The following is a 115,343-nucleotide window of genomic DNA, read 5'->3' as shown; positions in this document are numbered from 1 at the left end:
ACGATGTCGTGGAACATCTCGATCGCGACGTCCGGCATCGGCACCGAGAAACGGAACAGATGGCGGTACACGTCGAGGCCGCCCGCCTCCCGTACGTCGCGGATGGTGAAACCCTTACCGCGACGCGCCTCGACGAATCCATACGATTCCAGCCTGCCCAAGGTCAACTGCGCGGTCGCGCGATTCATATCGAATTCTTCGGCGACCTGGCGGACCGACGGCATCAAATCCCCCGGCTGATATTCCCCCGCGGCAACCCGGCGCGCCAGCTCGTCGGCAACGTCGGCGACTACCGTTTGGGATCCCATCGGATGCCACCTTTCGACTGTTTCCCAATACGTCCCAGACAGTCTAAAGCCTGCTGTGCGAGACCGCACCTGTGTAACACCGATCGGCGCGCAGTGTGAGGTGATTCATCCCAGTGCACCGCGCCAGTGTCCGGAAGTCGAAGAGATCGCACACGATCCGACGTCCGCTCCGCCGGGTCCTCGGACACCGATCCATCAGTTTCGCGATCCCGACTAGGCCGGGGTTTCCATGGGTTGACCTGCACGAAGTCGGTGAAGATCGTGCTGGATTCCCGTCTGGGACACTGCTACTCTCGCGATTGGGCGTACCTCCGCATCGGCTCCGGCTATGCGCGGGCTGACGGACATCGTCCGCGGCGCCCGCGAGGTCCTACCAACGGAGGTGAGTCGTGTCGACCGCAGCAAGCCCGCGTCCTGTCGAGCGACCGGAGTTCGAGGTCGCGATCATCGGTGCGGGGCCGGGCGGCATCGCCGCGGGCGTGAAGCTGAAGATGGCGGGCATCGACGATTTCGTCGTACTCGAGCGTGCCGGCGAGGTGGGCGGCAGCTGGCACGAGAACCACTACCCCGGCCTCGGCGTGGACATCCCGTGCTACGCCAATGGGCGCAGCCGGACGTAGTCCGCCCACAGACCGCGCACGGCCGGAGCGAAGGCGGAGGTACGCCTACCAGTATTCGTTCGCGCGAAATCCGGAGTGGTCCAGGCTGTTTCCGCGCGGCGCGGAGGTGAAGCGGTATCACGTCGAGGTGGCGCGCCGCTTCGGGCTGTACCCGCACATCCGGTTCGGCAACACCGTCGAATGCGAGGAATGGGACGACGAGGCGCACCTGTGGCGGCTTCACCTCGCGGACGGCGGAGTCCGAACGGCCAGATTCTTGATCAGCGCGGTCGGCGCGTTCGTGCGGCCGAAGGACGATCCAGGCATACCCGGCGTGCGGTCGTTCCGCGGCAAGATCCTGCGTCCTTCGGACTGGGATCACGACTACGACCTGCGCGGCAAGCGGGTGGCGGTGATCGGCACCGGCGCGAGTTCGGTGCAGATCGTGCCGTCCATCGCGCCGGAGGTCGGCGCGCTCGCGGTCTTCCAGCGCACGCCGGTGTGGTGTGTCCCGAAGCCGGATTTCCCGGTGCCCGCTGCCATGCGCGCGATCGCGGCGGTACCGGGTGTGGTGGCCGCGGGACACGGCGCGGCGCTCGTCGCGATCGACGCCGTGCTGCGCACCGGCACGTCGGCTCCACTCTGGCTGGCCAAGCCCGCCATGCGCGCACTGGACGGCGCGGCCGTCGCAGCCTATCGGCGGTATTTGAATCTGGTTGTCCGCGACCGGGATACCGCGCGCCGGTTGACACCGAACTACGGACCGATCGCCAAGCGGCCCACCATGTCGACGGGCTACCCCCTCGCGTTCAACCGGGAGAACGTCGAGCTGGTGACCGACGGGATCGAGCGAATCACGGAGGCGGGCATCCGAACTCGCGACGGCGCGCTGCGCGAGTTCGACGCGATCGTGCTGGCCACCGGCTACGAGGTCTTCTCCGATCCGGAGACCTACCGACCGGGGACCATCGTCGGACGTGACGGGTTCGATCTGGGCGTCTTCTGGTCCGAGCGCGGATTACAGGCCTACCAAAGCGTTTCGGTGCCGGGTCTGCCCAATCGCTGGACCCTCGTCGGGCCCTACTCGTGGACCGGAAGCGGCTGGCACGCCTTCGTCGAGATGACCGCAGACCACGCCGTCCGCGCGATCACCGAGGCCAAGCGGCGCGCGGCGACCGCGGTGGAGGTGAAGCGCGCCCGGCACGACGCCTACCACCGCGACATCCATCGCAAGGGCGCCGCGCTGCGGTACTACCTGGCCGAACTCAACGGACACGTGCCGACCTACTACCGAAACTCGCGCGGCGACACGACCTATGTGCGCCCGTCCGGATTCTTCGAGGCCCGGCGCGGAAATCGCCGTTTCCCGTTGGACGACTACGACTATCGGCAACTGAGCTCCGAAACGCTCAGCGGGACAACCACTCCAGCCAGACCGGCATGATCAGCGCCGCGATCGCGTCGTAACCGGCCGCGCCCGGGTGCGCGCCGTCGCCTTCGCGCACCTCCCGCATCCACACCTCGTTCGCGCGCAGTTCGTGGTGCACGCGGGCGTACGGCGTTCCGGCCCCGGCGCAGATCTCGGCGAAACGCTCGTCGAGATGGGCGATCCTGACGTTGTGGGCGTCGTCGTCGACGGGCGGCGGCGCGACAACCATTGTCTGCCAACCGCGCTCGGCGGCGACCGCCAGCACGTTGGTCAGGTTGGCTACCGATTCACCGGGATCCACTCGCGGCGAGCCGTTTTCGAGCACGGTGTCGTTCACGCCGAACGAGAAGACCACCCTGGCGTCGGTTCCCTCGGGCAGCCGCGGCGTGCACTCGGCCTGCCAGCGCGCGACGATGTCCGCCGAGGTCTCGCGCCGCACGCCGAGGTTGTATCCGGTGAACGGCATGGCCGCGGGGCCGAGACGGCCGACCCAACCGAGGCAGCGGGGATCGCCGACACCGGCGACGAACGAGTCACCGACGAAGCAGATGCGAAGATCACGAGCCACCAATAGATCCTCCCGTGAGCGGTCCCGCCGCGGAATCCCGGCCGCTCGAAATTCGGCGGGCGAAGGCAATAAGATCGGCGTGTTCGTCTGGGAGGGAGTGACGTGTCAGGGGAAACGGTGAGTCAGGCGCCCGCGTGGTTCACGGAGTTGTTCGCGCATCGGCGCTGGATCCGGCGATCGGGGCCGTTTCCACACGTGTACGTGCGCGACGTCTTCGTCGAGGACTTCTACCAGCGACTGGCCGACGAATACCAGCGGGTGCTCGGCGCGCGGGCCAGCGCGTTCTCGCGCGTGGCCGACAACTACAGCGCCGATGGCATTCCGCTCGCCGACCTGCGCAACGGACCGCTCGCGCTGTTCACCTCGCGGGAATGGCACGACCTCATCGCGTCGGTGGCCGGGGTGGAGGTCACCGGCGACGTGGAGGGCTCGATCCACCACCATCGGCCGGACAGCCCGGCGGGCTGGCCGCACAACGACCTGAATCCGGCATGGTTCGCCGGTCCCGCCCCGGGCCCGGGTGAGGTGCGGTTACCGGACCCGAGCGTCGACACCAAGACGGGGGCGAAGTCCGACGGCGTCACCGCGCGGGAGACGGTGCGCGCCGTCGCGGTGCTGTTCTATCTGGGCAATCCGGGATGGCAGCCGGGCGACGGCGGCGAGACCGGCTTGTACGCCAATATCGCCGACCCGGCGCCGACGCTCGCGGTGCCGCCGCTGGACAACTCGATGGTGCTGTTCGAGTGCACGCCGCGGTCCTGGCACACCTACCTCGGCTACAACCGAGCGCCGCGCAGCAGCATCGTGATGTGGCTGCACCGGTCGAAGGACGACGCGGTCCAGCGTTGGGGAGGAGATCGCATTGTCCAGTGGTAACCGACGGGTCTGCCTGCTCACCGGCGCGGGCGGCCTCTTGGGCGACGCCTTCTGCCGCGCGCTCTACACCGCCTACGACATCGTCGCCGTCTGCGGCACCCGCATACCGGCGACGCCGTCGCAGCACGAGTGGTTCGTGGATCCCTTCGATCCGCAGGGCACGGTGCCGGAGAACGATTCCCGGGTCTTCCTGATCCGTTCCGATCTCACCGCGCCGGGCGAGGTCGACCGGGTCATCGATCTGGCGCTCGCCAAGTTCGGCGGCGTCGACCTGCTGGTCAACAATGCCGCGAGCCTGCGGCTGCATCCGCAGGGCATCGTCGACGGCGACTCCGCGATCGACGACTTCGAACCGCAGTTCGCGCTGAATGTGGGCGTGCCGCTGCGGCTCTCGGCCCGGTTGGCGCAGCGCGGCTGGATGCACGACATCGACGGCAACCGCGCGCGCAACCGCAACATCGTCAACGTCTCCAGCCTGTCCGGCTCCAACGTCTACCCCGGCGGCCAAGCGGTGTACGCCGCCTCCAAGGCGGCGCTGAACCATTTGACCCGGCACCTGGCCGCGGAGTTCGCGGAGTTCGGTGTCCGCGCCAACGCGGTCGCTCCCGACAGCTTTCCGGCCCGGGTGCCGACGGAGAAGGTGTTGCAGGCGATCCTCGAACTGGACACCGGCGCGATGACCGGCGGCGTGTACAGCGTCGTCGCCAATTGAGCCCGCCCGGCCGCGGCGGGGCCGCCTCTGGCAGGGTGAACACATGCGAGTCGACGGGCGGGAGATCCCGGTAACGGGTAGTCTCCTGCAGCCGCTGATCCGGCGGACCACGGACATCGTCCGGGTCATGCTCGCTGCGCTGTGGCTGGGTGTGGTCATCGCTGCCTCGGTGATCACCCGGCCGGAATGGCTGGCGCTGGAAAGCTCGGTGTCCGACATCGTCGACTTCCTCACCCCGGACCAGTCCAATCTGATCTACCTGATCTACGGCGTCGCGATCCTCATCCTGCCGTTCGCGATCCTCATCGAGCTGATCATCGGCAGGCAGTGGAAGCTGCTCGCGGGCTACGCCGCGGCCGGGCTGGTCGCCGGGCTGCTGCTCTCCATCACCGGCACCGGCATCTCCGCGCCGCAGTGGCACCTGCAGGTGCCCGATCGGCTCGACACCTTCCTCTCCCAGTTCCTCGACGACCCGCGCTGGATCGCCATGCTCGCCGCGGTGCTCACGGTCTCCAGCCCGTGGCTGCCGACCAAGCCGCGGCGCTGGTGGTGGTTCCTGCTGCTGGCCTTCGCGCCGATCCATCTGGTGGTCAGCACCGTGGTGCCCGCGCGGGCGATGTTCGGGCTCGCGGTGGGCTGGCTGGTCGGCGCGCTGATCGTGTGGGTGGTCGGTACTCCGGCGCTGGAGGTGCCGCTGGACGCGGCGGTGCGGGTGCTCGCCAAGCGCGGGCACACCGTCACCGGATTCACCGTGGTGCGACCGGCCGGCTCCGGCCCGCTGGTGCTCGCCGCCGACGTCACCGGCCCGGAGCGCGAGCTGACCGTCGAGATGTACGGCAAGAACCAGCGCAGCCACAGCGCGCTGCGCATGCTCTGGCGCTGGCTGACCTTCCGCAGCAGCGAGACCGGGGCGCTGCACGGCTCCATGCACCGTGCCGTCGAGCACCGCGCCCTGATGACGATCGCCGCGGGCGACCTCGAGCTCGCCGGTCAGCAGGTGGTCGCGGTGGCCGCGCTGGATCGCGGCTGGATGCTCTACGCGCATACCGACTCCGGCGGCGCCTCGATCGCCGAGACACCGATCGACCGGCTGCCGACGGTGTGGAAGGCGCTCGACGGGCTGCACGCCGGCCGGATCGCGCACGGCGACCTGCGTCCCGACGACATCCGCGTCACCGAGGACGCCGTGCTGTTCAGCGGTTTCGGCAACGCCGAGTTCGGCGCGTCGGACACCCAGATCCAGTCCGACATCGCGCAGCTGCTGGTCACCACGGCCGCTGTCTACGGCAAGGAATCCGCGGTGCGCGCCGCCATCGACGCGCTCGGCGAGCAGACCGTGCTCACCGCGACCCGCCGCCTCACCAAGTCGGCCATGCCGTCCGGTATCCGGGTCTCGATCCCGGAGTGGGGTTCGATCGTCTCCGAGACCCGCGACGAGGTGCGCGAGCAGACCGGCAAGGATCGGATCGAGGCCGATCAGATCACCCGGTTCTCCCGCAACCAGATCATTCAGCTGGTGCTGCTGATCGGCCTGGTCTACGTGGCGTACCCGTTCATCAGCCAGGTCCCGACCTTCTTCACCCAGCTGAAGACGGCCAACTGGTGGTGGGCGCTGCTCGGGCTCGCCGTCTCCAGCCTCACCTACATCGGCGCCGCGGCCGCGCTGTGGGCGTGCGCCTCCGGCATGGCGAACTTCCGCAACCTGGTCGTCATGCAGATCGCCAACACCTTCGCCGCGACGACCACGCCCGCGCGCGTCGGCGGTCTCGCCTTGAGTGTGCGGTTCTTGCAGAAGAGCGGACTCGGCGCGGTGCGAGCCACCGCCGCCGTCGCGCTGCAGCAGGCGGTGCAGGTGATCACCCACGTCAGCCTGTTGATCCTGTTCAGCATCGTGGCGGGGACCTCGGCGGACCTCTCGCACTTCGTGCCGGACCCGACCGTCATCTATCTGGCCGCCGGTGTCGGTGTCGGCATCATCGGCACGTTCATGTTCGTGCCGAAACTGCGTCGCTGGCTGAACAATTCGGTCCGGCCGCAACTCCAGGAAGTGCTCGGCGAACTGGGCCAGCTGGCACGGGACCCGAAGCGGTTCGCCATCATCGTGGCGGGCTGTGCCGCCATCACGCTCGGCATGGCGGGTGCGCTGTGGGCCAGCGTGGAGGCATTCGGCGGCGGCACCACGTTCGTCACCGTCACGATCGTCACCATGATCGGCGGCACGCTCGCCTCGGCCGCCCCGACCCCCGGCGGCGTCGGCGCCGTCGAGGCGGCGCTGATCGGCGGTCTGGCCGCCTTCGGCCTCCCCGCGAACATCGCCGTGCCCGCGGTGCTGCTCTACCGCGTACTCACCTGCTGGCTGCCGGTGTTCTGCGGCTGGTTCACCATGCGCTGGATGACCGCGAAGAACATGATCTGATTCGCTCCGTGTCTGCGCGGCCTTGCTACTTCGTCGCGAGAAGGACTCCGGCGATCGGCGGGACGGTTTCGAATTCGATCGAGCGGAAACCGGCCTCCGACAAGGTTTCTCGATAGCGGCGGATGTCGATGGCGGCGAGCGGGTCGGCGTGCTGTCCGGTCGCGTCGCCGGTGCGGTGCGCCGCGAAGCGTGACATCGTGCGGATCACCGCGGGCAGGACCCGCCCAGACGGGTGGGTGTCGGCGAGCAGCAGACGGCCGCCGGGGCGCAGCACGCGGTACATGTGGGCCAGGGCGGCTTCGCGCTGGGTCTCCGGGATGTGGTGCATGACGAACGTGCAGGTCACCACGTCGAACCAGGCGTCGGGGTGGTCGAGGGTCTGCGCGGGGCCGAGTTCGAAACGGCAGTTCGGCTGGGTCGTCCGCGCGGTGGCGTAGGCGATCATCCGCGGTGACGGGTCACGGCCGACGACCTCACCGGCCGGGCCGACGCGGTCGGACAGCGCGCGGGCGAGATCGCCAGGGCCACAGCCGATATCGAGTACGCGGTCGCCGGTGGCGGCGCCACTGCGGACGATGAGCGCGGCATCGAGCGCGCGCCCGCGACCGAGCAGGAACGCGGAGCGGACGAGTCGGTAGCCGCGCGGGCGGGTGATGAGCAGGCCGATCTCGGCGGCTTGGTCGTTTGTGGACTGTTGTGTGTTTCCGGACATATGTTCATGATCGAAGGTGGTCGCCGCGGCGACCAGAAGCAGAAGCACGGAATCCGTCCGGTTCGGGACAACACCGCCCGATCCGTCCGGGAACGCGGGAATCGATGATGAACGAGAAAACCGACCGCCGGGTGCGGCGGACCAGGGCGACGTTGCACCGGGCGCTGATCGAACTGCTGCTGGAACGTCCCTACGAGCGAATCACGGTGCGCGACATCCTGGATCGCGCGGACGTCGGACGCTCCACCTTCTACGCGCACTTCCGCGACAAGGACGACCTGCTGCTGGTGAGCAGCACCGAGTACCTGCGCGCCGCCATCACCGCGGCCCGTCCGGAGGACCCCGCCGCGCCGCCACCCTCGGCGCCGCTCGCACCGCTCTACACGCTCTTCGGGCTTGCCGCGGAAAATCCCGAGGTCTACCGGGCGCTGCTCGGCCGCAAGGCGGGCGGTCAGCTGCTACGCGCCACCCGCGGCATGGTCGGCCGGGTGCTCACCGAACAACTGTCCGGGCGCTTCGCCATGGACGACGAGGAGTTCACGGCGATGGTGAACTTCCTGTCCTGGGGCGTGGTCGGCACGCTCGGCGCGATCGCCGACGCGGACCCGCCGATTCCGGCGGAGGTCGCCTATCGGCGCTTGGCGGAGCTGGTCGGGCCCGGGCTACTCGACCGGCTTCGCTGAACGCCCTGTCGGCGAGCAGCAGTCGACCACCGATCCGCGGATCAGCGGCGGACGAGGTCGAGGGCTTCGGCGGCGGTCAGGCAGCCCGCGGTGACCAGTTCGAGGTTGGCGAGGGCGGCCTCGTGGGCGGCGGGCTCGGCGGCGGTGACGCAGTCGGCGATCGGATGCACCGTGAAGCCGAGATCCGTTGCGTGGCGGGCGGTCTGCTCGACGGTGAGGTTGGTGGCGACGCCGGTGAGGAACAAGGTGTCCAGGCCGTGCTCGGTCAGCCAGTCGGGTAGGCCGCTGCCCGCGAGCCCGGAGAGCTTCTGATTGTCGTATACCGCGCTCGGCTGATCCTTCATCTCCGTGATGACTTGCGCGCCGGGCGATTCCGGACGAAATTCGGTCTGCGCCGCGCCCACCGACCGCATGAAACCGGTGTTGCGCACCAGAGCGCCCTCGCCGACGGGGATGGTGAACCGGGTGAAGATCACCGGAAGATCGGCTTCGGCGGCCGCGTCGTGGAAGTCCACCGCGCGCGGCACGACACCGCTCGCCGCGACCGGCCCGGCCAGCATCGGGCCGAAGAAGCCTTCGGGCCGAACGATGTTCACCTGCCAGTGCAGGGCCAGCACGGCGGCGCGGATGCGGGGGATCGCCATGCCTCGATACTCACGCATCCGCGCCGCGCGTGTGGCCGATTTCCACCACCCAGTTCGTGGAAATCGGCGTACGCGCAGGGATCAGGACGAATAATCCTTGCGCAGCTCTACTTTCACGACCTTGCCGCTCGCGTTGCGCGGCAGTTCCGGCACGATCACCAGATCCTTGGGGTGCTTGTAGCGGGCCAGGTTCTCGTTGAGGAACGGCTCCAGCTCCGCGAGGGTGAGCTCGGCGTCCGGGTCGATCAGTGCGACGACCGCGACCGGCACCTCGCCCCACTTCTCGTGCGCACGAGCGATCACCGCGGCCTCGCGGATCTTGGGGTGCCCGAAGAGCACGTTCTCCACCTCGGCGCAGTAGATGTTCTCGCCGCCGGAGATGATCATGTCCTTCTTGCGGTCGACCACCCAGACGAATCCCTCCTCGTCCGTGCGGACCAGGTCGCCGGAGTGGAACCAGCCGCCGGCGAACGCCTCCGCGGTGGCCTCGGGCTTGTTCCAGTAGCCCTGCATGAGAGTCGGTCCGCGGTAGACGATTTCGCCGACCTCGCCCGGTGCGACGTCGTTCATCTCGTCGTCCACGATGCGGGCCTGGATGGTGGGGATCGGCTTGCCGACCGAACCGAGTTTGCGCAGCGCGTCCTTGCCCTCGAGCACGCAGGTGATCGGCGACATCTCGGTCTGGCCGAACACCGCGACGTTGGCGGCGTTCGGGAAGCATTCCGCCATGGCGCGCAGCACCGAGTCCGAGGCGGGCGCGGCGCCCCAGCTGAGCATGGTGAGCGCGAGCTTGCGGTCCTTCACGGTGGGCTCGGCGCAGATGGCCTGCCACTGCGCAGGCACGCAGAACGCGGTGGTGGCCTGTTCCTTCTCCACGGCGTCGAGGAACTCGGTGGGATCGAACGCGCCGAGGGGGTGCAGCACGGTCTTGCCGCCGAGCAGGAAATACGGTGCGAGACTGCCGAGTCCGGCGATGTGGAACAGCGGCGAGGTGCAGAAGCCGACGGATTCGGGGCTGAGGTTCATGGCCCGGATACAGGTCAGCGCCTGCGCGTTCATGTTCGCGTGCGAGAGCACGGCGCCCTTCGGGCTGCCGGTGGTGCCCGAGGTGTACATGATCAGCGAAGGAGTGTCCTCCGGGATGTCCAGCGGCGTGTGGGGCGTCCCCTCCTCGGCCAACACGTCGTCGTATCCGAGCACGCCTTCCGCGCTCTTGCCGCCGATCACGACGCAGGTCTCCAGCACCGGTGACTGCGCGAGCACGGCGGTGGCCAGCGGCTGCAGGACCGTGTCGGTGACGATGGCCTTCGCCCCGCTGTCGCCGACGATGTAGGCGACCTCCGGCGGGGTGAGCCGGAAGTTCACCGGCACCGCGATGGCGCCGAGCGCGTTGATGCCGAAGACCGCTTCGATGTATTCGGGGTAGTTCAGCGCGAGGAGGAGGACCCGATCGCCGAACCCGACACCGCGCCTGGCCAGCGCGTCGGCGAACTTCTGCGAGCGCTCGTGCAGCTGCTGCCACGTCGTGTCCACGCCACGGAACCGCAGGGCGACCGCGTCCGGGCGCATCTGCGCGTGGGCGGCGATCTGGTTGTTCCAGTGGTTGCGCCGCGACCTGATCGGCTCGTCGAGCGCTTGTGCACCGGTGGTCATGCCACGTACTCCTCTCGGACCGCCTACAGCGTCCGCCGGGTGGCCGACCGCATGGGCGGGCTGAATTGAGACGAGAATAACAACTAACATAACCGTGCGGCAAGAGATCAAGAGATGAATCGGCGTTAATTGACTCAGTGCCGTATCGGAGCCTATGAAAATGCTTCTAGCTGCGGCTTCATCTGCGACTACCGCGTTCTGAGCGACTCCCCGCAGGCACTTTCCCTCTTTAGCCATGCGAACGGCGACTCACTTACCAGTTGAACGTGAGTCGACCCTCGTGTCACGATCGTGCCGTCGGGGCGGACCGGCACGCCGTCGCAGGCATGCGGTGAGACAAGCCGTCGCGGTGGGACAGAACAGCGGTGCGCGATCCACGGACGCCGCCGTCACACGGAGGAGAGCGCAATGCTGCGGACCAGGTTCACCGAGGAATTCGGGATCGAGCACCCGATCGTGCAGGGCGGCATGATGTGGGTCGGCCGGGCCGAGCTCGTCGCCGCGGTCGCCAACGCGGGCGGACTCGGTTTCATCACCGCGCTGACCCAGCCCACCCCCGACGATCTGCGCAGGGAGATCGAGCGCACCCGCGAGCTGACCGACAAGCCGTTCGGCGTGAACGTCACCATCCTGCCCTCGATCAACCCGCCGCCGTACGCCGAATACGTGCAGGCAATCATCGAGAGCGGCGTAAAGATCGTCGAGACGGCGGGCAGCAATCCGGAACCGTTCCTGCCGTACTACAAAGAGGCGGGCGTCAAGGTCCTGCACAAGTGCACCAGCGTGCGGCACGCGCTCAAGGCGCAGAAGATCGGCGTCGACGGCGTGAGCATCGACGGGTTCGAGTGCGCGGGTCATCCCGGTGAGGACGACATCCCCGGCCTGATCCTGATCCCGGCTGCGGCCCGTGTCCTGGAGATCCCGATGATCGCCTCCGGCGGCATCGCCGACGCCCGCGGCTTGGTCGCGGCGCTCGCCCTCGGCGCGGACGGCGTCAACATGGGCACCCGCTTCCTGTGCACCGCGGAGTCGGCGATCGACCAGAAGGTCAAGGAACAGATCGTCGCCAACAGCGAACTCGACACGCAGCTGATATTCCGCACCATGCGCAACACCGCGCGCGTCGCGGACAACGAGATCAGCCGCAAGGTGGTCGAAATCGAGAAGGCGGGCGGCACTTTCGAGGACGTGCGCGAGCTGGTCGCGGGCGCACGCGGCCGCCGCGTCTTCGAAGAGGGCGACCTGGACGCGGGCATCTGGTCGGCGGGCCTGGCCCAGGGCCTGATCCACGACATCCCGACCTGCGGCGAACTCATCGCCCGCATGGTGTCCGAGGCCGAACAACTCATCACCGCCCGCCTCGCCGACGTCGTCGCCTGAGGACGGGCGAATTCGACGGTAGTCGAATGGTTGCGTATCAAGATCGAAAAGCAGCCATATGACTACCGTCGAATCCATTTCTCTATCGACGGTAGTCAAATGGTGGAAGCCCCCTAGACAGACGCAACAGAACACCTCACACGACCACCCGGAAACGCAACCACAGCCGGTCGACCACGCCGGAACCCGAACCCGCGCTCGACAACTGCGGGAGGTAAGCCGGGTACGGCACCCAACGCGCCCAGCACCGCTCAGAGGCAAACCTGGGTAGGCCGAACCACTCGGAACCTCGACACCGGGGAACCGTCCCCCAACGCCGCCGAAATCCCAACGCACCGTGCGTCGACCACCGAGCCCGCACCCCGGCGAGAATCGCCGCCGACACCCCTTGGGTTGCCGCCCAGCGTGACTCGAACGCCGTGCGCGGCAAGCGGACCCCGGGGCGTGGCGCGATGCCAGGCCGCTGCCCAGCAACCGGCACCACGCCGCCTGCCGCGCGGACCGCGGCTCTGCTTGGGCGTCTTGGCCGAACAGCCGTGCCGCTCAGTGCGGCAGAAGCCCTGCGCGGCAGATGACGCCGCAGGCGCGTCGCGGGACGCCAGGCCGTTGCCCAGCACGCGGCGCCAGGCCGCGGACGCCACGCGGATCACGGCGCGCTCGAACGCCTACGCCGGCAACAGTGTCACTCAACGTAATCCGAAGCCGTGCGCGACAAGCGAACCCCGGGGCGTGGCGCGATGCCAGGCCGCTGCCCAGCAACCGGCACCACGCCGCCTGCCGCGTGGACCGGCTCCGCGCAAACGCCTACGCCGGCAACAGTGTCACTCAACGTAATCCGAAGCCGTGCGCGACAAGCAGCACCCCATCACGTGGCGCGATGCCGGGCCGTTGCCCAGCAACGACACCACGCCGCCTGCCGCGGAGCCCGGCTCCGCGCGAACGCCTACGCGGACACTGTTGCAACTCAGCGCACTGGGAGGCGGCGGGCGGCGGCCTCAGCGCGATGGGTTGCGGGCGGCGCGGGCGGTTACGGCGGCGTGGTCGTGGCCCGCGACGATCTCGATGTCGTCGGGGAGGGCGTGCAGGCGGTGGATGACGGCGAAGGCGGCGTCGCGGTCGGAGTCGAACAGTTGGCCGGGCATGGGGGCTTTTTCGCGTAGCAGCTCGATTTGGAGTTTGCTCCATACGGCGTCGCCCGCGAGCAGCACGCGGGTGCCGTCGTCCACCGCGAGCAGCACGCCGATGCTGCCCGGGGTGTGGCCTGCCAGGTCGAGCAGCAGTACCGAACCGTCGCCGAACAGGTCCTTGCTGCGCGGGAAGGTCAGCACCGGAGGGCCGTCGAGTTCGAAGGGGTCGAAGGTGCGACCGCGCAGGGGGCCGCGCGCCACGCCGACGGGTGCGTGCGCGCCGAGCATGGCCCACGCGTGTTCGGCGGCGGGCAACCGGACCGGCACCTCGGCGGGCAGCTCGAGCAGGCCCGACACGTGATCCCAGTGCAGGTGCGTGGGAATCACGAAATCGATGTCGCTGCCCGCCATGTCATGCGCCGCCAGCGCGTCGGACAGGCCGAGCACCGGTTTGTCCGGCGCGACGAGCAGCGGCACGGGGAACGGCAGCTCCGGTATCACCCGATCGTGCACGCCGGAGCACAGCGCCGGGTCGACGATGAACCTCGCCTTCGGGTGCTCGATCAGGAACGCGGACATGATCAACGACAGTTCTCGCAGACTGCGCACGCCCTCGGCGACGATGGTCTCCGGTGCGGTCATGTCGCCCTGTGCGAGCACCGTCAGCCGGACGGTCGCGGCGGGGCGCGGCGGCTCGGCGACGGTCAGCCGGGCCAGCAGGTCGGTGTCGGGGCGACGGGGGCGCAACAGCTTGGCCGGAGTCGCGGCGAGCGCGGCGCAACAGCGCAGCACGGTGGGCAGGGTCGGCGTCCGCTCGGCGCGCGTCGCACGGTCGGGTTCGAGCACGGTTGTCACGGTAGGTGATGGGCCGGTTTCCGGAAAGCATCCGGCCGACACGCGGGGGCCGCGAGAACTCTTGGCGTGTCGCCAAACGCGCAGGCCGACAGCGGAAAACGGACGTTTTCCGGCCTGTTCCGGTACGGCATAATCGCGGGGGTACCGTTCCCGGGCCGCAAACCGCCGGGAGACGGGGAGGGAGGACGAGATGCGGCCCAGTCAGCCGGACGGGCGAAGTGATACCACCGGAAACGGCCATACCGGTGTGCGCGATCGACGTGCCGCGCTCACCGACGCCGCCGTCACGGCGATCGCCGAGTTACTCGGCGTCGCGCCCGCCGCGGTGTCCACCCGAACGCCGTTCGCCGAGCTCGGGCTGAGCTCGACGCAACTGGCGCGGCTGACCGCACGACTCGAGGACGCGATGGGCGTCGAGGTGTCGCTGGAAGCCGTGTACGACCACCCCGATATCGAGCAGTTGGCCGAGTTTCTCGCGATGCGATGACCGCACGCACTCCGTCCACGCAGCCATCGGTCGCCATCGTCGGCATGGCGTGCCGGGTGCCCGGCGCGGCGGGCCTGGACGAATTCTGGCGGCTGCTGATGGCCGGGCGCGATGCCACCGGCGATCCACCTCCGGGCCGGTCGGTGACCAGGCGCGCGGGCTATCTCGACGACATCGAGTGGTTCGACAACGACTGGTTCGCCATCTCCGCGCGCGAGGCGGCGCTGATGGACCCGCAGCAGCGGGTCGCGCTGGAAGTCTCCGTCGAAGCGCTCGACGACGCCGGAATCGGTTATCGCACACGAGGTTCCGATGCGGCCGTGGTGTTCGGCGCGTGCGGCTACGACCACGGCGTCACGGTGCTCGGCGGCGGTGAGCAGGACGCGCCGTACGCGGTGACGGGATCGGCGCTCAGCATCATCGCCAACCGGCTGTCCTACGCGCTGGACCTGCACGGGCCGAGCCTGGTGGTGGACAGCGCGTGCTCGTCCTCTCTCGCGGCGGTCGACATCGCCCTGCGGCTGCTCGCGGACGAGACCGTGCCCTTCGCGATCGTCGGCGGCGTGAATCTGACGCTGCTGCCGCACACCTCGGACTATCTGGCCGAGAGTGGATTCCTGGCCGAGGACGGACGTTGCAAGCCGTTCTCCGCCGCGGCCGACGGCTACACGCGCAGCGACGGGTGCGGCGTGCTCGTCCTCCAGCGCACCGCGGACGCGCGGCGCGAGGGAAACCGGGTGTACGCCGAGATCCTCGGGGCTGCGGTCGGTTCCGACGGCCGCTCGAACGGCCTCTACGCGCCGAACGGACGCGCCCAGCGAGAGACCCTGCGCGCCGCGTGGTCCCGCGCCGGTCTCGACCCGCGCGGCGCGGGCTACATCGAATGCCACGGGACCGGAACGGCTCTCGGCGACGCGGTCGAGGTCGGCGCGTTGGCATCCGTGCTCGGCGAGGGCGGGGAAACCTGGATCGGGTCGGTGAAGTCCAATCTCGGCCACCTCGAGGCGGCGGCGGGCGTGACCGGGTTGATCAAGACCGCGCTCTCGATCCACCGCGGCGTCATCGCGCCGACCATCCATTTCGACGCCCCGAATCCGCTGCTGAAGCTGACGGAGCGCGGGCTGCGGGTGCCGACGGAGCCGGTCGACTGGACGGCCGCGCCGGAGGAGCGGCTGGCCGGAGTCAGCTCGTTCGGATTCGGCGGGACCAACGCGCACGTCGTGCTGCGCGGGTATCCGGAGTCGGCGGCGTCGCGGGGTGAGGAGCCGCCGGTGCTGATTCCGGTGACCGGGCGCGACGTTGCCGATTTGCAGATCCAGGCGCTGGCGTTGGCGCAGCGGTTGGACTCGGAGGGTGAATTGCCGGTGTTCGACGGCGAACCCCTCACGGCTACCCGACCGGTACTCGACAGCGGATCCCCCACGGCTACCCGACCGGCACTCGACGGCGAACCCCTCACCCCTACCCGACCGGTACTCGATCGCAAGCCCTCCACGACTGCCCCACCAACACTTGACGAGGTAGCCGCGACAGCGGACGCAACCGAACGGACGGCACGAGCGTCGTCGAGCGGATGGTGCCGCAGTTCCGCGACCGCCATCGCGGAAACCACTACGTCCGAACGCATTCCCGGTCTCGATCCGACGGCACGAACTACCGGCGAATACGAAACCGCCACGACAACAGGCCATTCCACTGCCACAGCAGCCCTTCGCCCCCTCGCTGCGGCCGCGGCCCGCCTACTCCCCGAGAACGCGCGCGCCAGCGTGATCGCGCACGATCGCGCGACGGCGGTCGCCGGACTGCGGGCATTGGCGCGCGGCGAGAGCGGTCCCGCGATCACCGGACCCGGCACGGTCCGGCGGCGCGGCGGTGTGCTGTTCCTGTTCTCGGGGCAGGGCGGGCAGCATGCGCGGATGGGGCGGGCGCTGGCGGCGCGCTATCCCGTGTTCGCACGTGCCCTCGCCGAGGCCACGGAAGCGATCGTGGCGCACGGTGGGCCGAAGGTCTGGACCCCGCGCTACGGGTTCGGTCTCGGCGAGGACGGGCGAGCCGCCACCGATCTGGTGCAGCCCGCGATCTTCGCCTACCAGGTCGCGGCGGCGAAGCTGTTGGAGTCCTGGGGAATTCGACCCGACGCGGTGGCGGGGCACAGTCTCGGCGAGATCGCGGCGGCGGCCGTGAGCGGCGCGTTGACGCTGCCCGACGCGGCGCTGGTGGCGGTGCGGCGCAGTCGTGCCCTCGCGACGCTCGACGGGCAGGGTGCGATGGCGTTGCTCGAGGCGACCCCGGACGAGACGGCGCGGCTGGTCGCGCCGGTGCGGACCGAGGTCGGAATCGCGGCGGTGAACGGACCTCGTTCGGTGGTGGTGTCGGGGACGCCGCGCTATATCGACACCGTCGTGCGACGGGCGAAGCGCCGCGGCATGTTCGCGCAGCGCATCGCCGTCGACTTCGCCGCGCACAGTCCGCAGGTCTCGCCCGTGCTGCCCGAATTCGTCGGCGGGCTCGGCGATCTGGCCCCGCGAACACCACACACGCCCGTCTACTCCACGACCCGTCGCGGCGCGGTGCTGACGACCGCCGCGCTGGATCGGGCCTACTGGGCCGAGAATGCCTCGGGCACCGTGGAACTCGCGGCCGCCCTGGAGCGCGCCGCCGCAGACGGACTGGCGACGGTGCTGGAGCTCGCGCCGCACCCCGTCCTCGCTCCGGCCGCCCGCGAGTATCCGGAATTCCGGGACGCCACGTACCCGATCGCCGATCGCGACGACGAAGCCGGAGCCTTCCTGCGCTGTCTGGCCGGGTTGTACGACGAGGGCCGGGCGCTCGACTGGTCGGCGAGCGGACCGTTCGTCGTTCCGCCGCCGCGCAGGCGTTGGCGGCGCGGCCAATTCGAGCTCATCACGCGACTCCGTAACGGTTCAACGGCAATCCCTTTCCGCACCGGCCCGCTGGAAGACCATGTGGTGCGTGGCGTTCCCACCGTGCCCGCCGTGCACTGGGTCCGGAGGCTGCTGCACCAAGCGCACAGTGCGGCGGCCGGGATGATCGCCGATTTCGTCGTCCACGAACGCGCCGACCTGTCCGTGCTTCCCGACGCCGACTACCGCACCGACGACGCGGGCGTCCGGGCGCAGGCGGGCGCGATGGTGCTCGCCTCGGCGCGGCCCGCACCCGGACCGACCCCCGCGGACATCGTCGCGTGGATGCGCGCCGTCGACGCCAATCGCGCCGCCCAGCACCGGATGCGGCCGCTGGCGGCAGCTTCGTTCTACGACATGCTGCGTCGCCGAGGACTCGAATACGGTCCGCGCTTTCGTCCATTGCGCGCCATCGCCGCCGCGCCAGGGTGCGCGATCGGCCATTTCGACGCCGCCGAATTGCACAGCGCCGCAACCCTGGACGGTTGCCTGCACCTGCTCGCCGCCGCGGCGGACGCGCTGCCCGACGGGCTCGTCCCGCTGCCCATCGCCATGGATACGGCGTGGGTGTCCACCGAGCCGGGGCGGGTGGTGGCCGAGGCGCACGCCGTCACCCGTGCGCGCACGGCGCGCGGGTTGATCGGCGACATCGTCGGCACCGATCAGCACGGCGTGCCGGTGCTGGCGTTCTCCGGCGTGCGGGTGCGTTTCGCGGACGCCGGGTCGATGGATCACGGGCGACTCGACGAGGATTTCGGCGAAGAGGAGCGCCCGGTCTTCCGCGTGGAAACGTGGCAGCCGATCCTCGAGACCGGATCAGCGAGCGAAAGTCTCGGCACCTCGCCAACCGACGCCGCGACGATCTATCCACCAACGGCGCGGAGAACGAGCCCGTCCCGTGCCCCGGACCCGAGGCGCGCGCTCGTGGTCGGGGAGTCCGATCTCGCCGTTCGACTCTCCCGCGCACTGGAGCGCACACTGCCGACCGAACGGATCGCACGGGAGCCCGACGCCGCGTCCGCCGTCCTGGCGTCGGTGCTGCTGGCGCGCGACGCCGCCGAGCGCATCGCGCTGGTGCTCGTCTGGCCCGAAGGCGGCGAAGTCGCGGCCGGGACGACCGCGGCCGGCCGCGTGCTCGACCTGCTGCAACGCGCGCAGTCCGATCCGGCGATCGGCTCGCTGACCGTCTTGCTTCCGCGACGAGCACGACACGACTTCACCGCCAACGCCCTGGCCGGGCTGACCCGGACGCTCCAGCTCGAATCCGGCCGTCCGGTGCGGCTGCTCTGGTCCGATACCGATGCGCGCACGCTGCCCCGGCTCGTCGAGCTGATCACCGAGGACACGCACCCGGCCGAACTCGCGGTGGCCGAAGGCGAACTGGCGATGCGGCGGTTCGTCCCTGCCGCGCCGGACGTCCCGCCCATCGTGATCGACCCGGACGGAACGTACGTGGTGACGGGCGGCCTCGGCGCGCTCGGCGCGGTCGCGGTGCGCTGGCTGCTGGACGCCGGCGCGCGCGACGTGGTGGTGCTGACGCGTTCACCCCGCCCGGTCCCCGCCGTGCTGGACGGCTCCGAGGACCACGTGGTCGTCGTCGGCTGCGACGTGGCCGATCGCAGCGACCTCGCCAACGCGCTCAACGACATTCGCGAATGCGGTTCCACCATCCGCGGCGTGGTGCACGCCGCGGGCGCGCTGGAGGACGCCGCCTTCGAGGCCGTCGACGCGGACCAGCTGGCCAGGATGTTCGCGCCGAAGGCAGGCGCCGCCGCCGACCTGGTGGCGCTGACGGCCGCCGACCCCACCGATTTCGTGCTCCTGTTCTCCTCGGCCACCGGCGCTTTCGGCGCGCCGGGCCAGGCGGCGTACGCGGCGGCCAACGCCGCGATGGACGCGGTCGCCGCCGCGGCGGGAGACCGCCGGGTGCTCAGCATCGGCTGGGGAGTGTGGGCGACGGGCCTCGCGGCGACGGCGGGCGGCGCGGAGCACCTGCGCCGTGCGGGGATCAACGCCCTCGACGCGGAGCGTGGCGCGGCGATGCTGGCCAAGGCCCTGCGGTACCGCGGACCGTATCTGCTCGCTCTGGACTACACGCCGACCGACGACCGGTCGCCGGTGGCGTCCCGGCTGCGCGAGCTCCTCGGCGAACCGTCTGCCTTCGAGAGATCACCGAATTCGGACGGTGTTTCCGCTGCGACGGTCGGTGGTCTGGGTTACCCGATCCGCCGATCCGACGGCGTCGCACCGGCCGAACCGGAGCCGATCGCCGCCGCCATTCGCCGGGTCCTGGCCGCCACCCTGGACCTTCCGGCCGAAACGATCGGTCCGACCGATGATTTCAACGATCTCGGTCTCAGCTCACTGCTCGCCATCGAGGTGCGCCGCACGCTGGAGGCGCGGCTGCGCATCGCGATCTCGACGGCCGAACTCTTCCAGCACCCCACCATCGCCGCCCTCGGCGCCGCGCTCGCCGACCGGGTCGCCGCGAACGACAGCGAGGCATCGTGACAGCCGAATTCCCCAGCCCGCTCGCCGCGCGTATCGCTGCGTGGGCGGCGACCAAGCCCGATGCCGAGGCGTTCGTCGAATTGCGCTACCGCGGAACGGCTTGCGACCCGCGTTCCCTGACATACGCGCAACTGCACCGCGCCGCAGGCGCACTCGCGCGGCAGCTCCGCGGGGCCACCGAACCGGGCGACCGCGTGGCGATCTTGTGCGCACACGGTCTCGACTACGTGGTGGCCTTCCTCGCCTGCCTCTATGCCGATCGCGTCGCGGTGCCGCTCTTCCCGGTCTCCGGCACGCGCAATACCGCGCGGCTCGAAGGCGCGCTCGCCGACTCCCGTCCCGCGCTCAGCCTGCTCTCCCCTGGCGACGCGGCGACCGAGGCGAGCATGGGTGCGGCGCTCGGCCACATTCACCGGCTGCCCGCCGAACCGACGACCGCGGAGACCGCGGATCCGGTGCTCGATCCCGTCGGCGCCGGGCCCGCGTATCTCCAGTACACCTCCGGCTCGACCAAGGCGCCCGCCGGTGTGGAGGTGAGTCACGCGAATCTCGGCGCGGCGCTCGGACAGCTCTGGACCGCGGTGCCCGCCGCGCGACACAAACCCATCGTCACCTGGCTGCCGTTCTTCCACGACATGGGCTTGGTGCTGGCGCTGGCACTGCCGCTGTATTCCGGCGTGCTCGGCGTGACCATGGCTCCGACGGAATTCGTCAAGCGCCCGATCCGGTGGTTGCGCGCCTGCGCCGACTACCGGGCGGGCACCACGGGCGCCCCGAATTTCGCGCTCGCGCTGGCTGTTTCGGGCACCACGCCGCAGGAACGCGAGCAGCTGGATCTCTCCGCCCTCGACGCGCTGCTCAACGGCGCCGAACCGATCCGCGCCGAGGTGCTGGAGCTGTTCTCGAAGACGTTCGCGGCCAACGGTTTCCGGCACTCCGCGCACACGCCCGGTTACGGCCTCGCGGAGGCGACGCTCACGGTGACGATCGGTGATCAAGCCGCCGACCCGGTGACGCACCGCTTCGATCGGGCGGGTCTCGCCGAAGGCAGGGCGATCGTCGACGAGACCGACGCCGGAATACCGCTCGTCGGCTGCGGCTTTCCGGCTGGACAGCGGGTCACGGTGGTCGATCCGGCCGCCCGAACCGAGCTGCCCGCTGCGATGGTGGGCGAGATCTGGGTGGCGGGCCCGAACGTCGGCGGGGGCTACTTCGGCAGGCACGCCGCGACCGACGAGACGTTCGGCGTCACGCTGGCGAGACGGTCCCAACGCTGGCTGCGCACCGGCGATCTCGGCTTCGTCTTCGAAGGCCAGCTGTACATCGCGGGCAGGCTCGACGACCTCATCGTGGTGGACGGCCGCAACCACTACCCGTCCGACATCGAATCGACGGTGACCGATCACGCGCCGGAAGTGCGTCCCGGCCACGTGACCGCCTTCGGCCACGACGACGGACGACGCGAGGATCTGGTGGTGGTCGCGGAACTCGCCGCGGCCGCCGCCGAAGCCGACGTGCTCGCGGAGATCGCGCGGCGAATCAGGGCCGCGGTGGCGACGGCGCACGAGGTGATGCCGGGTTCGGTCGTGCTCGTGGAGCCGGGCGGAATCCCCAAGACCTCCAGCGGAAAACTGCGGCGCGGCGAATGCCGCAGGCTCTTCGGCGCGGGCCGGCTTCCGCACCTGGTGACGATCGGCAACCGGCCCACGCCGTGAACGTCAGTCCTCGGTGCGGCCGAGGAGACGATCCGTCTCGCGCCGCTCCCGCTTGGTCGGGCGACCGGAGCCGCGGTCTCGGCGCGGCATGGTCGCGAGGATCTCGCGGGAGGGCGGGGGCGGACTGCGGTCGATCAGACACTGCGCGGCGACGGGCGCGCCGACGCGCTTGGTGATGACACGCTCGACGATCACGATGCGTTCGACACCGCCCGCGCGGATGCGGATCTCGTCGCCCGGCCGCACGGGCTGGGCGGGTTTCGCGGTGCTGCCGTTGACGCGGACATGCCCGCCTCGACAGGCCTCCGCGGCGGCGGACCGGGTTTTGAACAGGCGCACCGCCCAGGTCCAGGAATCGACCCTGGCCTGCGTCGAGACAGCCTGTTCTCCCTTCGGCACCGGTCCAGCCTATGCGTACGTCGGCCTTCGCTCCAGCCGCGCTCAGTCAGCGACGGACTTGTCCGAGGCGGACTCTCACTCCACGATGCGACGCGCGGTGACCACCATGTCCGGACGCAGCGGGGTGTACGACACCGGCTGGCCCGACTGGACCGCGTTGAGCAGCTTGCCGTCGCCCGCGTACAGGCCGACGTGGCCGCCGCCGTTGGTAACGACGATGTCACCGGGCTGCAGGTCCTGGAAGGCGACGGGAGCGCCGACGTGGGACTGTTCGAAGCTGGTGCGGGGCAGCTCGATACCGGCCTGCCGGTAGGCCCACTTCACCAGGCCGGAGCAGTCGAAGCTGGACGGGCCCGCGGCGCCCCAGGAGTACATGGCGCCGACCTTGGTCTTGGCGGCGTCCAGAGCGATGTCACCCGGAGAGTTCTGCACCTGGAACGGGTTGGGCATCTGGAAGTTCGGGAACTGCGGCGCGGCGAGCGGCGCCTGCTGCGGGGCAGCGGCCTGCGGCGCGGCGAGCGCCTGCTGGAGCTGCTGATTGAGCTGCTGGACCGGCTGCTCGAACTCTTGGGGTACCGGAACATCGAAACCACCGATGCCGGGAATGTTGATCGTGGCGGCCATCGCGGGCACCGCGGGCATCGCGCCGGTGGCGGCCACCGCACCCATGACGAGAGCACCCTTCACGGAATTCGGCAGTCGCGATTCCCGCTGCAAGCTGTGTTTACCCACCGAGCTGAGTCTCCGATCTTCCTGCTCTTCCGCCGACCGGGTTAGCTGACGGGTTCGGGCCGGGAAGATCGGCCCTACCACTCCGGCCCTGCGGCCTTCGCGGATTCACCCCAGACGAACCTGTGGGTCCCCGGCACGACAGGCGGATCCTGGTGGGGCCGACTGCCGTTTAGGCGGTGACTTCATGGCGCCACTCCTCTTACGAAGCGACTCCCTCCACGAAGTCACGAAGAGATTACGATGTCGGCGCGGTGTTGTCCAGCGCACAGCGTGGCCTTTTCCAGGCCTTGTGAGAATTCACTGGACGACCGGGCGAAATGATGCCGAGGCGGTCAGGTCACGGCCAGGTCTCGGCGCACGAGACAGTGTTACGAAGCGCGACTGGCGAGTTCAGGACCGCGCGTCGCGCTCGGCGAGCGCTCGTTCCAGCTCCTCGATGCGCCGCCGCGCCTCGGCGAGGCCGACCTCGAGCTTGCCGAGCGCCATGACCAGCGGACCGACCGCGAGATCGGCGACCAGCTGCGGATCGTCGTAGCCCTGCTCGATGGCCACGAGGATGTTGGACCGGATCAGCCCGGCCTGGGTCGCTCCGGCCGGCACGGTCCAGGACTCGACCACCTCGGCGGTGGTATGGGGAGCTGATTCCTCGGACATGACTCCTCCGTTCCCACTCGGACCGTTCACCGAACCGCCCCAAGCGTAAAGACTTCCACGCGGAAGACAAGCGCGAAATACCCCTCTCTACGACATCGGGTAGAGATAGGAAGATTCTTGTGTCCGAACGCGCTACGGTGTGTCGGCATGGACCCCGTGCGCAATCCGTACGCACCCGGCGCGGGCCAGCGCCCGCCCGAACTCGCCGGGCGCGACAAGCAACTGAAGGCCTTCGACATCGTGCTCGAGCGCGTCGCGCGGGGCAGGCCGGAACGCAGCGTGATGCTCACCGGCCTCCGCGGCGTCGGAAAGACGGTCTTGCTCAATCAACTTCGTTCGGCCGCCATCTCGCGCGGCTGGGGCACCGGCAAGATCGAGGCGCGGCCGGACCAGGAACTGCGCCGACCGCTCTCCTCCGCGCTGCACATGGCCACCCGCGCCATCGCCATGGCGCACCGCAATCCCGAGCGGGTCGACGACTTCCTCGGCATTCTCAAGGCCTTCGCGTTGCGGGCCACCGCGGACAAGGGCATGCGGGAACGCTGGCAGCCCGGCATCGACGTGCCCGCGGTCTCGGGCCGCGCCGACTCCGGCGACATCGAGATCGACTTGGTGGAGTTGCTCAAGGAGGCGGCGGGGCTGGCCAGCGACATCGGCGTCGGCATGGCGATCTTCATCGACGAGATGCAGGACCTCGGCGCCGCCGACATCTCCGCGATCTGCGGCGCCTGCCACGAATTGAGCCAGGACGGCGCGCCTTTGATCGTCGTCGGAGCGGGCTTGCCCCATTTGCCCGCGGTGCTGTCCGCGTCGAAGAGCTACTCGGAGCGTCTGTTCAGCTACCACCGGATCGATCGCCTGGACCGGGAGTCGGCCGACCAGGCGCTGATCGCGCCCGCCGAGCGCGAGGAGGTGAAGTTCACCGAGGACGCGTTGGACGCGCTGTACGAGAGAGCCGACGGCTACCCCTATTTCGTGCAGGCGTACGGCAAGGCGGCGTGGGACCAAGCGCCGGAGAGCCCGATCACCGCCGAGGACGTCGAGGTGGCCTCGCCAGCGGCCGAAGAAGAGCTCGCGGTTGGCTTCTTCGGTTCCCGCTATGAACGGGCAACCCCGGCGGAGCGCGAGTACATGCGCGCGATGGCCGATCTGTCCGGAGACGACGGTCCCGTCGCGACCGCCGCGGTGGCGAGCGAACTCGGGCGCAAACCGGCCTCGCTCTCGCCCGCACGGGACGGCCTGATCAAGAAGGGGCTGATCTACTCGGCCGAGCGCGGCACGATCGGCTTCACGGTCCCGCATTTCGGCCGCTATCTGCGCAGCGTGTGATGCGCGGCCATTGATACGCCCTGGCTCTCTATCAAGATCATTAGAAATCGATAGATATCGATCGGCCCATATCCCTACCGGTGAGTAACCGACTTTTCTACACTCGAATGTGATTCTGATCACGTCCGAGGAGGACACCATGGCGACTGCCGCGAAAGTCGACGCCACCGAAGAACAGGCTCGCGCACTAGTCGAGGAATCCCGCGAAACCAGTTGGGCCAAACCGTCGTTCGCCAAGGAGATGTTTCTCGGACGGTTCCGGCTCGATCTGATTCACCCGTACCCCCGGCCGGGCGCCGAGGAGGCCGCACGCACCGAGGCCTACCTGGCGCGGCTGCGGCCACTCTGCGAGAGCATCGACGGCTCGGTGATCGAGGCCGAGGGCCGCATCCCGGACGAATACGTCAAGGGCTTCGCCGAGCTCGGCTGTTTCGGCCTGAAGATCCCGGAGTCCTACGGCGGCCAGGGCCTGACCCAGTACGGCTACAACCGCGCGCTGATGCTCGTCGGTTCGGCGCACCCCAGCCTCGGCGTGCTGCTCTCGGCGCACCAGTCCATCGGCGTGCCGGAACCGCTCAAGCTGGCGGGCACCCCCGAGCAGAAGGCCGAGTTCCTGCCCCGCTGCGCGGCGGGCGCGGTCAGCGCGTTCCTGCTCACCGAACCCGATGTCGGTTCCGACCCGGCCCGCATGGCGAGCACGGCGACCCCGACCGCCGACGGCGAGGCCTACGAGCTGAACGGCGTGAAGCTCTGGACCACCAACGGCGTCGTCGCCGAACTGCTCGTGGTGATGGCGCGGGTGCCCAAGAGCGAAGGGCACCGCGGCGGCATCTCCGCGTTCGTCGTCGAGGCCGACACCCCGGGAATCACGGTCGAGCGCCGCAACGCGTTCATGGGTCTGCGCGGCATCGAGAACGGCGTCACGCGGATGCACAACGTGCGCGTGCCGAAGCGCAACCTGATCGGCAGGGAGGGCGACGGCCTGAAGATCGCGCTGACGACGCTGAACGCCGGGCGGCTCGCCATTCCCGCGATGTGCACCGCCGCCGCGAAATGGTCGCTGAAGATCGCCAGGGAGTGGAGCGCCCAGCGCGTGCAGTGGGGCAGGCCGGTCGGCGAGCACGCCGCCGTCGGCGAGAAGATCTCGTTCATCGCCGCGACCACCTACGCGCTGGAGGCGGCGCTCGATCTCTCGGCGACCATGTGCGACGAGGACCGCAACGACATCCGCATCGAGGCCGCGCTCGCCAAGCTGTGGGCCAGCGAGATGAGCTGCAAGATCGCCGACGAGCTGGTGCAGATCCGCGGCGGACGCGGCTACGAGACCGCCGCGTCGCTCGCCGCGCGCGGTGAGCGGGCGGTCGGCGCCGAACAGCTGCTGCGCGACCTGCGCATCAACCGGATCTTCGAGGGCTCCAGCGAGATCATGCGGCTGCTGATCGCCCGCGAGATGGCCGACGCGCACATGGCCGCCGCGGGCGCGCTCGTCGACCGCAAGGCCGAGTTCAAGGACAAGGCCAAGGCCGCCGTCGGCGCCACCGGTTTCTACGCCAAGTGGTTCCCGCAGCTCGCGGTCGGCGCGGGCACCGTCACCGGTACCTACGCCGAATTCGGTCCGCTGGCAAGGCATCTGCGGTTCGTCGAACGCACCTCCCGCAAGCAGGCGCGCTCGCTGATGTACGGCATGGCGCGCTGGCAGGCCGGCCTCGAGTACCGGCAGAACTTCCTCGGGCGCATCGTCGACATCGGCGCCGAGCTGTTCGCCATGTCGGCGGCGTGCGTCCGGGCCGAAGCCCAGCGCGCCACCGGTGAGCCGGAGGGCCACGCGGCCGTCGAACTCGCCGATACGTTCTGCCGCCAATCGCGCATCCGGGTGCGCGAGCTCTTCGACCGGCTCTGGGAGAACACCGACGACGAGGACCGCACCCTCACCAGGGGCGTGCTGGACGGGCGGTACACGTGGTTGGAGGACGGCGTCATCGACCCGAGCGAGGGCACGGGGCCGTGGATCGCCGAATGGCAGATCGGTCCGTCCACGGAGACGAATCTGCTGCGGCCGTTCCTGCCGTCGACGAAGACCCACGCCAGCCCGTAGCGAGCGGGGCGTGCGCCCGGTGGGCCGTCCCCACCGGGCGTCATGCAAGTGCTGCGTGAGCACAGACGTGGGGCGGTGCTCGATGACCAAGTGGCACCGTTATGCGAATCTGCCCATATATGGCAGATCCGCTAGAAACCGTTAGATTACCGAACTCGCGAGCGCGGTAAGGGAATCTACCGAGTTCTAGGAGGTTCGATAGACCGCCGAATAGCAGGGTCGCGAGCGACCTGTCGATCAAGATCTACTCGTATCTAGCAATCCGACTAGCTTCCCGTAGATTCTCCGGCGAAGCGACCGCGAGCCAGGCGATCATCCGCCCGCGCTCCCGCCGAACGCGGCCTTCGTCCGGTCGCACCGACCGGCGTGATCGACCGGCGGCCTCGGTTGGACAACGTGTCCATAACGTCCGGTATGGGCGGTTAACGGCGCGGAAATGGATATCGACATCCTGGCAAGACGCTCCGACCAGGTGCCCGGCAGGAGAATCTCATGTCGACCATCGCCCGCCGCGCCGCCGATCACGACGGCCACCGTGTGACGGTGTCGGCCGATGACGGTGTCCCGATCTCGGTCCGCACCTTCGGCGCCGACGACGCGCCGCTCACCGTCGTGTTCGTGCACGGGCACTGCCTGCGCACCGAATCGTGGACCTTCCTGCGCGAAGAGCTGACGCGCGAGTGGGGCGACAGCGTACGGATGGTCTTCTACGACCACCGCGGCCACGGCGAGTCCGGCGTCGCCGACCCGTCGACCTACACCATCGACCAACTCGGCCACGATCTCGACGCCGTGCTGCGCACCATCGCGGCGACCGGCCCGGTGGTGCTGGTCGGGCATTCGATGGGCGCGATGGTGGTACTCGCCTACGCCCGGCTGTTCCCCGAGGCCATCGGCACGAAGGTGCTCGGCGTCGGGCTGATCGCGGGCATCGCCAACGGACTCAACGAGGTGGGCATCGGCAGGCTCCTGCACCGGTACGCCGTCACCTCGCTGCAGGCGGCGGTGGTGCGCGCGCCGCGGGTCATGCAGGCGTCGAAGCAGTTCTCCCGCCGCATCTTCGAGCCGATCATGCGCGAGGCGAGCTTCGGCACCAGGAAGATCAACCCGAGGATGATCGCCGTCGCCACGGCCATGCTCAACGAGACGCCGCTGCTGACCATGTCCAGCTTCCTCGGCTCGCTGATCACCTTCGACGAGACCGCCTCGCTGCACCGGCTCGGCGGCATTCCGGCGCTGGTGCTGGCCGGCTCGGCCGACATCGTCGTGCCGTTCGCGCACTCGGTGCTGCTCGCCTCCCAGCTCACCAACTCCGAACTGGTGCGGATCGAGGGCGCGGGTCACAGCGTCATCCTGGAGCGTGCCGAGGAGGTCGCCTTGTCGATCGTCGCGCTGGTGAACCGTGCCTCGGGAACGATGACCACGCCCGGCCCCGAGTACGCCGCGGCGAGCTGAGCCGGCTCGAATATCGCCCTGCGGTTGCGAACCGCCGCGGGAGCACGCACGCTGGAACCATCCCCCGAAGATGCGGGCAATCTATCCGCAAATCTGAGAATCCCGAATCGCACGAGCTTGTTCGGGAATCTTTCTGTACTGTGTTGTAGATCACGTTGTGTGGTGGGTCACACGACTCGGTGGGGTGCGGCCCTGGGGAGATCTCCGGAACCGTAGGTGCCGACCGGGATCGCACGGCCACCGAGGAACACAGGAGGTAACGATGACACGCAGCGACATCGCGGAACTGCGCTACGCGGTCAACCAGCTCCGGCAATCCATCGGCGCACTGCGCTCCCACTATGGCGACGCGAACACGGTGCGGCGGCTGGAGAACGACCTCGAACGGCTCGTCATCGACGCCGACGAGTTCGAGCAGTCACCGCCGCCCGAGGTGACCCGCCGACCGCAGGAGACCATCTACGTCCCGGACAGCAAGTCCGACGAGGCGGCGTGGATGGGCGCGCAGGACGAAGGCCTAGGTTTCCACTCCCGGCCGCGTACGAAATAGCAAACACCCAGCGGCGCTCGTCCGTAATCGCGGACGGGCGCCGCTGTCGGTACGGGCGGCACGCTCGTAACCGGATGCCATCGAGGCCGAAGCGAAAGCGGTCCCGCTCGACGCGCCGGACTCGAGCGACGCCCGCACCTCGCGGAACACCGCGGGAGCAGCCGCGACGCCGTACCTGTGCCCAGATCCTCCGGCACCCGCCGATCCCGCCGCCGCGCGCATCGTCGTCCGTCTCAGGATCAGGACCGAAATTCGGCGTCAGCGAATCCAGCGGGCCGTCCGGTGTGAATATCGTTCTCGCCGAGCGAAGTTCGAATTGTTTACCGCGCCGCCGGAATGGAGACGCGCGCGAGGCCGCTGTGTGGCGCAAATCATAGGAGGCCACGCGGGTCGGGATTGCCGGGACCGCGCTCGAGCCATAGCTGGCGTGTCGTATGGTGCTCAGCATCACATTGGATCGCGGTCGGTATCGATCACCGTCCGCAGAGCAGATCAGCGAGGCATCCACCTGTGAGTGCCGCACCGACCGCCACCCCCGAGCAGGGGACCGGCGTTTTCAGCAAGACCAGGGCCCGTATCGCCGAGCGCACGCTACGCACCGACCGCTGGTGGGTGCCGCCGCTGGTCACCGTGCTCGGACTGGCCGCCTTCGTCATCTACGCGACCGTCAGATCGTTTGCGCGAACGGCATATTGGGTGCCGGACTACCACTACCTGACGCCGTTCTATTCACCGTGCCTGAGCGCCTCGTGCGTCCCGGGCTCCAGCCACTTCGGCGAACCCTTCGGCGAACTGCCGATGTGGATTCCGCTGGGCTTCGTGGTGCTGCCCTTCCTGCTGGGCTTCCGCCTGACGTGCTACTACTACCGCAAGGCCTACTACAGGTCGGTGTGGTTCTCCCCGCCCGCCTGCGCCGTCGCCGAGCCGCACGCCAAGTACACCGGCGAGACCCGGCTGCCGCTGATCATCCAGAACTCGCACCGCTACTTCTTCTATGTGGCGCTGGTGGTTTCGCTGATCAACACCTACGACGCGGTGATCGCCTTCCACGGCAAGGACGGCGGGTTCGGCTTCGGCCTCGGCAACATCGTTCTGCTCGGCAACGTGATCCTGCTGTGGGCCTACACGCTGTCGTGCCACTCGTGCAGGCACATCGCGGGCGGCAGGTTGAAGAACTTCTCGGCCCACCCGGTGCGGTACTGGTTCTGGACCCAGGTGTCCAAGCTGAACACCCGACACATGGCGCTGGCGTGGACCACGCTCGGCACCCTCGTGCTGACCGACTTCTACGTGATGTTGGTGGCCAGCAACACCATTTCGGACCTGCGGTTCATCAACTGACCGCTCGACTCAGGAGTACTCGCGGCAATGCCAGAAGTGGAACGGCACAAGTACGACGTCGTCGTTATCGGTGCCGGTGGCGCCGGACTGCGCGCGGTGATCGAGGCCCGCGAACACGGGCTCTCCGTCGCGGTGGTGTGCAAGTCCCTGTTCGGTAAGGCGCACACCGTCATGGCCGAGGGCGGCTGCGCCGCCTCGATGGGCAACGCCAACGAAAAGGACAGTTGGCAAACCCATTTCAAGGACACCATGCGCGGAGGCAAGTTCCTCAACAACTGGCGCATGGCGGAACTGCATGCCCAGGAGGCGCCGGATCGGGTCTGGGAACTGGAGACCTACGGCGCGCTGTTCGACCGGACCGCCGACGGCCGGATCAGCCAGCGCAACTTCGGCGGCCACACCTACCCCCGCCTCGCGCACGTCGGCGACCGCACCGGTCTCGAGATCATCCGCACCATGCAGCAGAAGATCGTCTCGCTGCAGCAGGAGGATCACGCGGAGACCGGCGACTACGAGTCGCGGATCAAGGTGTTCGCCGAGTGCACCATCACCGAGTTGCTCAAGGACGGCGACCGGATCTCCGGCGCGTTCGGCTACTGGCGCGAATCGGGCAAGTTCGTGCTCTTCGAATCGCCCGCGGTGGTGCTGGCGACCGGCGGCATCGGCAAGTCGTACAAGGTCACCTCGAACTCCTGGGAGTACACCGGTGACGGTCACGCGCTCGCGCTGCGTGCCGGGGCGACGCTGATCAACATGGAGTTCCTGCAGTTCCACCCGACCGGCATGGTCTGGCCGCCCAGTGTGAAGGGCATCCTGGTCACCGAGGGCGTGCGCGGCGACGGCGGCGTTCTGAAGAACACCGACGACAAGCGGTTCATGTTCGACTACATCCCCTCGGTGTTCAAGGGCCAGTACGCCGAGACCGAGGCCGAGGCCGATCAGTGGCTGAAGGACAACGACTCCGCCCGCCGCACGCCCGACCTGCTCCCGCGCGACGAGGTGGCGCGCGCCATCAACTCCGAGGTCAAGGAGGGCCGCGGCACCGCGCACGGCGGCGTCTACCTCGACATCGCCTCGCGCCTGCCCGCCGACGAGATCCGGCGCAGGCTGCCCTCGATGTACCACCAGTTCAAGGAGCTGGCCGACGTCGACATCACCAAGGAGCCGATGGAGGTCGGGCCGACCTGCCACTACGTGATGGGCGGCATCGAGGTCGACCCGGACACGGGTGCGGCGACGGTGCCCGGGCTCTTCGCGGCGGGCGAATGCTCCGGCGGCATGCACGGCTCGAACCGGCTCGGCGGCAACTCGCTGTCGGACCTGCTGGTCTTCGGTCGCCGGGCCGGGTTGGGCGCGGCGATGTACGTGGAACAGCTGACCGAACACCCCGCGGTGGCCGACGCCGACATCGCTGCGGCGGCGAAAGCGGCTGTGGCGCCGTTCGATCCACCCGCCGACGGGGCGGGGGAGAACCCCTACACCCTGCACACGGATCTGCAGCAGGCGATGAACGATCTGGTCGGCATCATCCGCAAGGAGCACGAGCTGGAGCAGGCCATCGAACGACTCGGCGTGCTGCGGGAACGCTTCGCGCACGTCACCGTGGAGGGGCACCGGCAGTTCAATCCGGGCTGGCATCTCGCCCTCGACCTGCGCAACATGTTGCTGGTCAGCGAGTGCGTGGCGCAGGCGGCGCTGCTGCGCACCGAGAGCCGCGGCGGGCACACCCGCGACGACTTCCCGTCGATGGACCCGGCCTGGCGCAACAAACTGCTGGTCTGCGCGATCGACCCGGACGACGCGTCGGCCGATGTGCCGAGGGTGCGGGTGACGCCCGAAGACCAGGTGCCGATGCGCGATGACCTGCTCGCGCTGTTCGACCTCACCGAACTCGAAAAGTATTACAACTCCGCCGAACTCGCCGGGCACCCGGACGGTTCGGTTTCGGCCACGGAAGGTGAGGCGTAGCAATGGGTTACGACGCCAGATTCCGCGTGTGGCGCGGCGATCACGATGGTGGCGCGCTCGAGGATTTCACCGTCGAGGTGAACGAGGGCGAGGTGGTGCTGGACATCATCCACCGGCTGCAGGCCACCCAGGCGCCCGATCTAGCGGTGCGGTGGAACTGTAAGGCGGGCAAGTGCGGTTCCTGCTCCGCGGAGGTCAACGGGCGTCCGCGCCTGCTCTGTATGACCCGCATGTCCACCTTCGAGCCGGACGAGCTGATCACCGTGACGCCGATGCGCACCTTCCCGGTGGTCCGCGACCTGGTGACGGACGTGTCGTTCAACTACGAGAAGGCCAGGGAGATCCCGTCGTTCACTCCGGCACCGGACCTGAAGCCCGGTGACTACCGGATGCGACAGGTGGATGTGGAGCGGTCGCAGGAGTTCCGCAAGTGCATCGAATGCTTCCTGTGCCAGAACACCTGTCACGTGGTGCGCGACCACGAGGAGAACAAGCAGGCCTTCGCCGGTCCGCGCTTCCTGATGCGCATCGCCGAGCTCGAGATGCATCCGCTCGACGTGGCCGATAGGCGCGAATTGGCCCAGGACGACCAGGGCCTCGGCCTGTGCAACATCACCAAGTGCTGCACCGAGGTGTGCCCGGAGCACATCAAGATCACCGACAACGCGCTGATCCCGCTCAAGGAACGGGTCGTCGACAACAAGTACGATCCGCTGGTCTGGTTGGGGAACAAGCTCTTTCGACGCTGAGGGGCGGATGTCAACCGGCCGGGTTCGCACCCGGCCGGCCGGCGCACCCGTTCACAGCATCGCGACGACGCCGATGGCGACCAGCCACACCAGCACACCGACGAACAAGGCCGACAGCAGTGAGCTGGTGAGTACATACACGCCCACCGATGACACCGCGAAAAGCAGCGCGACGATCAGCCATTCCACCCAATCGCCCGGCCGCAACTTCTTGTACCGAGGTGGGGGGTTCTTCAACCCGCGGTCCACGAATTATGGGCTACCCGTGCGCAGCTCGGGTAAACGTGTATTCGTTGTCGAATCTGCTCCGTTTCGTGATCTTCCCCGCAGAGATGATCACAGCGCCGGATACGCCACGGCCCGGCCGGGCGGGATCACACGCCGCCGGGCCGGGCCGTCGAACCTCACGGTAGCTCGAATTCCCCGTCGTTCACGCCGGCGGTGAAGGCCGCCCATTCCCCCGGGGTGAAGACGAGCACGTGACCGTCGGGGTCCTCGGCGCTGCGCAGAGCGACATAGCCCGCCGCGAGCAGCGCCACCTGAACGCCCTGGGATCCCGCGCCGTTCGCGCCACGCCACTCGGCGGCGGCCAGATCCACGGCCGCGCCGAGCTTGTCGTTCACCAATTCGCCAGAGATGTTCACGGGCGTGCGAATTCGCCGTCCGCCACCCCCGCGGAGAAGGCGTCCCACTCGCTGGGCGTGAAGATCAAGGCCGGGCCCTCCGGGTTCTTGCTGTCGCGGACGCCGACCTGCCCACCGGGCAGAAAGGCCACTTCCACGCAGTCCCTGCTGCCGGAACGGGTGCTCTTGATCCAAGTCGCGCCGACGAGTTCCGTCCTCATGCCGCACACTCCTTCGCTAACTGCCGAAGCAGATGTCTACTGGGTTGGATATCCAGCGCAGAGCGCTGGAGGCACTCGTGTGCCAGGTGGTAACGCTCAACATCGGCCGGTCTTTCGAGGTAGAGGTCTCCGGTGAAACCCTCTACGTACACCACCGGAGGCTCTACCTGATGTCCCTTGCTGTCGGTGCCGAACCCTAGAACGGTGAACGGACCCGTGGAATCGCCGAGCGGGACGCCGGCCGCGAACGGCAGGATACGCAGGGAGACATTGGGTCTGGTGCTGAAATCGGCAAGATGACGTAGCTGCGCCGCCATCACTTTCGAGCCACCCACCGAGCGGTGCAACACCGACTCGTGCAACACCACGTCCACGGTGGCGGGCGAGACCCGTCGGGTGACGAGAGCTTGGCGCTGCGTGCGCAGCTGGACGCGCCGTTCGATCTCGTCCTCGGTGTCGTCGGGGTAGCAGAGCCGGTTGAGCGCCCTGGTGTAGTCGGGGGTCTGCAGCAACCCCAGCACGAGTTCGGACTGGTAGGAGCGGAGCTCGCGGGCCGAGGCCTCCAAACCGACATAGACGTCGAAGTTTTCGGGGATCAGGTCACCGAAGGCGTGCCACCAGCTCTTGACCGCCGCCTGCTGCGCCAAGCCCTTGAGCCCGTCGCAGAGTTCGTCGGGGATGCCGTAGATGCGGCACAGCTCCTGGATGTCGATGGTGCGGATGCGGTCGGCCTGGCCCTTCTCCAGCCGTTGTAAAGTGCTGGCGCCCCACTCCATCAGGCGGGCGGCCTCGGCGATGGTGAGCCCGGCCTGGGTACGCCAGTCCCTGAGGTATCGCCCCAATTGGCGGCGCGGTAGGGTGGACGAGCCGTTGTCGGAGGCCGCGGGCGTGCGGTGCGTCTCCGAGGCCGCGCGCTCCGAATTCGCTGCTGTTCTCGCCGAACTCGCTGACACAGTACGCTCCGTTCTGTGCTCGGACTCCTCACCCGAGGCGATCAGGGGCGTACCCACAAGCTCGGTTCCCCGTGACTTCGCTTGGGCAATAAGGGCAATGGGGCTTCGTGTGGCTCTGCTGTGGCGTTGTCGAACGTCGATCGCGGACTTCTTCGTCCACTATGGAGAATCCTGCCCTCCCGGCTGGATTTCGTGCTGGGAATTCGCGCGAAATCTTTGGATATCCACGAAGGACGCCGTGTCGGGGCCGCCTCGGTGGTGTGCTGGAAGTGTGCTCGGATCGAGCGCGGCACCGTAAACCGCACGCAGGAACGAGGAGTCATGGCCGTACAAGTCATAGGGTCGTCGTTGATGACCAGCGATCTGACACCGCATCGAGCGCGCAGCGTAGGGCAGGAGAGCTGGGTGGTTTCCTATCTGCCCGGACGCACCCTCACTTGCGCGCAAGCGGTTGCGGCGCTGCGGGTTGCCGAGGTGGTGCCAAGCCTCCTCGACACCGTCGGCGAGCTGGCCGACGAGGTGGGGCTCACCGCGCTCGAGGCGGTCGGCCTGGCGGTGCACCTCGCGCCGTGGGACGAACGGCCCGCCCCACGGCGCTCCCGACTACTCGGCGCCACCCGCGAGCGGGTTGGGGTCGCCTGATGCAACTGACGAATCTGAACATGCACGTCGCCGGTCTGCTGGTCTGCGGTAGCGACCCCGGCGTGATGACCGACGAACAGGCGCACGCGGCAATGCAATTGCACATCGACTGCACCGTCGACCAGTGCCTGGTGCGCCGCCGGGCCCGGACCACCCTGGTCGAATCGGGCAAATGCGTCTTGGACGAGCGGGCACTGCAATTGTGATCCCGACTGAATGTCACCTTCACAGCGTGTGACTGACCAAAGGTGACCTTCAGTGCCAGGTGTGATCGGTGAGCGGGGTGCGCGGACCGAATTTCGGTTTGTGGGCTTGGCCGCTGATCTCCAGCAGCCGGATGGCCCGGTAGCGGTGCGGGCGAAGGGGTTCGAGATATTCGACCATCGCCTCGTCGTCGATCGGGCGTCCGAGCAGTGTCCAGCCGACCACGGCGGCCAGGTGGTAGTCGCCGACCGAGAGCGCGTCGGCGTCGCCGTAGGCGCGCTGGGCGGTCTCGGCGGCCGTCCACACGCCGATACCCGGCACCGAGCAGAGACGCCGCGCCGCCTCGGCCGGATCCTGGTCGGCGGTGCGCTCCAGCGATTCCGCGAGCCGCGCCGCGCGCACGATGGTCTGCGCGCGTTGCGGTCCGACGTTGGCGCGGTGGTAGGTCCAGGACGGGATGCGCCGCCAAGTCTCGGCGTCCGGTGGTAGGCGCAGCCCGTCCGGCGCGGGCCCCGGCGCGGGTTCGCCGAACTCGCGCACCAGTTTTCGCCAGGAGGCGCGCGCCGAGATGGTGTGCACCTTCTGCTCGAGCACGGCGGGCACCAGCGATTCCAGGACGAGGCCGGTGCGCAGCATGCGCAGACCGGGGAAGCGGCGGTGCGCCTCGGCCAGCTTGGGGTGCTCGGGAGCGAAGCCGGACAGGTCCTCGTCCAGGCACAGCATGTGATCGAGCCGGTCGAGGAATTCGGCCGCTCCCGCACCCCAGGCCTGGGCCCGCACCGAACACCGATCGCCCTGGACGAGCCGGTAGGTCACCGGACCGCTCGGCATCCGGGAAGCGCGCCAGTGCGCTCCGTCGGCGGTCACCCGGTGGCAGGGGTCGCCGGTACCGCGGCGCAGCGGCGCGAGAGTGTGCGCCAGATCGATCGGCCGGTCGGACGTCACCGTTCGAGCCAGGCCGGACCGCGCGGCCGTTGCCATCTGTTCGCGCACGGATACATTCTCCGCGCTTCCGGTGCGGGGAGCGCACCCAGCCCGGTCGAAGCTGTGACAAACAGGCCAATCGGTTTGCGGCGTTCACAATGCGGCCGACCACCATCCGCTGGCCAATGGCGCGGCCGCGGGTGGAATCGCCGGGGCCGAGCCATAGTCACTCGCCCGTGAGGAATTGCGCCAGGTGCAGGCCGGGGCGGCCGGTCAGTTCGGCGCTCTGGGTGCGACAGGAGAAACCGTCGGCGAGGAATACCGCGTCGTCGGGCGCCTCGCGCAGCGCGGGCAGCAGACCATTACCGGCCACCGCGACCGAAATGTCGTAGTGGCCTTTCTGCATGCCGAAATTGCCCGCGAGCCCGCAGCATCCGGTGATCTCCGTCACCTGCGCGCCGGTGCCCGCCAAGATCCGGCGATCCGCGGCGAAGCCGAGCACCGAATGCTGGTGACAATGCGGCTGGACGACCACTCGGCTGTCCGGCCGCCGCGGCGGATGCCAGTCGGGGTGTTCGAGCAGGAACTCGGCGAGCGTGCGGACGGCCGCCGCGGTGGGCGCGGCGCGCGGGTCGTCGGCGAGGAGTTCGGGGAGGTCGGCGCGCAGGACCGCGGTGCACGAAGGTTCCAGTCCGACGACGATGCCGCCCGCGCGGACGTGGGCGTCCAGCTCGGTGAGGGTGGCGCGGAGTTTCGCCCGCGCACCGTCGAGTTGACCGGTGCTGATCCAGGTCAGACCACAGCACACGCGGCGGCGGGGGATGCGCACGCGGTGGCCGAGCGATTCGATCAAGGCGACGGCGGCGTGGGCGACGTCGGGGTCGAAGGCATCGCTGAAGGTGTCGATCCAGAGGAGGACGTCGGCTCGGGATACGGGGTCGCCGCTCGATGAATCGCCGCGTTCGACCGTGGTGCTCGAGGTGGTGAGTGGGGCGGCGTCGGCGCTCAGGACGGGGGCGGCGCTCGGTACATTGCCGGGTGCGGGGGTCGGCGGTTCGGCCGACAGCAGAGCTCGGGCCCGTTCGGTGCGGCGGAAGGGGCGGTCGGCCAGTCGGGGGATTTCGCGGCGCGGGTCGATGCCCGCTGTGCGCAGGGCGATCCGGCGCAACCAGTCGATACCGGCGATCGCGTTGGCGGCTCGCGGGATTCGGCTCGCGGGGCGGAGCCAGCGGGGGAGCCAGCCGAGGGCGTAGTGGTCCAGCGGGCGTGGCCTGCGGCGGTAGCGGCGGTACATGGTCTCGGCCTTGTAGGTCGCCATGTCGACGCCGGCCGGGCAGTCGGAGCGGCAGGCTTTGCAGGAAAGGCACAGGTCGAGCGATTCAGCGACGGCGGGCGCCGACCAGGGCAGCTCGCCGCGCACCACCTCTTGCAGGACGCGGGCGCGGCCGCGGGTGCTGTCCTTCTCGTCGGCGGTCGCCAGGTACGAGGGACACATGAAACCGCCCGCCGCCGAGCTGTCGGCGCGGCACTTCCCGACGCCGACGCACCGGTGTACCGCGGTGCCGATGTCGCCGTGGTCGTGCGGGAAGGCGAAGCCGCCAACGCCGTGGACCCGCGGCAGACGCGCGACGCGCAGGTCGGCGTCGACGGGGCGTGGCTCGACGAGCACGCCGGGGTTGAGCACGTCGTCGGGGTCGAACAGCGTCTTGTATCCGGCGAAGGCGGCGAGCGCGTCGGGGGAGTACATCACCGAGAGCAGTTCGGAGCGGGCTCGCCCGTCGCCGTGCTCGCCGGACAGCGAACCGCCGTAGCGCACCACGAGTTCGGCGGCGTCGAATACGAAGGCGCGGAAGCGTTGCGGCGCTTCGGTGATCGGCAGGTCCAGGCGCACGTGGATGCAACCGTCGCCGAGGTGGCCGTAGAGCAGGCCGTCGACTCCGTGCTGCGCGGTGAGTTCGGCGAAATCGCGCAGATACGCGCCGAGGTGCTCGGGCGGAACGGCGGAATCCTCCCAGCCGGGCCAGGCCGGGCTGCCGTCGGTGGTGCGTCCGGCGAGGCCCGCGCCGTCGGCGCGGATGCGCCAGAGCGCCGCGACCGCGGCGGTGTCGGTGACGATGCGGGCGTCCAGCGCGTGCGTGGTCCGGCACAGTCGCTCGGCCACCGCGAACGCCTCCGCCGGGCTCGCACCCGTGGTCTCGACGAACAGCCAACCGTCGCCGCGCGGCAGTTCGGGCACCGTGCCGCGGTGCGTGCGAACCACGTCGACCAAGCGGGCGTCGATACCCTCGACCGCGATCGGCGCGCACGCCATGACCGCGGCGCAATCGTCGGCGGCGGTCGCGATGTCCGGGTAACCGAGCACGGTGAGCACGGTGGCGCGCGGCAATTCGACCAGGTCGACCTCCGCGTCGAGCAGCAGCCCGCAGGTGCCCTCGCTACCGACGAACGACTTGGCGAGGGCCGAACCGCGTTCCGGCAGCAGGTGTTCCAGTCCGTAGCCGGACGCCTGCCGATCGAACCGGCCGAGCTCGGTGCGCAGTACCGCGAGGTTGGACCTGGTGAACTCGGGCAGGCCCGGCACCGCGGCGAGATCGTTCGCGAGGATGCGCTCGGTTCCGGTTCCGTCCAGAATGCGCAGCTCACGAACGGTGTCGGAGGTACGGCCCCACGCGACGGCGCGCGGACCGCAGGCGTTGTTGCCGATCATGCCGCCGAGGGTGCAGCGGTTCTGCGTGGAGGGGTCGGGGCCGAGCCGCAGTCCGTGCGGCCGGGCCGCGGCCTGCAATGCGGACAGCACCACGCCCGGCTGCACCCGCGCGGTTCGACGGTCCGGGTCGATGCGCACGATGCGGTTCATGTGCCTGCTGAAGTCGAGCACGAGGCCGGGGCCGATCGCGTTGCCCGCCACCGAGGTTCCCGCGCCGCGGGCGGTGACCGGCAGGCCGTGCTCGCGTGCGAAGTCCAGGGTTTCGGCGACGTCGGAGTCGGTGCGGGGGAAGACCACCGCGGTCGGCGGCACGCGATAGTTCGACGCGTCGGAGGAGTACTCCGCGCGCCGCCGCGGTGACGCGTCGACCTCGCCGTCGACCCGTGTGCGCAGCGCCGCCAGCATCCGCTCCTCGGTCACGATGTCAGCCTAGGCGTACCTCCGCATCCGCTCCGGCCATGCGCGGGCTGAGCACTTGTTCGCTCGGGGCGGAATCCGCGGCCGCCCGGAATCGACTTGCCCTCAACCTTTGTTGAGGTCCTAGTGTCGGTGGCCAGGAGTTGGATGGCGGGGGTCGAGAGGGAGCGATCGTGAGTATCGAATCGGTGGCGTGGAGCCAGATGTATCGGCGGATGAACGCGCCCGACGAGCAGCGCCCGTTCAGTCTCGCCACCGCGAAGCGAATCCTGCGGTTCGCCGCGCCGCACCGGCGGCGGATCGCGGTGTTCCTGATGTTCAGCGTGATCTCGGCGCTGCTCGCGGTGGCGACGCCGGTACTGGCCGGCCGGGTGGTGAACGACATCGTCGGCGGGGCCGCGCCGCGCGCGGTGGTGACGGTGGCGGCGATCATCGGCGTGCTCGCCGTGCTGGACGCGGCGCTCGGGCTGGGTATCCGGTGGCTCTCGTCGCGGATCGGCGAGGGTCTGATCCTCGACCTGCGCCGCGCGGTGTTCGACCACGTGCAGCGGATGCCGATCGCCTTCTTCACCCGCACCAGGACCGGCGCGCTGGTCAGCAGGCTGAACAACGACGTGATCGGCGCGCAGCGAGCCTTCAGCGACACGCTGTCCGGCGTCGTCGCGAACCTGGTGACGCTGGCGCTCACACTCGCCGTGATGCTCAGCATCTCGTGGCGGATCACGCTGCTCGCGCTGGTGCTGCTTCCGGTGTTCGTCATCCCGGCGCGACGGATGGGCAACCGGCTGGCCGGGTTGCAGCGTGAGGCCGCGCGGCTGAACGCGGCCATGAGCACCCAGATGACCGAGCGGTTCTCCGCGCCGGGCGCCACGCTGGTGAAGTTGTTCGGCCGCCCCGAGCAGGAGTCCGACGAGTTCGCGCTGCGGGCGCGGCGGGTGCGCGACATCGGCGTGCGCACCGCGATGTTGCAGACGGTGTTCGTCACCTCGCTGACACTGGTCTCGGCCTTGGCGGTCGCCCTGGTCTACGGGCTCGGCGGCTGGTACGCGCTGCGCGGGCAGCTGGACGCGGGCGCGGTCGTGGCGCTCTCGCTGCTGCTGACCAGGCTGTACACGCCGCTGACCGCGCTGGCCAGCGCGCGAATGGAGATCATGGCCGCGCTGGTGAGCTTCGAGCGGGTCTTCGAGGTGCTCGACCTGCGCCCGCTGATCGAGGACGCGCCCGACGCGATCGAGGTGCCGGAGGGTCCGGTTGCGGTGGAGCTGGACGGCGTGACCTTCGCGTACCCGTCGGCGGACAAGGTGTCGCTGGCCTCGCTGGAGGAGGTGGCGACGCTGGACACCAGGGGCGGGGTCGACGTGCTGCACAATGTGTCGCTGCGCGCCGAGCCCGGTCAGCTGGTGGCGTTGGTCGGCTCCTCGGGAGCCGGGAAATCGACCATCGCCCAACTCGTTTCGCGCCTGTACGACGTGGACGGCGGCGCCGTCCGGCTCAACGGCGCCGACGTGCGGCAGATCGGCGCGCGCTCGCTGCGCGAGACGGTCGGCCTCGTCACCCAGGACGGGCACCTGTTCCACGACACGATCCGCGCCAACCTGCTGCTGGCCCGACCGGAGGCGACCGAGTCCGAGCTGTGGGACGCGCTGCGCCGGGCCCGCCTGCACGACCTGATCGCCGGACTACCGGACGGCCTGGACACCGTGGTCGGCGAGCGCGGTTACCGCCTCTCCGGCGGCGAACGCCAGCGCCTGACCATCGCCCGATTGCTGCTCAAGCAACCGCGCGTCGTCATCCTGGACGAGGCGACCGCCTCGCTCGACTCGACCTCCGAAGCGGCCGTGCAGGAAGCCCTTTCGGAAGCGCTGGAGGGCCGCACGGCCTTGGTGATCGCACATCGCCTCTCCACGATCCGCGCCGCCGACCAAATCCTCGTCCTGGAAGACGGCCGCGTCGTCGAGCGCGGCACCCACACCCAACTACTGGCCGCCGAAGGCCGCTACGCCGAGCTCTACCGCACCCAGTTCGCCGACGAGCCGGTCACCATCGCAGCCTGATCCACATCACGAAAGGCCGCGCCGAACCAACCGGCGCGGCCCCGCTGCCTGTCCGGCTCAGAATTCGCCCGCGACGCCGAGGACGGTTCGGCCGGTGTGGTTGCCGCTCTTGATGCTGCGGAGCACGGATTCGACCTCGGTGATCGGGGCGTAGTTCTCCAGGGTCGAGAGGTGTTGGGGGCGCAGTTCTTCGCCGAGGCGGGACCACAGTTCGCGGCGCTTCTCGATCGGGAGGTTGACCGAGTCGATGCCGAGCAGGGCGACGCCGCGCAGGATGAACGGCATGACGGTGGTGGGGAGGTCGTGGCCGCCGGTGAGGCCGCTGGCCGCGACCGCGCCGCCGTGGCCGATGCAGCTGAGCACGTAGGCCAGCGACTTGCCGCCGACGCTGTCGACCGCGCCTGCCCACTGCGCCTTGGACAGTGGGCGCAGCTTCGCCTCCGGATCCTCCGGCAGGCGGCCGATGACCTCGTTGGCGCCGAGCTCGGAGAGCAGGTCGCCCGCGTCCTTCTTGCCGGTGGAGGCGATGACCTCGAAGCCGAGGCCGGACAGGATGTCCACGGCCACGCTGCCGACGCCGCCGGTCGCGCCGGTCACCAGGATCGCGCCGTCGTCGGGGGTGAGGCCGCGGTCGAGCAGGGCCTGCACGCTCATCGCCGCGGTGAAACCGGCGGTGCCGAGGGCGGCGGCGTCGCGGGTGCTCAACCCGTCCAGCTTCACCACCCATTCGTCGGGCACCCTGGCGTATTCGGCGAAACCGCCGTTGCGCGAGACGCCGATCTCGTAGCCGTGCGCGACGACTTGGTCGCCCGGCGCGAAATCGTCGGATTCGGAGGAGACGACCTCACCGGTGATGTCGATGCCGGGCACGATCGGGTACTTGCGGACCACACCGCCGCCCGGCGTGATGGCGAGTCCGTCCTTGAAGTTGGCGCTCGAGTAATGCACCTTGATCGTCACGGTGCCCTCGCCGAGGAATCCCTCGCCGACCTGCTGCCGCGTCAACACGATCCCGCTGTCCGATTCGTGTGCCACCATCGCCCAGAATTCCATGCGGACGAGCATACGAGGATCGGGCGGCGCTCGAGGCGCTCCGCGACGACGCGGCTACTCCTCGGGCACGAACTCCAACCGCACGCCGAGGAGGCGCACGGGGCGGTCCAGGTCGAAGCGGTCGATGATGCGCAGCGCCGTCTCGGTGATGGTCGCGACGTCGGCGGTCGGTTCGGGGAGTTTGGCCTGTTTGCTGCTGGTGTAGAAGGTTTTGGTCCGCACGGTGACCGAGACCCGGATGCTGATCCGGCCCGCCTCGGCCATCTCCTCGGCGACCTCGGTCGCGATGCGCGCCACCTGCGCGCGGATCTCGGCCGGATCGGTGAGGTCGTGCGGGAAGGTCTCGGATTTGCTGCGGCCCACCGGGACCCGCGGCTCGGTGGTCACCTCGGTGTCGCCCTTGCCGTGGCCGAGCACCCACAGGTAGGGGCCGGTGGTCGGGCCGAACGCCTCGGCGAGGCGATGGCGGTCGGCCGCCATCAGATCGGCGACGGTGTGGATGCCGAGGTCGGCGAGCCGGGCGGCGATGCGGCCGCCGATGCCCCACAGCGCGTCGGTGGGCCGGTGCGCCATGACCTCGGTCCAGTTGGCGGCGGTCAGCCGGAACATGCCCGCGGCGGCGCCCACGCCGGGGGCGTCCGAGGATTTGCCCGCGGACTTGGCGAAGCCGGTGGCGAGCTTGGCGGTGAGTTTGTTGTCGCCGATGCCGATGGAGCAGGTCAGGTCGAGCTCGGCGATGGCGCCGCGGATCTCGCGGGCGAGCAGCTCGGGATCGTCGGTGTCGGCCGCCAGGAACGCCTCGTCCCAGCCCCACACTTCGACCCGGCCGGGGAACGTGCGCAGCAGCGCCATGATCTCCTCGGAGGCCTCCTCGTAGGCGGCCATGTCGAGCGGCAGGAAGACACCGTCCGGGCATTTGCGCAGTGCGCTGCGCAGCGCCATGCCCGCGCGCACGCCGTAGGCGCGAGCGGGATACGACGCGCAGGTCACGACCTTGCGGGGCTCGTTCGGGTCGCCGTGGCCGCCGACGATGACCGGCTTGCCGCGCAGTTCCGGGTGGCGGCGGAACTCCACCGCCGCCTGGAACTGGTCGAGATCGACGTGCAACAGCCATCTGGCCACGTGTCCGTCATACCGCACGGGTACGACGAAATCAGGTGAACCTGCTCTGCATTGCGCTGCCCGCGAAACAGAACTAAATTCTGGTTATGAAGATCCGAGATCGGTTGCTGCTGGCGGCCGAGCGCCAGTTCGCCGAGCACGGAGCGCTGGACGCGACGCTCGCGCAGATCCGCGAGGCGGCCGGGGCGAGCGTCGGCGCGCTCTACCACCACTTCCCGGACAAGGCGGATCTGTACCGGCAGGTGTGGGCGCACGCGCTGACCGACTATCAGCAGCACTTCTGGGTGGTGGTCGGCCAGAGCACCGACGCGCGCGAGGGCATCACGGCGGGGGTGCGGGAGCACCTGCGCTGGGTGACCGAAAACCAGCACCGCGCAAAGGTTCTCACCTCGGCGCGACCGCCGGGTGTGCGCGAGAGTGAAAGCAACCGCACCTTCATGACCGACATCGCGCGCTGGTACCGCACCCACGCGGCCTACGGCGCGGTGCGCGCACTGGATCTGGATCTCGTCTACGCACTGTGGCTCGGCCCCGCGCAGGAGTATTCGCGGCAGTGGCTGGGCGGCAACATCCGCGTCGCGCCGACACAAGTCGGCGCGGAACTCGCCGAGGCGGCCTGGCTCGCCCTCGACGCCGGATCGACACCGAAAAGAACGGAGCGGCAATGACCGTCGGCACCACAGCACTCCACCTCGACCTGGCCAAGCAGATCCTGACCGCGCAACCCTTCGCGAATCTGGTCGGCACCGAGATCACCCGGTTCGGCGACGGCGCGGCGACCCTCGTCATCCCGATCCGGCAGGAACTCGGCCAGCAGTTCGGCTTCGTCCACGGCGGAGTGCTCGCCTACGCGGCCGACAACGCCCTGACCTTCGCCGCCGGAACCGTCCTCGGCGCGAACGTGCTGACCGGCGGGTTCACCATCACCTACCTGCGGCCGGCTTCCGGGGTGCGGTTGCGGGCCGAGGCTTCGGTGACCGGGTCCACGCGTCGGCAGGCCGTGGTGAGCTGCGAGATCTACGCGGAATCCGAGGACGGGGATGCGGTGCTGTGCGCGGTTGCGCAAGGGACCACGCGCAGCGTCGAAAGGGAACTGGGCGGCGCCTGATCGGGCGCTTCTCGTCGAGTTGGCCCCGAAAATCGACGGTAGTCAAATGGTTGCTATTCGATCTTGCAAAGCCGCCATATGACTACCGTCGAATCCATTTCTCTATCGACGGTAGTCAAATGGTGGTTGCGCCCTTGACAGGCCAACAGCCCTCCCCAAGCTCGACCGGCCGAAGAGCTCTTTCGCTTGCCCTCCCTAGACGCAACCACAGCCAGATGACCACGCCGGAACCGGCGCCTACGCCCACCGACTGCGGGAGGTAAGCCGGGTACGGCACACGACGCGCCCAGCACTGCTCCGAGGAAAACCTGGGTAGGCGAACCCTTCTGAGCACCCGCAACACTGAGCGAAAACACCGGTAGGCGCACCCCCTTGGGCACCCGCAACATCGGAAACCGTCACCCACCGCAACACCCAAACCAAACCGAGCCGAGACCCCGGTAGGCACACCCCTTCAGCACCCCCAACATTCCGAATCGCCAGCCCCACCCACTGAACCGAGCCCCGCAAACAACGGGAGCCGGGCACGGTTTCCCGCACCCGGCCCCAACCCGAACTCACGCAGAAGCAGCGAACGCGGGCCGCTCCACTGCAGGCTCCACGACCGGCTCGATCGCGTAACCCAGAATCTCCGCCACATCGGCAACCGGCCGAACATCCAGCGCAGCAAGCACTTCGGCAGGCACCTCGTCCAAATCCGGCTCGTTACGGGCCGGAATGAACACGGTCTTCAACCCAGCGCGCTGAGCGGCGAGCAACTTCTGCTTCACACCGCCGATCGGCAGCACCCGTCCGTTCAGCGTGACCTCACCGGTCATGCCGACATCCGAGCGCACCTGACGACCGAGCGCCAGCGACACCAACGCGGTGACCATGGTGACGCCCGCCGACGGGCCGTCCTTCGGCACCGCGCCCGCCGGGAAGTGGATGTGGATGTTGCGGTCGAGCACCGACGGTTCGATGCCGATCTCCTCCAGGTGCGAGCGCACGTAGGTCAGCGCGATCTGCGCCGATTCCTTCATGACGTCGCCCAGCTGGCCGGTCAGGGTGAGCGAGCGCTCGCCCTCGGCGGCGTTGGCCTCGATGTAGAGGACATCGCCGCCCGCGCCGGTCACGGCGAGGCCGGTCGCCACACCGGGGACCGCGGTGCGCTCCACGGAATCCGGGGTGAAGCGGGGACGGCCGAGGTAATCCTTCAGATCGCCGAGACCGATGGTCAGCTGACCGGAAGAGATCGCCGGCAGGTCGTAGCCGAGGTCGGGGTCGTAACCCAGCCCGATGTCTGTTGCGCCGGAGCCGGCTTCGTCCTCGGAGAGCCGAGTAGCGGCCTTCCGCAACGCCTTCGCGATCAGGCGCTCCATCTGCCGCACGCCCGCTTCCCTGGTGTAGTTCGCCGCGATCTCGCGCAGCGCCTCCTCGGTGATCGAAACCTCCTCGGCGGTCAGCGCGTTGCGCTCGAGCTGGCGCGGAATCAGGAAGTCGCGGGCGATCGCGACCTTGTCGGCCTCGGTGTAGCCGTCGACCGTGATCAGCTCCATGCGGTCCAGCAACGGTCCGGGGATGGTCTCCATAACGTTGGCCGTCGCGATGAACAGCACGTCGGAGAGGTCGAGATCCAGATCCAGGTAGTGGTCGCGGAAGGTGTGGTTCTGCGCCGGATCGAGCACCTCGAGCAGTGCCGCCGCCGGATCGCCGCGGAAATCGGAACCCACCTTGTCGATCTCGTCCAGCAGCACGACCGGATTCATCGAGCCCGCCTCCTTCATGGCGCGCACGATGCGGCCGGGCAGCGCGCCGACGTAGGTGCGGCGGTGACCGCGGATCTCGGCCTCGTCGCGCACGCCACCCAGGGCGACGCGAACGAACTTGCGCCCCAACGCTCGTGCGACGGACTCACCCAGCGAGGTCTTGCCGACACCGGGCGGGCCGACCAGCACCAGCACCGCGCCGGAACCGCGTCCGCCGACGACCTCCAGCCCGCGCTGCGCGCGCCGGGCTCGCACCGCGAGGTACTCGACCATGCGGTCCTTGACCTCGTCCAGGCCGTGGTGATCGGCGTCCAGAACCGCGCGGGCGGCGGAGACATCGGTGGAGTCGGTGGTCTTCTCGTTCCACGGCAGCTCCAGCACGGTGTCCAGCCAGGTCCGGATCCAGCCGGATTCCGGGCTCTGATCGCTGGACCGCTCCAGCCTGCCGACCTCGCGCAGCGCCGCCTCGCGGACGGACTCGGGCAGATCGGCCTGCTCCACGCGGGTGCGGTAGTCCTCGGCGCCATCCGGCTCGTCCTCGCCGAGCTCCTTGCGAATGGCGTTGAGCTGCTGGCGAAGCAGGAACTCGCGCTGGCTCTTCTCCACGTTCTCGCGGACCTCGTCACTGATCTTCTCGGTGACCTCGGCCTCGGCGATGTGCGCCTTGGTCCACTCGATGAGTGTGGTCAGGCGCTTGGCGACCTCGGGAGTCTCGAGCAGTTCGCGCTTCTGCTCCGGGGTCAGGTACGGCGCGTAGCCGGCGGTATCGGCGATCGCCGACGGGTCGGTCAGCTGGTTGACCGCGTCGATGATCTGCCACGCCTCACGGCGCTGGAGCACCGAGACGACGAGCTTCTTGTATTCGGCGGCCAGCTCCTTGGTCCGGCCATCCGGCGCCGGGTTCTCGACCGGCTCGGCCTCGACCCACAGCGCGGCGCCCGGCCCGGTGACCCCGTGGCCGATCTTCGCGCGCCGCTCCGCCTTCAGGACCGCCGCGGGCGCTCCACCGCGCATCCGGCCGACCTGTTCGATGGTCGCGACGACGCCGTAGGAGGCATAGCCCTCGGTCAGCCGCGGCGCGAGCAGCACCGCCTCGGTCTTGGCGGCGCGCGCGGCGTCGATCGCGGCCTGCGCCGATTCGTCCAGTTCGATGGGCACGACCATGCCCGGCAGCACGATCGGATCGGTCAGGAACAGCACCGGCAGATTCTGAGGTGTAGTCACGTCTTCGACCCTTCCAAAAGTTGAGCGATGCCTACTCAACCCCACCCATACCCTCTTTGTTCCGCGCTTCTTGGACGTTCGCTCAGAGCGAAGGTAGGGCGGCAGCCCGAGCCGTCTGTGACAGTTCCCGTCTTCGCGTTGACACTCTGACGATCGCAATGAGAATGTGGGGGCCTCTACAGCTCAGCGCATTAGGGGGATCCCAGGATGACCACTCTCGCCTCAGGGGTGTTCATCGACTGGGAAGAGCTCACCGGCCAGACGAAGTTCGTCGTCGACCTGGTCACTTTCCCGATTTTCAGCGCACTCGCCGGATGGCTGACCAACTGGACCGGCGTGCTGATGCTCTTCTGGCCGGTACAGTTCCGGGGTTTCCGCGTACCGGGCCTGCATGTGCTGTATCCGTACCTACCGCGGCGGGTGCAGGTGCTGCCGACCTTCTCCGGCGACGGCCGCAGGCTCGGCTTCCAAGGCTTCATTCCGGCGCGCGCGGAGAAGATGGCGAGCATCTGCGTCGACAAGGCGCTGATGCGGATCGGCAGTCCCAGGGATTTCATCCACGAGCTCGACCTGGAGGGCATCGCCGACTACATCGCCGAGCTGGCGCGCAAAGAGGTGCAGCCGCTCGTCGACGAGATGATGTACCGGGAGAACCCGGATCTGTGGCGCTCGGTGCCGCGGCAGATGCGGCAGGTCGTCTACCAGCGGGTGGACCGGCAGCTGCCGAAGCTGTGCCGCCGGGCATTCGATTCGCTCGGCGACAACATCGATCAGCTCATCGACATCAAGAGCTTCGTCATCCGCTACCTCCGCGAGAACCCGTACATCCTCAAAGATCTCACCACCACCATCGCGGCGCCCGAGCTGAAGTTCATGGTGCGCATCGGTTTCCTCGGCGCGCCGTTCGGTCTGCTGATGGCGCTGTATCTGCACGTGCACGACCGCATTCCGGTGCTCGGCTGGGTGCCGGCCTGGATAGTCGTGCTGCTCAGCGCGGCGGCGATCGGCGTCGTCGTGAACGTCATCGCGGTGAAGATGGTCTTCGAGCCGGGCGATCCGCAGCCGCGGTACAAGTACCTGTGGCGCCAGGCCCTGCTGGCCAAGCGGCAGCCGCAGGCCGCGACCGACCTCGCGCGCATCCTGGCCTATCAGGTGCTCACGCTGCCGAACCTGGCCTCGGAACTGCTCGACGGTCCGAACGGCGACAAGACCCGCCAGCTCGTCGAGCGGCTGATCTCGGAGGAGATCCACCGTCAGCTCGGGCCGACGCACTCGATGGTGCGTGCCGCGTTCGGCAAGCGGCAGTTCGACAACCTCAAGGTCGGTGCGGCAGGGGCAGCGGTCGCGTTGGCGCCGAGCATGATCGAGGACGAGGAGTTCGCGCGCGAACAGGCGAAGAAGATCGACGAGTTCGCCGCGCGCAAGCTCCAGCAGCTGAGCCCGGGCGAGTTCATGGAGATGTTCTACGCCTCGGTGGAGCAGGACGCCTGGCTGTTGTACCTGCACGGCGCCGTGCTCGGGTTGGTCGTCGGCGCGGCCCACCTGGTGATTTTCGGGTGGTAGCCCCGCAGGAGAAATACAAGCACGCGTGCTTGCATTTTTTCCGCGCCGCTGCGATGCTGGGTCACACCTGGCACACGCGGCGGTGTGCCCGCGATCGGCAAGGGAACTCATGGCTGACCTCGAGGCGCTGCTCGGCGATTTCGCCGACGAATGCGCGGACCTGGAACGACTTGTCGCCCCGCTGGCCCCCGCGGAGTGGGCCCGGCCGACGCCCGCGCCCGGCTGGAGCATCGCCCACCAGATCGGGCATCTGACCTGGACCGACGAGATCGCGTCCATCGCGGCCTCCGATGCCGGCGAGTTCACGAAACAGGTCGCCGCCGCCGCGCCCAAGGCGCTGACCTTCGTCGACGAGGCGGCCGAGGAAGCCGCCGCGGCCCCGCCCGCCGAACTGCTCGAGCGCTGGCGCGCCGGACGGAAGACGCTGATCGAGGCGCTGCGCGCGGTGCCCGCCGGGACCAAGCTGCCGTGGTTCGGCCCGCCGATGAGCCCGGCCTCGATGATCACCGCGCGGCTCATGGAGACCTGGGCGCACGGTCAGGACGTGGCCGACGCGCTCGGCGTGAACCGCGAGCCGACCGCGCGGTTGCGCAGCGTGGCGCATCTCGGCGTACGGACCAGGAACTTCGCCTACTCAGTGCGAGGCAAGACGGCGCCCGCCGAAGAATTCCGTGTCGATCTCACCGCGCCGGACGGCACGGTATGGACCTGGGGTCCGGAGCACGCGGCACAGCGGGTGACCGGGACCGCGCTGGACTTCTGCCTGCTCGTCACCCAGCGTCGCCACCTCGACGACTTGGCGGTGCGCGCCGAAGGCGCGGACGCGCAGGAGTGGCTGACGATCGCCCAAGCCTTCGCGGGACCGTCCGGGGAGGGCCGGGCCGCAGGGCAATTCGCCTGAGCGCTGCCGAAATGGCAGGCAGCCCGGCCGGACACCGTCCGACCGGGCTTCACCCGACCCGATCCGAGAATTCGGGAGCGGGCGAGCGCCACACTTGGGTGCGCCGTTCGCGTCGACGGCCGGACGCCGTTGGCCGGGTGTCTAAGAGTGGCAGTCGAGAATGACGCTCGCCAGCTAACCGCTTTTTACCCGCTCGTCAGATGGCGGAAACATCCGTAGCGCGGTCTATTGTGATCCTGCTCGCACGGATGCCGTCCAAGATCGCGAAGCGTCGTAACCTGGACAGGCGTTCGGCTTTCAACGATGCGGGCCGACTACGCGAGGGGAGTCGGGGCGGAGGGAAAGGAACGCATCGTGATGGCACACAAGCCTGCTCAGATCATGCGTCATACCGCCATCGTGTTGGCCGGTGCCGCCAGCCTCAGCCTGACTTTCGTCGCAGGCACGTACATCGTGAACCAGATGGCCGACACCCAGTCCGCCCGCGCCGCGCAAGCCGCGCCGCCGCCCGCGCCCAACGTCGCGCCCTTCACGCCGCACCCGGGTCCGCGAACCGTCGAGACCTTGCTGTCCGGCGAGGCGCACGCGCTGCCGCCGACCTACCAGGCATCCGTCTATCCGGCTAAAGCTGTTGTGCCGCAACCTGTTTCAACCGCTATTCCGGAGCAGACCGCTGGGCTCGGCGGGCGCCTCGGCCTCGGCACCGCCTACGTCGGCGCGCAAGTCGCCCCGATCCGCACCGGCACCGTCGCGTTCACCGTCGACACCAACGCCTTCTCGACGCTCACCGGTCTGGTGCTGTCCGAACCCGTGCGCGATCACCTCGGCATCGACCTCGACCCCAGCGGAATCACCCAGATCCGCACCGAAATCGACACGCGCAGCGGCGAAATCGCCTTCGTCCTGTCGGACGCCAACCTCGGCGAACACACCATCGAACTCCAGCGCCACCCGGCCCCGGCCGACCGAACCACCACCGTCAACCCGGACGCCCCCACGGGCCACGACACCCTGCCCGCACCTCCGGCCGTCACCGTCTGATCCCCGTCATCGGTCAGGGGGCTTACGCCACCACCCTTCGGGTGTCGACGTGTCGTATCCCCGCACCGGTACTGTCGGCTGACGTGTACGACTTTTGCGTGATCGGGGGCGGGATCGTCGGGGTGGCGACGGCTCGGCGGCTGGTGGAGCGGTATCCCGGGGCTCGGCTCGTGCTGGTCGAGAAGGCCGGGGCGCTGGGGACGCATCAGACGGGGCACAACAGCGGTGTGATCCACTCCGGGATCTATTACGAGCCGGGCAGTCTCAAGGCCGAGTTGTGCAGGCGGGGTGCGCAGTGGACGAAGGATTTCGCCGCGGCGCACGAGATTCCGTACGAGGTGTGCGGAAAACTGCTGGTGGCCACCGATGCCGCCGAATACGAACGGATGCTGGCGCTCTACGAGCGCTCGGTCACCAACGGGGTGGAGGTCGAACTCGTCGACGCCACCGAACTCGTGCGGCGCGAGCCGCGGATCACCGGCGTCGGCGCGCTTTTCGTGCCGGGCACCGGCATCATCGACTACCGCCGGGTGACCGCGGCGCTTGCCGAGCAGGTCCGCGCGGCGGGTGGCGAGATCGTGCTCGGCGCGGAGGTCACCGCCATCGAGGAGACCGAATCGGCGGTGACGATCGCCGGCGAGAACGGCGCGTGGAAAGCCCGCACCCTGGTGGTTTGCGCCGGACTGCAAGCGGATCGGATGGCGCGGCTCGCGGGACTGCCGATCGACTTTCGCATCGTTCCGTTCCGCGGCGAGTACTACCAGTTGCCGCCCGAGCGCGCCGGCTTGGTGCGCACCCTGATCTATCCGGTGCCGGACCCGAACCTGCCGTTCCTCGGCGTGCACCTGAGCCCGACCATCGACGGTGAGCTCACCGTCGGGCCGAACGCGGTGCTGGGCCTCGCGCGCGAGGGCTATCGAAAAGGGAGCGTCGATCTGCGCGACGCCAAAGAGGTCGTGGGCTTTCCCGGCGTGCACCGGGTCGCCCGCGCGCACATCAGAACGGGTCTGCGCGAACTGCGCAATTCCCTGTTCAAGCGCGGCTACCTGGCCGAATGTCGGCGCTACTGCCCGGAACTCACCGCCGCCGACCTGCGACCGCGCCCAGCGGGTATCCGCGCACAGGCGGTATTGCGCGACGGCACCCTGGTCCACGACTTCATGATCGAACGCACCGCGCGCTCGGTGCACGTGCTCAACGCGCCCTCACCCGCGGCGACCTCGGCCATGCCCATCGCGGAGTACATCGTCGACCGGATCTGACTCCGACCGAGCAACCGGCCGGTCCGTATATGGAAACCGCCACTCCCTGATTTCCCCCCAACCCCTCGAATAAAGAGGAGAGTTGTAGTACTTTTGTCCGCAGCCGTGGAGCAGGGAGGGCCTATGGGCCACATCAAGTACGCGAGTGACGTCGGGGCACCGGTCGAAGTGGCATTCACGTACACGGACAACCACCTGTTCGTGCCCGACTGGATGTTCGGCGTCGCTTCCTTCGAACCCACCGGCGAGCTGGACCAAGGTCCCGGCGCCCGTTTCGCGACAACGATCCAACTGGGCCTCTGGCATCCGACGATCCCTTGTGAGATCACCGAATATCGCCGCAACGTGGTGATCGGGTATACGCTGCGTGGGCGGTTGCCGGGAACGCTGACGCTGCGTTTCGACCCGCTCGGCTATGGACGGTCGGTGCTGACCTCCGAAGCGGAGTACGCTGCACCTCGCGGCTTCCTCGGCCGCATGTGCGCGGGCTTGGTCGACGGTGCCGTGCGATCGGCGCTACGTCGCACCGAGTCTCAATTGCGAAGGGAGATAGAGGAATTCCACGGTACCGATCTTGTCGGTCGGATTGCGTAGGGTGCCAGCCATGATCATCGTGAGCACCGACGGATCCTGCCTCCGAAATCCCGGCGGCGCTATCGGCTGGGCTTGGGTCAATCATCAGGGGGGCGCCTCGCGCAGCGGGGGAGCCGCGACGGGGACGAATCAGATCGCCGAGCTACGCGCGGTCCTCGAGGCCATCGAGGCACACCCCGGCGCCGAACCCCTTCTGATCGAAAGCGATTCGCTCTACGCGATCAAGTGCGCGTCGGAGTGGATCTCGAGCTGGCGGCTGAACGGCTGGCGCACCTCGACCGGCGGTGCCGTCAAGAACGTCGAGATCATCAAGCAGATCGACCGCGCCATCGCGAGCAGGCCGGGTCCGGTCCGATTCCGTTGGGTGCGCGGCCATGTCGGCAACTACTTCAACGAGATGGCCGACACCCTCGCGGGCGAGGCGGCGCGGAAGGCCGCCGCTTCGGCGTCCGCAGCCGAGGTGGACACCACCGAACTCGCCTCGGTGGATACGCCGAAAACCACTGTTCCACTGGCGAAGACGACCGTTCCGCTGACGCTGGCGAAAAGCGCCGCCCCGCAACAGCGAAATGCCGCACCGCAACAGAAGACCACCGGGCCGCGGGCCTCGGGGAAGGCGGTCGCGTCGGCTCCTCAGACCTTGACCCTGTTCTGAGCAGCTCCGCGACCGCATAGGGGACCGCCCGAAAGACCTCCGGCGGTGGTGACTGGGCCCACCGCCGGAGGCGCTTTCGGACGGCTGTCGAGCGATCAGTTGCCGGGCTGCGGCTGCGGCTGCTCGGTCGGAGCCGGAGCGGGCGCGGGAGCGCCGCCGGGCAGGCCGGTGCCACCGCCCTTCAGCATCGGCGAGTCGAGCTTGGCCACCTTCCACTTGCCGTCCTCGTTCTGCAGGTCGGCGACGATGACCACGAACTGCCGGTCCGGCTGCTGCTGGGTGAAGTTGGTGCGGAACTGGGTCAGCGTCACGAGCACCTTGGCCTCGCTGGTGTCGCCGGACTGGTACCCGCACTGCACGTCGTCGGCCCAGGACTTGACCTGCGCCTGCACCATGGCGTCGGTGAGCGCCGTGGTGGCGTCGGTGAATTCCTTCAGGAACTCGCCGGTGGAGCCCTCCTTGACCTTGTTGAAGTAGCCCTGGAGGTCCTTGGAGTAGTCGTAGACCGAGACGTCGCGGCCGAAGTCGCACGCCGCCCGGGTCGCGTCGTTGACGGCGGCGAGCTCGTCCGACTTCTTCTGTGCCTGCATGTAGAAGACCACCACCGCGGTAACGGCCGCGACGAGCAGAATGCCCGCGACGAAGGCCGCGATCACCGGCAGCAGATTCGAGCGGTCCTGGCCCGCCGCGGGTGCCGGCTTCGGCTCGCTCTTCGTCTGCTTCTCGCCCGCCTTCCCCAGATCAAGCTTGGCCGTCGCCGCGTCGCTCGCCCCCGCCGCGTCGGTCGCGGCGCCCTTCTCGGCGGACTTCTTCGTGGTCTCGGCGTCTTCGTTGGTGTCGGCGTCGTCGGTGGACATCGATAAATCCTGCTCTTTCCCGGCGCGCGCACGCACCGAATCGGCTCGCCGGCCCGCATGCGCGAACCGTACGCGTTCTACCAGCGAGTATGCCGGGCCGACCGAACAGGCCGGTGGCCCGGGTCACTCACCGCACCGGGGGAAGGGTCCGCTCGTTCGGATCCACGCCCGGCGGCATCTGGGCGCCGTTGTTCGGCACGTTCGGCCGCGGCGCGTTCGCGGCGCCACGGATCTGTTGCCCCGGCGGCGGATTCACGCAGTAGTTCCACTTCGGGATGCTGCCGTCCTGGACGACCTCGTTGCGGATCTGCGGGGTGTCGTACGTGCAGTACGGCCGGGGCCAGATGTCGATGATCGCGTGGAACTCGTTGTCGTGCGCCGGGATGCCGAGCGCCTCGGCGCCGAGGGCGAGCGACGGGAACAGCGCGCGCAGCGCGGGCAGGCGCAACTGCGCGGCCTTGGTGATCGCGACGAAGTTGGTCGCGAGGCTGGTGATCGGGTCCGAGGTCTGGTCGAGCACCGCGCCGAGGCTCTCCAGCTGACCGGGACCGGAGTCCAGCACGCCCTGCAGTTCCGCGTTGGCCGCGTTGAACTGCGCGAACAGCTCCCCGGAGTTGGCGGTCAGGGTGGCGAGGTCCGGCTGCGCATGCGACGTGGTGTCGGCGATGGTGCGCAGGTTGGTGATCAGGCTGGTGGTCTGCGGCAGCAGCGAGTCGAGACCGGCCATGGCCAGGCTGATGCCGTTGACCAGCCCGCGCAGCTGATCAGGGCCACCGCTGAGCGCGATGTCCAGCTCCGCCAGGATGACGCTGAACTTGTCCGGATCGACCTGCGCGATCAGCGCGCTGGTGTTGTCCAGCACCGACCACACCGGCGTCGGCGTCTTGACGGTCTCGGGATCGAACTGGACGACGGCGCCGTCGGCCAGGAACGGGCCGTCCTCGGTGCCCGGCCGGAAGTCGATGTACTGCTCACCGGCCGCCGACAGCGCCTGCACCGCCACGTCGGTGTCGACGGGGATCTTGTATCGCCCGTCGATCTCGGCGGTGGCGGCGATGGCCTGCCCGCGATCGGTCAGCTCGATCGAGGTGACCTTGCCGACGCGGTAGCCGCGCAGGGTGACGTCGTTGCCCGGCTGCAGGCCGCCGGAGCGGTCCAGGTTCACCGTGACGGTGTAGCTGGACCGCAACGGATTGATCCGCATGACGCTCACCAGCAGGTACGACGCGCCGACGAGGAACACGAGCACCAGGCCGATCCCCGAGAGGATCAGCTTGTTCGACCAGATCTTCGAGACCGCGCTCACCGGTGGCCTCCCGTCACTCGCTGCTGCACGAGTTGCAGCACCTGGATCAGGCTGCCCGCGAAGTCCTGCAGGTCTTCCAGGTTCGGCAGCCTGCCGTGCTGCGGGTCGGTCAGCGCGCTGAGATCGAGGTTGGTCGCGGTGGCGTAGACGGCGAAGCTGCGGCCGCGGAAGGTGGCGTCCACCTTCGGGCGGATCTCGTGCAGACGGTCCATCAGGAGACCGAAGTCGTCGCCCGTTCGCGCCAGCGCGTCCATCAGCGCCTGGGTGTTGTCCAGCAGGCTGGCCAGCTGGTCGCCCGTGGTGTCGGAGTAGTCGCCGAGCGCGGCGCTGGTGACCGAGATCTTGGTCAGCAGCTCGCCGATCGCCCGGTTGTTCTCGGCGACGGCGCCGATCATCTGCGGCAGCGTGTCGGCGACCTGGCCCAGTTCCGCGCGCCGCGAGTCGAGGGTGTTCGCCAGCGTGCTGAACTGGTTCAGCACCGCGTCGACGCGGGCGGTGTTGTCGTTCAAACTGCCGACCACACCGGTCAATTCGTTGATCAGGTGCGCGACCTGCGGCCCGCGCCCGCCGACGATGGAATCCAGTTCCGAGGTCAGCTTGGTGAGCGAGGCGATGCCGCCGCCGTTGAACAGCATGGACACCGAGATGAGCAGCTGCTCGACGGTGGCGCCCGCCGAGGTGTCCTCGATCGTCAGTGTGTCGCCGTCTTTCAGCATCGGCGCGCCCGGCTCGACCTTCGGCTTCGACAGCGCGACGAACACATCACCGAGCGGGGTGGCCTGGCGCAGTTCGGCGGTGCTGCCCTTGGGCAGCTCGATGTCGCTGCGGATGCTCAGGTCGACGACGGCCTGGAAGTTCTTGGTCGTGATGTCGGTGACCACACCGACATCCGAACCGCCGATCTTCACCTTGGCCTGGTCGGGCAGGTTCAGCGCGTTCTCGAACACCGCCTGCACGGTGTAGGTCTCGCCCGCCTGCCCCGGCTTGGGCAGCGGCAGGTCCTCGACCGTGAACCCGCAGCCGGAGGTGATACCCACCCCGGCCACCGCCGCGATGGCGACGAGCGCCCTGCGTGCCTTGATCGTCATGCGGTACGTCATTTCGTCAGTCCGAGCAGTGCGGCGGTGAGCCCGTAGTCGGGTCCGAAGTCTTGCATATTTCCGGTGCGGCACCCGTCTGCCTTCATCTGGATCCGCTCGCAGAACAGGGCGACGATCTCGCCGTTGAGCGCGGTGCCGATGATGGCGTGCAGGCGCACGTAGCGGCCCTCGCGGTTGATGATCCTGTCGATGTTCTGCATCGCCATCGGGGCCACGTCGGCGACCTCGGTGAGGCCGTAGGCGTTGTCCCGCAGCTGGTTCGTGACGTTGGTCAGGCCCGCGAGGCTGCTGGCCAGCTCGTCCTGGTAATCGCCGAGCGTGGTGCTCGTGTTGGCCAGGAAGTCGTTGAGCTGGTCGAGTGTGGCCTGCAGGCCGGGAGCCTGCTCGGCGAGCAGCCCGGTCATCTGAGTCACCTGGTTGCTGAAATCGCGCACTGCCTGGTCGTTCTCGGCGAGCATCGTGGTCAGCTCGTTGAGCTGGATGATGATGTTGGAGATCGCGTCCTTGTTGTCGACGCCGACCTTCAGCGCGCCGGACAGGGCGTTGAGGGTGTCGCGCATCTTCTCGCCGTTGCCGTTCATCATCGGGTAGAGCACCCGTCCGGAGAGCGGGCCGAGACCCTCGGCGCCCTCCTGCGGCTTGAGCGCGGCCGCGAACTGATCGATGGTCTTGATCATCGTGTCCAGTTCGACGGGAGTTCTGGTGCGCGCCTTCGGCAGGTGGGTGCCGTCGGTCATCGTCTCGCCCTCGGTGTAGACGGGGGTGAGTTCGATGTGCCGGTCGGTGACGATCGACGGCGAGACGATCGCCGCCTCGGCGTTCTTCGGGATCTTCACGCCGGAATCGACCGAAAGGTGCACCTCGACGAGGGTGCCCTTCGGCACGATCTTGTCGACCTTGCCGACCTGGAGCCCGAGCACCGTGATCGGGTTGCCCTCGTAGATACCCGCGATGTTCTCGAAGTCGGCGGTGATGTGCATCGTGCCGCCGAGTGCGTCGTTCACCGAGGTCGGCAGCAGCGAGCAGCTGCCGACCGTGAGGGCCGCGGCGCTGATCGCGACCAGCTTGGCGGCGGATTTCAGCTTGGCGGCGGTGGCGAATTTCATCACTGGCACCCCTCGATAGCTTGGGCGAAGCACAACCAGTTGTCCGGGAACAGCCACGGCAGACCCACGTCGCCGTACGGGCCGCTGCCGCCCCACGAGTTGGCCAGGTAGCGCACGGTCGGCGGCAGCAAGGACAGGATCCGGTCCAGATTGTCCTTGTTCTTCTGCAGACCCTCGGCCATCGTGTTCAGCTGCTGGATGGTCGGGCCGAGCTGGCCTTCGTTCTGCGCGCCGATCTCCTGCAGCTGCCTGGTCAGCGCCGCGATGTTGTCGAGCAGCTGGCGCAGCAGGTCCTGGCGCTCCATCACCCGGTTGGCGATGGCCTCGCCCTGGGTGATCACCAGGAGCACGCTGTTGCGGTTCTCGCCGAGGATCGTGGTGACCCGGTCCAGGTCCTGGAGCAGCTTGTCGACCTCGTCGCGGCGGGTGTCGATCACCTTCGCCAGCGCGCCGACGGCGTCCAGCGCCTGCGCGGTCAGCTCGGGCGAGTCACCCATCGACTGGTTGATCACGTTCAGCGATTCGGCCAGCTTCGCGGTGTCGAGCGCCTCGAACTTCGGGGTGCCGATCTGCACCACGTCGGCGAGGTTGTACGGAACCGCGGTGTTGGACACCGGGATTCGGCCGTCCTTCAGGCCGGAGCCGTCGCCCGGAACCAGGTCGACGTACCGCGCGCCGAGCAGCGTCGCCATCTTGATCGAGGCGCGGGCGTCGGGGCCGAGCTTCACGTTGTTGTCGACGTTCATCGTGAGCAGCACGTGGCTGCCCTCGAGCTCCGCGCCGGTCACGGTGCCGACCGGTACGCCCGCGGCGTTGACCTTGTCGCCGACCTTGATCCCGGCCGCCTGCACGAACTCGGCCTTGACCGTCTGATCGCCGACACCGAGCATCCGGATGATGCCCGACGCCATCAGCAGCACCACGATCAGGACGGCGCCGATGATGCCGAGCCAGAAGTAGCGGTTGCTGTCGAAGCGGTTCCTCATCTTCGCGATCATGGGCGGCACACCGCCGAGTGCGCGGTGCCGCCGATCTGCGAGAACAGACCGCGCGGGAACAGCACGCCGTAGAGCGAGACGTCCAAGCCGCAGAGGTAGGCGTTGGCGTAGGCGCCCTCCGAGGTGTGCCTGCCCGCCGCCGAGAGGACGTGCGGCAGGTCGATCGCGGCCTGGTCGAGCTTGGCGCCGTTGTCCAGCAGCAGCGTCAGCGCGGCGCTGGTGGAGTTCTGCGCCGCCTGCAGCCTCGGCTGGATGTTGCCGACCATCCCGACCAGCGACGTTGTCGCGCTGGCGATCTGCTCGGTGGACGCGAGCAGGGACTGGCCCTGCTCGTACAGTCCGCCGATCAAGGCCCGGGTCTGCGTCACCAGGGTCTCCAATTCATCACCTCGTTTGGCCAAGCCCGCCATCACACCGGACAGGTTGGCGATCACGTCGGACAGGATCGCGTCGCGACGCTGGAAATCGGTGGCCAGCTGGGCGGCCTGCACGATGAACGAGCTCAGCGAGACGCCGTCGCCCTGCAGCGCCTGGATGAACGTCTCCGAGAGCCGGTTCACCTGCTCGGGCTGCAGCACCTGGAACAGCGGCTGGAACCCGTTGAGCAGACCCGACACGTCGAACGACGGCTCGGTCCGCTCCAGCGGGATCGAGGCCTTGTCCTTCAGCGGCGCGGGGTTGGCCGCCTCGCCGGGGGCGAGCGCCACGTACCGCTGACCGATCAGGTTCTGGTAGCGGACAAGGGCTTTGGTGTCGTCGTAGATGGTCTGGTCGCTCTGCACGATGAACGTCACGTTCGCGACCGACTTCTTCGTCCGATCATCGCGGGCCAGTTCGATCTTCTCGACCTTGCCCACCCGCACGCCCGCCATGCGCACGTCGTCGCCTTCGCGCAGACCGAGCACATCGGTGAACGTCGCGGAGTAGGTCTTGGTGTCGCCGGCGACGACCCGCGCGAGGGTGTTCCACACGACGACCGTCACCAGGATGGAGACGATCGCGAAGATGCCGAACCCGATCAGCGGCTTTTTAATGCTCATCGAGCGGCACCGCCTTGGGACACTTCCATCGTTCCGCCCTTCAGAATCGGACTCAGCAGCAAGTACTCAGCGGTGGTCGGCTTGCGGCCGAGCAGCTTCTCGATCGCCGCGTCGCCCTGGTAGGAGATCGGCCGGGCGGCCGCGGGGGCGTCCGCCGGAGCCGCCGCGGGTGCGGGGGCGGGCGGCATCAGGCCGGGCAGACCGGGCAGTACCGGGAACAGACCCTCGAGCGGTGTACCGGCGAACGGCTGCTGCGCGGTCTCCTGGAGGTCGGCGACGATCCGGCCCGGATCCGGCATGGTGACGCCGGGGATCAGCGGCAAGCCGGGCATCGGCACCACCGGAGGCAGTCCGGCGGCCGATTCCAGCGCGCGCGGCCGCAGGTTCTCCGGCAGCGGCGGCAGTTCGTTCACCTCGGGCGCGGTGGCGCAGCTCGGTCCGGCCATCTCGCCGTAGCGCGGGCAGTCCGCGACGGTGTACGGCTTGTACGGCGTGAGCGTGATGCCCGCGTTCCAGATCTGCTGCTGCTGCGGACCCCAGCGGAACGTGGTGTTCATCGCCCGGACCGACTCGCTCAGGTTCAGCAGCGTCCTGGTGATCGCACTCGGGTCGGCGGTGAGCGCGCCGAACATGTCGGAGGTGCCCACGGTGACTTCCTTGCCGACATTCGGGTTGCGGGCGAACAGGTCGTTCACCCGGTCCACGGTGCCGCTGGTCCCGGTGATCAGCGCGACGAGCTCGTCGCGGCGTTCGGCGATGGTGCTCGCGGTCTGCACCGAGCTGCCGAGCACGTCGAGCAGTTCGGGGGCCGACTCGTTCAGCGCGCGGAACGAGCTGGAGAAGTCGTTCAGGAAGACGCCGAGATCCGGGATGGACTCGTCGACGGCGAGCACCCAGCGGTCCAGCCGCTCGATAGTCGAGCCCGGCATCCGGCCGCTGCCGTCCAGCGCCTGCGAGAGGGTGCCGAGCACGCGGCCGAACTGCACCGGGTCGATCTTCTCCAGGATGTTGCGGACCGTGGTCAGCGTGTCCTGCAGCGCGATCGTGCCCTTGCTGCGGTCCTCCTCGATGACCGACCCTTCCTTCAGGTAGGTGTCGGACGGGCCGTTGAAGACGAGTTCGATGGAGGTGACGGCGAACAGGTTGCTCGGCACCACGCGCGCGGTCACGTTGGACGGGATGTCGCCCGCGTACTCCGGCTTCAGCTCGATCTGCACCTTCTGCAGTTCGCCCTTGGCCGCGACCTCGACCTCGTCGACCGCGCCGACCAGGACGCCGCGGAACTTCACGTCGGCTTCCGACGGCAGGCCGTCACCGGTGGTGGTCAGCTGCGCGACGACGTTCACCTTCGGCACGAAGTAGCCGGTGTAGCGCGCCATGAGGAAGGCGAGCACCAGCGCGAAGACGATCAGTCCGCACACGCCCGCGATCAGCAACTGCCGCATCGTGGGCCCGCGCCCACTGGGATCGATGATCATCTGGCCCTTACCCCGAGATCCGGATTCCGGGGTTGACGCCCCAGATCGCCAACGTCATGAAGAGGTCCGCGAAGACGACCAGGATGATGCACATCTTGATCGCCCGCCCCGCCGCGACACCGACGCCTTCCGGGCCACCCGAGGCGAAGAAGCCGTAGTAGCACTGGATGAAGGTGGTGATCGCGACGAAAATGATCGCCTTGAGCAGCGAATACAGCACGTCGGTCGGTATCAGGAACTGATAGAAGTAGTGCGCGTAGGTGCCGCTCGCGGTGCCGCCGACCAGCTGCACGGTCAGCGAGCAGGAGATGTAGGCGGTCGCGAGACCCAGGCAGTACAGCGGGACGATCGCGATGATGGCCGCGAACATCCGGGTGCTGACCAGGTACGGCAGCGGCCGGATGGCCACCGACTCCAGCGCGTCGATCTCCTCGGAGATGCGCATCGCGCCGAGCTGCGCGGTGAATCGACAGCCCGCCTGCGCGGCGAAGGCCAGCGAGGCGAGCAGCGGACCGAGTTCGCGGGTGGTCGCGAACGCCGAGATCGCGCCGGTGATCGGGCTCAAGCCGAGCAGATTCAGCGAGGTGTAGCCCTGGATGCCGACGGTCATGCCGCCGAACGCGCTCAGGATCACGATGACGCCAATGGTGCCGCCACCGACGACGAGGTTGCCGTTGCCCCACGTGACGTCGGAGAGCAGCCGCCACACTTCCTTGGGGTACTGCTTGAGCGCCAGCGGAATCGAGCCGACGGAACGCAGGAAGAAGAAGACCTGGTGGCCGAGCCGAGCGACGAGATCGACCGGCGCCTGCGCGGAACGCTTGAGTCCCTGGAGTGGCCGCAGCAGCGGCGGTACGTAGGTTGATGACACCGGCTCAGACCACCTGTGGGGGGAAGAGTGCGTTGTAGACCTGGGTGATGATGAGGTTCACGCCGAAGAGCATCAGCGCGGAGCTCACCACCGCCGAGTTGACCGAGTTCGCGACGCCACCGGGTCCACCGCGCGTGTTGAGGCCGGTATCGCAGGCGATGATGGCGGCAAGCAGACCGAAGATCAGCGACTTCACCAGCGCGACGAGCAGATCGCGGGTCACGGCGAACGAGGAGAAGGTGCTGACGTACGAACCTGGCGTACCGCCCTGGGCGAAGATGTTGAAGATGTAGCCGGTCAGGAAGCCGACGAAGACGACGAAGCCGCAAAGCAGGACGCTGACCAGCATCGCGGCGCCGAGCCGCGGTGCGACGAGGCGGCGCATGGGGTCCACGCCCATCACCTTCATGGCGTCGATCTCCTCGCGGATGGTGCGCGAGCCGAGATCGGCGCAGATGGCCGAGCCGACCGCGCCCGCGATCATGATCGAGGTGACAAGCGGTGCGCCCTGCTGGATGATGCCGAGGCCGTTGGCCGCGCCGATGAACGACGTCGCGCCGACCTGTCCGGCCACGGCGCCGACCTGGATCGAGACGATGACGCCGATCGGAATCGCGACGAGCAGTGTGGGCGCCGCGGCAACATTGGCCATGAAGGCGCACTGACGCACGAATTCACCGAAGGGGAACCGGCGCCGGAAGATGGCGAGGACCAGTTCCGCTACCGCGGCGATACCCATCGTGATCTGTCGGCCGAAGGTCTCCAGTGACCGCTTGGGATGGTCTTCCCAGTACGACCTCGTCCAATCGACCGCTTCACTTATCCGTGATCCCGTGGGAGGACTCTTGGTCGACTGCACTGGCTAACCCCTCTCGACGCCGGTTGCTCACCCCGACGACTTGTTTGCTTGACGCACCTTACTACGGAGTAGTGCGGAACACACCATCCTCATGTGATTGCAGTCATAGATGCGAGTCACTGTCGGGAAAAGCCCTCGAGCACACCGTCGCGCCTTTGTCTTGCGTCCCAAAATAAAGTGTCCAAATTTTAGAACAGGTTACAGTTGAAGTGCCTCTATATGGGCATCGTCTTCTATCACCGATCAATTACGCGGAAAGTATTCATCTAAAAGTGACGCCTTTTCCAAGGCCTCGCGAATACGTCCGATGCCGATTGGAAACGCATTGGGCGTGTCCTCCGACGACCTTTGTTATAGATCCTAGCTATCACGATCACGATTCGGCGGCACCCACCGGTACGAGACGCGCCCGAGACCGAATACTGACACGATGTATGCGACAGATTGATATCGTGCGGGCTTCCGACTTCTGGAGGGACATGTTCAGCAAACTCGCCAAGGTGGCCAACGCCGTCTTCGCCGTCGCCCTCGGTGCGGCGCTGCTCGGGACGGGCGCGGGCCCCTCGGTGGCCGCGCCCGGTCCGCCGGTGATCGGGGGCGGATCCGGCATCGTCATCGACAACATGTTCGAGTGCACCGTCACCACGGTTGGTCACGACAACGCGGGCAGACTGGTCGGGCTCACGGCCGGACACTGCGGTGACCCGGGCGCGCAGGTGTACGCCGAGGTCGATCGCGAGGCGGGTGTGATCGGTCGCTTCGTCTACTCCAACGCGGAGCTCGACTACGCCGTCATCGAGTTCGAGCCGGGCGCGATCACCCCGGTCAACCGGATCGGCAACGTCACCATCACCGGCATCGGCGGACCGGCCCAGTTCCCGATGATCGTCTGCAAGGAAGGCCGCACCACCGGCAACACCTGCGGCATCACCTACGGCGACGTGTTCGGCACCAATATCGAGACCTGGACCCAGATGTGCGTCGTCGAAGGCGATTCCGGCGCACCCGTGGTCGCGGGCACGACCCTGGTCGGCATGGTGAACGCCTACCTGGCGATCGCGTGCTTCGGCCCGGAGGTCGGCACCAACATGAGCGCGATCATGAACGATCTCAACGCGCGGGGCGGCCCAGGCGCGGGTTTCATGCCGATCTGATCGGCCACGGCACAGACGACGAGGAGCGGGCGACATCGCCCGCTCCTTTCCGTTATGCGGAGTGCGTCACCCGTTGCCGCGGCGCGACGGCCGGACCCGCCACCGCGCACTGCGGCAGACACTCGACGCTCGCGGGGTCCGGCGCCCGGCGCGGCGGACGAAGCAGCACGGCGGCGATCAGCGCGCCGGCGGCCAGCAGCCCGACGCAGATCCACATCGCGGTCTCGAACCCGTCGTCGAACGCGGCCGGGTCGGTGAGCGAGCCGGAGATCCCCGCCAACCCGGGCAGCGCGGCGACGGCGAGCAGCTGGGCGGTCCGCGCCACGGCGTTGTTCACGCCGGAGGCGATCCCGGCCTCGGACGCGGGCACCGCGCCGAGCACGGCGCCCGTCAGCGGGGCGACGAGCACGGCGAGCCCGAGCCCGAAGACCACCACGCCGGGCAGCACGTCGCCGACGTATCCGGCGGCCGGCCCGATGCGCAGCAGCAGGATCAATCCCGCCGCGGCCAGCAAGGGCCCGAGCGTCATCGGGACGCGCGGCCCGTGCGCCTGGGCCCATCGCCCGGCGGGCGCGGACAGCGCGAGCATGATCAGCGTGATCGGCACCGTGGCCAACCCGGACATCAGCGGCGAGTAGCCCGCCACCAGCTGGAGCTCCATAACGAGCAGGAAGAAGACGCCGCCGAGCGCGGCGTAGACGGCCAGCGTCACCAGGTTGGCCGCGGTGAACACCCGGGAACGGAACAGCGCCGGCGGCACCAGCGGATGGTCGCTGCGTACCTCGATCACCACGAAGACCGCGAGCAGCAGCACGCCGGACAGGGCCAGCAGCGGCATCGCGTCGATCAGCCCGAAGGTCAGCGCGCCGAGGGCCAGCGCGACCACCACCGCGCCGGGTATGTCCAGCCGCGCGGGGGCATTCGGGTCGAAGCTCTCCGGCACGTGGCGCAGCGCGAGGACCACGACCACGGCGACCAGCGGCACGTTGATGAGGAAGATGGACTGCCAGCCCACCCAGTCGATCAGCCAGCCACCGAGGAACGGCCCGAGCGCGCCCGCCACACCGCCGAAACCGGACCACAGCCCGATCGCCGCGCCCCGGTCGCGTTCGTCGAGCGACGAGGAGATCAGCGCGAGGCTGCCCGGGGTGAGCATCGCCCCCGCAACGCCCTGCAACACCCGCGCCGCCACCAGCATCTCGATGTTCACCGCCGCCGCGCACAGCACCGAGGTGACCGCGAAACCGACGGCGCCCCAGACGAAGACCTTGCGCCTGCCGAGCTTGTCGCCGAGCGAGCCGCCGAGCAGGATGAACGAGGCCAGCGTCAGGGTGTAGCCGTTGAGCGTCCATTGCAGACCGGCCACATCGGTGTCGAGCGACTCCCCGATGCGCGGCAGCGCGATGTTGACGACGGTGGCGTCCAGCGACGCGACCGAGGAACCGAGGATGGTGGCGAGCAGAATCCAGCGGCCGCTCGCCGAATGCAACCGGGGTAGCTCCTGGGTGGTGCTCACCGGTCCAACTTAGCGGTCAGAGTTCCTCGACGCAGACCACGAAATCGCGTTCGCCGTACTCGAATCCGATGCCGCTCGCGCAGGCGCCCGAGTCGCTGACGCCCTGCTCGATGCTGGTCACCCGAACGCCCTGGGTGCCGCGCTCGGTGCAGTCGATCCGCTTCGGGTCGTCACCGCCGACGTCCATGCAGCCGCCGACCACCCAGTCGATGTCCAGGCACAGCGCGCCCTGCTGCACGCCGTTGATGGTCTCGGCGTAGTAGTTGTCGCGATCGGACGGGCAAGCCGAGCTGGTCTCGGTCTTGCCGATGACCTTGTAGTTGGACGCGCGGCTGCCGCAGGACGCCTTCGCGATGGTGGCGTTGGTCGTGGTGCCGCCGAGGGTGACGCAGTCGCCGATGGACGCCTCGAAATCGGTGCTGCCGCCGGTCGGCGTCGGGCGCCCGGAGGTCGGCCTGCCGCTCGACTTGGGCGCGGACGTCTTCGGGGTGCTCGTGTTGACGGCGTCGATGGTTCCGCTGTCCAGCGCGGGCTGCGCGGTGCCGTCGATGGTCGAGCTACAGGCCACCAAGGTGAGCGCGGTGGCGGCGGTTCCGAGCGCGAGCGCGAGACCGGATAGCAGTTGACGAGACACGTACAGTCCTCCCGAGCTGTAACGCTCCGAACTCACACCCCCGTAAGAATCCGAAGTTGACGACCTGATCTTCAAATATCACGCCATGCATACACCATCACGGACGCGGTAGTCGAGTCGAAAGGGACACAGTCCGGGGCGTGCTGCGGAAAGGCCGCGCAGCCGATCCACCTGGGTATGGTGGGCCCTACGGTGTGAAAGGGGTAGACCGTGAAGCTGATCAGCGCGATCATCTGCTCGACCGCCGCGGTGGGGTCCTCGTTCGCACTTCCGGCTCTCGCTTCGGCAACCGCCGTGCATTGCGGCTCGGAGCGCGGTGCCGATGTGACCGTCATCGATGGCCGGACCGCGTGCCGGGCCGCCACCGACCCGGACGGGCAAGCTCGATCGGCCGGTTTCGACGGGGTGGGTTACGCCCGCGCGACCGCAGGCGCGACGGCGTTCGGCATCGGCGGGGCGGGCGGCATCGGCGCCAGCGAGGGCGCGGGCGGGATTCCGGTCGCGCTCGGCTTCGGCCCGGACGCGCTGGCGCTGACCTCGATCGTCGATCCCGACGCGGCGGACGGCAGGACGCTCGCGGTCTCGATCGCCTTCGAAGGCTCGCACGCACAGGTCAGCAGCGAGGAACGCACCGTGGTGTGCCTCGGATCCGCGGCCTTCGCGTGGAACGCGGCCACCGGTGCGTCCTGCCTGGCGACACCGTTCGGCCGCTGGGCCGCGTTGCACTGAGCAAGCCGCTCGAACCGCCGCCGTGGGCGTCTCGTAGGTAAGGGCATGGCGACCGAGACCGCAGCACCGGCTCCGCCGCGGTTGTTCGCGCTGCACGCGCTCGCGGCCGGGCTGGATTTCGAGCGGTACTTCCGGTGGCGGCGGGCGCGCGAGGGCGATCCGTTCTACGTCAGGTTCCCCGGCTTCGGCGCGGTGCTGTTCACGGGAACACCCGCGGGCGCGCGTGAACTGTTCCGCGCGCCGATCGAGCTGCTCGAACCGCCGCGGCCGAATCCCATCGAGCCGCTGGTCGGACCGGCCTCGCTGATCCTGACCTCGGGCGCCGCGCACCGACGGGACCGGACCTTGCTCGCGCCCGCCTTCCACGGCGCGCGAATCCGCGCCTACGGCGAACTGATCCGGACCGCGACGCTGGACGAGATCGGCGACGGTCCGGCGCCGTGGCGTCCTGGTACGCGCGTCGATTCGCGCGCGGCGGCGCGGTCGATCACCCTGCGAGTGATCCTGGAGGCGGTCTTCGGTGTGCGCGCCCGCGAGCGACGGGCCGCGTACACCGCCGCGATCACCGAGTTCCTCACCGCGTTCTCGGGCCCGCTGCTGCTGGCGCCCGCCCTGCGGCGCGGTGCGTTCGGCCGCGCGCCGTGGGATCGGTTCGTCGCGGCGCGCGCCCGCTTGGATCGACTGATCCGCGAAGACCTCGCCGCGCGCGAAAGCACTGCGCGCCAAGACGACTCCGACATCCTCGGCCTGCTGCTGAGCGCGCGCCACGGCGGCGCACCCGCCGACGCCGAACTCGGCGATCAGCTGCGCACCTTGTTGGTCGCCGGGCACGAGACCACGGCGACGAGCCTGGTCTGGGCGCTGTACCACCTGCACCGGACACCGGAAGCGCTGCGCAGGCTGCGCGCGGAGTTGCGCGAGGCGGGCGAATCACCCGTGGAAATCGCGGCGCTGCCGTACCTGGACGCCGTGTGCCAGGAGACGCTGCGCCTGCGTCCGCCGGTGCCGATCGTCCTGCGCCGGGTGACCGAGCCGTTCGCGCTGCGCGGCGTCCGCTTGGCCGCGGGCGACACGATGGGGCTCGCGCTACCCTTGCTGCACACCGACCCGGACATTTGGGACGATCCCGAGCGGTTCCGCCCCGAACGGTTCCTGGACGGTCGCTACGGCCCGTTCGAGTTCGCACCCTTCGGCGGCGGACACCGGCGCTGCGTCGGGGCGAGCCTGGCCGACTACGAACTGCGGATCGTGCTCGCCACTGTGCTCGGCCGCGTGCGGCTCGCGCTGCCGCCGCGCCACGCGCGCGGGCGTGCGCCGCTCTCCGTGCCGCACAACATCGCGACGGGACCGCGTCGGTCGATCCCCTTCGACGTGCTGGCGTGATTTCGGTCACGAAAGTGTTTGATCTTGCACAAAACCGGACGGACCGCAGGTTGCCGCACTTGCATCGGACTTGCGGACCTGACCGGGCCGTTTGCCCAAACCCACTGTCCGGCAATGGTCGATGTGTCTCAGAACACATCTGGCCGAGAGGCCGAATAACCGGATATTGGCACTGGCTAGCTGTCGCATCCGGACGGTAGGAATGAACGGGGTCGGGCGTCAATACCCGTGGGGTGCTTCGAAGGCCCCCGTCAGTATCCGTGGCAGCTCCGATGGACCCGTGACGTTCGTGCGCGGGCGCAGAGCACCACACCGATGAGACATCTCGCCCGCGTACGCGCGCGCGAGAGCTGGAATGGACGAATAACCTATGCATGCCGCTTCGAACAACAGAACGCTGTCGACTTTCCGCGAGGAAGGACGGCTAGCCCGCCGGATCCGGCGGGGCGTTCTCTTGTCCGCGGCGATCGCGGCGGCCGGTGCCATGATCGTCGCTCCCGCTCAGGCCGAGCCGGGCCTCCCCGGAGTCGGTTCCGGATCGGCGGCCGCGGCCACCGATCCCGCCCCCGAGGCCAACTTCGCGCCGCCGAGCATCAACATCGCCGACGGCGAGACGGTCGGCGTCGCGCAGCCGATCATCATCACCTTCCAGGAACCGGTGACCGATCACGCCACCGCCGAGAAGGCCATCAAGGTCACCTCGTCGAAGGATGCGCCCGGCCACTTCTACTGGTTCAGCGACAAGCAGGTGCGCTGGCGGCCGAACGACTTCTGGCCGGACAACACCGACGTGACGGTGGTCGCGGGCGGCACGACCAGCTCGTTCCGCATCGGCGACGCGCTGATCACCACCGCGGACGACACCACCAAGACCGTGACCGTCACCCGCAACGGCGAGGTCGTGATGGAGATGCCGGTCTCGATGGGCAAGCCCAAGTACGAGACCCCGAACGGCATCTACATCGTCGGCGAGCGCCAGCGCAAGATGATCATGGACTCGTCGACCTACGGCGTCCCGATCGACGCCCCCGAGGGCTACAAGCTCGAGGTCGAGTACGCCACCCGCATCTCCAACAGCGGCATCTTCGTGCACGCCGCCCCGTGGTCGGTCGGCCAGCAGGGCGTGTCGAACGTCAGCCACGGCTGCCTGAACGTGAGCACCGAGAACGCCCGCTGGTTCTTCGAGAACGCGCAGAAGGGCGATCCGGTCATCGTGCAGAACACCGACGGCGGGACGCTGAACTCGCGCGACGGCCTGGGCGACTGGAACTGATATCCGGCCGATAGCCACCGAAACGCCGACCGCGCACTTCCGCGCGGTCGGCGTTTTCGTCTCTACAGCTCGCTCCGCCGCGAAATAGCCGCCCGGGGTTCGCGATTCGCTGTCGCACCGCCGGACTGGTCGCACGTTCAACGCGCCGCCGGGCGATGTTCACCGATCATTTGCTGTTCACGTCGTAAAGTTTTCGGCGTGCGAATACGGCCGGAACGAGTGCTGCCGCGACCCCGCGGCAAGGGGTTTCGGGGCGGGCCGTGGCGGCGCTACGGGCGCTCGGCCGACGCGCTCGGGTTCATGGAATTCGGCACCGATACCGAGCGCGCCGCCTATTTCTCGCAGACACCGGTTACCTGCCCGAGCGGAAATCCGCGGCGAACGATCCGAGCGATCAGCGAATCCCGGCCGAGAATCCCGATGCGATCGAACAGCCGCCGCGGACCGAATGGCCGGAATTCGCACGGGTGTTCGTGCCGGGCGGCGACCGGACCATCGGAACACGATTGGCGCAGAAAGGCCTGCGAAATGGCGATCCGGCAACGACTTTCGCGAATTTCGCCGAGCTGTCGCGGTCGATTGCCGACCGGCGGATCACACCGAAACTGCCCGAGTAAGTTCCGCGACGACACGAGGAGACGACAGCATGGCGACGGTGCTTTTCGACCGGGTGACGCACCGATATTCCGGTGCGCCGACGCCCACCGTCGACGACTTGCAGATCGAGATCGCCGACGGGGAGTTCGTCGTGCTGGTGGGGCCGTCGGCCTGCGGTAAGTCCACCAGCCTGCGCATGCTCGCCGGGCTGGCGACGGTGGAGCACGGGCGCATCCTGATCGGCGAGCGGGACGTCACCGAGTTGCCGCCGCATGCCCGCGACGTGGCGATGGTGTTCGGCAGCTACGCGCTCTACCCGAACATGACCGTCGCGCAGAACATGGGCTTCGCGCTCCGCGACGCGGGCGTCACCGAGGCCGACGCCCAGGTCCGGGTCGACGAGGCCGCCAAGCTGCTCGAGCTCGAGGATCTGCTCGACCGCAAACCCGCGAAACTCTCCGACGGGGAACGCCAGCGCGTCGCGCTGGCGCGGGTGATCGCGCGCAAGCCGCAGGTCTTGTGCATGGACGACCCCCTGTCCAACTTGGACGCCGAGCTACGGGTGAGCACCTGGCCCCAGATCGTCTCCCTGCAGAAGCGCCTCGGCACCACCACCGTCTACGCCACCCATGATCAGGCCGAGGCGATGGCCGTGGGCGACCGGGTCGCCGTGCTCCGCGCGGGCAGCCTCCAGCAGTTCGCCGCCCCGCGCGATCTCTACGACGACCCGGTCAACGCGTTCGTCGCGGGTTTCATCGGCTCGCCGGGCATGAATCTGCTCGACGCACCGGTGCGCGACGACGCCGCGGTACTCGACGACCTGCGAATCCCGCTGCCGCGCAGCATGAGAAAGGATGCCCGCATCATCGTCGGCATCCGCCCCGAATCCTGGGAGATCACCACCGATTCCGAGGCGAGCCTGGCGATCGACGCCGAACTCGTCCGGGAACTCGGCGCCGAATCCTTCGTCTACGGCCACGGCATCTCCGAGGACTGGCGCAGCCGCTCCGGCAAAGTGGTGGCCCGCGTCGACCACCACTTCCGCGCCGCCCTCGGCGCACCGCTGCAACTGCGGCCCAAGCCCGACGAAGTCTTGTTCTTCGACGCCGAGACCGAAACTCGCCTTCGCTGAACCCTTTCCGGCGCTACCAGATCTTCACGCGTTCGGCGGGTTCCAGGTAGAGGGCATCGCCGGGGCGGACGTCGAAGGCTTCGTGGAAGCTGTCGATGTTGCGGACGACGGCGTTGCACCGGAATTCGGGCGGCGAGTGCGGATCGACGGCGAGGCGGCGGATGGCCTCCTCGGTGCGGGCCTTGGTCCGCCAGACCTGGGCCCAGCCGTAGAAGACGCGCTGCAGTCCGGTGAGACCGTCGATGACCGGGGGCTCGGCGCCCTTCAGCGAGATCTTGTACGCCTCGAGCGCGATGGAGAGACCGCCGAGATCGCCGATGTTCTCGCCGATGGTGAATTCGCCGTTGACGGTGTGCTCGTCGGGCAGCTCCTTCGGGGAGAGCACGTTGTACTGGTCGATCAGCGCCTTGGTGCGCTTGGCGAACTCCGCGCGGTCGGCGTCGGTCCACCAGTCGATCATGTTGCCGTCGCCGTCGTACTTGGCGCCCTGATCGTCGAAGCCGTGGCCGATCTCGTGACCGATCACCGCGCCGATGCCGCCGTAATTGGCCGCGTCGTCGGCGTTCATGTCGAAGAACGGCGGCTGCAGAATCGCCGCGGGGAAGACGATCTCGTTCATGCCCGGGTTGTAGTAGGCGTTGACCGTCTGCGGGGTCATGAACCACTCGTCCCGGTCGACCGGTCCGCCGAGCTTGTTCAGTTCGCGATCGTGCTCGGCCGCGTAGCCGCTGCGATAGTTGCCGACCAGGTCCGCGGGATCGATGACCACGGCGGAGTAGTCGCGCCAGCGCTCCGGGTAGCCGATCTTCGGGGTGAACTTCTCCAGTTTGGCCAGCGCGGCCTTCCTGGTGTCCGGACCCATCCACTCCAGCTCGGAGATGTTGCGGCGGTAGGCCTCCTGGAGATTCTCGACCAGCTCGACCATCCGGGCCTTCGCTTCGGGCGGAAAGTGTTCGGCCACATACAGTTTGCCGACCGCCTCGCCGAGCAGTTCCTGCACGAGGGAGACACCGCGCTTCCAGCGCTCCCGGTTCTCCTGGGCGCCGGTGAGCGTGCGGCCGTAGAAGTCGAAGTTCTCCTCGACCAGTTCTTCGGTGAGATACGCTGCGCGCGAACGCAGCACACGCCACGCCGCCCACGCCCGCCAGTCGGCGAGATCCGCCTCGGCCCAGGTCTGCGCGAAGGTGCGCAGGTAGGAGGGCTGACGGGCCACCACCTCGCCGAACAACTCAGCGACCGGCTTGTCGACGCCCTCGGCGAGCGCCGAAGCCCACGCGTGCCAATCGAATTCGGGATTCTCGGCGACCAGCGCGTCGAACGTGACCAGGTTGTAGCTGCGTTCGGCGTCCCGGCGGCGAACCACGTCCCAGTGGCCGGCGGCCAGCTTGCGCTCCAGCTCGAACACCCGCTGCCCGATCGTGTCCAGATCCTCCGGCAGCAGCGCGGCGATGCGCGGATCGGCGGCGGCGAGCGCGAACATGCGGCCGATGTGCGCGATGTACTTCGTACGGATCTCGGCGAACTCGTCCTGGCGGTAATAGGACTCGTCGGGCAGGCCGATGCCGGACTGGGTGGCGTGCACCAGGTAGCGGGTGGAGTCCTTGTCGTCGGTGTCGACATAGAGGGCGACCGCGCCGCCGACACCAGTGCGCTGGAGCCGCCCGAGCAGCGCCGCGAAGGCGCCGCGGTCGGCGACCTCGTGCACGGCGGCGAGTTCGCCGGAGATCGGCGCGAGCCCGGCGGCGGCGACGGTCTCGGTATCCATGAAGCTGGCGTACAGGTCGCCGATCTTGCGCGCGTCGCTGCCCGGCTCGGCGCCCGCGGCGGCGGCGTTCTGAATGATGGCCTGAACGTCCAGCTCGGCTTGGTCGTACAGCGCGCGGAACGCGCCGTCGACCGCGCGGTCGGCCGGAATCCGATATTCGTCCAGCCATTTGCCGTTGACATGCGCGAACAGGTCGTCCTGCACGCGCACGGCGTCGTCGAGGTGGGACAGGTCCAGGCCGGACGGGCTGATCGGTTCGGAAGTCACGATCTCCAGTATGCCGAGTGGGCGCGGCGCCGCGAGGTGATAGCCGCCTGGGCCGCGGCACGTTCACGCAGAGTGAACCCCGGCCGCGCGGGCGACCGGGGCTGTGCGATCAGGCGGGGAGGATGATGCGGTCGAATTCGCCGTCGTACGCGCCGGCGAGGAAGGCTTCCCACTCTTCGGGGGTGTAGGTGAGGGCGACGTCGCCGTGGCGGAGCGTGGTGGTGCCGTCCGCGGCGGTGTGAACTACCAGGTCGGTGTGCGGTCGTCCACTGTTGAGCAAGGTCAGGAACGAGGTCCATGCGCTCGCTGTGACGGTGATGATGGGCTCTTCGGCGGGGCGGTTGGCCGGGTTGCGGCGGTATTTGCTGTCACGGATGAGCACCGCATCACCATCGAACCTGACCTCGACGCATTGGTTGCCGTTGTTCGATCGGCTCGACGTGAACCAGCCGGTGGAGCCCGGCCGGGGGCTAGCGGTGGTGGCCATGGGCAGGATTTTACCCGAGCGCGTGCCGCCTGATCAGGGCCAATGACTCGTCACGGGTCAGCGATTGCTCCAGCGCGCGCAGGTAGGCGAAGCTCAGATCGCGCACCAGATCGGGATCGTCGACCGCGCCGCCGAACACCGCGCTCTCGGCCCAGCCGAAGGTCGGCAGCTGCACGCCGGCGAAATCGATCAGGTGGAAGCTGCAACCACCGAGGGTTGCGCCCGCGGTCGCGGAGAACGGGATGACGCGCACCTCGACGCTGTCCAGCTCGTCGATCAGCTTGGCCAGGTGCTCGAGCTGGCCGTGCAGCACCGCTGGGCCGCCGGTCTGCTGCAGCAACGCGGCCTCGCCGATGACGGCGGTGAGTTCGACGCGGTCCGGTCCGCGCAGCCGATCCTGCCGGCGCATGCGAATGGACACCAGCTGTTCGACCTGCACCGGACGGATCATCACGTCGGCGCTGATGAGCGCGCGAGCGTAGGCCTCGGTCTGCAGCAGACCCGGCACGATGAGGCTGTCGTAGCTGCGGATGCTCTGCGCGCCGTGCTCCATGCCGTACAGCCGCTGCAACTCGGGGCCGATCAGCGCGGAGGACTTGGCCCACCACCCGCGCTGTTTGCTCGCGTCCAGCAGGGCGAGCAACTCGGTGCGCTCCTCGGCGGTGACTTCCAGCAGCTCCAGGACGGGACCGATGGTGTTGCCGGTGAGCACGCGCCTGCCCTTCTCCACGTGCGACCAGTTCGCCGGGGTGAAGCCGACCCGCTTGGCGAAGGTCGCGGAGTCGAAGCCGCGCTGCTCGCGCAGTTCGCGAAGGCGCAGCACCAGTTCCCAACGCGCGACGGTAGGCGAGACGGGTGCCATGACACGCGATGCTACGCCTGCGCAACACGCCAGCGTGTGACTATTGTCAACCCGATTGCCCAGGACTAGGGTCGACACCAGCGGCCGATTCACCCGTCACGTTCACTCCGCATCGAGGCGAGGTTCGTCATGAGCACGTTCCGCACCGAATCAGGCAGTCACGGTCCGCTCGGGCAACCGGACGCCTCGCCATCGCACGCGGCCGCTCCCGAGTACTCGGCGACCCAGGACGCGTTCGCCCGCTGCCGCCACTACCGCAAGGACAACGGCCTCTACGCCGTGGTGGACCCGGCGCTCGGCCGCATCATGCTCGAGGTCGGCGCCGTCGGCGCGGTCGTCATGCCCGCCTCGCTCGGCACGAAAGTTCGCGCGCTGCTCACCGCGGGCGGGCGACGCGGCGGACCGATCATCGGGCACCCGCGTTCCGGACGCTGGACCTTCCTGACCGGACCGACCGACAACTCCTATTTGGACATGGCCCTTTTCGCGGACCTGTTCCGGGTCTGCGCCTCGGTCGCCCTGCCCGGCAGCCGGATCGTGCTGCCCTCGCCCGCCGACGAACACAGCGGCTACCGCACCTGGATCGCGCGGCCGGATATGGACTACCGGCCAGAGCTACCCGAGGTGATCGCCGCTACCAGGACCGCGGCGATCCCGTCCAGAGACAAGTGAGTTCGGCTACGGCGTCGGCCGCGGCGTCAACGTCACGCTGAAGCGGTCCTCGATGTTCTGGTTCCACTTCCGCTCGCACTCGTCGATCTTGGCCTGATCGTTGCCCGCCTTGTCCAGGCAGTCGATGAAATCCTTGCCGCCGGAATCGACGAAGAAACTCCAGCCGACGATGGCGATGAGGATCGTGCCGATCAGCGCGAGCACGCTCAAGACCAGACCGGTGACGGCCATACCGGTGCCGCCCGCGGTTCCCTTGCGCGCCTTGACGAACGCGATGATGCCGAAGATCAGTCCGAACAGCCCGAACAGGACGCCGCCGAGAATGGACCAGAAGGTGAGCAGCGCCAGAATGCCGAGCACCAACGCGGTGATGGCCAGGCCCTTGCCCTTCGGCGATTCCTGCCAGTAGCCACCCTGTCCCGGCGGCGGATATCCGCCCGGTGGTGGCGGATACTGCCCGGGCGGCGGGTATTGGCCGGGCGGGGGATATTGCGACATGGACTTCCTCTCAGTCGGTGCCGCTGGGGAACTCGCTGCGGGTCTCGCGGGTCCTGCGGGTGCGCTGCGCGGCGGTCGCCTACTGATCGCGCTCCCTACGCTCGGATGTTAATAGGGCAAACCGTACGGTGGACCGCTCATTGCCCGCCGAGTCGCGCGTGCATCTCCCAGACCAGGATCTCGGCCGGACCGTGCGCGGTGATCCGCTGGCCGCCGCTGCGCGTCAGCCGCACGGCGTCGCCCTCGTACAGCGGGCCGACGTCCTCCATCTCGACCTCGCCGCGGGCGACGAACAGGTGCAGGTACGGTGCGTCGGGCAGGTCGATCACCTGCGGCGCAGCGCCCGGCTCCGCACCGGGCATGCGGGCGACGTGCAGCGCGGAGTGGCTGCTGTTGATGGCGATCGCGGCGCGATCGCGGTAGCGCGGCAGGCCCGAGGCCACCGTGACCAGACCGCCGCCCGCCAGTTCGTCATCGATTTCCAGCTGCTGGTAGCCGGGAGTCAGGCCCGGCTCGTCGGGGACCACCCACATCTGCACGAAATGCACGGGCTCCTGGTGCTCGGCACTGTCGTCCAGCCGCCACGAGTCGTTCTTCTCCGAATGCAGGATGCCGGTGCCCGCGCTCATCCGCTGGGCGAGGCCGGGGTAGATGACGCCACTGTGTCCGAGCGAGTCCTGGTGCACCAGGCTGCCGCCGAGCACCCAGGTGACGATCTCCATGTCCCGGTGCGGGTGTGTGTCGAAACCCTGCCCGGGCAGCACGATGTCCTCGTTGTTCACCAGCAGCAGGCCGTGATGGGTGTTCTCCGGGTCGTAGTGCTCACCGAAGGAGAACGAATGCTTCGAATCCAACCAGGACACCCGCGTTTTCATGCGGTCGCCGCCACGGTGGATATCGATGTGAGGCGTCGTGAGTGTGGACATCGGGGTCCTCCTCTCTCCGACCGTGCACCGATCACCTTTCAGGGTAGGAGCACTCGAGGTCGCGGTACTCCTGATTCCTAGTAAATTGTCCTGCACTCGGCATTTTACGCGAGCGACCAGCGGGTGAACGGCAGGCGAGCAATACCTACCGGTGCGGTGAAGCGGGGACGGGACACGTAGGGTTACCGGCGACGGAGCCCCTTCCCGACGGCACCGGGTTCGTAACACGAAGCGCCCCAACGGAACCGGAGGTGAGAGCCGAATGCGACCGGAAGCGCTCGATCGCATCGAGCGACAGCTCCGCGCCGAGGCGCGCCGCGACGGCATCGGCGATTTCGTGGTCGGTGTCGCGGTCTTCCGCGACCGGAAGCTGCTCGTGGTCCGGCGGGTGCCCGACGACTATCACGGGGGCATGTACGAACTGCCCGGCGGCGGCGTGGAATCGGGGGAGACCTTCGCCGAGTGCGTGGCGCGGGAGCTCTTCGAGGAGACCGGGCTGCGGGTGCGCAGCATCACCGAGTTCCTCGGCGGCATCGATTACGCCACCCGCACCAAGCCGCGGGTGCGCAAGTTCAGCTTCCTGGTCGAGGTGGAGCCGGGCGAGGTGGCGCTCGCGCCCGGCGAACACGACGCCTTCGCCTGGATCGACGCGAGCGCGCTCGACGAACTACCGATGACGACGGATATGCGGGCGGCGGTCAGTTCCCTGGTCAGCTCGGGCTGAGACGAACAGGGCACAATCGAGGCGGTGTCGATCGGTCGCCAGGAAGACAGCCCGCCCGCCGACGCGCCGCGCGTTCCATTGCGTACGGCGCTGCGCGAGAGTCCGGGCGTGCTGCGATTGGCGATCGTGCGCTTCGCCGGACAGTTCGGCGACGGCATGTTCCAGGCCGCGCTCTCCGGAGCGATCCTTTTCAATCCCGAGCGCGAGACCGATCCGCTGGCCATCGCCGCGGGCTTCGCCGTCCTGCTGCTGCCGTATTCGCTGATCGGGCCCTATGCCGGTGCGCTGTTGGACCGCTGGGACCGGCGCGCGGTGCTGCTGGTGGCGAATGTGCTGCGCGGCGTTCTGATCGGCGTGACGAGCGTCGGCCTGGTCGCCGGGATCGCCGAGCCGCCGCTGCTGTTGCTGGCGCTGGCCGTCGTCGGCATCAGCAGGTTCGTGATGGCGGGCGTCTCGGCGGCGTTGCCGAGGGTGCTCGCGCAGCAGTGGCTGGTGCCGATGAATTCGGTGCTCGCCACCGTCGCCTCCGGGTGCGCGGGCGCGGGCGCGGCGGTCGCGGTGGCCGTCATCGGAGTGATCGGGGCGGGCGATTTCGCTTCGGCCGTCGCCGTCGCGATCAGCGGAGTGGGGTCGGTGCTCGGTGCGTTGCTCGCGGCCGGGTTCCGGCACGGCGTGCTCGGACCGGAGGACGGCAGTGCGGTCCACGAGAGCACCGTGCACGCGATCCTCACCGGATTGCGCACCGGCGCGCGGGCGGTGTGGCAGTCGGTCTCGGTGACCACGGCGATGGTTGGCATCGGCACGCACCGCGTGGTGTTCGGCGCGAACACGCTGATCATGGTGCTTGTGCTGCGGCAGGCGCCCGAGGGTTCCGGACTGAGCAGCGGCCTGATCGGGTTCGGCGTGGCGATCGCCGCGACGGCGGGCGGCATGCTGGTCGCCGCCGTCGTCGCGCCGGTGGTGATCCCGCGTTTGGGTCGTTCGCGCACAGTGGTCGCCGGGCTCGTCGCCGCGATGATCGTTCAGCTGACCTTGGTGACGCCGATCGCCGTCGCCGAGGCGGGCGCGGCGGCCCAGCGCGCGCATCAACTACTGCTCGCGGGCGCCTTCCTGTTCGGGCTGGCCGGGCAGACGATCAAACTCACCGGCGACGCCACCATGCAGATAGATATCGACGACGCCAGGCGCGGGCAGGTGTTCGCCCTCCAGGACACGGTCTTCAACATCGCGTTCGTCCTCGCCATCGCGCTGGCCGCGCTGGTGGTCCCGGACGACGGGCGCTCGCTGCCCGTGGTGGTCGCGGGCGCGGTCGGGTACGGGTTGGGGATTCTCGCGATCGCGTTGAACAGTCGGCGGCGGACGAGAGGGTAGAACCGCCCGCGCGCGGCACCGGGTGCACCCACGGATCAGTAGCGGGAATCTTCCAGCAGGTCGTTCGTAGCGGGTGGTTCGGTGATCGGTGTGCTCTCGGTCGGCAGCGGCACCGACGCGGCGTGGGCCGGGCGGTCGGACCGGATCGGATGCTCGGCGAGCGTCGCCGAATCGTACGGCGGCTCAGGGCGATTGGGCGGAATCGGCTGGTCGAACGGGGTCGCCTGCCCCGGCGCGGGATGATCCAACGGGCCGCCGTGTGCGATCGGCTCCGGTGGAATCGGGTAGTCGGCGAGCGCTTCGGTGACGGCTGGGGCGGCGGCATTCTGCGGGGCGGTGAGCGGATCCGGCCCGCTGCGCACGATCCAGTCGAGCGGTTCGCTGCCCGCGTCGGCCGCCGCACCGGTGATCTGGTGGTTCCAGGTACCGAGGCCGGTGGGGTCGGTATAGAAGTGGTCGAGCACCCCGTCGTCGTCCAGGTCCAGCGCCGCGACGTCGGCGATGCCGGTGCCGTGCGAATCCCACAGTGCGTCGTCGGCGAGGCCGTCGCCGTCGAAATCCAGTTGGATGGCGTCGGCCGTGCCGGTGCGGGCCAGGTCGAGATCGGCGGGTGACGACCAGACGTGGACGGCGCCGTCGCCCGTCCCGAAGCCGTACTCGATGTCGTTCATATCTGCTTGGACGCGGCCCGCCTCGATCCGGTTCCCGCGCGATTCGGATCGGCACCGCACGGCGCCCGGCCGCGGGCCCCCGGTTCCGGTAAGTTGATCATGCTGCGACCGATTCGACCAGGGAGTCAACAGGTATGGGAGCGCTGCCGCGGAAGCTGGAATCCCCAGCGCTCTTCGGTGTGCTGCTCGCGGGGGTCCTCTCGGTCCCCGCGCCCGCGCAGGCCGCGCCGCATCCGTGGGCGCCGCCGCCCGTGAATCTCTGCGGCGAAACGGGATTCGATCCACTGGCCCGCGAGCCCGATCCGAGCCTGCCGCCGCCACCGCCGATCGTGCTCCCGCCGCAGATCGACATCCCCGTGCCGATCCCGGAGATCACGCCGGTGCCCGTACCGGATCCGCCGCAGGACAAGACGAGGATCGTTCCGGAGCCGCTGCCCGAGGATCCGTGCCGCAACCCGTGCCCCGACATCCGCGACACACCGAAGCCGGATATCGAAGCGGCGGAACCGCAGACGCCCGAGGCGCCCGTTCCCGGTGGCACCGGATCGAGTTCCGGCAGTGGCAGCGGTTCCGGCTCCGGCAGCGCCGACACTGGCAGCGCGGGCTCGGGCAGCTCGGACTCGGGTAGCTCGGACTCGGGCAGCGGTTCGGGCTCGGGCAGCGGTTCCGGCGACGGCGGAATCCAGTTGCCGCGCATCGAGTTCCGTCCCGAGATCGAGCCGATCCCGATTCCGGTGCCCGGCGGTCCCGGCGACGAGCCGCAGCCCGCGCCGCCGCCGGTCCTGCACCCGATCGAACCGGGACCGGTCGCCGAGGCCGTCGTCGCGCCGTGGGTGGGGAAGGTCGACCTGGTCGGCCAGGTGACCGGGCACGGATCGAACAACCGCACCGATATGCGCTGGCAGGTCGACGGCACCGACCTCGGCCTGATGTGGGAGACCAAGCCCGGCGAGGTCGCCGTCGTCTTCGGCGACACCTTCGGCGAGGGCTGGGTCACCGGCGGAGCGGGCGGCCCCGATTGGCGAAGCAACGTGCTGGCCTACAGCACCGACCGCGACCTGTCCGACGGACTGACGCTGGACACCATGGTCCAGGACAGCCGCTGCCACGCGGCGGAGATCCTGAGCAGCCGCAAGATCAAGAACTGGGAGACCACCGTCATCCCGACCTCCGGGTTCGCGATCGGGAATCGCCAGTACCTGAGCTACATGTCCGTGAACAGGTGGAGCCGCGTGCCCGGCATGTGGTTCACCAACTACGGCGGCATCGCCTACTCCGACGACAACGGCAGCACCTGGACCAAGGATCAGCACGCCAGGTGGGACAACCTCTTCGGGATGGGGCGCTTCCAGGTCGCGGCCATGGTCCCGCAGGGCGACTACGTCTACATGTTCGGCACGCCCAACGGCCGGGTCGGCGTGGTCGGCTTGGCCAGGGTGCCGAAGGACCAGGTGCTCAACAAGACCGCCTATCAGTACTGGGTGCACGGCGCCTGGGCTCCCGCGATCGAAAACCACGCGACGCCACTGTTCCTCGGCATCGCGAGCGAGGTGTCGGTGCGCTACGACGAGGCCGCCGAGAAGTGGCAGATGGTGTATCTGGATTCCGCCCAGGGCGCCATCGTGCTGCGCGAAGCCGCTGCGCCGCAGGGCATCTGGACCGATACGGTGCCGCTGGTGAACACCTCGGACTACCCGAAGGCCTACGGCGGCTTCATCCACCCGTGGTCCTCGGGCCGGGACCTGTACTTCACCATCTCGGCCTGGGACACCTACAACGTGTACCTGATGCGCGCCGAAGTCGGCACGCCGAAGTGATTCAGCCCGCTCGACGGAATCGCAGGCGCTGACCGGGTCTGGCCTGCGCCACCGCGTCGACGTCGGCGTCGAGTACCACCGCGATCACCGGATAGCCGCCGGTGATGGGATGGTCGGCCAGAAAGATCACCGGCTGGCCGCTCGGCGGCACTTGAATCGAGCCGAGCGCCATGCCCTCGGTGCGCAATTCGCCGGTGATCCGCCGTCGCAGCGCCGGTCCGCCGACGCGGTCGATGCGGGCGCCGACGCGGTCGGTGTCGGGGGAGACGGCCCACTCGGCCGCGAAAAGCGCTGTGGCGTCCTCGAACCAGTCGTCGCGCGGGCCGAGCAGCGCGCGCACCGTGAGGACGCCATCGGGTGGCCCGTCGACCGGCGCGACGTCGACGAGCGGCAGCTGACGCGGAACGGGCCCGATCGGCAGCCGATCACCCGCGCGCAGCGGTTCCGGTCCGATGCCGGACAGTGTGTCGCGGCTGCGCGAGCCGAGCACCGGCGCGACGTCGATGCCGCCGCGCACCGCGACGTAGCTGCGCAGCCCGTTCGCCGCGAATCCGAGCCGAAGGGTCTGTCCCTCTTCCATTTCCAGCACGCTGGCGTGGCCGACCGGGATACCGTCCAGCACCGCCTGGGCGGGCGCGCCCGCGACCGCGACGGTGTGGTGCCGCTCCGCGCGCAGCATCAGCCCGCCGAGCAGTACCTCGATCACCGCGGCGTCCTCCGGGTTGCCGACCAGGCGATTGGCCAGCCGCAACGACGCGCGGTCGGCCGCGCCCGAGACCCCGACGCCGGAATCGAACCAGCCGGGGCGACCGAGGTCCTGGATGGTGGCCAGCGGACCGACCCACTCGACGAGCATCATCGGGCCACCTCGAAACGAACCAGCCCACCCGCCCTGATCAGCGCGGGCGGATCGCGGTCGACGTCCCACATCGTCAGATCGGTGCGGCCGATCAACTGCCATCCGCCGGGCGTACTGCGCGGATACACCGCCGAGAAGCCGCCCGCGAGGGCGACCGCGCCTGCCGGTATGGACGTACGGGCGGTATCCCTGCGCGGCACGGTGAGCCTTCCGTCGGGGGACTCCAGATAACCGAAACCCGGTGCGAATCCGACGAACGCGCAACGCCATACCGTGCCGGTGTGCGCGGCGATCACCTCGTCCTCGGTCATGTCGAGCAGCTCGGCGACATCGGCGAGATCCGCGCCGTCATAGCGCACCGGGACGACCAGTGGTTCGGGAGAGCCGTTGTGCGGCAATGTTCCACGGGAAACATCGCCCGAATCGACCTCGTGCTGGAAGCTTTCCAGTAGCGCGCAGATCTCGCGGCGCACCGATTCGGCGTCGTCGGGCGAATTCAGCGTCACCAGAACGGTTTCCGCGGCGGGCAACACGTCCTCCACACCCTTCGGCGCGCTGACACGCAGGGCGTCGGCCAACCCGGCGGCCCGAGCGGGTTCGTCGGGCGTGACGAGCAGCGCCCGGTCTCCTGCGGCGCGAATGTATCGCTGCCAGGGCGATTTCGGTTCCCTCATATGACGCTCCGATTACCCGAACGACGCGACCGGCACACCCGATTCCGCGAGCGCGGCGCGAATCCGCCGCGCCATCTCCACCGCGGCCGGAGTGTCACCGTGCACACACAGACTGGCGGCGGACACCGCGACCTCGCCGCCATCGACGGTCCGCGCTTTGCCCGTCGCCGCGATCGAAATGGCCTGGGCGACAGCCTCATCGGCGTGCAGCACCGCGCCGGGCAGGCCGCGCGGCGCGAGCAAGCCGGTCGGGGTGTACGCGCGGTCGGCGAAGCCCTCGCCGACGAACCGGACCTTCGCCTCGGTAGCCGCCGCCTCGAGCTCGGTCCCCGACGGGCCGAGCAGCGCTAGCTCCGCGTCGTACTCGGTCATCGCGGTGAGCAGCGCCTCGGCCAGCTCCCGATCCGCCGCCGCGGCGTGATACAGCGCACCGTGCGGCTTCACATAGCGGACCCGGTCGCCCGCGGACTTGGCGAAGGCGTCGAGTGCCCCGATCTGGTACAGCACCTCGTCGCGCAGCTCGGCGGGCGCGACCGCGATCGCGCGCCTGCCGAAACCGGCCAGGTCCCGGTACCCGACGTGCGCGCCGATCCGCACCCCCTTGCGCACCGCCGTCGCACAGGTGGCCCGCATGATCGACGGATCGCCCGCGTGGAAGCCACAGGCAATGTTGGCGCTGGTCACGATGTCGAGCATCGCCGCGTCGTCGCCCATCGTCCACGGGCCGAAGCCCTCGCCGAGATCGCTGTTCAGATCCAGCGCCATCGGTGTCCTCCCGCCGTCGAACCTGCGTGCCGGTGACATTGTCGTCCTCGCGCGCCGCACGAGACAAAGAATCGGCAGACCGGCGCCGCGCGCGCCCGCCTGCGCGGATGGTCCTACCGCTCGCCGGCAAGTACCCTCGGAGCAATCATGGCCACGTATTTCGATCCGAAGTCATGGTCACCGCTGCGGGCCGTCGACTTCGGCAAGCGCCTGTTCGATCAGTCCTGGCTGGAGCAGTGGATCGCGACGACCACCTCGTGGGTGGATCCCGTGGTCGACCTCGGCTCGGGCACGGTCACGGCGCTGATGCCGGACGTTCTGATGACGGTGCTGAGCGAAGGCATTCTGAGCCGGTTCGGCGGTCAAGAGGTGCACGCCACACTGCTCGGCCACGAGGTGAACGCGACCCTGCAGGTGCTGAAGGTGCGCAGGCGCGGGGCGCACTTCCAGACCAAGACGGTGTTGTCGCGGCTGAGCTGGGACGAGCATCCGATCGAGGCCGTCACGGTGATCGCGCACGGCGTGCGGCTGATCCCCGGCGTTCCCACCAAGTTGCGGGCCGCCCAGCTGGACCTGGAGGGCACCGTCACCACGGCGGCCCTGGTCGGCTGGCTGAACACCCAGCCGCTGGACTGGCGGCTGAGCGTGCACGAGAACGGGCTGATCCGGGCCGAGCACCGAAGACGCAAGCTGACCGCGCTGGTCGACGCCGCGGTCGAGAACAATTTGCTGACCATCGAGATCCACCGGGCCAACTGGCTCGGTCTCCGGATACCGCGGCGGATGATCACCGCGCCCGCGATCCTGCTGGAGAACCTGCCGCGGCACGCGCGCATCGCGCGGGCCGCCCGGGACGGTGACCTGGTCCGGTTCCGCGTCGACCTGCCCGAGACGACCGGCTCGTTCGATCTCGCGCAGATCCGCGACGCCATCGTCGCGGGCACCACGCTCATCGTCTTCTGAGCGCGGAAAACCCGGTCAGCTCTGCGTCTTCCACCATTCCAACAGCGCCGCCTCGGCCTCGTCGCGCGTCATCGGGCCGCGGTCGAGGCGCAGCTCCTTGAGATAGCGCCACGCCTTGCCGACCTCGGGACCCGGCCGCAGGCCGAGCAACTCCATAATCGCGTTGCCGTCCAGGTCCGGGCGGACCTTGGCCAGGTCCTCCTCCTGCTGGAGCCGCTCGATGCGGGTTTCGAGGTCGTCGTAGGTGGCGCGCAGCGCGGCGGCGCGGCGCTTGTTGCGGGTGGTGCAGTCCGCGCGCACCAGCTTGTGCAGCCTGGGCAGCAGCTCGGCGGCATCGGTGACGTAGCGGCGCACCGCGGAATCGGTCCACTGCCCCTTGCCGTAACCGTGGAAACGCAGGTGCAGGAAGACCAGCCGGGCCACGTCTTCGGTGAACTGCTTCGGGTACTTCAGCGCGCGCATTCGCTTGCGCACCATCTTTGCGCCGACCACCTCGTGGTGGTGGAAGCTGACACCGCCGCCAGGCTCGTTGCGCTTGGTGTCCGGCTTGCCGATGTCGTGCAGCAGCGCGGCCCAGCGCAGCACCAGATCCGGGTCGCCGTCCTCCAGATCGATGGCCTGCTGGAGCACGGTCAGCGAGTGCCAGTAGACGTCCTTGTGCTGGTGGTGCTCGTCGATCTCCAGCTTCATGGCGGGCACCTCGGGCAGCACCCGCTGGGCCAGACCGGTCTCGCACATCACGTTGATGCCGTCGATCGGATGCGCGCCGCCGATCAGCTTGTCCAGTTCGGTGCGCACCCGCTCGGCGGTGATGCGATCGATCTCACCCGCCATCGCCTCGATGGCCGTGCGCACCCGCGGGGCGAGTTCGAAACCGAGCTGGGAGACGAAGCGGGCGGCCCGCAGCATGCGCAGCGGATCGTCGTTGAACGAATCCTCCGGCGCCGCAGGGGTATCCAGCACGCCGGCCAGCAGCGCGTCCATGCCGCCGAGCGGATCGACGAACTCCAGCGCACCGTCCGCGGCGATCTTCACGGCCATCGCGTTGACGGTGAAATCGCGGCGCACCAGGTCGCCCGCCAGGGTGTCGCCGAAGGTGACCTCGGGATTGCGCGAGACCCGGTCGTAGGAGTCGCTGCGGAAAGTGGTGATCTCCAGCTGCTGATCGTCCTTGGCCGCGCTGACCGTGCCGAACGCCAGGCCGCCGGTGTCCCACAGGTGATCGGCCCACCCGCGCATCAGCTCCTGTACCTGCTCGGGTCGCGCGCTGGTGGTGAAGTCCAGATCGGTGCCGAGCCGCCCGAGCACCGCGTCGCGCACGCTGCCGCCGACCAGATACAGCTCGTGCCCGCGCGCCGCGAACAGTTCCCCCAACGGCGTCAGCACATCGGCGAGTCCGCCGAGGGTGACCGCCGCCGCGGCCAGCAACCGGGTACGCCGATCCTCGGAAGGCAACGGGGCTGGATCGGTCACTTGCGCATCCTCGGACTTGGACGAAACCACGAAGAAGCAGCTTACCGAGGCCGGAAAAGCGGAATTCGGGCACAGCCGGAGGGAAGCGTCGAACAGTCGATGGCGTTCATCCCACCTGACAGGCAATGATGATCTCGCTCCGGACGATTCCCCTGATAAAAAGAGCATTCGCGCATCCCCACCCACCACGGAGCGAGCCCGACGAGCGACCGTTCGCGGCCGTCTCGCTTCCGAGCGGTGGAAGCGCATGCGACGCAGTCGCGAGTCTCGACCGCTCGGAAGCGAGACATAAGGGCCGCGAACACGCCGCGCGCCAGCGCGGCAAATCCAACACAGTAGGATTGCTTGGTGTCTCCGGCCGATCGCGCGAACAGTCGACGCCGCCAGCCTCGGCGCCGCGGTTCGGCGGCCAACGCGGCTAAACCGCGCATGCGCACGGTACGGGAGACTTCCGCGGGGGGATTGGTCGTGGACGGTCTGGACGGACCGAGCGATAAACGCAGCGCCGCCTTGATCGGTCGCACCGATCGTCGCGGGCGGTTGCTGTGGTCGTTGCCGAAGGGTCATATCGAGGAAGGCGAGACGGCGGAGCAGACCGCGATCCGTGAGGTGGCCGAGGAGACCGGCATCCACGGCGTGGTGGTGGCCGAGTTGGGCAGTATCGATTACTGGTTCGTCACCGAGGGCCGCCGGGTACACAAGACCGTGCATCATTATCTTTTGCGTTCCGTCGGCGGTGAGTTGTCCGACGCCGACGTGGAGGTCACCCAGGTCGCGTGGGTTCCGTTGAGCGAGCTGGATTCTCGTTTGGCCTATGCCGACGAGCGCCGCTTGGCCGAGGTCGCGAACCGGTTGATCGACCGGATGGAGACCGGCAAGCGATGACCCAGACTTTTCGGCATCGCGCAGCGATTCCGTGGGGGGTGGTGGCCGGGCGACGGGTGGGTCTGTTCCGGATCATCGTGGCGGTCCTGACCCTGCTCGGTTCGGTGACGGCCGTGCCGGTGCTGCTCGCGGCGCCCGCGGGCGCGCAGCCGAGCGGGTCGAACAATTCCACAACGCCCAAATTCTTGAAGCTGTCGCTGGATTCGGTGACGCCCTCGGCCGTGACCACCACCAGTGATCCGCTGCTCACCGTCTCCGGCACGGTGACCAACATCGGCGACCGCGTCGTCGACGACATCAGCGTCCGCATTCAGCGGGCCCCCGCGGTGTCGGCGCCGAGCGAGCTGCGCTCGGCGTTGCGGCTGGATCAGGTCAACTACGAGCTGACCGGTCCGTTCGAGGATGTGGTCGAGCGGCTCAGTCCCGGCCAGCGCAAGCAGTTCACGTTGAGCATCCCGTTGCGCTCCGGCGGCGACGCGTCGTTGCAGATCGACGAGCCCGGCGTGTATCCGCTGCTGCTGAACGTCAACGGCGAGCCCGCCTACGGCAGCCAGGCGCGGCTGGACGACGCCAGGTTCCTGCTGCCGGTGCTCGGGCTGCCGCCCGGCGGGCCGGACGCGGCCGAGCCGGTGCCCGCGCCGACCGACGCGCCGGTGGCGACCACGTTGCTGTGGCCGTTGGCCGACCGGCCCCGGCTGGTGGCCGGTGTGCCGGGTTCGGTGAACGGGAACGTCGAGCTGACCGACGACGAACTCGCGGCGTCGCTCGGCAAGGGCGGTCGGCTGGAACAGCTGCTCGGCGCGCTGGAGTCGGCGCTCGGCACCGGGCCGAACCGCGATCGCGGGCTGTCCTCGGCCGTGTGCGTCGCCGTCGACCCGGATCTGCTGCTCACCGTGCAGGCGATGACCAGGGGTTATCGCGTGCTCGCCAGCCCGTCGGATCCGGACGGCGCGACCAGGGATGGCACCGGCGCCGAACACGCACAGGCCTGGCTGGACCGGTTGCGCGCGCTCGCCTCGTCGGTGTGCACGGTGGCGTTGCCGTTCGCGCAAGTGGACGTGGACGCGCTGGCGGCGGTGAACGATCCCGAACTGTCCGCTCGCGCGTTGGACGCGCCCGCGGAGATCATCGATTCGGTCCTGGCCACCCGCTCGCTGCGCGGCGTCAGCCTGCCCGATTCCGGCAGCATCGACGCCGGCGGCGGAATGTTGTTGCGCAGCCGCGGTTTCAGCACCGCCGTGCTCGCCGACACGGCCGCGGTGCCGGTCGGCCAGGCCGATTCGGCGGATTTCACCAGCGGTCGCGGATCCTCGATCACGACGACGGATGCCCCGGAGTCGGCGGCGCCGGCGATGGTCCGATTGCCGGGCGTCACCGCGCCGACGCCCGAGCAGGCGCCACCGCCCCCCGCGCCCGCCGATCCTCCCGCGCCGCCCGCCGCGCGGCCCGATCCCGCGCTGCACGCGGCGACCTTCGACATCTGGTCGGCAACGGCGCTCGCCGCGGTCGGCTCGAATCCGCCGACGCCTTCGTTCACTCCGGATCGGGTGCGCTACGAAGTGACCAACGACTCGCGCGCCGCCCGCCTGCAAGACGCGTTGGGCGCGATCTCGTGGAGCGCGCTGCACCCCGAACCGGGCAAACCGCGTTCGCTGCTGCTCGTCCCGCCGCAGCAGTGGGGCGCCAACCGGGACGAGGCCGCCGCGCTGCTGAAGCAGCTCGACCTGCTGGTCGAGAGCAATCTCGCGACACCGCGCCCGTTCGCGGACCTGCTCGCCCTGCCGCCGGACCCGCAGCCCTACGAACTCGACTATCTGCCGCAGGCCGCCGAGGACGCGGTGCCCGCGCGGTTCGTCCTGCCGACGCGCGACCAGGGCCACCGGATCACCGAGCTGATGCGGGCCCTCGTCGACGTGCCGGAGATCGAGCCGACGCCGCGCCAGTTCCTCACCCCGTTGCGCGACGATCTGATCCGGGTGCTCTCGCTCTCCGATCGCCGCACCGGCAACGCCACCCAGCCGGACACCTTCGCGCAGCGACGGCTGGACCAGACCACGCGCACGATGAACAACCTGTATCGGTCGGTGACGGTGCTTCCGCCGGGCGGTGTGTACACGCTCGCCTCCGAGCAGAGTCCGTTGCTGCTGGTCGCGCGCAACGATCTGCCGGTCGCGATCCGTATCAGGTTCCGCATCGAGGCGCCCGCCGAGACGAACATCACCGACATCGGCGAACAGCAGCTGCCGCCGAAGGGCACCCGGTCGTTCCAGATTCCGACCGAGGTCAGCGACAGCCGGAACCTGGTGATTCCGATCTCGCTCACCACGCCCGACGGCGTCGGGCTCGGCAACGCCACCTCGGTCTCGGTGCGTTCGAACGCCTACGGCCAAGCCTTGGCCATAATTACGGCATGTGCCGGACTGCTGCTGTTCCTGTTGGCCGGGCGTCGGCTGTGGCGGCGCTTCCGTGGCGAGCCCGACCCCGCCGACGAGGGTTTCGACCCCGGCATCCGGCGTCGGGTCAACAGGTACCGACGTGCGCGCAAGCGAGTGCTGCGTGAACAGGGACAGGGACACGATGAGGGATGATCGATCCGATGCCCTCACCGTGCGGGACAATCGGTGGACGTCCGCGACCGCTTCGGAGCGCGGGCGGATACCAGCACGACGGGGGAGGCTCGATGGGCGAAACGCCGATCGGGCATGCCGGATGCGCAGGTCCGGTACGACACAGGAGGCATGATGAGCGACGATGATTTATCCGCTCATCGGCCTCGACCTGATGAACGACCTGACGGGCCGCCCGCCCGCCGGGCTCCCGCCGCACCTTGGGAACGGGGGATCCGGCCGCCGAGCGAGCCGCAGGAGGATCCCGGCATGACGCACCGGGACCCTTACGGCGAGTATCCGAGGGTGCCTCGGGTCAGCCGCCCGTCCGGACCGCCGCAGGGCGGTCGGATGGCGCCGCCGTCGGGCCCGATGCCCGCCCAGCGCGGACCGGCTCCCGGACAGTCCGGCCCCATGCCCGCCCAGCGCCCACCGGTCGGCCGTCCGCCCGTGCCGCCGCAGCGGCCCGGCGCCGCGCCGCATCCGGGTCAGCGCCAGTATCCGCCGCAGCCCGGTCAGGGCGGGCCGCGTCCCGCACCGCAGGGACGCCCCCTACCGCCGGTGCCACCGGCCCCGCCGTCGCCTGCACAGCGCCCGCCCGTGCCGCCGGAGGGCAGGCAGGCGCCGCCCAGAATGCCGCACGGGCAGGGCGAGCCGATTCCACGCACGCCCGCGCCGCCGCAGCGGTTCGCCCCGCCGCCCAAGTACGCGCCGCAGCAGCCGAACCCGGCGCCGCTGCGCGGCCGACCCGCGGCCGCGGTACACGACACGCCGCCGCCCGCCAATCGGCCGCGCACCCAGGAGTGGGCCGTCACCGAGGCCGAGCCGGAGCCGGCCGAGACCAAGGAGAGCGCGAGCTCCCGGCTGCTCAGGGACTCCGGTTCGATCGCGATCGCGACGCTGATCAGCCGCATCACCGGTTTCGGCAAGCAGCTGCTGCTCGCCGCGGTGCTCGGCCCAGCGATCGCCAGTGCGTTCACCTCGGCCAGCCTGATCCCGAACATGATCACCGAGCTGGTGCTCGGCGCGGTGCTGACCGCGATGGTGGTGCCGACGCTGGTGCGCGCGGAGAAGGAGGACCCCGACGGCGGGGCGGCCTTCGTCCGGCGCCTGGTCACGGCCGCGTTCGTGGTGCTGATGGGCGCCACACTGCTGGCGACGGCCGCGGCGCCGCTGCTGGCGACGCACGTCTTCGTGTCCGCCGACGGCAAGGTCAACACCCAGCTGACCACGGCGCTGACCTTCTTGCTGTTGCCCGCGATCCTCTTCTACGGCATGTCGGCGCTGTTCACCGCGATATTGAACACGCGCCAGGTGTTCAAACCCGGCGCGTGGGCGCCCGTGCTGAACAACATCGTCGTGCTCGTCGTGCTCGGCCTCTACGCCGTGACGCCCGGCGAGATCACCCTCGACCCGGTGTCGATGAGCGACCCGAAGCTGCTCGTCCTCGGTGTCGGCGTCACGCTCGGCGTGTTCACCCAGGCGGCCACGCTGCTGCCCGCGATCCGCCGCGAGGGGATCGACCTGCGTCCGCTCTGGGGTGTCGACACGCGGCTCAAGCAGTTCGGCATGATGGGCGCGGCCATCATCCTGTACGTGCTGATCAGCCAGGTCGGCCTGGTCTTCGCCAACCACGTCGCCTCGACGGCGGACGAAGCGGGCCCGGCCATCTACTCGCTGGCCTGGTTGCTGCTCCAGCTGCCCTACGGCGTCCTCGGCGTCACCGTGCTCACGGCGATCATGCCGCGACTGAGCCGCAACGCGGCCGAGGGCGACACCCCGGCCGTCGTCGACGACCTCTCCGTCGCGACCCGTCTGACGATGATCGCCCTCGTCCCCGTCGTCACCTTCCTGACGCTCGCCGGGCCGCAGCTGGGCGAGGCGCTGTTCGGGTACGCGCGCTTCACCGGAGACGCCGAACGGCTCGGCTACGCCGTGAGCTGGTCGGCCTTCGCGCTGATCCCGTACGCCCTCGTGCTGATCCACCTCCGGGTGTTCTACGCGCGGGAGCAGGCGTGGACGCCGACCTGGATCATCCTCGGCATCACGGCCGTCAAGATCGCCTTCTCGGCGCTCGCGCCGTTCATCGCCGACAACAGCGATCAGGTCGTCATCGTGCTCGGCGTCGCGACCGGCCTCGGCTTCACCGCGGGCGCGATCATCGGCGGCTACCTGCTGCACCGCAGCCTCGGCGATCTGCGGATGGCCAACGTCGGCCGCACCGTCACCCGGGTCGTGCTCGCGTCGATCGCGGGCGGCGCGGTGATGCTGATCGTGGACAAGGTGCTCGGCCTCGAGCGGCTGTCGGAGTCCATGGGCGGTCCCGGCTCGCTGATCCGTGTGACGATCACGGCGATCGTCATGTTCGCGACGGCGTTCGGACTCATGCGACTCGCGGGCATTCCGGAGATCGTCGCCATCACAGTGGCCATCTCCCGGCGCCTCGGCATCACGCCGCCCGCACCGGATCTGGACCTCGACGGACCGGTCGAGGACGAGTACGCCACGCAGGTGTTCCGCAGGCCCGATCCGTACATGTACTCGGGCTTCGACCCCTACCTGGATTCGCAGGCCACGATGGTCTTGCCCGTGATCAGACCGGATGCTGTTGACCGCACCGGGCGGGGTGAGTTCCCGTACCCTGTTCGGCAGAGAAGCACAGGTGGCGATGTCGCCGGAACTTCGACATATCAGGGCGAAGGAGGAATGAGGGTGAGCGACGACGCGGCGGTGGGCGGCGTCCCAGCCGCCGATCCTTCTGCGACCAAGGCAGGCAGCCTGTCCACCGACAACCCGCCCGCCGCGGAGAGCCCGTCGGACCCCCAGCATCCGCACGCGGGACCCGACAGCCCGCCTTCCGGCGACGGCCAGCACGTTCCGCGCGAGACCCAGCACCAGGCGCCGCCGCGCGACCCGATGTACGACACCGGGATGATCCCCATTCCGCAGCTGCCGCCAGCCGGGCCGGAAGCGACGGGTGCGCGCCGAACTCCGCGCGGCCCCAAGCTGATTCCGGGCGCGTCGGTCGCGGGCGGTCGCTACCGGCTGCTCGCCAGCCACGGCGGCGCGCGTGGACTCAAGTTCTGGCAGGCCCTCGACATCAAACTCGACCGCGAGGTCGCGCTCACCTTCGTCGACGCCGATCAGAAGGCCACCGACAACTCCGGCCACGACGGTCCGCAGGCCATCCTCTCGCGCACCCTGCGGCTCGGCCGCATCAATTCGCCCGGTCTGGCCCGCGTCCTCGACGTGGTGCGCGGCAGCTCGGGCGGCATCGTGGTCGCCGAGTGGACGCCCGGTCGCTCGCTGCGCGAGATGGCCGAGACGGTGCCCTCCCCGATCGGCGCGGCCCGCGCGATCCGTGCGCTCGCCTCCGCGGCCGAATTGGCCCACCGCGGCGGCGGTTCGCTGTCCATCGACCACCCCGACCGCGTGCGCATCAGCGCCTCCGGTGACGCGGTGCTGGCTTTCCCCGGGACGCTCGGCGATTCCGACGCCCAGTCCGACGTGCGCGGCCTCGGCGCCATGCTCTACGCGCTCATCACCGCGCGCTGGCCGATCCGCTCCGGCGGCCTGACCGGCACCGCGGCCACCGTCGGCGGACTGCGCCTCGCGGACTTCGGTCCGGACGGAACACCGGTGGAGCCGAGACAGATTCGGCCCGAGGTGCCCTTCGAGATCTCCGCGGTCGCGGTGCGCTCGCTGGAGTCGAACAAGGGCGTGCGGACCGCGGCGACCGTCCAGCACGTGCTGGAACAGGCCTCGGTCGTCGATCAGAAGACCGATTTCATCCCCGTGCTCCGGCTCGGACAGCGGGCGCAGCCGGTCAACGCCGACGATTCGCTCGCCGATCCCGAATTGCTCGCCGCCGAACGCGAGCGGTCGCAGCGCATGATGTGGATCATGGTCGGGCTCGGCATCCTTGCCGCGCTCGTGGTCGGCATCGTGATCTGGTGGATGGTCAGCGTTTTCGCGCCAGGCGCGTCGGACGCACCGATCGACGAATCGCGCAACATCGGCCTGACCACCAACAGTTCCGTCTCGCCGACGACTCCGCCAGGAGCGATCCCGAGCAACCCGGCGGGCGGCGTTCCCGTGCCGGTGACCAACGCGACCGTGTTCTCTCCGGAGGGCACGCCGGACAACGTCAGCGGTGTCGGCGCGGTGCTGGACGACGACCCGGCCACCGTCTGGCGCTCCGATCAGTACTTCCAGCAGTTCCCGGCCCTCAAGAAGGGGGTCGGCCTGCTGGCCACGTTGCCGAGCCCGGCGAAGCTGACGAACGTGTCGATCACCTCGCCGAGCCCGGGTACGTCCGTGGAAATCCGTACCTCGCCGACGAATTCGCCGACGTTGGACCAGACCCAGTTGATCGGCGCCGCCCAGCTGGCCGACGGTGTCACCGAAATCCCCGTGAACGCAGACCAGTCCGCGCGCTACGTGCTCGTCTGGATCACCGGTCTCGGCAACTCGGGAAACCAGTTCCAGACGACGATCGCCGATCTGCGGTTCGACGCCGCGCCCTGATCGTCCGCACCGAATCCGTCCCGCTCCCTGGTCATCCCGATCCCGAGCGGTCTTGTTGCTGCCGCTTCGGCAGTCCCGATATGATCGGCTCGCGCTCTCAGCAGGGGAGCTTCCCGGGACCTGGTTTTTTCGATCCCGGATGCTGCGAAATATCTACGGCGATGGTCCTTTTGGGCTGTCGTGAGTTGAGCGCCGTCCAAGGGGTTGGTTTTGTCGTCGGAATTGAACGAGGACTCCCGCGGGGGAAGTTCGCGGGTCGCGGCCCGTGAGCGCTCGTTCGTGCCCGGCGAGCTGTCCGACCGGGAACTGCTCAGCGCCCACGCGCGCGGCGAGCGGCACGCCTTCGCCGAACTACTACGCAGGCACAACGATCACCTCTGGCAGACGGCCTTGCGCACGTCGTACACCCGCGAGGACGCCGCGGACTCGTTGCAGGACGCGCTGCTCTCCGCGCACCGCACCGCGGGATCGTTCCGCGCCGAGGCCGAGGTGCGCAGCTGGCTGCACGCCATCGTGGTGAACGCCTGCCTGGATCGGATCCGCCGCAACAAGACTCGACGGGCGGTCTCGCTGTCGCCCGATACGCTGCCCGAACCGCGCGACGAGCGGGACGAGTTCTCCGAGGTCGAGATGTCGATCGTGGTCGACCGCGCGCTGTTCTCGCTGCCGCCCGATCAGCGCACCGCGCTCGTCGCGATCGACCTGGAGGGGTATAGCGTGTCGGAAGCGGCGGCGATGCTGGGGGTTCCGGAGGGGACGATCAAGAGCCGCTGCGCTCGGGGTCGACAACGCCTGCAAGAGCGTTTGGATTTTCTCCGCGATCCGGGGAACCGGAAGTAGTGGCGATGCGTCATTAATAGTGACGAACACCTGAGCGATGTACAGATGGCGCCGCGAGGTCCCGCGACGCCACCGCGACAGACAAGACAGTTACGTCGGATGAGAACACTGGAGGTGCGATGGCGACCCGGTCCGTACCGCAGCCTCCATTTTCGCCGGAGCTCCTCGCCGATCTGCATGCCGACAACGTGGATCCCGAACTCGGCGCACAGTTGTGGCCCGCCGTCCGCGCCGACTCCGACGCGGTGCGCTACCTGCGGTCGCTGGACGAGGTGACGACGCGGCTGCGCACCCTGCGCACCGACGAGCGCGTCGTCCATCCGATGCCCGAGGACGTCTCCGAGCGGCTCGCGGCCTTCGTCGCCGAACTGGAGCTGGGCGAGGAGCCGACCGAGCGGGTCGCCACCGTTCGTCGGATCGGCGCCACGGCATCCGCCGACGACGCCGAACCCGAGGTTGCGCTGCGAGATCAGCGGGTCCTCGGAAACGGCAGCGAGCCAACGGCTTCCGAGGACCGGACCGAACGCATCGCCACGCCGATTCCCTTGGCGCCGCACCGCGATACAACACAGCACCGCGGTAGACGCTTGCGCTGGATCGCCGCCGCGGCCGCCGTCCTCACGGTGATCGCGGGCACCGGCATCGGCGTCCAGATGCTCGGCGGCGGTGACGTGACGACCACCGCGAAGCCGACGCCGACCGGCGATCGGATCGGCGACGATCTCACCCCCACTGCCGCGCTGGCCGCCCTCGGCCGCAACGACGTCACCGGGCCGCTCGGCAGCCGCTCCGCGCTCACCCGCTGCGTCGCCGCGGCCGGGATGGAGCGGGCCGTCCTCGGCTCGATGAACATGCGATATCAGGGGAAGGACGCGGTGCTCATCCTGCTGTCCGGCACCGTCCAGGGCAAGATCACAGCGCTGGTCGTCGGCCCCGGCTGCACCACGGGCGACCCGCAGGTGCGCAAAGTCACCGACATCGGCTGACCGAGCACGGGCCCACCGGCGCGGGAACAACAGCGTTTAGGCTGTTGTTGACCGTCACGTTCCCCTCAGATCTTTCCGGAAGGGCCCCATGAGCACGCCAGTTCGCGACCTGATCATCGTCGGCTCCGGCCCCGCAGGCTATACCGCAGCCGTCTACGCCGCACGCGCCGAACTCGAGCCGTTGCTCTTCGAGGGCACCCAGTTCGGCGGTGCGCTGATGACCACCACCGAGGTCGAGAACTTCCCCGGCTTCCGCGACGGCATCATGGGCCCGGACCTGATGGACGAGATGCGTGAGCAGGCCAAGCGTTTCGGCGCGGACATCCGCACCGAGGACGTGGACGCCATCGACCTGAGCGGACCGGTCAAGACGGTCACCGTGGGCGATCAGACCTACCAGGCGTACGCGGTCATCCTGGCGATGGGCTCGGCCGCCCGCTACCTGAACGTGCCCGGTGAACAGCGACTGCTCGGCCGCGGCGTGAGCGCCTGCGCCACCTGCGACGGCTTCTTCTTCAAGGGCCAGGACATCGTGGTGGTCGGCGGCGGCGACTCGGCTATGGAGGAGGCGACCTTCCTCACCAAGTTCGCGTCGAGCGTCACCATCGTGCACCGCCGCGAGGAGTTCCGCGCGTCGCGGATCATGCTCGAGCGCGCCAAGGCCAACGAGAAGATCAAGTTCGTGCTGAACGCCGAAGTGATCGAGGTGCACGGCGAGAACGCGGTGACCAGTCTCACCCTCCGCGACACCCGCACCGGCGAGACCTCCGAGCTGGCGGCGACCGGCCTGTTCGTGGCGATCGGCCACGACCCGCGCAGCGAGCTCGTGCGCGGCCAGGTCGAGCTGGACGACGAAGGCTATGTGCAGGTCGAGCATCCGACGACGGCCACCAAGGTCCCCGGCGTCTTCGCCGCGGGCGATCTCGTCGACCACACCTACCGGCAGGCCATCACCGCTGCGGGCACCGGCTGCCGCGCCGCGATCGACGCCGAGCGCTGGCTGGCCGAACAGGGTGACATCACCGCGAACACCCTGGACGCCGCCGGCCAGCCGGTCGCCGTGAACGCCAACTGATCTCGCTCGTACCGATTCACAAGGAGATACCCCATGTCCGAGAACACGGTCACCGTGACCGACAAGTCCTTCGCCGACGAGGTGCTGCTCAGTGAGAAGCCCGTGCTCGTCGACTTCTGGGCGGATTGGTGCGGTCCGTGCAAGATGGTCGCCCCCGTGCTGGAGGAGATCGCCGCCGCGAACGCGGACAAGCTGACCATCGCCAAGCTGGACGTGGACGCCAACCCGGAGACGGCCCGCGAGTACCAGGTCCTCTCCCTGCCCACTATGATGCTGTTCCGCGGCGGCAAGCCGGTCAAACAGATCGTCGGCGCCAAGGGCAAAGCGGCCCTCCTGCGCGAACTGGAAGACGTGATCTGACGGCGCGAATCCACGACGCGCCGTAGGATGCCTGCACCACCCCCGTAATTGTCGGATTCCGGGGCAGGTCTGAGACAATCGACCGACGCTCCGGTCGTGCGAGGGTGTATGCCGTCGCATGAGTGGGTACCCGGGTTGACGGAAGGAAAGGGCTCTCACGCATGCACCGACTTCGTCACGGTGATACCGGTCCAGCCGTCGCTGAGGTTCGGAGCACCCTGGCAAGTCTTGGCTTCCTGCACGCACACGCAATCGGCGCCGATCACGGCGACGCGCGCGAGTACTGGAAGGACACCGAAGCTTCCTTCGACCACCACCTCGACTCCGCGGTCCGCGCGTTCCAGCAACATCGCGGTCTGCTCGTCGACGGTGTGGTGGGTCCGGCCACCTACCGGGCCCTGAAGGAGGCGTCCTACCGCCTCGGCGCGCGCACGCTGATCTACCAGCTGTCCGCGCCGCTGTACGGCGACGATGTCGCCACATTGCAACGCAAACTGCAGGACCTCGGCTTTTACGTTCATCGGGTGGACGGGTACTTCGGCCCGCACACCCACGACGCGCTCACCGCGTTCCAGCGTGAGATCGGCCTGTCCGCCGACGGCATCTGCGGGCCGGACACGCTGCGTTCGCTGGAATTGCTGGGCGCGCGCGTCACCGGCGGCAACCCCCACCGCATCGCCGAAGAAGAGGTGGTGCACCGGGCGGGGCCGCAGCTCACCGGCAAGCGGATCGTCATCGATCCGGGTCTCGGCGGTCCCGACAAGGGATACGCGGTACCGACCGAGTACGGCGACGTCTACGAGTCGGAGATCCTGTGGGATCTGGCCAGCAGGCTGGAGGGCCGGATGGCCGCCACCGGCATGGAGACGTTCCTGTCGCGGCCGTGGGGCGCGAACCCCACCGATGCCGAACGCGCGGAGACCTCCAACGCTTTCGACGCCGACCTGATGATCTCGCTGCGCTGTGCCACCAACCCGAGCCCGTCGGCGAACGGTGTGGCCAGTTTCCACTTCGGCAACTCGCACGGCTCGGTCTCGATGATCGGGCAGGTGCTGGCCGGGTTCATCCAGCGCGAGGTGGTGGCCCGCACGTCGCTGCAGGACTGCCGTACGCATTCGCGCACCTGGGATCTGCTGCGGCTCACCAAGATGCCGACGGTCCAGGTCGACATCGGTTACCTCACCAACGAATACGACGCCTCGGTCCTCACCAATCCGCGGATGCGCGACGTCATCGCCGAGGCCATCCTGATCTCGGTGAAGCGCCTGTATCTGCTGGGTCAGGACGATCAGCCGACCGGCACGTATACGTTCGCCGAGCTGCTGGCCGAAGAACTGGCCGCGGCCGACCGGACCTGAGACTCCGTCTCGGAGAAAGCCCCCGCCGAGTGTGTGATCGGCGGGGGCTTTCTCGTCTCAGCGTGCGCCGGCCCGAGTGGGGACCGTCATCGACGCGGCGGCGAGCAGCTGATCGAGCGCGCGCTCCACGTCTTCCTTCCAGCCGTGATCGGAATCCAGCTCCAGACGCAGCCGCGGGAAGCGGTGGTGCGGTGCGACCACCTCGAAGCCGAACTCCTCGAGCAAGTCCGCCTCGATCATGCAGGTCTGCGGTGAGCATTCGGTGGGGGCGGCCGCGGCGGAACCGCGGACCGGGGCGCCGATCCGCTCCATGAGCGTCATCGAACCGACCAATCGGTCCGAGAGCCGTTTGGTGGGCGGGTCGGTACGGATGCCGAAAGCCTCCAGTGCGCGAACACCGCGCCGCACCAGATCCGACACCACGGCCTGCACCAGGCGGTGGGCGACGTCCTCGTCCCGGTGCGGGAACTCGGTGCGGAGCGTGGTCAGCAAGATGGCGTCCGGGCTGACCGGGGAAGTGGGGAACAGCGTCGCGCGCGGCACGGCGCTGGGCGGCGAGTACAGCGCGCAGCCCGCCACGCTGCCGTCGACATGGGCCACCTGGCCGCACGAACCCCATTCGAGCATGACCGTCGAAAGCCAGGCCTCTTTTTCGAAGACCGGATCACTGAACGCGCGCGAGTCTTCTGCGACGGCGGGATCGATCTCCCAGAAGACACAGCGCCGGGCATGCGCGGGCAGCTTGTCCAGTCCGTCGAGGGTAAGTGCTGTGACGCTGGTCGACACCGCTCTGCTCAGCCTCCAGCTGTCCGATTCATCCACGCTCACGTCGCATCAATGTCTTCTCGCCAGCAAGAATAAGCGATCAAGCGAATCCGCCTCATTCCACGTCGCTGTGCTGTTGGTCGGAGCCCTCGTGCCAGGCCGTCGGCGCGCGCAATCTCACTGTCGCACCGCCCTTTTCGACGCCGTCACAGTGACGTTTCGACGCCGGGCCCGTATATACCGAGAACACGGGGCTATTTTGCCTCTTCTGTCACTGACCGAGCTGCTCTTGCGCCATCAGACCGACGATGCGCTCCAGATCTTCCACGGACCCGAATTCGACGACGATCTTGCCCTTGCGCTTGCCGAGACTCACGGTCACCCGGGTATCGAACGAGTTCGACAGCCGCTCGGCCACGTCCTGCAGACCGGGCATGTGGATCGGCTTGCGCCGGGGAGCCGGGGGAGTGGCCGCGTCCGGATCACGGTTGGCCAGAGTGACGGCTTCCTCGGTGGCACGCACGGAGAGACCCTCCGCGACAATGCGGGCGGCCAGCACCTCCTGTGCGTCGGCACCCGCTTCGAGTCCGAGCAGGGCGCGTGCGTGACCGGCGGACAGCACGCCGGCCGCGACCCGTCGCTGCACCGGGATCGGCAGCTTCAGCAGACGGATCATGTTGGTGACGACCGGACGGGATCGACCGATCCGGGTGGCCAGTTCTTCGTGGGTTACGTCGAATTCCTCGAGCAGCTGCTGGTATGCGGCCGCTTCTTCCAAGGGGTTCAGCTGCACCCGGTGGATGTTCTCCAGGAGGGCATCGCGCAGCATCGACTCGTCGGCGGTCTCCCGGACGATCGCCGGGATCGCTTCCAGGCCCGCCTCCTGGGCGGCCCGCCAGCGGCGCTCGCCCATGATCAGCTGATAGCGGTCCGCCTCGACGCGACGCACCACGATCGGCTGCATGAGGCCGAATTCGCGGATGGAGTGGACGAGTTCGGCGAGCGCTTCTTCCTCGAAGACCTGGCGCGGCTGCTTGGGATTCGGCTCGATCTGGTCCGGCGGAATCTCGCGGTAGACCGCGCCGCCCGGGGTGGCGAGGTCGGCCTCGTCGGCGGTGTCGTCGGGATCAGGGACGCGGTGCAGGTACGCCGAAGCGGGCTGCGGACCGATGGGATCGAGGCCGATCACCACGTTGGCCGCGGCGCTGCCGAGTCCCTGCGTGGTCGCGGGCCCCGTCGGGATCAGCGCCGCCAGACCTCGTCCTAGCCCGCCCTTCTTCGCCTGACTCATCGGCCCACCGATCCCTTCCCTCGTTCGCCACCAAACCGGGTCACGCCGACCCGGGTCACCGGTACCCGAATCACTCCGCGCCGTTCGCGGCCTGCCGGGCCATCGCCCGCTGGGCCATCTCACGCCCGGCGTCGAGGTAGCTCATCGCACCCCGGGAGCCTGGATCATAATCGAGCACGGTCATTCCGTAACCCGGCGCCTCCGAGACCTTCACGCTGCGCGGAATCACCGAGCGCAGCACCACATCGCCGAAGTGGCCGCGCACTTCCTCCGCGACCTGGTCGGCGAGCTTGGTGCGCCCGTCGTACATCGTGAGAATCACCGTGGACACGTGCAGCTCGGGATTCAGGTGCGCCTGCACCAGACCGATATTGCGGAGCAACTGGCCGACGCCCTCCAGCGCGTAGTACTCGCACTGGATCGGGATCAGCACCTCCTTGGCCGCGACGAGCGCGTTGACCGTCAGGAGGCCGAGGGAAGGCGGGCAGTCGATCATGACGTAATCGATGTCGTAGCCCGCGATATTGGCCTCCTGGATGGCGCCCTTGAGGCGGCCCTCCCTGGCGACCATCGAGACGAGTTCGATCTCCGCACCCGCGAGATCGATCGTCGCCGGGATGCACAGCAGCCGCTCGTTGTGCGGACTCTGCTGGATAGCGTCCTTGACGGAGACCTCGCCGATGAGCAGTTCGTAGCTGGAAGGGACACCCGAGTGATGCTCGATGCCGAGGGCGGTGCTGGCGTTGCCCTGGGGATCGAGATCGATCACGAGCACCTTCATCCCCTGATGCGCAAGGGCCGCGGCAAGATTCACCGCCGTCGTCGTCTTACCGACGCCACCCTTCTGATTCGCGATGGTGATGATGCGCTGCTCGCGAGGTTTCGGCACTGTCACCTTTCCTGGATGCAATATCTGACTTGCGCGCTGAGCCTCGGCCGCGATCGGGGTCTCGCTGGGGGAGATGTGCCCGAACGGTGTGCTTCCGAATGCCTCCGCGTCGAAGTTGCTGGAGTCCAGCATCCCCGGCACGCGCGACGTAGTTTCCCGTGAAACATTCGCCGGACCGCTCGACATAGACAGCTCCTAACCAGAGAACTACAGACCACGTGCCCTCGGCCCACGCCGGCGCCGTGTCTTCAACAGCCTGTGTCGGATCGAACATGATGCTCCGTCGGGACGGCGCCCGATCAACCGAGCGGAGCTGTCCCGCACACCCACATCCCACCGTGGCATCAACGCTCACGCCCGACGCACACTAGCTTGCCAGCACTGAGCGCTAGAAGAAAGTTGAATCGCGGCGACACGCAGATCCACGCGAATGAACATTGCGTGCCGCAGGATTTCCGGCGGGGAGTGTGATTTCCACTGGGCAGATTGCGGGTTCGGGGTGCCAGGTTGGGGTGCATTCGGCGAGTTGAACTTTGCGCGCCCTCGCAGATCTTCTTGTGTGGAGGAGGAATCGGGGCGTCGTCGGGTTGTGCTGTTGATTCGCGGACTGCCCCGGCCGTGCACCGGACAGGCGATGTTTCACGTGAAGCATTGGGTGAAGGGCGGAATGCCGCGCTCCTACGGAGAGTGGCGCTGCGCCTTCCATTCACGCATTCAAGACGCTGGCACTCTCGTCTATGCAGCGTCGTGTCTCGTTGCTTGGACGTCGCACAACCAATGGCAGGCTCGCGCCGCGCGGTTGGATCGTCCGCTTCTCGCCGCCGACTTCACAGGGAGAACTGCCCGCAATCGAGCTCGCATCGCCGAGCGATGCTTCACGTGAAACATCCACCCAAATCCCGGCTGCGCCCTCGGAACCACTGTCCATCGCACCATCCACCAAGCTGTGAGACCGAGCGTCGGGGCGCGCACTGCTGCTGTCGGGGCGCGCCATCGGACCGCGCCATCAAGGCACTCCAGCGGGCAAGGGCCGCCCCGGCCCACTCGCCAGGCTCGCGATCGAGCCGTGCGATCCGGGGGAGCAATCCGCCTGCGCCATCAGCCCGAACCTTCAGGACGCGCCGTCGGACCGCGCCGTCGGACCGCGCCGTCCGGCCGAACCTTCAGGCCGCGCCTTCGGGTCGCGCCGTCGGGCCGGGCCATCGGACCGCGCCATCGGACCGCGCTATCCGGCCGAGCCATCGGGTCGCGCCATCGGACCGCGCCAACGGACCGCGCTATCCGGCCGAGCCATCGGGTCGCGCCATCGGGTCGCGCCATCCGGCCACGCCTTCGGGTCGCGCCTTCGGGCCGAACCTTCGGGCCGAACCTTCGGGTCGCGCCATCGGGTCGCGCCATCCGGCCACGCCTTCGGGTCGCGCCTTCGGGTCGCGCCTTCGGGCCGAACCTTCGGGTCGCGCCTTCGGGTCGCGCCATCCGGCCGAACCTTCAGGCCGAACCTTCGGGTCGCGCCTTCGGGCCGAACCTTCAGGTCGCGCCTTCGGGTCGCGCCTTCGGGTCGCGCCGTCGGACCGCGTCGTCCGGCCGAACCTTCAGGCCGCGCCTTCGGGTCGCGCCTTCGGGTCGCGCCGTCGGACCGCGTCGTCCGGCCGAACCTTCAGGCCGCGCCTTCGGGTCGCGCCTTCGGGTCGCGCCTTCGGGTCGCGCCTTCGGGTCGCGCCTTCGAGTCGCGCCTTCGAGTCGCGCCATCGGGCTGAACCTTCGGGCCGAACCTTCGGACCGAACCTTCGGGTCGCGCCATCGGGTCGCGCCATCCGGCCACGCCATCCGGACACGCCGTCGGACCGCGCCATCGGGTCGCGCCATCCGACCGAGCCATCCGGCCGAACCTTCAGGCCGAACCTTCAGGGCGCGCCATCGAGTCGCGCCTTCGAGTCGCGCCATCCGACCGAGCCATCCGGCCGAGCCATCGGGCCGCGCCATCGGACCACGCCTTCAGGCCGCGCCATCGGCCGCACCGTCCGGCCGTACCTTCGGGCCGCGCCATCGGACCACGCCTTCAGGCCGCGCCATCGGCCGCACCGTCGGGTCGCGCCTTCAGGCCGCGCCATCGGCCGCGCCATCGGGCCGCGCCATCCGGCCGCGCCATCCGGCCGCGCCTTCAGGCCGCGCCATCCGGCCGCGCCATCCGGCCGCGCCTTCAGGCCGCGCCATCCGGCCGCGCCATCCGGCCGCGCCATCCGGCCGCGCCATCGGGCCGCGCCGTCAGACCGCGCCGTCAGACCGCGCCATCGGGCCAAGCCGTCGGGCCAAGCCGTCGGGCCAAGCCATCGGGCCAAGCGGTGGCCCGAGTTGTCGGCGGCGAGCGTTCCAGGCGCAGCGATTCCAGATGCGGGCTGTCGGAAGCGGTGGCGGGCACGGGCGCGGATGCGCGATGCGGCAACGCCCCAGCCGCGCGAATAGCGGTGAGGCTCGCTGGTTTGGAGAACCGGCGAGCGGCCCTGAGGCGCCGCCGAATTCGTATGCCGAGCGATGCTTCACGTGAAACATCCGCGGTCCGCAGTTCCGTGCGTTCACGCCAGATGCGGAGCCAGGATGGCCGCGCCTGCGCGTACGGCGGCCCAGTCGGTGTCGTCCTGCCGTGCCAACGCCCGCGGCAACCACGTCCGGCGCTGGGCCTGTTCCCGAATCAGCGCAGGGATATCGAGCTCGATCCCCGGGATACCACCGGCCGCAACCAGGTGGTCGACACGCTCCTGCATGGCTTGCAGCAGCCGGTGGTCGAAATCGGTTATCGCGGCTATGAATTCCTTCGTGCCGACCGTCCGCACGCCCGACGGCGGCGCGGAGAACGTGATCTCACCATCGGGATCGGGTGCGAACCGCCACGCCACGGTGACCGTGTCCTCGGGGGCGAGGGTGCGCCACCAGCGAAACGCGGGCCCGAATCGCAGATACGAAGTGTCGGTCCAGCGCAGGCCGTACGCCTCGGAAGCGGCGTCGATCGCTGGATCGTCGAGGAGAGCCGGATCTCCGGTGTCGACCCACCCCTCGGAGCCAGCGGCGAAGAACTGCGCCAAATCATCCGGTACCGGCTCGAGGGCCGAGGGCAGAACGGCGAGCAGGTCCTCCCACAGCCGCACCACGTAATAGTCCACCCACGACGTCACGGCGGCGCCGCCATGGCCTATCGAGTTCCCGGACCGCTCTGCATATCTCAGCAACTCGACACCCCCAACCTCCAGGCAGTACCACCCCTGGGTGAGCCCGAACCAATGCAGACGGCGATGCTCCCCCCACGGAACAACCTCCTCGAGGGGCGCCAACTCGAACCGGACACGCATCATGCCCCGATTCAACTGATCACCCCGCGCGCTGTCGACCGCATTCGTGGATCGCGGGTCGATCGCCCTGCGAACGTTCTGCACCGTTCACTGGTGGCGCTGGCACGGAGATCGAACACGACGCGATGTAATCGGCATGAGCGCGCGTTCGGCACCGCCGTGACGACTGAACCGGACTAGGGGATCAACGTTCGGCGGGACTCGACATCAGCAAGTTCGAGCGGCCGGGCGATGCTTCACGTGAAACATCCGCCGAGCGATTCCAACCCAGCCCGATTCGACGCACCTCTCGCCCACAAAGCGAACCGCACAACTGAGCCCTCGCCCGAGCCGACTGCTCCGGACCCGAAGATGAATCGGCCGAGCTATCGGGTTGAGCGAGGCCTGATCGTACTGAGCCATCCGCCCGGCATCAGGAGCGCCGTCTCGTCACACTCTCTGGCCGAGCCATCGTGGCGGCGTTGGGTCAAGCCATCCGGCCGTGCGGTCGAACTAAATCGTCGGGGTACGCGAACGATTCGAACCGATCCGCGGAGCCAGCGTGCCGCGCCAAAGGTCAACCGCAAGCCGCACGGCTTCCGGCCCTGTATGGCGCTCAGAGCCACGCTCGGCGGCTAGCGGTACCGACCGGCGGGAATACACCGATCCCGCCGTGCTGCGCACCACCCGGCCAAGCTAATCCGCCGAGGATCGGGAGACCAGCTGTCAGGCCGCACCGTCTGGACATCGAAGCAGCCGTCCTCGCGGGGGAGCGCAGGCCGACCAAGCGATGGCGCCGAGGCAGGCTGCGCTACGGGCGAGAGATCCGGCCGAGTCGTCCGATGACGCCAACCGGTCGAGGGATCTGGAGGTCGGCGGATCGGGACGCTGTTTCATGTGAAACAACGCGCAAGGCGCGGGAAGGACCCGCGGCCCTACTTCTCGCTCGAGCGACGGCGTTCGGTGTTGCGGCGGAGGACTCCGCCCTCGGGGCGGCCGGTCGCGCGGCGGCTACCGACCTTCTCCGTGCGGCGGCGTGGTGTGCGTTCCGCTCGTGGGAGGCGTTCGGCGCTGATCACCACCGTGGGTGTATCGAGCACTCCCACACCGCATTCGAGGACCTCGAACTTACCGGCGCCCGCGCGGGTCAGTGCCTCGCCGTCGCGCTCCAGCTCTTCGGTTGCGCTGACGCCCTTCAGGGCGAGCATGCGGCCGTGGTCGCGGAGGAGGGGGAGGGACCACTGGGCGAGTTTGGCGAGGGGGGCGACGGCGCGGGAGGTGACGACGTCGGCGCCGCCCGCTTCCTTCATCACGCCGGATTGTTCGGCGCGGCCGCGGACGACGGTGATGTCGAGTCCGGCCGCTTCGATGAACTCACTCAGGAAGGCGGTACGGCGCAGCAGCGGCTCGACCAGGGTGATGCGTAGGTCGGGGCGGGCGATGGCCAACGGGATGCCGGGTAGCCCCGCACCGCTGCCGATGTCGACGACGGTCGTTCCTTCGGGCATGAGCTCCGCGACCACCGCGCAATTGAGGATGTGCCGATCCCAGAGCCGCGGCACCTCGCGCGGTCCGATGAGACCACGCTCGACACCCGCGGTCGCGAGCGCCGCACAGTAGCGGCGGGCGATGTCGAGCCGATCGCCGAAGACGGTGGCGGCCGCCGCGGGCGGCTCCAGCTCGGTCGGCAGCGCGGCGCTTCCACCGAGTTCTCGTTCCACGTGAAACATCCTTCCGAGCTCGAGGTCGACCAATTGCAAGAGGGGAGGGGTGTCCGCCTCGGCCATGGGCCGCAGCGCCCCCGGCATGGAGAAGGCCTCCGGTCCGAAGACCAGAGGCCTAGACGACACTATCGGACCGCCCTCCGCCCTCGGACCGCGCACGGCCCGAGCGAGGCGGAGGCACTCCAATCGAATCATCAATCGTCAGCGTGACGAAACGCGCCGCCCTTCGGCACGGTCGGGCGATCAGCCCGGAACGACCACCACGAAGCGGTTGGGCTCCACGCCCTCGCTCTCGCTGCTGACTCCTTCGATCGCGGCGACGGCGTCGTGCACGATCTTGCGTTCGAACGGCGTCATCGGATCGAGCGATTCCGGTGCGCCGGATTCCAGCACCCGCTTGGCGGCGGCCGTGCCGAGCGCGCTCAGCTCGGAGCGGCGCTTGGCCCGCCAACCCGCCACGTCCAACATCAGGCGGCTGCGCACGCCGGTCGCCTGCTGCACCGCGAGCCGGGTCAGCTCCTGCAGCGCGTCGAGCACCTCGCCATTGCGGCCCACCAGCTTCGACAGGTCGCGGCCGCCGTCGATGCTCACGACGGCACGGTCACCCTCGACGTCGAGGTCGATGTCGCCGTCGAAGTCGAGCACGTCGAGCAACTGCTCGAGGTAGTCGCCCGCGATCTCGCCCTCTTCGATCAGGGCTTCCTCGGCATCGCTCACGACATCGCCGGCATCCGTTCCGGCGTTCACCACACTCGTCGCCACGGTGGCGTCCCCTCCGTCGGTCTCAACAGTCATTTGGATTCCTTCATCTGTCCATCGCGCGCGCCGGGCGCGAGGCGCCGGGCGGTTGCGCGATCACGAGTTTGCTCGGCGGTCAGCGGCGACGCTTCTGGTTGGCGCGGCCGCGCTGACCCGAACGCTTCTGCCCACCGGGCTTGCGCTGTCCGGCGGCCTTGCCTGCCGCGGTCTTCCGGGTGCCGTTCGCCGACGGTTCCGCGTCGGCCTGCTCGGCGTCGACGGCGGTGGCCGCCGCGGGCTTCTTCTTCGTGCTCACCGGCTTGGCGCCCGGCTTCGGCGCGTTCTGCGCGCGCTGCTCGAGCTTGGCCTGCTTCTTGGCCTCTTCTTCTTTCGCCATGCGGCCGAAGACGAGGTGCTGCTGACCGTAGGTCCAGATGTTGTTGGAGACCCAGTAGATCAGGATGGCGATCGGAAGGAACGGACCACCGACGAGCACGCCGAGCGGGAAGACCCATAGCGCCAGCTTGTTCATCAGCGCCGCCTGCGGGTTGGCCGCGGCCTCCGGGGTCTGCCGCGCGACCGAGGCGCGGGCGTTGAAGTGGGTCGCCAGACCGGCGATCACCATCAGCGGGATGGCGACCAGGGCGATGCTCACCCGGCTCGGGATGCCGCCGTAGTCGGCGAAGGCGAGCAGCTCGTTGGCCGGGGTGGTGATGAACGCGGAGATCGGCGCGCCGAAGATACGGGCGCTCAGGAAGGACTGGACGTCGGCCGCGTTGAAGACGTAGTTCGCGGTGTTCGCGTTCTCCTCGGGCGTCATGCCCAGCTGACCGAACCCGTGACCGGTGCGGTTGAACGAACGCAGGACGTGGAACAGACCGAGGAACACCGGCACCTGCGCCAGGATCGGCAGACAGCCCATCAGCGGGTTGAAGCCGTGTTCCTTCTGGAGCTTCTGCATCTCCAGCGCCATCTTCTGGCGGTCGTTCTTGTACTTCTTCTGCAGCTCCTTGATCTGGGGCTGCAGCTCCTGCATCTGTTTGGTGGTGCGCACCTGCTTCACGAACGGCTTGTAGAGCACGACGCGCAGCGTGAAGACCAGGAACACCACCGCCAGTGCCCAGGCCAGGCCGTTGTCCTTGCCGAGGCCCGGGATGGCCGCGAAAGCACGGTGCCAGAACCACAAGATCCAGGACACCGGGTAGTAGATGAAGTCGAGCACGGCTCTATGCACTCCCGTCGTTCGTGTCGCCGATCACCGCGTGCGGCGATCCTTTACAAGCGTGTGGCGCCGACGACGAGGCGTCGGCCGCAGCCTCGTTCCGTGCGCGATGTTTGCGCTCGGGAACGGGGTCCCACCCACCAGGGTGCCAGGGCGCGCATTTGGCCAATCGCACGACCGTCAGTCCGAGGCCGACGAACAGCCCTCGGGTTCGCAACGCGGTGACCGCGTACTCGCTACACGTCGGGGTGAAGCGGCACACCGGCATGCGGGTGGGGGAGACATAGGTCCGGTAGAGCTCGATCAGGAAGATCAGCGTACGGGCGGGCAGCCGGGCCAGGACGGCGGCGAATCTCACGACGATACATCCGCGTCGACGGCGACGGGTCGAACCCGTGTGCCGGTCCGGCCGGGGGCCTGAGCGACGCCCAGCTTGCGCAACCCGCTGCGCAACTGCCGCAGCAGTTCGTCGGATTCCGCGGTCGCGGCGCCGGGCAGCGCCCGGATGACGATGTCGGCTTCGGCGGGCAGCTCGCTGACCACTTGGGCGCACATATGACGCAGGCGGCGGGCCACCCGGTGTCGAACCACCGCGGAGCCCACCGCCTTGCTGACAATCAATCCGAACCTCGGCCCACCGACGCGAACGAGCGCTCCGGTGGCTACCGGAGCACCATGTCGTTCGTCAGCGCCCACGACTCCGTCATACCCGTGCACGAGCGCGTGTACGACCAGATCTCGCCTCCCGATTCGCTGGCCGCGGCGCACCGTCCGGGAGAAGTCGGCACGATGATGCAACCGATACGGCTCAGGCAACACCCGAGCGTCCGAGAGCGAGGATCAGGCAGTGAGGGAAGCGCGGCCCTTGCGGCGACGCGCCGAAACGATGGCGCGACCCGCACGGGTGCGCATCCGGAGGCGGAAGCCGTGAACCCGCGCCCGACGACGGTTGTTCGGCTGGAACGTCCGCTTGCCCTTGGCCACGGTCAACACTCCTCGAGTTGGTGGGCGCCGTTCGGCGCCCGAAGCTTGTCGGTGATACGTATGTGCGCGATGAATCGCGATGTCATCATCGGCGCGCGTCGGTCCTGGCGCACACGGTCGTCAATCGACCTAACGCGGTCAGCACGGGACCGCCACCGCACCAAGGGGTGACTGTACGAGGGTACTGATCAGCTCGAGACGGGTCAAACTCGGCCCCCATGCGAATCCGGTGCGCTGCCCGGCGACGCGCCCGGGCTTCTTCGTGACTTCGTCCACACCCCTAGGCGCGCCGAGCGGGCCGACGAGCGATACGTTGCCAGAGGGTTGCTACAGATCCGCAGGTCGGGGCGTGATCCCCGCGAACTTCGAGCCCGTTTCACATTTCCCCAGGGTTTTCCACATCTGTGGATAATTGTGTGGAAAGACCCCTGGAGTGGCATATTCGTAGGCCGACGGCGCCAACGCCGCTGCCTTGGTACGGGGGAATCCGAGCAGCGTCCACACGGCTACGGACGTACGCGGGATCACAGGATAGCCCATCCACGAACCTGCTCGCGTACCCCGGCCGTCTGCTCCTATCGACCTACTTCCGGGGAGGAAACTGCATGGACGACGAGCAGAACGTGCTGGCCACCGTGTGGCCCGAGGTGATTGCCGAGCTCACCACCGGTTCCGACGACGGCTCCATCCCGGCGGTGACCCGAGCACAGCAGGCGTGGCTCAAACTCGTCAAGCCGATCACCGTCGCCCAGGGCTTCGCCCTGCTGTCGGTGCCCTCGTCGCTGGCCCAGGAGGCCATCGAACGCGATCTGCGCGAACCCATCCTGCGCTCCCTCGCCCGCCGGCTCGGTCCCCAGGTCGAGGGACTCGGTGTGCGCATCGCGGCGCCCGCGACGCCGAGCACCGATCGGTCCGCCGCCAATCCCCGGCACGCCAGGATGACCAGTCGTCCGGAGCGAAGCAGGGAGGCGGCCCAGCGAAACCGGGACACGCAGCGCACCAGGGAGGCCTCGCGCGGTTTCCCCGCCGATCCGCCCAGCCGCACCGACTACCCGGCCCCGCGCTACGCGCAGCAGGACTTCGCGCCCGCGCCGGAGTATCCGGGACCGTCCGACTATCCCCAGTCCGCCGACTACGCGCCCGCCGCCGAGTACACCCCCGCGCCCGACTACCCGCCGAGCTCGGACTACCCGGCCGACTACCAGTCCGGCGTCGACTACCCGGCCGACGACTATCCGACCGCCGTCTACCGCGCGCCGGGCGCGGGCGACTATCCGGGTGTCGCCGACTCCGCCGTGGTGCCCGAGGTCTCGACCGCGCCGCGGCGCGAGCCGGGAATGGGTTCGCGCCGGGATTCCACCCCGCCCGGCCAGGAGTCGCTGTTCACGCCCGAGCCCGGTCCCGCTCCGATGCGTGGACCCGCCCGGATGCCGTTGCGCGAAGCCGCGCCCGCCGCCGCGCACGATTCGGTCCGCGAGTCCGGTGAAGCGCTGCGCACCGAGCAGCCCGACGACGAACCGGTCGTCAACGTCCGTAACAACTGGCCGACCTACTTCACCAAGAGCCAGGAGACTCCGGCTCCGGCGAACTCCTCGGCGAGCCTGAACGCGAAGTACACCTTCGAGACCTTCGTCATCGGCGCCTCCAACCGCTTCGCGCACGCCGCGGCGGTGGCCATCGCGGAAGCGCCCGCCCGCGCGTACAACCCGCTGTTCGTCTGGGGCGCCTCCGGTCTCGGCAAGACGCACCTGCTGCACGCGGCGGGGCACTACGCCCAACGGCTGTTTCCCGGCATGCGGGTGAAGTACGTGTCGACCGAAGAGTTCACCAACGACTTCATCAACAGCCTGCGCGACGACCGCAAGGTCGCGTTCAAGCGGCGCTATCGCGAGACCGACATTCTGCTCGTCGACGACATCCAGTTCATCGAAGGCAAGGAAGGCATCCAGGAGGAGTTCTTCCACACCTTCAACACGCTGCACAACGCGAACAAGCAGATCGTGGTCTCCTCCGACCGTCCGCCCAAGCAGCTGGCCACCCTCGAGGAGCGACTGCGGACCCGGTTCGAGTGGGGCCTGATCACCGACGTACAGCCGCCGGAACTGGAGACCCGCATCGCGATCCTCCGCAAGAAGGCGCGGATGGATCGGCTCGACGTGCCGCACGACGTGCTGGAACTGATCGCCAGCCGGGTGGAGCGCAACATCCGCGAGCTCGAGGGCGCGCTGATCCGCGTCACCGCCTTCGCCTCGCTCAACGGTCAGCCGCTCGATCTGCCGCTCGCGGAGGTGGTGCTGCGCGATCTGATGCCCGACACCGCGGCGCTGGAGATCAACGCGGCGACGATCATGGCCGTGACCGCGGAGTACTTCAACACCACGCTGGAGGAACTGACCGGCCCCGGCAAGGCGCGGCCGCTGGCGCAGGCCAGGCAGATCGCCATGTACCTGTGCCGCGAACTCACCGACCTATCGCTGCCCAAGATCGGTCAGGCCTTCGGACGCGACCACACCACGGTCATGTACGCGGAGAAGAAAGTGCGCAAGGAGATGACCGAGCGCCGCCGCGTCTACGACCAGGTGCAAGAACTCACAGCCCGGATCAAACAGCGCTCGCGCTGAGCGCCCTCCACAACCCCGCACCGCCCCTGACCAGGGGCGGTGCTTTTTTGTGCGTTGTGGATTCCTCGAGGATTCCTTGTGGAGTCCTCGAGGAATCCCCTGGTTTGTCCACCGATTCGTGCACAGGCTCGTGGCGGAGTCGCTCACAGCCGGATATCAACATCATCCCCATTGATCTCTGCCCACAGGGTCTGACCAGCCACGTCTCGGTCCGGCGCCTGTGGAATCCTCGAGGAGTCCGTGTGGAGTCCTCGAGGATTCCTCGAGCTGTCCACCGTTCGGTGCACATGTGTGAACAACCGGGTGAATCCGGTGGAACAACTCGAGGACGGCTCGAGGATGAACGGGGGACAGTTTTCGAACCTCCACAGACGCCTCCGGTTCATCCTCGAGTCACCCGACGGCCATCCCCACGGCACCACACCCCCGGACCAGCGAAAACGGGCTCAGTCCACAGATTCCACAGTGCCTACTACTACTTCAGTTCTTCTTCTTATAGATCTCTCTTCAAAACAGGGTGTGTGGAAAGTCGGTCGGGGAGTGTCCGGTCGGGAGCCACGCGTCTACACAGGCAAGGAGAAGAGGGGATGGGCGCTCTCGGATATACGGACACCCGTTTCGGACACGCGAGCGCGAATCGAGGGTCGGACTAGGTACCCGGGCCACACACGGGTACGTTTTATGTCGGTCGCCTGTGCCAGACTGCTGGCGCGGCCGATCCAGCACCCCCTGACGAGAACCACACGTTGTCGAGCCAACATGCTGTCGAGCCAACAGTGCTCGGACGGACGCCACACACGGATCACGGAACCGGGAGAGGACAGATCGGGCGATGGAGCTTGCGAGCATGAAGTTTCGGGTCGCCCGAGAGGATTTCGCGGAGTCCGTCGCCTGGGTCGCGCGCAGCCTGCCGTCCCGGCCTCCGGTGCCGGTCCTCGGTGGCGTGCTGCTGGTGGCGAGCGAGGACGGGCTGACCGTCTCGGGATTCGACTACGAGGTCTCCGCGCAGATGCGCGTCGCGGCCGAGGTCGCCGGTCCGGGCGAGGTTCTGGTCTCGGGCCGCCTGCTCGCCGACATCACCAAGGCGCTGTCCAACAAGCCGGTGGACGTCTCCGTCGACGGCACGCGCGTGCTGATCTCCTGCGGCAGCGCCAAGTTCTCGCTGCCGACCATGCCGGTCGAGGACTATCCACAGCTGCCCGAGGTGCCGCAGCAGACCGGTGAATTGAGTGTGGACGTCTTCTCCGAGGCCGTCGGTCAGGTCGCCGTGGCGGCGGGCCGCGACGACACCCTGCCGATGCTCACCGGCATTCGCGTCGAGATCGAAGGTCCCCAGGTCGTTCTCGCGGCCACCGACCGTTTCCGCCTGGCCGTGCGCCACATCGAGTGGCAGCCCGCCCGCACCGACATCGAGACCGCGGTGCTGATCCCGGCCCGCACGCTCTCCGAAGCCGCCAAGACGCTCGGCCCCTCGGACGCGCCCGTGCAGCTGTCGCTGGGCACCGGTGCCGGTTCGGACGGCCTGCTCGGCATCGTCAACGCGGGGCGGCGCACCACCACCCGGCTGCTCGACGCGGAATTCCCCAAGTTCCGCCAATTGCTCCCCAAGGAGCACACCTCCATCGCCACGCTCGAGGTCGCGGCACTGACCGAGGCCATCAAGCGTGTCGCCCTGGTCGCCGAGCGCGGCGCGCAGGTGCGGCTGGAGTTCTCCAGCGAGGGCCTGCTGCTGTCCGCGGGCGGTGACGACGCGGGCCGCGCCGAGGAATGGCTGCCCGCCGATTTCCGCGGCGAAGCGCTGACCATCGCCTTCAACCCCGGCTACCTGGTGGACGGCCTGTCCGCGCTGCACGCCGATCGGGTCACCTTCGGGTTCACCACTCCCAGCCGTCCCGCGGTGCTGCTCCCGGCGAGCGAGGAGGAGCCCGAGGTGCTCGACTCCGGCGCCTTCGCCGCGCTGGCCAGCTCCTACATCTACCTGCTGATGCCGGTCCGGCTCCCGGGCTGAGCATCTGTGCGTGATCGGGTGCCGTCTCCCGCGGTGACCGGGGCGGTGTAGCGAATGTTCATCCGAGCGCTGTCGCTGCGCGACTTCCGCTCCTGGGAGCACGCGGAACTCGAATTATCCCCAGGCCGAACGGTTTTCTTGGGATCGAACGGCAACGGCAAGACCAACCTGCTCGAGGCGATCGGCTACCTGGCCACCCTCGGCTCACACCGGGTGGCCGCCGACGCGCCGCTGATCCGGATGGGCGCGCAGCGGGCGCGGATCGGCGCGACGGTGGTCAACACCGGCCGCGAGCTGCGCGTGGATGTCGAGCTGAATCAAGGCGCGGCCAATCGCGCGCAGATCAACCGGTCGCCGGTGCGCCGGACACGGGAGATTCTCGGCATTCTGCAGACGGTGCTCTTCGCGCCGGAGGATCTGGCGCTCG

General features: G+C 68.7%; 96 protein-coding genes, 1 pseudogene and 1 riboswitch (2 of these 98 cut by a window edge). Of the genes and pseudogenes, 48 read left to right on the top strand and 49 right to left on the bottom strand.

All coding sequences use genetic code 11. The annotated features are described in order from the left end of the window. Positions 1–308, bottom strand: partial view of a FadR/GntR family transcriptional regulator gene (locus tag FB390_RS06380; RefSeq protein WP_141808112.1) — the start only. It extends 469 nt beyond the left edge of the window; 308 of the gene's 777 nt are visible here — the first part of the coding sequence; it begins with the start codon at positions 306–308; the stop codon falls past the left edge of the window. Between the two features lie 389 nt (positions 309–697). Here FB390_RS06380 and FB390_RS06375 point away from each other — a divergent pair. Then, positions 698–2,351: pseudogene (locus FB390_RS06375) on the top strand (flavin-containing monooxygenase). On the opposite strand, the gene FB390_RS06370 reads toward FB390_RS06375, so the two are convergent. Then, complete coding sequence (locus FB390_RS06370; RefSeq protein WP_141808111.1) at positions 2,317–2,904, bottom strand: GDSL-type esterase/lipase family protein; 588 nt, start codon at positions 2,902–2,904, stop codon at positions 2,317–2,319. The pseudogene FB390_RS06375 and the gene FB390_RS06370 overlap by 35 nt on opposite strands. 102 nt (positions 2,905–3,006) lie before the next feature. On the opposite strand from FB390_RS06370, the gene FB390_RS06365 reads away from it, so the two are divergent. Genes FB390_RS06365 through FB390_RS06355 form a run of 3 tightly spaced genes read left to right on the top strand, consistent with a single transcriptional unit; the run spans position 3,007 to position 6,908 of the window. Next, entirely contained in the window at positions 3,007–3,780 is a 774-nt protein-coding gene (locus FB390_RS06365; protein WP_141808110.1) for a 2OG-Fe(II) oxygenase, read from the top strand. Continuing rightward, positions 3,767–4,492 (top strand): SDR family NAD(P)-dependent oxidoreductase, encoded by a 726-nt coding sequence (locus FB390_RS06360; RefSeq protein WP_246123883.1) that lies wholly within the window; start codon positions 3,767–3,769, stop codon positions 4,490–4,492. The genes FB390_RS06365 and FB390_RS06360 overlap by 14 nt, the downstream gene beginning before the upstream one ends. 43 nt (positions 4,493–4,535) lie before the next feature. Continuing rightward, positions 4,536–6,908 (top strand): lysylphosphatidylglycerol synthase transmembrane domain-containing protein, encoded by a 2,373-nt coding sequence (locus tag FB390_RS06355; RefSeq protein ID WP_141808109.1) that lies wholly within the window; start codon positions 4,536–4,538, stop codon positions 6,906–6,908. Between the two features lie 25 nt (positions 6,909–6,933). Here FB390_RS06355 and FB390_RS06350 read toward each other — a convergent pair whose 3' ends face one another. Further along, positions 6,934–7,620: a methyltransferase domain-containing protein gene (locus FB390_RS06350; protein WP_141808108.1), complete on the bottom strand. Its 687-nt coding sequence runs from the start codon at positions 7,618–7,620 to the stop codon at positions 6,934–6,936. A 107-nt stretch (positions 7,621–7,727) separates the two neighbouring features. Here FB390_RS06350 and FB390_RS06345 point away from each other — a divergent pair, with 107 nt between their 5' ends. Further along, entirely contained in the window at positions 7,728–8,303 is a 576-nt protein-coding gene (locus FB390_RS06345) for a TetR/AcrR family transcriptional regulator (RefSeq protein ID WP_141808107.1), read from the top strand. 41 nt (positions 8,304–8,344) lie between these two features. Here FB390_RS06345 and FB390_RS06340 read toward each other — a convergent pair whose 3' ends face one another. Together FB390_RS06340 and fadD5 are read right to left on the bottom strand one after the other, a co-directional pair. After that, entirely contained in the window at positions 8,345–8,947 is a 603-nt protein-coding gene (locus FB390_RS06340) for a cysteine hydrolase family protein (RefSeq protein WP_141808106.1), read from the bottom strand. 81 nt (positions 8,948–9,028) lie between these two features. After that, positions 9,029–10,600: a fatty-acid--CoA ligase FadD5 gene (gene fadD5 / locus FB390_RS06335; protein ID WP_141808105.1), complete on the bottom strand. Its 1,572-nt coding sequence runs from the start codon at positions 10,598–10,600 to the stop codon at positions 9,029–9,031. Between the two features lie 408 nt (positions 10,601–11,008). Between fadD5 and FB390_RS06330 the strand changes: the two genes are divergently transcribed. Continuing rightward, positions 11,009–11,980 (top strand): NAD(P)H-dependent flavin oxidoreductase, encoded by a 972-nt coding sequence (locus tag FB390_RS06330; protein ID WP_185756955.1) that lies wholly within the window; start codon positions 11,009–11,011, stop codon positions 11,978–11,980. Positions 11,981–12,975: 995 nt separating this feature from the next. Here the strand turns inward: FB390_RS06330 and FB390_RS06325 are convergent. Continuing rightward, positions 12,976–13,953, bottom strand: coding sequence for an MBL fold metallo-hydrolase (locus tag FB390_RS06325; RefSeq protein ID WP_246123882.1), 978 nt, complete (start codon positions 13,951–13,953; stop codon positions 12,976–12,978). Between the two features lie 256 nt (positions 13,954–14,209). Between FB390_RS06325 and FB390_RS06320 the strand changes: the two genes are divergently transcribed. Genes FB390_RS06320 through FB390_RS06310 form a run of 3 tightly spaced genes read left to right on the top strand, consistent with a single transcriptional unit; the run spans position 14,210 to position 21,599 of the window. Next, complete coding sequence (locus FB390_RS06320) at positions 14,210–14,449, top strand: acyl carrier protein (RefSeq protein ID WP_246123881.1); 240 nt, start codon at positions 14,210–14,212, stop codon at positions 14,447–14,449. Continuing rightward, positions 14,446–19,884 (top strand): type I polyketide synthase, encoded by a 5,439-nt coding sequence (locus tag FB390_RS06315; protein WP_141808102.1) that lies wholly within the window; start codon positions 14,446–14,448, stop codon positions 19,882–19,884. The genes FB390_RS06320 and FB390_RS06315 overlap by 4 nt, the downstream gene beginning before the upstream one ends. Continuing rightward, on the top strand, positions 19,881–21,599 hold the full coding sequence (locus tag FB390_RS06310) for a fatty acyl-AMP ligase (RefSeq protein ID WP_246123880.1): 1,719 nt from the start codon (positions 19,881–19,883) through the stop codon (positions 21,597–21,599). Before FB390_RS06315 ends, FB390_RS06310 begins: the two co-directional genes overlap by 4 nt. Positions 21,600–21,602: 3 nt before the next feature. Here the strand turns inward: FB390_RS06310 and FB390_RS06305 are convergent, their stop codons facing one another. The 3 genes from FB390_RS06305 to FB390_RS06295 form a co-directional block, all read right to left on the bottom strand. After that, positions 21,603–21,998, bottom strand: coding sequence for an RNA-binding S4 domain-containing protein (locus FB390_RS06305; RefSeq protein ID WP_141808100.1), 396 nt, complete (start codon positions 21,996–21,998; stop codon positions 21,603–21,605). Between the two features lie 75 nt (positions 21,999–22,073). Beyond that, positions 22,074–22,730: a C40 family peptidase gene (locus tag FB390_RS06300; RefSeq protein WP_425465848.1), complete on the bottom strand. Its 657-nt coding sequence runs from the start codon at positions 22,728–22,730 to the stop codon at positions 22,074–22,076. Positions 22,731–22,745: 15 nt separating this feature from the next. Beyond that, positions 22,746–22,916: riboswitch (cyclic di-AMP (ydaO/yuaA leader) on the bottom strand. Between the two features lie 204 nt (positions 22,917–23,120). Further along, positions 23,121–23,384, bottom strand: a complete 264-nt coding sequence (locus FB390_RS06295) for a hypothetical protein (protein ID WP_141808099.1) — start codon at positions 23,382–23,384, stop codon at positions 23,121–23,123. Between the two features lie 147 nt (positions 23,385–23,531). On the opposite strand from FB390_RS06295, the gene FB390_RS06290 reads away from it, so the two are divergent. From FB390_RS06290 to FB390_RS06260, 7 genes are all read left to right on the top strand, one after another. Continuing rightward, positions 23,532–24,713 (top strand): AAA family ATPase, encoded by a 1,182-nt coding sequence (locus tag FB390_RS06290; protein WP_141808098.1) that lies wholly within the window; start codon positions 23,532–23,534, stop codon positions 24,711–24,713. A 139-nt stretch (positions 24,714–24,852) separates the two neighbouring features. Then, positions 24,853–26,808 carry an acyl-CoA dehydrogenase family protein gene (locus tag FB390_RS06285; protein WP_141808097.1) on the top strand — a complete coding sequence of 652 codons (1,956 nt, stop codon included), beginning with the start codon at positions 24,853–24,855 and terminating at the stop codon, positions 26,806–26,808. Between the two features lie 492 nt (positions 26,809–27,300). Next, entirely contained in the window at positions 27,301–28,263 is a 963-nt protein-coding gene (locus FB390_RS06280) for an alpha/beta fold hydrolase (RefSeq protein WP_141808096.1), read from the top strand. 262 nt (positions 28,264–28,525) lie between these two features. Then, a complete protein-coding gene (locus FB390_RS06275) occupies positions 28,526–28,813 on the top strand; it encodes a hypothetical protein (RefSeq protein ID WP_067792555.1) in 288 nt (95 codons plus the stop codon). Between the two features lie 510 nt (positions 28,814–29,323). Beyond that, on the top strand, positions 29,324–30,154 hold the full coding sequence (locus FB390_RS06270) for a hypothetical protein (RefSeq protein WP_141808095.1): 831 nt from the start codon (positions 29,324–29,326) through the stop codon (positions 30,152–30,154). A gap of 27 nt (positions 30,155–30,181) precedes the next feature. After that, positions 30,182–32,122, top strand: coding sequence for a fumarate reductase/succinate dehydrogenase flavoprotein subunit (locus FB390_RS06265; RefSeq protein WP_141808094.1), 1,941 nt, complete (start codon positions 30,182–30,184; stop codon positions 32,120–32,122). A gap of 2 nt (positions 32,123–32,124) precedes the next feature. Next, complete coding sequence (locus FB390_RS06260; protein ID WP_141808093.1) at positions 32,125–32,871, top strand: succinate dehydrogenase/fumarate reductase iron-sulfur subunit; 747 nt, start codon at positions 32,125–32,127, stop codon at positions 32,869–32,871. Between the two features lie 51 nt (positions 32,872–32,922). Here FB390_RS06260 and FB390_RS06255 read toward each other — a convergent pair whose 3' ends face one another. The 4 genes from FB390_RS06255 to FB390_RS06240 all read right to left on the bottom strand — a co-directional run bounded on the left by FB390_RS06255 (position 32,923) and on the right by FB390_RS06240 (position 34,557). After that, positions 32,923–33,120, bottom strand: coding sequence for a hypothetical protein (locus FB390_RS06255; RefSeq protein ID WP_067792544.1), 198 nt, complete (start codon positions 33,118–33,120; stop codon positions 32,923–32,925). A gap of 155 nt (positions 33,121–33,275) precedes the next feature. Beyond that, a complete protein-coding gene (locus FB390_RS06250; RefSeq protein WP_246123879.1) occupies positions 33,276–33,515 on the bottom strand; it encodes a DUF397 domain-containing protein in 240 nt (79 codons plus the stop codon). Then, on the bottom strand, positions 33,512–33,715 hold the full coding sequence (locus FB390_RS06245; RefSeq protein ID WP_067792543.1) for a DUF397 domain-containing protein: 204 nt from the start codon (positions 33,713–33,715) through the stop codon (positions 33,512–33,514). Before FB390_RS06245 ends, FB390_RS06250 begins: the two co-directional genes overlap by 4 nt. Continuing rightward, on the bottom strand, positions 33,712–34,557 hold the full coding sequence (locus FB390_RS06240) for a helix-turn-helix domain-containing protein (RefSeq protein WP_246124248.1): 846 nt from the start codon (positions 34,555–34,557) through the stop codon (positions 33,712–33,714). The genes FB390_RS06245 and FB390_RS06240 overlap by 4 nt, the downstream gene beginning before the upstream one ends. A gap of 462 nt (positions 34,558–35,019) precedes the next feature. Between FB390_RS06240 and FB390_RS06235 the strand changes: the two genes are divergently transcribed. Both FB390_RS06235 and FB390_RS06230 read left to right on the top strand, forming a co-directional pair. Then, a complete protein-coding gene (locus FB390_RS06235; RefSeq protein ID WP_425465847.1) occupies positions 35,020–35,310 on the top strand; it encodes a hypothetical protein in 291 nt (96 codons plus the stop codon). Further along, a complete protein-coding gene (locus FB390_RS06230; protein WP_141808090.1) occupies positions 35,310–35,516 on the top strand; it encodes a hypothetical protein in 207 nt (68 codons plus the stop codon). The genes FB390_RS06235 and FB390_RS06230 overlap by 1 nt, the downstream gene beginning before the upstream one ends. Before the next feature lie 49 nt (positions 35,517–35,565). On the opposite strand, the gene FB390_RS06225 is transcribed toward FB390_RS06230, so the two are convergent. Together FB390_RS06225 and FB390_RS06220 are read right to left on the bottom strand one after the other, a co-directional pair. Further along, on the bottom strand, positions 35,566–36,495 hold the full coding sequence (locus FB390_RS06225) for a DNA-3-methyladenine glycosylase family protein (protein ID WP_141811581.1): 930 nt from the start codon (positions 36,493–36,495) through the stop codon (positions 35,566–35,568). Positions 36,496–36,664: 169 nt separating this feature from the next. Then, a complete protein-coding gene (locus tag FB390_RS06220) occupies positions 36,665–39,550 on the bottom strand; it encodes an FAD-binding and (Fe-S)-binding domain-containing protein (protein WP_141811580.1) in 2,886 nt (961 codons plus the stop codon). A gap of 185 nt (positions 39,551–39,735) precedes the next feature. On the opposite strand from FB390_RS06220, the gene FB390_RS06215 reads away from it, so the two are divergent. After that, positions 39,736–41,616 carry an ABC transporter ATP-binding protein gene (locus FB390_RS06215; protein WP_141808089.1) on the top strand — a complete coding sequence of 627 codons (1,881 nt, stop codon included), beginning with the start codon at positions 39,736–39,738 and terminating at the stop codon, positions 41,614–41,616. Positions 41,617–41,673: 57 nt separating this feature from the next. On the opposite strand, the gene FB390_RS06210 is transcribed toward FB390_RS06215, so the two are convergent. Together FB390_RS06210 and FB390_RS06205 are read right to left on the bottom strand one after the other, a co-directional pair. Then, complete coding sequence (locus tag FB390_RS06210) at positions 41,674–42,669, bottom strand: oxidoreductase (RefSeq protein ID WP_141808088.1); 996 nt, start codon at positions 42,667–42,669, stop codon at positions 41,674–41,676. 54 nt (positions 42,670–42,723) lie between these two features. Further along, positions 42,724–43,791, bottom strand: coding sequence for a DNA polymerase IV (locus FB390_RS06205; RefSeq protein WP_141808087.1), 1,068 nt, complete (start codon positions 43,789–43,791; stop codon positions 42,724–42,726). An 86-nt stretch (positions 43,792–43,877) separates the two neighbouring features. Here FB390_RS06205 and FB390_RS06200 point away from each other — a divergent pair, with 86 nt between their 5' ends. Then, positions 43,878–44,459, top strand: coding sequence for a TetR/AcrR family transcriptional regulator (locus FB390_RS06200; protein WP_141808086.1), 582 nt, complete (start codon positions 43,878–43,880; stop codon positions 44,457–44,459). After that, positions 44,456–44,899, top strand: a complete 444-nt coding sequence (locus FB390_RS06195; protein ID WP_141808085.1) for a PaaI family thioesterase — start codon at positions 44,456–44,458, stop codon at positions 44,897–44,899. Before FB390_RS06200 ends, FB390_RS06195 begins: the two co-directional genes overlap by 4 nt. A gap of 557 nt (positions 44,900–45,456) precedes the next feature. Here the strand turns inward: FB390_RS06195 and lon are convergent. Further along, the gene (gene lon / locus FB390_RS06190; protein WP_246124247.1) at positions 45,457–47,811 is read right to left on the bottom strand and encodes an endopeptidase La; all 2,355 of its coding nucleotides are present in this window, start codon (positions 47,809–47,811) and stop codon (positions 45,457–45,459) included. A gap of 267 nt (positions 47,812–48,078) precedes the next feature. Between lon and FB390_RS06185 the strand changes: the two genes are divergently transcribed. The 6 genes from FB390_RS06185 (at position 48,079) to FB390_RS06160 (ending at position 53,887) form a co-directional block, all read left to right on the top strand. Beyond that, the gene (locus FB390_RS06185) at positions 48,079–49,434 is read left to right on the top strand and encodes a DUF445 domain-containing protein (RefSeq protein ID WP_141808084.1); all 1,356 of its coding nucleotides are present in this window, start codon (positions 48,079–48,081) and stop codon (positions 49,432–49,434) included. 109 nt (positions 49,435–49,543) lie between these two features. Beyond that, the gene (locus FB390_RS06180; protein ID WP_141808083.1) at positions 49,544–50,335 is read left to right on the top strand and encodes a TIGR03084 family metal-binding protein; all 792 of its coding nucleotides are present in this window, start codon (positions 49,544–49,546) and stop codon (positions 50,333–50,335) included. Between the two features lie 354 nt (positions 50,336–50,689). After that, complete coding sequence (locus tag FB390_RS06175) at positions 50,690–51,376, top strand: hypothetical protein (RefSeq protein ID WP_141808082.1); 687 nt, start codon at positions 50,690–50,692, stop codon at positions 51,374–51,376. 98 nt (positions 51,377–51,474) lie between these two features. Then, positions 51,475–52,638, top strand: coding sequence for an L-2-hydroxyglutarate oxidase (gene lhgO / locus FB390_RS06170; protein WP_246123878.1), 1,164 nt, complete (start codon positions 51,475–51,477; stop codon positions 52,636–52,638). Between the two features lie 123 nt (positions 52,639–52,761). Then, complete coding sequence (locus tag FB390_RS06165; protein WP_141808081.1) at positions 52,762–53,232, top strand: SRPBCC family protein; 471 nt, start codon at positions 52,762–52,764, stop codon at positions 53,230–53,232. A gap of 10 nt (positions 53,233–53,242) precedes the next feature. Next, entirely contained in the window at positions 53,243–53,887 is a 645-nt protein-coding gene (locus FB390_RS06160; RefSeq protein ID WP_141808080.1) for a ribonuclease H family protein, read from the top strand. A gap of 95 nt (positions 53,888–53,982) precedes the next feature. Here the strand turns inward: FB390_RS06160 and FB390_RS06155 are convergent, their stop codons facing one another. The 9 genes from FB390_RS06155 to FB390_RS06115 form a co-directional block, all read right to left on the bottom strand. After that, positions 53,983–54,744 (bottom strand): hypothetical protein, encoded by a 762-nt coding sequence (locus FB390_RS06155; protein WP_141808079.1) that lies wholly within the window; start codon positions 54,742–54,744, stop codon positions 53,983–53,985. Positions 54,745–54,871: 127 nt separating this feature from the next. Next, positions 54,872–56,050, bottom strand: a complete 1,179-nt coding sequence (locus FB390_RS06150) for an MlaD family protein (protein ID WP_141808078.1) — start codon at positions 56,048–56,050, stop codon at positions 54,872–54,874. After that, on the bottom strand, positions 56,047–57,138 hold the full coding sequence (locus FB390_RS06145) for an MCE family protein (protein WP_141808077.1): 1,092 nt from the start codon (positions 57,136–57,138) through the stop codon (positions 56,047–56,049). The genes FB390_RS06150 and FB390_RS06145 overlap by 4 nt, the downstream gene beginning before the upstream one ends. Positions 57,139–57,146: 8 nt before the next feature. Next, a complete protein-coding gene (locus FB390_RS06140) occupies positions 57,147–58,256 on the bottom strand; it encodes an MlaD family protein (protein WP_141808076.1) in 1,110 nt (369 codons plus the stop codon). Continuing rightward, positions 58,256–59,242, bottom strand: a complete 987-nt coding sequence (locus FB390_RS06135; protein WP_425465846.1) for an MCE family protein — start codon at positions 59,240–59,242, stop codon at positions 58,256–58,258. The genes FB390_RS06140 and FB390_RS06135 overlap by 1 nt, the downstream gene beginning before the upstream one ends. A gap of 8 nt (positions 59,243–59,250) precedes the next feature. Next, positions 59,251–60,294 carry an MCE family protein gene (locus FB390_RS06130; RefSeq protein ID WP_141808074.1) on the bottom strand — a complete coding sequence of 348 codons (1,044 nt, stop codon included), beginning with the start codon at positions 60,292–60,294 and terminating at the stop codon, positions 59,251–59,253. Then, complete coding sequence (locus FB390_RS06125; RefSeq protein ID WP_141808073.1) at positions 60,291–61,772, bottom strand: MCE family protein; 1,482 nt, start codon at positions 61,770–61,772, stop codon at positions 60,291–60,293. The genes FB390_RS06130 and FB390_RS06125 overlap by 4 nt, the downstream gene beginning before the upstream one ends. 7 nt (positions 61,773–61,779) lie before the next feature. Beyond that, complete coding sequence (locus FB390_RS06120; protein ID WP_141808072.1) at positions 61,780–62,643, bottom strand: MlaE family ABC transporter permease; 864 nt, start codon at positions 62,641–62,643, stop codon at positions 61,780–61,782. Between the two features lie 4 nt (positions 62,644–62,647). Then, positions 62,648–63,466: an MlaE family ABC transporter permease gene (locus FB390_RS06115; protein ID WP_246124245.1), complete on the bottom strand. Its 819-nt coding sequence runs from the start codon at positions 63,464–63,466 to the stop codon at positions 62,648–62,650. Positions 63,467–63,981: 515 nt separating this feature from the next. Here FB390_RS06115 and FB390_RS06110 point away from each other — a divergent pair. Then, complete coding sequence (locus FB390_RS06110; RefSeq protein WP_141808071.1) at positions 63,982–64,656, top strand: S1 family peptidase; 675 nt, start codon at positions 63,982–63,984, stop codon at positions 64,654–64,656. A gap of 52 nt (positions 64,657–64,708) precedes the next feature. On the opposite strand, the gene FB390_RS06105 is transcribed toward FB390_RS06110, so the two are convergent. Continuing rightward, the gene (locus FB390_RS06105; RefSeq protein WP_141808070.1) at positions 64,709–66,172 is read right to left on the bottom strand and encodes an MFS transporter; all 1,464 of its coding nucleotides are present in this window, start codon (positions 66,170–66,172) and stop codon (positions 64,709–64,711) included. A 16-nt stretch (positions 66,173–66,188) separates the two neighbouring features. Next, entirely contained in the window at positions 66,189–66,806 is a 618-nt protein-coding gene (gene lppU, locus FB390_RS06100) for an LppU family putative lipoprotein (RefSeq protein WP_185756954.1), read from the bottom strand. Between the two features lie 210 nt (positions 66,807–67,016). Here lppU and FB390_RS06095 point away from each other — a divergent pair, with 210 nt between their 5' ends. From FB390_RS06095 to FB390_RS06080, 4 genes are all read left to right on the top strand, one after another. Beyond that, positions 67,017–67,535 carry a DUF6764 family protein gene (locus FB390_RS06095; protein ID WP_141808069.1) on the top strand — a complete coding sequence of 173 codons (519 nt, stop codon included), beginning with the start codon at positions 67,017–67,019 and terminating at the stop codon, positions 67,533–67,535. 45 nt (positions 67,536–67,580) lie between these two features. Continuing rightward, on the top strand, positions 67,581–68,918 hold the full coding sequence (locus tag FB390_RS06090) for a cytochrome P450 (RefSeq protein WP_141808068.1): 1,338 nt from the start codon (positions 67,581–67,583) through the stop codon (positions 68,916–68,918). 370 nt (positions 68,919–69,288) lie between these two features. After that, the gene (locus FB390_RS06085; RefSeq protein WP_141808067.1) at positions 69,289–70,191 is read left to right on the top strand and encodes a L,D-transpeptidase; all 903 of its coding nucleotides are present in this window, start codon (positions 69,289–69,291) and stop codon (positions 70,189–70,191) included. A gap of 646 nt (positions 70,192–70,837) precedes the next feature. Next, positions 70,838–71,920 carry an ABC transporter ATP-binding protein gene (locus FB390_RS06080; RefSeq protein ID WP_141808066.1) on the top strand — a complete coding sequence of 361 codons (1,083 nt, stop codon included), beginning with the start codon at positions 70,838–70,840 and terminating at the stop codon, positions 71,918–71,920. 13 nt (positions 71,921–71,933) lie between these two features. Here FB390_RS06080 and FB390_RS06075 read toward each other — a convergent pair whose 3' ends face one another. The 3 genes from FB390_RS06075 to FB390_RS06065 form a co-directional block, all read right to left on the bottom strand. Next, positions 71,934–73,961, bottom strand: a complete 2,028-nt coding sequence (locus FB390_RS06075; protein WP_425465897.1) for a M13 family metallopeptidase — start codon at positions 73,959–73,961, stop codon at positions 71,934–71,936. 100 nt (positions 73,962–74,061) lie between these two features. Beyond that, the gene (locus FB390_RS06070; RefSeq protein WP_141808064.1) at positions 74,062–74,439 is read right to left on the bottom strand and encodes a DUF397 domain-containing protein; all 378 of its coding nucleotides are present in this window, start codon (positions 74,437–74,439) and stop codon (positions 74,062–74,064) included. A gap of 10 nt (positions 74,440–74,449) precedes the next feature. Beyond that, on the bottom strand, positions 74,450–75,301 hold the full coding sequence (locus FB390_RS06065) for a Scr1 family TA system antitoxin-like transcriptional regulator (RefSeq protein WP_141808063.1): 852 nt from the start codon (positions 75,299–75,301) through the stop codon (positions 74,450–74,452). 129 nt (positions 75,302–75,430) lie between these two features. Between FB390_RS06065 and FB390_RS06060 the strand changes: the two genes are divergently transcribed. After that, positions 75,431–75,973 carry a hypothetical protein gene (locus FB390_RS06060; RefSeq protein WP_141808062.1) on the top strand — a complete coding sequence of 181 codons (543 nt, stop codon included), beginning with the start codon at positions 75,431–75,433 and terminating at the stop codon, positions 75,971–75,973. Between the two features lie 6 nt (positions 75,974–75,979). Here FB390_RS06060 and FB390_RS06055 read toward each other — a convergent pair whose 3' ends face one another. Together FB390_RS06055 and FB390_RS06050 are read right to left on the bottom strand one after the other, a co-directional pair. Beyond that, positions 75,980–76,471 carry a DUF4190 domain-containing protein gene (locus FB390_RS06055; RefSeq protein ID WP_141808061.1) on the bottom strand — a complete coding sequence of 164 codons (492 nt, stop codon included), beginning with the start codon at positions 76,469–76,471 and terminating at the stop codon, positions 75,980–75,982. 137 nt (positions 76,472–76,608) lie between these two features. Then, entirely contained in the window at positions 76,609–77,397 is a 789-nt protein-coding gene (locus FB390_RS06050) for a pirin family protein (protein ID WP_141808060.1), read from the bottom strand. Positions 77,398–77,659: 262 nt separating this feature from the next. On the opposite strand from FB390_RS06050, the gene FB390_RS06045 reads away from it, so the two are divergent. Next, positions 77,660–78,121, top strand: a complete 462-nt coding sequence (locus tag FB390_RS06045) for an NUDIX hydrolase (protein ID WP_141808059.1) — start codon at positions 77,660–77,662, stop codon at positions 78,119–78,121. Between the two features lie 24 nt (positions 78,122–78,145). Beyond that, entirely contained in the window at positions 78,146–79,492 is a 1,347-nt protein-coding gene (locus FB390_RS06040) for an MFS transporter (protein ID WP_246123877.1), read from the top strand. A 35-nt stretch (positions 79,493–79,527) separates the two neighbouring features. On the opposite strand, the gene FB390_RS06035 is transcribed toward FB390_RS06040, so the two are convergent. Beyond that, positions 79,528–80,163 (bottom strand): hypothetical protein, encoded by a 636-nt coding sequence (locus tag FB390_RS06035; protein ID WP_141808058.1) that lies wholly within the window; start codon positions 80,161–80,163, stop codon positions 79,528–79,530. A gap of 134 nt (positions 80,164–80,297) precedes the next feature. Between FB390_RS06035 and FB390_RS06030 the strand changes: the two genes are divergently transcribed. Further along, entirely contained in the window at positions 80,298–81,980 is a 1,683-nt protein-coding gene (locus tag FB390_RS06030) for a glycoside hydrolase family 183 protein (protein ID WP_141808057.1), read from the top strand. A 1-nt stretch (position 81,981) separates the two neighbouring features. Here the strand turns inward: FB390_RS06030 and FB390_RS06025 are convergent, their stop codons facing one another. Genes FB390_RS06025 through FB390_RS06015 form a run of 3 tightly spaced genes read right to left on the bottom strand, consistent with a single transcriptional unit; the run spans position 81,982 to position 84,278 of the window. Further along, positions 81,982–82,839: a 5-oxoprolinase subunit C family protein gene (locus FB390_RS06025; RefSeq protein ID WP_141808056.1), complete on the bottom strand. Its 858-nt coding sequence runs from the start codon at positions 82,837–82,839 to the stop codon at positions 81,982–81,984. Beyond that, complete coding sequence (locus tag FB390_RS06020) at positions 82,836–83,513, bottom strand: 5-oxoprolinase subunit B family protein (protein WP_141808055.1); 678 nt, start codon at positions 83,511–83,513, stop codon at positions 82,836–82,838. Before FB390_RS06020 ends, FB390_RS06025 begins: the two co-directional genes overlap by 4 nt. A 12-nt stretch (positions 83,514–83,525) precedes the next feature. Next, positions 83,526–84,278: a LamB/YcsF family protein gene (locus FB390_RS06015; RefSeq protein ID WP_141808054.1), complete on the bottom strand. Its 753-nt coding sequence runs from the start codon at positions 84,276–84,278 to the stop codon at positions 83,526–83,528. Positions 84,279–84,425: 147 nt separating this feature from the next. Between FB390_RS06015 and FB390_RS06010 the strand changes: the two genes are divergently transcribed. Beyond that, positions 84,426–85,241, top strand: a complete 816-nt coding sequence (locus FB390_RS06010) for a hypothetical protein (protein WP_141808053.1) — start codon at positions 84,426–84,428, stop codon at positions 85,239–85,241. A 15-nt stretch (positions 85,242–85,256) separates the two neighbouring features. On the opposite strand, the gene FB390_RS06005 is transcribed toward FB390_RS06010, so the two are convergent. Then, positions 85,257–86,714: a CCA tRNA nucleotidyltransferase gene (locus tag FB390_RS06005; RefSeq protein ID WP_141808052.1), complete on the bottom strand. Its 1,458-nt coding sequence runs from the start codon at positions 86,712–86,714 to the stop codon at positions 85,257–85,259. Positions 86,715–87,062: 348 nt separating this feature from the next. Between FB390_RS06005 and FB390_RS06000 the strand changes: the two genes are divergently transcribed. The 8 genes from FB390_RS06000 (at position 87,063) to FB390_RS05965 (ending at position 99,351) form a co-directional block, all read left to right on the top strand. Further along, positions 87,063–87,599 carry an NUDIX hydrolase gene (locus FB390_RS06000; protein ID WP_067834794.1) on the top strand — a complete coding sequence of 179 codons (537 nt, stop codon included), beginning with the start codon at positions 87,063–87,065 and terminating at the stop codon, positions 87,597–87,599. Continuing rightward, positions 87,596–90,187, top strand: a complete 2,592-nt coding sequence (locus FB390_RS05995) for a DUF6049 family protein (RefSeq protein ID WP_221639216.1) — start codon at positions 87,596–87,598, stop codon at positions 90,185–90,187. Before FB390_RS06000 ends, FB390_RS05995 begins: the two co-directional genes overlap by 4 nt. Positions 90,188–90,475: 288 nt before the next feature. Continuing rightward, a complete protein-coding gene (locus FB390_RS05990) occupies positions 90,476–94,732 on the top strand; it encodes a lipid II flippase MurJ (RefSeq protein ID WP_246123876.1) in 4,257 nt (1,418 codons plus the stop codon). Between the two features lie 291 nt (positions 94,733–95,023). Next, positions 95,024–95,572: an RNA polymerase sigma factor SigM gene (gene sigM / locus FB390_RS05985; RefSeq protein WP_425465896.1), complete on the top strand. Its 549-nt coding sequence runs from the start codon at positions 95,024–95,026 to the stop codon at positions 95,570–95,572. Positions 95,573–95,691: 119 nt separating this feature from the next. Further along, positions 95,692–96,558, top strand: a complete 867-nt coding sequence (locus FB390_RS05980; RefSeq protein ID WP_141808051.1) for a hypothetical protein — start codon at positions 95,692–95,694, stop codon at positions 96,556–96,558. An 88-nt stretch (positions 96,559–96,646) separates the two neighbouring features. Further along, a complete protein-coding gene (trxB, locus tag FB390_RS05975; protein ID WP_067786315.1) occupies positions 96,647–97,633 on the top strand; it encodes a thioredoxin-disulfide reductase in 987 nt (328 codons plus the stop codon). Positions 97,634–97,666: 33 nt separating this feature from the next. Then, on the top strand, positions 97,667–97,993 hold the full coding sequence (gene trxA / locus FB390_RS05970) for a thioredoxin (protein WP_141808050.1): 327 nt from the start codon (positions 97,667–97,669) through the stop codon (positions 97,991–97,993). Between the two features lie 161 nt (positions 97,994–98,154). Then, positions 98,155–99,351 (top strand): N-acetylmuramoyl-L-alanine amidase, encoded by a 1,197-nt coding sequence (locus tag FB390_RS05965; protein ID WP_141808049.1) that lies wholly within the window; start codon positions 98,155–98,157, stop codon positions 99,349–99,351. A 57-nt stretch (positions 99,352–99,408) separates the two neighbouring features. Here FB390_RS05965 and FB390_RS05960 read toward each other — a convergent pair whose 3' ends face one another. The 10 genes from FB390_RS05960 to rpmH form a co-directional block, all read right to left on the bottom strand. Next, complete coding sequence (locus FB390_RS05960; RefSeq protein ID WP_141808048.1) at positions 99,409–100,137, bottom strand: GNAT family N-acetyltransferase; 729 nt, start codon at positions 100,135–100,137, stop codon at positions 99,409–99,411. 250 nt (positions 100,138–100,387) lie between these two features. Further along, positions 100,388–101,407, bottom strand: coding sequence for a ParB/RepB/Spo0J family partition protein (locus FB390_RS05955; protein WP_141808047.1), 1,020 nt, complete (start codon positions 101,405–101,407; stop codon positions 100,388–100,390). 70 nt (positions 101,408–101,477) lie between these two features. Then, the gene (locus FB390_RS05950) at positions 101,478–102,428 is read right to left on the bottom strand and encodes a ParA family protein (RefSeq protein WP_246124243.1); all 951 of its coding nucleotides are present in this window, start codon (positions 102,426–102,428) and stop codon (positions 101,478–101,480) included. Positions 102,429–104,869: 2,441 nt separating this feature from the next. Further along, on the bottom strand, positions 104,870–105,640 hold the full coding sequence (locus FB390_RS05945) for a DUF5984 family protein (protein WP_246124242.1): 771 nt from the start codon (positions 105,638–105,640) through the stop codon (positions 104,870–104,872). A gap of 914 nt (positions 105,641–106,554) precedes the next feature. Then, complete coding sequence (rsmG, locus tag FB390_RS05940) at positions 106,555–107,349, bottom strand: 16S rRNA (guanine(527)-N(7))-methyltransferase RsmG (protein WP_141811572.1); 795 nt, start codon at positions 107,347–107,349, stop codon at positions 106,555–106,557. Positions 107,350–107,586: 237 nt separating this feature from the next. Further along, complete coding sequence (locus FB390_RS05935) at positions 107,587–108,138, bottom strand: Jag family protein (RefSeq protein ID WP_141808045.1); 552 nt, start codon at positions 108,136–108,138, stop codon at positions 107,587–107,589. 79 nt (positions 108,139–108,217) lie between these two features. Continuing rightward, on the bottom strand, positions 108,218–109,303 hold the full coding sequence (gene yidC / locus FB390_RS05930) for a membrane protein insertase YidC (RefSeq protein WP_141808044.1): 1,086 nt from the start codon (positions 109,301–109,303) through the stop codon (positions 108,218–108,220). Between the two features lie 4 nt (positions 109,304–109,307). Next, positions 109,308–109,661, bottom strand: coding sequence for a membrane protein insertion efficiency factor YidD (gene yidD, locus FB390_RS05925; RefSeq protein ID WP_141808043.1), 354 nt, complete (start codon positions 109,659–109,661; stop codon positions 109,308–109,310). Then, positions 109,658–110,122 carry a ribonuclease P protein component gene (gene rnpA, locus FB390_RS05920; protein WP_141808042.1) on the bottom strand — a complete coding sequence of 155 codons (465 nt, stop codon included), beginning with the start codon at positions 110,120–110,122 and terminating at the stop codon, positions 109,658–109,660. Before rnpA ends, yidD begins: the two co-directional genes overlap by 4 nt. A 21-nt stretch (positions 110,123–110,143) precedes the next feature. Beyond that, a complete protein-coding gene (gene rpmH / locus FB390_RS05915; RefSeq protein ID WP_006550910.1) occupies positions 110,144–110,287 on the bottom strand; it encodes a 50S ribosomal protein L34 in 144 nt (47 codons plus the stop codon). Between the two features lie 605 nt (positions 110,288–110,892). Between rpmH and dnaA the strand changes: the two genes are divergently transcribed. The 3 genes from dnaA to recF all read left to right on the top strand — a co-directional run. Beyond that, positions 110,893–112,908, top strand: a complete 2,016-nt coding sequence (dnaA, locus tag FB390_RS33400) for a chromosomal replication initiator protein DnaA (RefSeq protein WP_185756952.1) — start codon at positions 110,893–110,895, stop codon at positions 112,906–112,908. An 832-nt stretch (positions 112,909–113,740) separates the two neighbouring features. Continuing rightward, positions 113,741–114,916, top strand: coding sequence for a DNA polymerase III subunit beta (gene dnaN, locus FB390_RS05900; protein WP_141808041.1), 1,176 nt, complete (start codon positions 113,741–113,743; stop codon positions 114,914–114,916). A gap of 54 nt (positions 114,917–114,970) precedes the next feature. After that, positions 114,971–115,343: the beginning of a DNA replication/repair protein RecF gene (recF, locus tag FB390_RS05895; protein ID WP_141808040.1), read on the top strand. The gene runs 809 nt beyond the window's last position; 373 of the gene's 1,182 nt are visible here — the first part of the coding sequence; its start codon is at positions 114,971–114,973; its stop codon lies beyond the right edge, outside the window.

Origin of the sequence: Nocardia bhagyanarayanae (assembly GCF_006716565.1) — a bacterium.
Lineage (GTDB): Bacteria > Actinomycetota > Actinomycetes > Mycobacteriales > Mycobacteriaceae > Nocardia > Nocardia bhagyanarayanae.
The sequence above is the reverse complement of the archived record's forward strand: the minus strand, read 5'-3'. Positions and strand labels throughout refer to the sequence as shown.

Excerpts from the sequence above, each read along its gene's own strand:
- fadD5 (WP_141808105.1), bottom strand. The coding sequence starts at position 10,600 with ATGACCACCGGTGCACAAGCGCTCGACGAGCCGATCAGGTCGCGGCGC.
- FB390_RS05950 (WP_246124243.1), bottom strand. The coding sequence starts at position 102,428 with ATGCTGGACTCCAGCAACTTCGACGCGGAGGCATTCGGAAGCACACCG.
- FB390_RS05980 (WP_141808051.1), top strand. The coding sequence starts at position 95,692 with ATGGCGACCCGGTCCGTACCGCAGCCTCCATTTTCGCCGGAGCTCCTC.
- FB390_RS06200 (WP_141808086.1), top strand. The coding sequence starts at position 43,878 with ATGAAGATCCGAGATCGGTTGCTGCTGGCGGCCGAGCGCCAGTTCGCC.
- FB390_RS06285 (WP_141808097.1), top strand. The coding sequence starts at position 24,853 with ATGGCGACTGCCGCGAAAGTCGACGCCACCGAAGAACAGGCTCGCGCA.
- FB390_RS06180 (WP_141808083.1), top strand. The coding sequence starts at position 49,544 with ATGGCTGACCTCGAGGCGCTGCTCGGCGATTTCGCCGACGAATGCGCG.
- FB390_RS05945 (WP_246124242.1), bottom strand. The coding sequence starts at position 105,640 with ATGCGTGTCCGGTTCGAGTTGGCGCCCCTCGAGGAGGTTGTTCCGTGG.
- FB390_RS06035 (WP_141808058.1), bottom strand. The coding sequence starts at position 80,163 with ATGAACGACATCGAGTACGGCTTCGGGACGGGCGACGGCGCCGTCCAC.
- FB390_RS06140 (WP_141808076.1), bottom strand. The coding sequence starts at position 58,256 with ATGAAATTCGCCACCGCCGCCAAGCTGAAATCCGCCGCCAAGCTGGTC.
- FB390_RS06025 (WP_141808056.1), bottom strand. The coding sequence starts at position 82,839 with ATGATGCTCGTCGAGTGGGTCGGTCCGCTGGCCACCATCCAGGACCTC.
- FB390_RS06235 (WP_425465847.1), top strand. The coding sequence starts at position 35,020 with ATGACCAGCGATCTGACACCGCATCGAGCGCGCAGCGTAGGGCAGGAG.
- FB390_RS06060 (WP_141808062.1), top strand. The coding sequence starts at position 75,431 with ATGAGCACGTTCCGCACCGAATCAGGCAGTCACGGTCCGCTCGGGCAA.
- FB390_RS05965 (WP_141808049.1), top strand. The coding sequence starts at position 98,155 with ATGCACCGACTTCGTCACGGTGATACCGGTCCAGCCGTCGCTGAGGTT.
- FB390_RS06010 (WP_141808053.1), top strand. The coding sequence starts at position 84,426 with ATGGCCACGTATTTCGATCCGAAGTCATGGTCACCGCTGCGGGCCGTC.
- FB390_RS05990 (WP_246123876.1), top strand. The coding sequence starts at position 90,476 with ATGACGCACCGGGACCCTTACGGCGAGTATCCGAGGGTGCCTCGGGTC.
- FB390_RS06290 (WP_141808098.1), top strand. The coding sequence starts at position 23,532 with ATGGACCCCGTGCGCAATCCGTACGCACCCGGCGCGGGCCAGCGCCCG.
- FB390_RS06135 (WP_425465846.1), bottom strand. The coding sequence starts at position 59,242 with ATGAGGAACCGCTTCGACAGCAACCGCTACTTCTGGCTCGGCATCATC.
- FB390_RS05955 (WP_141808047.1), bottom strand. The coding sequence starts at position 101,407 with ATGAGTCAGGCGAAGAAGGGCGGGCTAGGACGAGGTCTGGCGGCGCTG.
- FB390_RS06330 (WP_185756955.1), top strand. The coding sequence starts at position 11,009 with ATGCTGCGGACCAGGTTCACCGAGGAATTCGGGATCGAGCACCCGATC.
- FB390_RS06050 (WP_141808060.1), bottom strand. The coding sequence starts at position 77,397 with ATGTCCACACTCACGACGCCTCACATCGATATCCACCGTGGCGGCGAC.
- FB390_RS06030 (WP_141808057.1), top strand. The coding sequence starts at position 80,298 with ATGGGAGCGCTGCCGCGGAAGCTGGAATCCCCAGCGCTCTTCGGTGTG.
- FB390_RS06340 (WP_141808106.1), bottom strand. The coding sequence starts at position 8,947 with ATGGCGATCCCCCGCATCCGCGCCGCCGTGCTGGCCCTGCACTGGCAG.
- FB390_RS06090 (WP_141808068.1), top strand. The coding sequence starts at position 67,581 with ATGGCGACCGAGACCGCAGCACCGGCTCCGCCGCGGTTGTTCGCGCTG.
- dnaA (WP_185756952.1), top strand. The coding sequence starts at position 110,893 with ATGGACGACGAGCAGAACGTGCTGGCCACCGTGTGGCCCGAGGTGATT.
- FB390_RS06160 (WP_141808080.1), top strand. The coding sequence starts at position 53,243 with ATGATCATCGTGAGCACCGACGGATCCTGCCTCCGAAATCCCGGCGGC.
- FB390_RS06195 (WP_141808085.1), top strand. The coding sequence starts at position 44,456 with ATGACCGTCGGCACCACAGCACTCCACCTCGACCTGGCCAAGCAGATC.
- FB390_RS06315 (WP_141808102.1), top strand. The coding sequence starts at position 14,446 with ATGACCGCACGCACTCCGTCCACGCAGCCATCGGTCGCCATCGTCGGC.
- FB390_RS05995 (WP_221639216.1), top strand. The coding sequence starts at position 87,596 with ATGACCCAGACTTTTCGGCATCGCGCAGCGATTCCGTGGGGGGTGGTG.
- FB390_RS06125 (WP_141808073.1), bottom strand. The coding sequence starts at position 61,772 with ATGATCATCGATCCCAGTGGGCGCGGGCCCACGATGCGGCAGTTGCTG.
- FB390_RS06185 (WP_141808084.1), top strand. The coding sequence starts at position 48,079 with ATGACCACTCTCGCCTCAGGGGTGTTCATCGACTGGGAAGAGCTCACC.
- FB390_RS06145 (WP_141808077.1), bottom strand. The coding sequence starts at position 57,138 with ATGACGATCAAGGCACGCAGGGCGCTCGTCGCCATCGCGGCGGTGGCC.
- FB390_RS06355 (WP_141808109.1), top strand. The coding sequence starts at position 4,536 with ATGCGAGTCGACGGGCGGGAGATCCCGGTAACGGGTAGTCTCCTGCAG.
- FB390_RS06265 (WP_141808094.1), top strand. The coding sequence starts at position 30,182 with ATGCCAGAAGTGGAACGGCACAAGTACGACGTCGTCGTTATCGGTGCC.
- FB390_RS06210 (WP_141808088.1), bottom strand. The coding sequence starts at position 42,669 with ATGGAATTCTGGGCGATGGTGGCACACGAATCGGACAGCGGGATCGTG.
- FB390_RS06165 (WP_141808081.1), top strand. The coding sequence starts at position 52,762 with ATGGGCCACATCAAGTACGCGAGTGACGTCGGGGCACCGGTCGAAGTG.
- FB390_RS06110 (WP_141808071.1), top strand. The coding sequence starts at position 63,982 with ATGTTCAGCAAACTCGCCAAGGTGGCCAACGCCGTCTTCGCCGTCGCC.
- FB390_RS06260 (WP_141808093.1), top strand. The coding sequence starts at position 32,125 with ATGGGTTACGACGCCAGATTCCGCGTGTGGCGCGGCGATCACGATGGT.
- FB390_RS06070 (WP_141808064.1), bottom strand. The coding sequence starts at position 74,439 with ATGGCCACCACCGCTAGCCCCCGGCCGGGCTCCACCGGCTGGTTCACG.
- FB390_RS06245 (WP_067792543.1), bottom strand. The coding sequence starts at position 33,715 with ATGAGGACGGAACTCGTCGGCGCGACTTGGATCAAGAGCACCCGTTCC.
- lon (WP_246124247.1), bottom strand. The coding sequence starts at position 47,811 with ATGGTCGTGCCCATCGAACTGGACGAATCGGCGCAGGCCGCGATCGAC.
- FB390_RS06225 (WP_141811581.1), bottom strand. The coding sequence starts at position 36,495 with ATGGCAACGGCCGCGCGGTCCGGCCTGGCTCGAACGGTGACGTCCGAC.
- trxB (WP_067786315.1), top strand. The coding sequence starts at position 96,647 with ATGAGCACGCCAGTTCGCGACCTGATCATCGTCGGCTCCGGCCCCGCA.
- FB390_RS06220 (WP_141811580.1), bottom strand. The coding sequence starts at position 39,550 with ATGCTGGCGGCGCTGCGCACACGGGTCGACGGCGAGGTCGACGCGTCA.
- dnaN (WP_141808041.1), top strand. The coding sequence starts at position 113,741 with ATGGAGCTTGCGAGCATGAAGTTTCGGGTCGCCCGAGAGGATTTCGCG.
- FB390_RS06230 (WP_141808090.1), top strand. The coding sequence starts at position 35,310 with ATGCAACTGACGAATCTGAACATGCACGTCGCCGGTCTGCTGGTCTGC.
- FB390_RS06130 (WP_141808074.1), bottom strand. The coding sequence starts at position 60,294 with ATGAGCATTAAAAAGCCGCTGATCGGGTTCGGCATCTTCGCGATCGTC.
- trxA (WP_141808050.1), top strand. The coding sequence starts at position 97,667 with ATGTCCGAGAACACGGTCACCGTGACCGACAAGTCCTTCGCCGACGAG.
- FB390_RS06020 (WP_141808055.1), bottom strand. The coding sequence starts at position 83,513 with ATGAGGGAACCGAAATCGCCCTGGCAGCGATACATTCGCGCCGCAGGA.
- FB390_RS06045 (WP_141808059.1), top strand. The coding sequence starts at position 77,660 with ATGCGACCGGAAGCGCTCGATCGCATCGAGCGACAGCTCCGCGCCGAG.
- FB390_RS06065 (WP_141808063.1), bottom strand. The coding sequence starts at position 75,301 with ATGGCACCCGTCTCGCCTACCGTCGCGCGTTGGGAACTGGTGCTGCGC.
- FB390_RS06345 (WP_141808107.1), top strand. The coding sequence starts at position 7,728 with ATGAACGAGAAAACCGACCGCCGGGTGCGGCGGACCAGGGCGACGTTG.
- FB390_RS06350 (WP_141808108.1), bottom strand. The coding sequence starts at position 7,620 with ATGTCCGGAAACACACAACAGTCCACAAACGACCAAGCCGCCGAGATC.
- FB390_RS06085 (WP_141808067.1), top strand. The coding sequence starts at position 69,289 with ATGCATGCCGCTTCGAACAACAGAACGCTGTCGACTTTCCGCGAGGAA.
- rsmG (WP_141811572.1), bottom strand. The coding sequence starts at position 107,349 with ATGTTTCACGTGGAACGAGAACTCGGTGGAAGCGCCGCGCTGCCGACC.
- FB390_RS06155 (WP_141808079.1), bottom strand. The coding sequence starts at position 54,744 with ATGTCCACCGACGACGCCGACACCAACGAAGACGCCGAGACCACGAAG.
- FB390_RS06295 (WP_141808099.1), bottom strand. The coding sequence starts at position 23,384 with ATGTCCGAGGAATCAGCTCCCCATACCACCGCCGAGGTGGTCGAGTCC.
- FB390_RS05935 (WP_141808045.1), bottom strand. The coding sequence starts at position 108,138 with ATGACTGTTGAGACCGACGGAGGGGACGCCACCGTGGCGACGAGTGTG.
- FB390_RS06080 (WP_141808066.1), top strand. The coding sequence starts at position 70,838 with ATGGCGACGGTGCTTTTCGACCGGGTGACGCACCGATATTCCGGTGCG.
- FB390_RS06055 (WP_141808061.1), bottom strand. The coding sequence starts at position 76,471 with ATGTCGCAATATCCCCCGCCCGGCCAATACCCGCCGCCCGGGCAGTAT.
- FB390_RS06280 (WP_141808096.1), top strand. The coding sequence starts at position 27,301 with ATGTCGACCATCGCCCGCCGCGCCGCCGATCACGACGGCCACCGTGTG.
- FB390_RS06015 (WP_141808054.1), bottom strand. The coding sequence starts at position 84,278 with ATGGCGCTGGATCTGAACAGCGATCTCGGCGAGGGCTTCGGCCCGTGG.
- FB390_RS06275 (WP_067792555.1), top strand. The coding sequence starts at position 28,526 with ATGACACGCAGCGACATCGCGGAACTGCGCTACGCGGTCAACCAGCTC.